Here is a 111,648-nt window from a genome sequence, read left to right as displayed (position 1 = left end):
ACGGAGCTTGAGCCGTAGGACCAGGCCGGTACGAGTCGGCCGCAGCCGCAGGATGCGCGGGGAACGGGGCTCCGGTATCGGTCGGTTGGTGGCACGGGCGAGAGCGAGCCGCCACCGCGCGGGCGGCACGGTTAACCCGCACGCGTCCATGACGGAGCCGTACCGGACCAGCACCCGCACCACGGCCAGCGTGACCCCAAAGGTCAACCAGTACCAGGCGGGGCGCCGCCACCGCAGGAGACCCACGGCGACGGCGACCAGCACCAGGACGACCGTGAAACTGGTCATGATCAGGCCGCCTTGGGCCCTGCGGCGGCGGCGGCGAGCGAGGTCACCGCAACCGCGCGGAACGCGATGCCGTGCCGCTTCTGACCGTTGAAGTCGTTCTCCCACGGCCGGGCGATCAGACCGGTGAGCGCGACCGGCGTGCCCATGGCCAGCTCGCCGGTGATCCCGGGCTCCGGGACGGTGATGGACAGGATCTCCACCTCCTCGTTCGCCGCGAACATCACGTCCACCGTCATCAGCTTCGCCCCGGTCTCCGTGTCGGTGGCGATCTCGCCGGTACGACGGTCACGCACCTTGACCTGCGGGGACTTGGCGACCATCACGACCGCACCGGCAGTGTCGACGGGAATCTGACGCACAAAGATCACTCCTCTATAGATGTTGAACTCCGCCACTCATGTACATGAGTGACATGAAGAAGAGTGCCTCACTCCTGTACATGAGTCAACCCGCCGCGAAGAAGAACTCGCGACGGGTTGCAGGAAGTTGAGCGGGCGTCAGTCGGCGGCAGGGATCCTGTACTCGAAAACGAACTGGTCAGCGGCCATGAGCGTGTCGCACACCTCGGCCACGAGACCCTCGGTCGTACGGGCCTCACGGATCAGATGAACCACCGGCGCACCCGGACTCAGCGCCAGTTCCGAGGCCTCCGCCTTCGAGGCCGGCCGCGCCTGCAACGTCTCGACGAACTCCGCGAACTCGTGCCCGTGGTCTTCGAGTCGGGCGTAGATGCCACCGCCGCCGGGGTTCTCGGAGAACAGCTCCGGGATCTCCTTCACGACGTCCCAGGGCAGGTACGACGTCGCCGTCTCGACCGGGGTGCCGTTACGGAAGTAGAGGCGCCGGCGAGCCAGCACCTGCGTACCGACCGGGACGCCGAGCCGCTGGGCGGCATCCTCGGGCGCCTCCATGGGCCCGATGTAGAGCACGCTGACCTTGGCAGCCGCACCGGACTGCGCGGACTCCGCGAGGTAAGCCGCCTGCCCACCCTGCCGGAGCGAGCGCCGGAAGCGATCAGAGGAGCGGTGCCGCACCGGAGGCCGGCTCTTCACGATCGAGCCCTTGCCGTGCCGGGTCTCGACCAGCCCACTCGCCCGCACCTCGACCATGGCCTTACGAATCGTCCCGCCGGACACGCCATAGCGATCCACCAGCTCAGACTCACTCGGCACCATGTCACCAGGCTTGAGAACCCCCGCCCGGATCTGCTGCACGATCTCGTCCGCGATCTGCACGTACCGAGGCCCGGATCCGACCCCTCCAGCCGCAGTTCCCATAGTCCTTCTCTGCCTCCTATGCTCCTCTACATGAGTCAAGCACAGGAAGCGACACCCTCCCCCCTGCACTCCGTATCCGTGGCCGGAGTAGTGGTGCGCGAGGACGGCCGCCTCCTGGCGATCCGCCGAGCTGACAATGGCACCTGGGAACTTCCCGGGGGCATCCTCGAACTCAACGAGACCCCCGAGGCCGGCGTAGCCCGCGAGGTCCTGGAGGAAACAGGCATCCACGTCGAGGTAGACGAACTGACCGGCGTCTACAAGAACGTGACCCGCGGCATCGTGGCCCTGGTCTTCCGCTGCAAGCCTTCCGGAGGCACCGAGCGCACCTCAAGTGAGTCCACGGCCGTCTCCTGGCTCACGCCCGAGGAGGTCAGCGAGCGCATGGCCGAGGTCTTCGCAGTCCGGCTCTTGGACGCCTTGGACGGCAACGGCCCCCACGTACGCAGCCACGACGGCAAGCGCCTCATCCCAGCGGGATAAAACCTTCTCTCCTTCATCAAGGCGGCTCGCTCCGCTCACCGCGCGCGGCCCGGCCCCCGGCCGGGCCTGCGCTCCTGTCTCCGCCCCGCTCCAGCCCGGCCGGCGCCCGTGCCGCGCTCAAAGCATGCAGCCACCTGATGCCAGAGAGGGGATACGTCGTGGCTGGAGCGGTCAGCTCCACGGCTTTACGGAGCCACTTTGGCGCGAGCCTCGAAGATCATGGCCCCAACGTCGTGCTTTACCGGGCAGGTCCACAGACTGCCCGACTCGCCGGAAGCTTACGGGGCCATGATCACTCGCGCCAAATCAGCGCCACCCCAAACCCGCTCCGCCGACCTCGTCACAGGATCCGTTGACTGTGTGCCGAGATCTCAATGGTCTGAGGCTGTCCCGCGACGGCACCGCGACGTTTGATCTGTTGCGAGGAGACCCACACGATGTCCGGATGGCCAGTGGCAGCCAGCTGACGAAATGCGTCCTCTTGTTCTTGATTCGGCACAAGCTCATAAACGTCCGCCACAAGAATCTCCAGCGATTCAGCCCACGGACTGTAGCGAATCCGATCCACCTCTCGCCCGAGATAATTATGCATAATATGCGGGAATTTATCTAGCGGCAGAATTCCAGTGGCAAGCAATTCTTCTTGGAACTCTCGCCATGGAGAATCCTCGCGACCTTGCCGAGAGTTGAACCACCGGAAAAACTGAAATATCTTCTTCCCTGGAACTCGTACGCGTAGATCGCCATAGCTCACGGAATCAAGAGGGATCAGGTCATCATCCGTTACCCCCATGGCAGAAAGCGTAGCGTTCCCTTGGGGCGAAACCTTATGCACCCCGCCCACTGGCTGGAACTGAGTGCGGTACCGCGATCCCCGGATCAGCAGGTACTTTCCGTCAACGTAGATTTTGAACAGGTACGAGGTCGAGACACGGATAGAACGGTTGCGATAGCGCAGTGAATACCAAAGGTGTCTAATGTTGCCCCAGTTCTGCGCTATCTCGTCAACCACTGGTACGAACAGGCCGACACTGAGACCAGCCGTCATATTGACAAGGGTGGAGTTAGTGATAAAAAAGCTGGCTACTCCTGACGAAATCGCCAGGAGTGCGTAGACAGTAAGCCGCAGCAAAGAATTCTCCTAGCGAGGTAGGGGCACTACGGGGTCGCCGAGGAGGTAACGACTCACCCACACTAGTCTGGAATTAGATTGGGCCAGTCTCTCAAGTAGCGGGCGGGAGACTGAATGGGCTTCGTACATTGCGACAAGCAGCGCACGTCGAACGTTTACGTCGGATTCGTGCTCGTACTCGCGGCGTAGGAGCTGCCCGTCAGCAATCGTACTTACCCTTCCGAGGTATCGGGCAGCAAACTCGCGAGGGAGGCTCGACTTATTCTTGTTCTGAAGTATCGCCCAGGCTGCATCTCGGATGTCGGGTGAGTTGATTCTCTGGCGCGTAGCGGCCTGGAGTATGCGCTGTTCCAGGCTGTCGTACTTGCGATCGGCGGCCTGCCGCATCGTGGATACGTAGGCCCTGGTAACTGCATGCAAGCGCTCAGGGAAGCACTCAAGATATCTGATTATCTCAACCACCAAATGGTGACTTTCCTTGAGATGTCGCAGGGCCCAGGGGAGGGCGCGATCATCCTTCAAGTTTCCCATACGGAAGAGGGCGAACTTAACATCTCGATCTAATTGCTTCCCTGCGATTGCTTCGAGAAAGAGTTTATAGAGCCTTTCGTCGGCTCCGATTTCTCCGATCTTTAGCCCATAATTGATCGCGTCCTTTTCTAGGTCCTCAAGTTGTGAAAGTGCGTTCGCCTCGTCATGGATGCTGGTTTTAGTCATAGACATAGAGAGGCGACGCGAGCGGAGAATGGCATTTATTTCAAGCAAGGCGTCCCGGAGAGACTCCCTCTCTGTGTCGAATATCATCATGTCGTCCGAGTAGCGCAGGTACTCGAAATCTGACCTGTGAACGAACTCATCCACGGGCAAGAGATAAAGATTGGCCAAAATTGCTGAAGAGTCGGGCCCCTGCGGTATTCCCCAAGCATGGCTCGAAGACTGGAACATTCGGAGATAGGTAATTAGGCTTTCGGTCACCCGAGGGGATGCGCCAGTGGATTGGATATCGATTGCCAGTGTATCGATGTCGATATGCTCGTAAAATGAAACGACATCGGTCCGAGCTAGCTGAAACGGGGTTTCCGTCACCAGCTGCACGCCGTGTTTTTGCATGGAAACCCACGAGTTAACAGGCGACCAGAAAGACTTACCGTTGTCACCCCATCTTGCACTGTAAACGCTCTCGCGAAGCTGAGCCTCAACCAGCTCGGCAATGGAGAAGACGAGCGTATCGTAAACGAGGCGATCATGTACTGTCAGGCGTGCAATCGGTCGAACGGCGACAGGATTTTTGGGGAGATCTAGAACCTCGACATAGTCGGGGCCGACTTGGCCGCTTCGGAGTGCGGTCACAACATTTTTGCGGACATCAAACCAGGAGGCGTTTATGTCTGCCCAATTGATGATGTCGGGTATTTCTGACCGTCCTCGCCCATGAAACAGGCGAGTCCACGCCTCATCGAGATATGCGAAGAACGGGCGGCGGTTCATGTCTCTTGCTGCTCCCCCTAATCGGCGCCACCGACGCGCGAACACATAGCGTAATAGAAGAGGGGGGCTGAGTGACAGTCTCAGTTGAGTGCGCCTGCCTGGCTTCCTGAGGCAGAGGAGCGGCGAGTTGCTGCCGTCGGTGACAAGCCGCGTGCCAGACGCATGCCAGATCGTGCTGAGACCCACGGGGAACATCCGGGAGTCAACGAACTGCCTACCAAGCCTCGACTCGCCCCCGCCGCAGCTCAGCAGCACTCCCACGCTCAGAGAACCCCAGCTTCCCAAGCTGAGGGCCTCGACGCTGCCAGCACGGGGCAGCTCTGCAGCTTGGTCGGGTCGGAGCGTAGTGCGGTCGAAACCCCATGCTTGGCGTGGCGCTTCGCACTAGTCTCCGACCATGGCGAGCACGACATGCGGATGGTGTGGACGGTTGGCTCACATGAGGCCTGTCGGCAGAGCTGAGGTGGTCCCCGATCACAACAGCCATCTCAACGTGGGGTTCGAGACCTACCAGTGTGCCAACTGCCATCGGCTGGTACTCGCTCACGGATGGACAGACTTCCAGCCCACGAACGATTGGGACGAGGCTCCCTCTGATCTCTGGAACCACCCCGAAGCCGGGGAGCCACGATGGCTTCCTCCCGCGATGTCCAATAGGACGTTCCCGGATGTTCCCCCAGCCATCGAGTCGCTCGCGGTTGAAGCACACGATTGCCTGACGATCAAGGCCGACCGAGCTGCTGTCACACTCGCGCGGGCCGTGGTCGAGGCATCCGCGAAGGAAAGGGGGGTCACCAAAGGGAGCCTGATCGCGAAGATTGATGAGCTTCACGAACTGGGGCTACTGCGCGGGCACGTCAAGGAAGCAGCCCACGAAGTGCGCTTCGGTGGTAACGAGGCAGCCCATGGCGATCTAACCCCAGTTGATCACGAGGCGGCCGAAGAAATCTTGACGCTCATGGATGAGGTGCTGAACGACCTGTTTCAGTCCCCAGCTCGCGTGGCACGTGCCCGGCAGCGGCGCCTAGAGCGTTCCCAGGCACCCCCGGGGCCAGCTAACGCTGCCGTGCCAGAGGGGACAGCCGAGTAGCTGAAGACCCGATGGCGTGCCCACGACGATACCCACGCTTCGGCGAGAAACGGCAACGAGTGAGTGTCTAACTGCGTGACAACGCCGACGAACGATGGCGGACAATCACGTACGCCTACGGACCATCACAGCAGCTCAGCGGGCCACGATCCCAAGGCCGAGCCCCCGCCCAAGTTGCTTCGGGACGAAGAGGTCATCGCCCAATGGTCCGCTACCGCACTTCTGCCGGCACAGCTTGCCCTGACGGACGTCATCGGACAGCGCGGCTGAGGCCCGGTGAAGCTTGCTCTGACACACGCGCGCCTGATCGTTCGACACACCCGCCGTCGTGGTTGACGTTCGTCGGCTGAGGCGCAGACGTCCAAGAGTCAGCTTCCGGTGTTCGTAGGAGACGGGGGCAAGAGGCGTGCCATTCCCGTGCCAGAACCTGTGGGGAACTCACGGGGAACAAGTGTGAACCGCACCACTGTTGTCCGATGGAACGTTCCTCCGTAGCCGCAAAGGCGGGGCTCATCGCACGACGGATAGATGCGGCCTGCCAGGTGCAGTCGCGCGAGCACTGCCTCGGCCGCCCTCCTGAGCAGTGACCACAAGACCGAAGATCAGGTCGTTGAGGTCTGCGGGACGCAGGTCAAGGTCACGCGCGACGTCTGCCGGCGGGGTGCCTTCTGTTCGAAGAGCGGCGAAGACCTTGCCCAGCACCTGGGACGTCTCCCGCGTCAGCGTGCTCTGGGGCTCCGCTTTCCGGTAGCCCATGCGACTGAGCTCAACGCAGTGAGTGCGGTACTGCCACTCAGTGGTGAGGTTGAGTTCGTGGAGGCGGTGGGCAAGCGCCATAGCAGCGACCTTCCAGCGTCTCTTCGCCTGGAGGATCCAAGAGGTGGTCGCGTTACGAGGTGCGTGCGCGAGTACGTCTGCTGCCGGCATGAGCAGGGCCGCCGCAAAGCGGTGAGCTTCCCCTTCGGCCTGAGGGCCGTGGGGGACCTGTTCCTCGCCATGCAGCACCAGGTGCCCCAGCTCGTGTGCGGCGTCGAAGCGTCCTCGCTCGGCGGTCTTCCCAGTGTTCAGCAGCACGAAGGGGATGCCCCGATCCCAGAAGGAGAAGGCATCCACTTCCGGGCAGTCACGCGACAGCGAGAACACCCGTACGCCGTGCGCTTCAAGTAGATGAACCATGTTGGGGATCGGAGAAACACCCAATCCCCAACGCGTGCGCACCAGTTCGGCCGCCCGCTCGGCAGGGCAGTTCTCGGCGCCAGCCTCGCCCGGGAACACTGGTTCGTCGTCGCTGCCGAGACGGCTGAACGACGTAAGCGACGGAAGCTCCGGCGCCGGCAGCCTGAAACGGGCGCCGATCCAGTCCTGCAGGATCCGTGCGAGGCGACCACCGCTGAGGGAGATATCCCGTTGCGAGGCTGTCATCTTGCTCAGCGCCCTAAAGCTGACCGACTCCACGGACAGGTCAGCGACTTCCTCGGCGGCGAAGAAGGACTCCGGAAACTCCAGCGCCTCAGCGAGGGCCGTCAGAGAGGCCGGGGGTGGGTAGGCCCGGCCGTTCTCGTAGTCGGACAGCCTCCGGGCGGTGAGTCCGACCATCTGGGCGAGACGGGTGACGGTGAGCCCGCGGCGCTTGCGCGCCAGGACGAGGCGGGATGCGGTGGTCATGGAAGTGCCAATGGGTTGTGGGTTGGACGATCAGCCCAGACGCTCGATCGGAATGTCGATGCCGCCTTCGCCGTCGTCGTCGTTCGGAAAGGGATTGAAGCCCTCGAAGTCGATGTAAGGGAAGATGATCCGTTCGTGCCAGCTGTCGATCTTGCCACGGCTCCCCGGGTTCGTTGGCAGTGACAGCTCGTAGTGAAGCCTCGTCCCCGTCAGGGTGTTCACGTGCTGGTACAGGAGGAACCAGGTGGGTATCCCTTCTCCGACCCCCTGAGGCTCCAGGGCAGTCTCATAGCCAGGGAACACCAGCTGCCGGTTGGTCTCAACCCGTCGGATGACGGCAGTGCCCTTCGCATACCGGGTCGCCGGAGTGAGCGCGGCGTAGCCGGTGCTTTTGTTGCCGCTGGAGGCAGTGATCGCGAAGTCCTCGTCCGGTGACAGCAGGAGCGAAACGTTGCTGGGGCTCACGCTCCGCCATCCCTTGCGGATGTACGCCTCGCGCAGGAAGCGGATGGTTCGCCCCCAGAAGATGTTGCCGGGCAGCGAGACGGGGTCGAGGGGCGTACAGAAGTTGCGTTCCGCCTCAGCGCGCCGCAGCACGTTCTCGATGGTTTCGGTCGAGAGCCCCAGGTCCGCGAGGCGGCTCCGACCGCGTGAATCCTCAACGTGCATGACTGCCATGTTCAGCCCCTGACCACGAAGTGTGATTTCCGGAAATCCTCCCTCATTAGAGGAGGAAAATCAAGAAGCGTTGCTGCTCAGCAGGCTGACATGCCTGAACGCACCTGGTCCGAGCGAGTTAGGAACCGCTCGGACCAGGTGGCTCAGAGTCGCGGGCTTCTTCTGTCACGCTGGGCAGCCAGCCGGCCGATCAGCAGACTGCGCCGCGTTGAACAGACCGTGGCCGCTAACGCAACTGTCCCCTAGAGGCGATGAGGGTCGCTCACCGCCAGGAGGTGACCCCGGCTGGTCGCAACGCGCAGCACGTCTCGCAATGCCCCGGTCAGTTCCTTGCCCAACCGTCGCAGGTCCTCCGGGCCCTGGTCGTGGTCGTCAAGGGCGTCCAACGCATGCTCCAACAGCTCGGCTGCCGTTCCCAGTTGTACCGCTTCGATGTTGTCCGCCAGGCGGGACATGTAGCCGTGCTTGTCGTCGGTTTTCAGGTAGCAGGGCTTGCCTTCTGGCCCCGACCACGGGAGGAGTCGTAGTTCGTTCGGTGCCGTCATCCCTGCGTCTGCCTCTCATCGGTCACGTGGTGGGTGGTGAAGACCGCGTCGACGCGATCCCCTGGGAACGCCAGAAGCGCGGCCTCGACGACTCGCCCGGTGGTGTCGGTCGCGACGCGCGTAATCGCGAGGACCGCCTTGGAGGAGCCGGTCCGGAGGGCCGATGCTTCGTCCAGTGTTGGTGTGCGGGCGCATACCGTCTCCCGGACGGTTGCCGGCGACGAGCCCAGAACGGCGAGTCGTAGTGCGGTCTCCTGCCAGGAGGGTTCGTCGTCCAGCACTCCGGCCGGGACCAGGTCGCGTGGGATGTAGATGCGGGCCAGTCCGCGCGGTGAATCTTCCTCGTGACTGATGCAGAAGAACTCGGCGAGTGGACTGCCCGTCGGCACCTTGAGCAACGTCGTCAGATGACTGTCTGCCTGAACCGTGTTGGTGCGAACGGTGACACGCAGAGCCGCTTCAGCGGCGGTCCACGGGTCCAGCGTGCCCCATCCGCCGACGTAAACGATCTTGCGGCCTGGGCGACGAACGAAGTTGCCTTTGCCGTGGATCTTCTCGACGAGGCCTTCACCCTGGAGCACCGCGAGGGCACTCCGCAATGTCACGGTGCTGACCTTGTAGCGGTCGGCGAGGCTAGCTTCGGACGGCAGGCGTTCGCCAGGTTTGATGAGGCCGGTCGTGATCTGGTGCCGGAGATCATCGGCGATGTCGTGATGGCGTGAAGGCATGGACCGGTTCACCGCCTTCTCAGCACGCGAACGGCGGTGAGCCGGGTTCGCCCGTGTATGGTCAACAACTCGCCTGACTTGAAGAGGAGTTGCTTGGCACCTTGAGGGAGTTGGAAGAGGTCTGTCACCTGGTAGGCCCGGCCGCCGAGTTGGATGACGTCGCCACGCTGCACGGTGGTCGCGGAGACCTCGATGGTGGATACCAACGCGCCGCCGGGTGCCCTGCCGTTCACCGCTCCTCCTCCGCGGGCGTGGACCAGTTGGACACCGAGTGACACGGGCACGCGCACGTCTCATAGACGACCGGCAGGTCGATCGGTGCAGAGACCGGGGAGGACTCCACGCAAAGAGGGTGTGTTCCGACATGGCACGCGGTCGACTGGTAGGGGATGGCCGAGGCGTCGGTGACGTGAAGCTGTTGGCGAGGAGGCATCAGCGGGCCCCCGCCAGGGCCGACCAGGCTTCAGCCGGCAGATGGGGAGCGGCGGCCACCGCGCGCGGCCGTACTCGTTCCTCCCAAGCCAGCACGTACGGGCGGACGAGCGCGTTTTCTTCCCCCACAAGCGGGTGACGGTGGTTCGCGGTGTCGGAAGTCCGGCTCAGGATGACCGTTGACACGTCAGCGGACGCAGGGTAGGCGGGGGCGGCCAGTCGTCGAGAGGGCGTTAAGGCGCGCCGATGCCTGCCGTTGGGGAAGTATCGCGCTCTGGTGAGCGAGATGGCACGACGGATACGGTTGAGCACGCTACTCAGCTCCTATCGCTGATGGCTGGTCCCCCGACATCGCCCGTCGTGGGGACCGCTTTACGTACGACCGCCCAGAGGGTGCGGTCGTTCAGGCTGGTGGCGACGAGACCAAACCGATCGGCTTCCGCCACCGCTTCCAGGACCTCCCGCCATAAATCGGCGGAGAGCGAGTCCGGCACCTCCGCTTCGACCGACGCGTACCGGTCGTGCTCCTCCACGCACGCGGGAAGCCCGACGGCGGACAGCCGGGCAGCGATGGCCGCCGCAGTAACTCCCGAAGCGGGCACAGGGCAGCCTCCGTCAACCGGCGATCACTTTCAGTGAAGCTAGTTAACTAGATTAGGGCTAGTGGACTAGATTTTCCATATGCCTGAGCAGCCGCCCTATCTCCGCATCGCCGACGAGCTCCGGCGGCGGATCGCGGAGCACGTATGGGAGCCGGGAGACCGCCTGCCCTCCCGCGCCCAGATCGGCCAGGAGTGCGGCGTAGGCGAGAACGTGGTCCGCCGGGCGCAGGAGCTGCTGATCTCCCAAGGCGTGCTGGAAGGGCGGGCCGGATCGGGCACGTACGTCGCCGAGCCCCGGCAACGGGTCCGAGTGGTCCGGTCGTCGGCCCGGGAACAGCCCAGCGGATCGCCGTTCCGCGCGGACATGAAGGCCGTAGGCAGGCAAGGGGATTGGGAGAGCCGGACCGAGGCCAAGGTGCCGGCTCCGGCGGACATCGCGGCGCGGCTCGGCATCGCCGAGGGCGACCTGTGCGTCCGGACGACGTACGAGTTCCTGGCCGACGGCAGGCCCGTCCAACTGTCGACGAGTTGGGAGCCGTACGACCTCACCGCCGGCACACTCGTAGTGCTCCCCGAGGGAGGGCCGCACGCCGGGGCGGGTGTCGTGAACCGCATGGCCGCGATCGGCGTCACCGTCAGCCACGCCGTGGAACAGCCCGAGCCGAGGCAGGCGACTGCGGAGGAGGCGTCGATACTCGGCATCCAGAAGGCCGCGCTCGTCACGCACATCCGGCGGACGTACTACAGCGACCAAGGGCGGCCCGTGGAGACGGCGGACATCGTGGTGCCCGCCGCTCACTGCGAGATCGTCTATGAGATTCCGATCAACCGATAGCCGCCGGTCAGAGCGCGACTTCTGACATCCACGGCTGACATCAACGAGGCCGGACGGCGGCATACAGCAGCACCCCCGCACGACCGTCGGACCAGCCGTCGACGGCCCCAGGGGCGGGTGTAGATCGAACTCCTAAAGCGGGTGTCGCAGGTTCGAATCCTGCCGGGGGCACCACGTATTACCGCTCTGACCTGGAGTTTCTTCCCCAGGGAGGGGTCCTGTTCGGCCTCGGACGTCTCGTCCGGGGCCGTTTGCGTGAGCGGACGGAGTGCCAGGCCCCGATATTTCTCCGGACGGATCAGCACCGTCCGGCACGTTCCCCTCCGCCGCTTCGGCCTCGGTATGGGGCGCGCGGTACGAGTCGGGCTGCGGCCTCGGTGATGGCGAGGCCGGCCTCGGGCAGGAGGATCGTGTACGTGTCAGCCGTACCGGTGGTCGAGGAGTGGCCGAGCATGACAAGACCCCGGGGAGCTACCTCACCGGCCTCCATCTTCGCGCCTCGATGATCTGGATCAAGGACCTCACAGGAGCCCCCCTTGATCACAACCGAACACGTTCCCCAGTCGAGGGGTTCGGCAACGTGGTTGTCGTGGAGCGCGTAGATCACCGAACAACCCTTGCGGCGGCCGACGACCAGGCCACATCCAGGCCACATGGCGCGGGGTCGGAGGGTAGCCCTCCGACCCCGCATCGTGTGGCCGTCAGTAGAGATTCAAGTAGTTCTGCCAGCCGGCGCCGGCCTTGATCCGGGCGCCGAACGTGCCGTTGCCGCGGCCCGGGTTGACCCAGACGTTTCCGGCGGAGTCGCGTTCCAGCAGGTCTGCCTGGCCGTCACCGGTCACGTCGCCCACGCCGATGATCGTGTTGTATCCCTGTCCCCAGTCGGCGAAGATCTCCTTGCGCGCTGCATAGTCGCCCTTGCCGTTGCCGGCCATGAGCCACAGGTTCCCCTGGTGGTCGTACGCCAGCAGGTCTCCCACCCCGTCACCGGTGACGTCCCCGACCGCGATCAGCTTGGTGTACGCCAGGCCGGTGCGCAGCAGCTTCCGCGCCCCGAACCGGCCCTGGGCGTTGCCCGGGTACAGGTACAGGTTGCCGTTCGACGCGCTCCACGCCAGCAGGTCCGGGTACCCGTCCCCGTTGACGTCCCCGGCGTGGCCGAGCCACTTGAACTGGTTCCAGCCGGTGCCCAGGTCGGTGTAGGCGTTGCCGTTGTACAGGATCGAGTACACGCGCAGATCACCGGACGGCGTGCGCACGAGCACGTCGTTGGCCTTCCGGTCGCGCAGAGGACCGAACGGCACCACCGTGGTGCCGGCGGGCCACGTCGACTTGTCTTTGAGCGGGATGAAGGAGCCGTTTCCGGTGCTGTCCTTGTAGGAGAAGGTGGTCGCCGAGGTGCGGACCAGGATGTCGCCGAAGGTGTCTTGCAGGCCGTTCGCCGACTGGAAGTCGTGGAACGCCGGTGCGCCGCCGGGCAGCAGGGTCGTACCCGTGGTGGTGGCGTCCGGCCCCTGGCCGTCGGCCGGCCGTGCGGTGATCTTCCACGTGTAGGGCCCGATCGAGGGCCGGGTGATGCCCGGCTCGGTGCCGTCCCATTGCGCGGTGAACTGCGCGCGGGCCGGACCGCCGGTGACGGTGCTGACGACCCTGCCGGTGGCCAAGCTCGTCACGGTCAGCGTCCAGGAGGCGATCGGGCGGGTGACCTGCCATGTGCCCTGCCACGCCGTACCGGCGCTCCTGACGCCGGTTGTCGTCTGGCCGTACAGGGCCACGTCGGACGGCGACACCCCGCTGGGCACCACGTGCACCGTGCCGTCGCTGCCCGCGTACGCGATCCCGCCGCCGTACGGATCGACGGTCCAGCCCTGTCCCAGCACGGGGTCGGTCAGGTCGGCGACCTTGCGGGTCTGTGCCGTACCGCTGGTGACGTCGGTGACGCTTAGGACGTGGCCGGAGACGGTCGCCACGAACCCGTCGCCGAGTGCGGTGTCCCCGTCGGTGGTCCACGGCACGGGCACCGACGTGCGGGTCGCTGTGTTGTAGACCCCGGCGCCGCCGTCGGCCGTGGCACAGGCCCAGTAGATCCACGGGCCGTTCGCCCGCAGTACCGACAGCGGGCAGTCCGCAACGGTGAACGTGCCGGGCGCGGGGGCGGTGCTGGGCGAGGTGCTCAGGTCGACGCCAGTGACCGTGCCCGGCGCGGTCTGGGTCCACAGGGTGGTCGCGGACAGTGCGAACGTCTTGAAGGGCAACTGGCGCGTGTTGGCGCCCGTACCGATCTGGATGACCCGCGTCCCCGCCGGTGTCAGGCCGCTGAACGCCTCCGTCGAACCGGCCACCTGGACGTCGCTCAGGTCGGACAGGCCGGTGGGGGTCATGGACCCGGCGCCCGCACGGATGTCGCCGTCCGCCGCGTCCACCACGACCGGCGAGCCGTCGGCGGACGCGAACAGTGCGTCACCCTGCGGCAGATAGGTGGCCAGCGAGGTGGTCGAGCCTGTGGTCCCCGCGGCGTCGACGGGCAGTTCGGTGTGCTGCATCCGGGAACTGCCCGGGGTGTACGGACTGGTGTAGGCGACGGTCAGTTCCCCGTTCGCCAGCGCGAGGGCGTCCGGCCGCCAGGTGGCCGTCGGGAAGTCCGCGAGGGCGGTCGAGTCCACGGAGCCGTCGGAGGCGGCGGTCAGCACACGCAGGGTGGCGCCGGACGCCGATGGCTGCGCGACCACGACCTTGCCGTCCGGGGACTCCGGGTCGGTGAACGGTGCGGCGGTGACCGGGTAACCGGTGCCCAGGGACTGGCCGGGCCCCCCGTTCAGCGGGAGTGCCGACAACGTGAAGCCGGAGTCCCCTCCGTACGTAGACACGATGAGGTTGTCCCCCACCACGCCGACCGGGCGGGACGAACCGGGCAGACTCAGGGTGACGGACACCGGGGGCGCCGTGACGTCGCCTGCGTCGAAGACCCGGACGTCGCCGGCGGCGTTCAGGAAAACGAGCTTGCCGTCGCCGACAGCGAACCGTCCCGTTCCCGGCAGCGAGGACGCGTCGATCACGGAGGTGCTGCCATCAACGTTGATCCACAAATAGTGTTGGGCGCCATCCTGTTCGTAGCCGATCATCATGTGATCGTTGTCCCCGCCGCCCCAAACCGAGCTGCTGAACACGGCGTCGGCCGGCGCGGTGACCGGGGTGAGGGTGCCGTCCGGCGAGGCGAGTGCCAGCCCCCTCCCGTAGTCGGACACCAGGGCCTTTCCGGCGAAGGCGCCGTATACGTAGCAGTCGCAGGCCGTCCGGCGGCTGCCGTCGGAAAGGCTTTGGAACACCAGCGGAGTGCCGCCGGCCCCGTTGGCGTAGAACGCCACCAGCCCGTTGCCGGCGTACCGGGCGTTCCCGCCGCCGGAGGGGAACGCCAGCTGCGTGGTGGTCCCGGAGGCGAAGTCGGTCCAGGCGTAGCTGTTCCCGTAACTGCCGTGCAGGACACCGGTAGAGGAGACGTCGACCACCTGGCCCGGGTCGACGGAGGCCGGAACGGTCTCGGCCGGCAGGGTGATCGGCGCGGTGACCGGTCCTGGTGCGGCGGTGTCCGCCCAGGCGACGGGAGCAGCCAAGGTTGTCGCGAGCACGGTCGCGGTGGCCGCGGCCAGCAGACGGCCGCGTCTGTGAGGGTGTCGAGTCACCCGTTCCTCCCCATGAAGGGAGCGCACCGGGCGCTCAACGCCGGCCATGGTGGGGGGAGGGGGAGCACGCCGGCGGCCGGTACCCAGTCCGCTCAAGTCGCGTCAGTGTACGCACCTTCCCCCCGCACCACGGCAGGGGGCCACACCCCGCGCCGGCACGTGACGTCGCGGGCCTGTCCGTCTTGTTCTTCGAGGCTGCACGGAGTGCCCATGGTCATGCCGCACTGCGGGCCTCAGGTGAAGTGGAAGGCGGAGCGGCGTAGGCGCCAGGCGAAGATCTCGCTGTGGGACATGGGCAGTTGTTCGGTTCGAGGACGGGCGGCCGGGAATCCGGGCCCCTCTTACTGCCAGCCGCCGGTGAAGTCGCTGCTGAGCTGGGCATCGCAGATGTTGTAGCCGCCCGACGCGTGCCCGGACTTCGTTTGCCCATCCACGGTCACGCTGCAGTTGACGTCCCCTGAACCCTGCAGCTGGGCGTTCAGCGTGTAGTACATCGCCCCCTTCTTGAGGGGCAGGGTGGCCTCGAACTTGCCGTTCTTGAAAACGCCCTTGCGGGTGTCGTTGTCGGAGCCGTAGTTGATGTCGAGACCGCCAAGCGCTCCGGCCGGGGCGGTCCCCCAGACTTTGAAGACGACGGTCTTCGGGGCGCCGGCCTTCTTGCTGTCGTCCTTGGCACCGGCGGCCGTCTTGTTGCCGGTCGTGGACTTCGAGGCGCTGCTGCTGGAGTCGTTCGAGCCGCTGCCGCTGACGGCCGCGGCGGCGATGCCGAGGACGACGGCCACGCCGACGAGGCCGAGACAGCCGAGACCGATGACCTTCCCGGCGCCGGGTCCCTTTCTCGGCGACTGCGGCTGAAACGGCGGCTGCCCGTACGGCTGCTGGCCGTGAGGGGCCTGGCCGTAGGGCTGCTGCGGGCCGGCCCATCCGGGATGCTGCGGCTGCTGGTTACTCACGGGTCCCCCCAAGATGTCTGCTGTCGAAAGCAAGATGTGGGACATGTGAAGATGGCGTGCGGTTGCCGCTTACCTACTGGATTCACCCCATCGTGGTAACCGGCCAGGCGTGCACGGCCAGCTGACCCGCACCATGCCGAGAAGGACCCCTGGCAGCCTCGCCATCAGTCCTCGCCGGAACGGATTCAGCACACACGGGGACGGGAAGTCCCGTGAAGACGCGAGAACCACGGAGAGGTGTTTTCCTGGGCCAGACGCCACGTAGTCGACGTTTCCGCAGGTCACAGCCCTGCCCAGGGAAAACTCCTAAAGCGGGTGTCGCAGGTTCGAATTCTGCCGGGGGCACCAGTTCAGAGGGGGCTCACATACCAATTTTGGGAGATGAGGCCCCTCTGGCATCTACAGCTGACATCAACGAGCGCGGTCACAGCGCGGTCACTGACGACCGGGACGCCTCCTGAGCAGCCGGTCCATGTGGCTCATGGCCTCACGCTGGGTGTCCTGGACGACGTGGGTGTAGACGTCGATGGTGGTGCTGATCTGGGAGTGCCCGAGGATCTCCATCACGAGGCGGGGCGCGACTCCGGCCGTCGTGAGGAGGGTGGCGGTGCCGTGGCGGGCGTCGTGCAGGCGGATGACGCGGAGGCCGGCGGACTCGGCGACTCGGGTGAACGAGCGGTAGAGGTTGCGCGGCTCGACGGGCCGACCGTTCCGGGTGGCGAAGACGTAGTCCGACTCCTGCCACTTCTCCCCCGCCTTGGCTCGGGCGGCCGCCTGCCGCATGCGCTGCCAGCGCAGGGGCGCGATGCAGAGGGCGGGCAGCGGGACGGCACGGCGACGGCGGTTCTTGGGGTCGTCGTCGTACAGGACGCCACGGCGGCGCTGGACCTGGTGGCGGACGTACAGGACGCGGTTGTCGAGGTCGACGTCCGACCAGCGAAGGCCGACGATCTCCCCACGACGGAGGCCCATGGCGATGGCGAGCACGAATGCTGCGTAGAGCGGGTCCTTGCGGGAGGCGGCCAGGAAGTCGAGCGTCTCGTCCAGGGTCCAGGGGTGCAGCTCGGGTGTGTCCGTACGGGGCGGCTCAACGAGCCTGGCGACGTTGCGTGTGATCAGTTCCTCGCGGCAGGCGGAGGACAGTGCCGAGCGCAGAACTCGGTGTGATTCCTTGGCGGTTGCTGCGGTGGTGTCCTTCTCCAGGCGCACGAGGAACCGAAGTGACCGCCCGCCCTGACGGGGACCATGTCCGCATCGAGGTCCGCGACCACGGCCCCGGTGGCCTTCGCCGGCGCTGTGCGGCGACTTGCGCCAGACGGCGCCGCTGTGGTCGGGAGCTGAGTAGGCATCGCGCGAAAGATGCAGTCGGTGTCACATGGCAGGAGATCGAGGCGAGACTCTTCGAGTGAAAAACCGGAGCAAGGCCACCTGACCGGCGGTTCGCTGGTTGTTGGGGTGGTCTCCAAACCATACGTTCAGCTCCAGCGCGTACAGCGGCGGCACCCGTGCACGGAGTTCGTCCACACCTGCGACAGACCACAAAGCCGAGAGGAACAGTCATGCGCCTGGTCCGCTGTGCTCTCGCTGCTGCAACGGTGGCGGCTTCCGCCTCAGTCATCGGCCTGCCTCTCTTCTTCACGGACTGGCTGTCCCAGAGTTCCAATGCCACGCAGGTCCGCATGGTCAGCGGCCACGGCATCTCGCGGAGCAAAGCCGCATCGCCCCAGCCCCCCTTCACGAATCCGGACCCTCAGGAATCAGCGCCCCCCTGTTTCAGCTACGGCGGGCCCTACTGCGGCTGGGTGGGGACATACTGGGGCGGCTGCGACAGGGAGTGGGGCCTGAGCTTCGGATTCAAAAACCCTGATTGGCTGTGCCCCCACGACCCCCGCCCGAGCCCCTCGGACACGCCCAGCCCCTCAGGCACATCGGCCTCCGCCGGAAGCAATAGTTCCTCGGCCACACTCAGCCGCGCAGCCAGGCCCAACCGCTCAGCCGCCCCCAGCCCCCTCGGCCACGCCGACCACGGCCGGAAGCAGCAGTTCCTCCTGACCAGTCCCGCTCAAAGACCTCCGGCGACCAGTGGCAGCGGTGGTGCGCACCCACCGGTGGCGGTCGAACCGCAGATACTGCCGAGGGAAGAAGACCTGCTCGGCTCTCGCCCCGATCTCCACACCGGAGTCGGCCGGCCCGTACCGGACGATAGCCACGCAGACTACACAGCGAGTCCTCTACAAGCCGCACAACAGCTACGGGACTACGTCTTCGCCTTCCCGACGACTGCGTGGGTCACGTCCGCGGGAGTGGTGTATCGACGGCCACTCGGTGATCTCTTCTTTGAGGCTATGCGGTGAGTTCCGTCGGGATGACTGTGTCGTCGGTTTCTGACTCGATCGGGTGGAGGCGGGCCTTGGCCAGCAGGTCGAGTCCCATGTAGCGGCGGGCTTCGGTCCACTCGTCGTTCTGCTCGGCCAGCACCGCGCCGACCAGGCGGATCAGGGCGGTGCGGTCGGGGAAGATGCCGACCACGTCGGTGCGGCGGCGGATCTCCTTGTTGAGCCGTTCCTGCGGATTGTTCGACCAGATCTGCCGCCAGATCTCGCGCGGGAACGCGGTGAACGCCAGCACATCGCCCTGAGCGGCGTCCAAGTGGGCTGCCGCCTTGGGGAACTTGGCCTCCAATGCGTCCAGGACGTGCCGCATCTGGGACTGGACTGCATCGATGTCGGGTTGTTCGAAGACGGTCCGCAGCAGCGTGGCCACCCACGGCTGGGCCGACTTGGGCACCTGGCTCAGCAACGCGCGGGCGTAGTGAGTACGACATCGCTGCCAGCTCGCGCCGGGCAGGGTGGCCCCGATCGCGTTGACCAGGCCCATGTGCGCGTCTGAGATGACCAGTTGGACGCCCGATAGGCCGCGGGCGATCAGGGAGCGCAGGAAGGCCAGCCAGCCGGCGCCGTCCTCGGCAGTGGCCACGTCCAGGCCGAGAATCTCACGGTGCCCATCGGCGTTGACGCCGACCGCGATCAGCGCGTGGACGTTGATGATGCGGCCGCCCTCGCGAACCTTCTGCGTGAGCGCGTCCACCCAGACGAACGCGTAGGGGCCGGCGTCCAGGGGCCGGTTGCGGAACGCGGCGACCTGTTCGTCGAGATGCTTGGCCATGGCGCTGACCTGGGACTTCGACAGCTGGGTGACGCCCAGGCTCTCGGCGAGCTTCTCCACTCGGCGGGTGGAGACGCCGAGCAGATAGGCGGTGGCGACCACGCTGATGAGGGCCTGCTCAGCCCGGCGGCGACGCTCCAGCAGCCAGTGCGGGAAGTAACTGCCCTGACGCAGCTTGGGAACGGCGAGTTCGACGGTGCCCGCGCGGGTGTCCCACTCGCGAAGGCGATACCCGTTGCGATGGTTGACTCGCTCGTCGCTGACCTGCCCGTATTCAGCATTGCAGAGGGCATCGGCCTCGGCGGACATGAGCGCGTCCGCGAACGTCTTGACCATCGCGCGCAGCAGATCGGGACTCGCCGCTGCGAGGTTGTCCTCCGCGAGGGCGTGCAGGGGCAGACTGTCGGGTGCGGTCATCGTGCTGATCTCCTTCGTGACTCGACATCTCGAAGATCAGCCGGTGGCCGTTCATCTATGCGGGCGTCACCCCGACGCGGGAGCAAACCCCCGGATCAGGTCGAACCCGTACACCACTTCCCAGGACGCAACCACTGCGTGGGCCGCTGGACGGGAGCTGCACGGATGCGCCTTCGGCGGCCCTGCGTTGGGGCCCGGCCGCCTCCCGGGAGGTCGGTCGTTCGTCAATGGGTATGACTGAGGTGGCAGTACATCAGGCTCCTGATGTGACGTCATGTCAGGGACCAAAGGTGCTGCCGGCTCATCTTCCGGCCGAGTGTCACGAGGCAGAACGGCGTCGGCGAAGCCAAGCCCTGGCGAGCATTCCTAGAACCATCAGCAAACCGCCGGCCGCGATCACGATGTGCTTCGCGTTCAGAAGGCCGGCGCTCCAGCCGGCAGCCGCGCCATCACGCGGAACAGGGGAAATGGTGGCCTCGGGGGCGAGAGTCCCCTGCTCACCCGGGCCGTTTTGATGGTGGTCCCCCTTCTGGGGGAACGGGGAGCCGGACGAGCCGCTCCCGTCAGCAGTTGTACCACCATGCGGACGAGTACCGTCCCCGCGGTCACCGTCCTCCTGGTCGTTGACGCAGTGGGCGGCCGGGAAGGGAAAGGTTCGCTCGTGACGGTCGAAGGCTTTCACCACGAAGAGCGGGTGCACCCGGAAGAAGTCAGTGATCGCAAACTCATACTGGTTGTCGGTCTGGGTGGGATAATTCACGTCCATATACGTCAAGACAGTAAAGCTGTCCCACGGAGCCGCCGGCGACGAGGACGAGGATCCCGAAGCCCCTTGAAGAACGACAGCCTCGGGCCCACGCCGGCCATCGGTCAGAATTGCCCTCAGGTTGTTGTCGATGAGCACGACACGGCGCTGGCTGTGGCAGTCACGCCAGGGACTGTGGTGACCGTGGTGCCCGTCCCCTTCGTGGAGCCACAGGGAGCCGGACGCGTGCCGTGCAGACACCTGCGCAGCGACGCCGGCCGACGGAGACACGAGGGCGATAGCCGCGCCCGCCAGCAGCGCTGCAACCCAGGGACGAAGTTTCATCCGATGACCCCCATGGCCGGCGGACGCAGGCGACCACCTGCTGGGCGACACATCGATCTCAGAAGAAGTTAAGAGAGATCAACTCCTCACATCGTGAACATCCTCGGGGGCCGTACTCCTTGTCACTCAACCGCAGCAGTCTCACGCGCCGCTTGCTCCGGTCCGCACGGTGATCCAGACGAAACACCCTCAGAGCTCGTGACACGATCTTGTTGCGGTGCCCTGGTCGAGCGTGACCAGTACGACGATTCCGCCGTTCGTGAGGTGTGGGCAACCGGCCGTGGATCGTGGACGACCGGCTGTGCCTGAAGTACATCCTGTACGTGCTCTACAACGATGTGAGCGGCCAACTACTGCCGCTGGAGCTGGGGTTCGGCTCCGGTCAGACCTGCTGGCGCCGGCTGGGCCGGTGACACGAGGCCGACGCCTTCGACCGGTTGCACCGTCTCCTGCTCGCCGAGTTGTACGCGGCCGACGCGCTGGACTCGTCGCGGGCCTGCGTGGATGCGTCCCACATCCGCGCGAGAAGGGGGGCGAGGGCACCGGTCCGTCGCCGACGTCAACGACGGCACTCAGACCCTGGCCCTCGCCGATGGCATCCCGACTCGGCAAGTAGAAAATCCTCCCATCCCAGCTCGGCAGGCACCTCACTGTGCCAGGCACTCCCCGTTCCGGTCGCCGACCGGTGGATCCGGCTGAAAGTCCTTTGCAGCAATCCTACTGAGGTACCAGAAGGTCGCTGCATAGACGATAACTGCGATCCACACATAGAGATTATTGCAGACCAGCATGCTCCATTCAGCTTGGGAGGTTCGTTGGATGATTCCCATCGGAGGCGTCCTGTCCGGGAGTTTGGACTTTCCGACGATCCATGAGAAGAACAGCATGACGAAGGCCGCTACAGAGAGGGCGGCCCACCGTCGATGCCCTTGGACGTGATGGACCCCGATCACCAGGAGCAGGATCACCCAGACCCAATGGTGGCTCCAGGAAAGCGGAGATGCGAGACAGCTGGAGATGCCCACAATGCTGATCGCCAGCAGTTCCTCACCGCACCGGTGAGCCAGGGCAGCGAAGGTCAGGGCAATAACTACGGTCAGCCCCGAGAGGGCCATCCAAAGTAGTGTCGGCGGATTAAGAACATGCATCTGACGGGACAACAGTCCGGCAATAGACTGATTTCCCACATTGGTGACTGCACCGATGCGACTTGAGTCAAGAAACAGCCCTCCCCAGTATTTTGCCGAATCTCCAGGAATAACAAAGAAGCCGATCATGATCGTGGCCAGAATTGTCAGCACGGATACGAGGGCGGCTTTGAATCGGCGTGTCACCACAAAGTAGACAACGAAGATACACGGTGTGAGCTTGATAGCGGCTGCGATACCGACCCCCACTCCTCGCGCCCTGTGAGAGCCACGGGGCGCACAATCCATCATGATGAGGATCAAGAGCAGTAGGTTGACCTGCCCGAGCACTACAGTGGTCCGCACCGGTTCGAGCCAGAGAGCGAAACCTCCGACGAGGAACGTCATGGCAAGCCGGCCGTGGTTGGGCCTGTACCCCAAGAAGCCCCACGCCATCCACACCACCACCAGCGGCGCAGCAAGATTCACACATGTCACCAGGAAGCGCAGGGAATCCATCGAGAAAAGCGTGAGCGGCACGAAACACAGTGCGGCGAACGGGGAATACGTGAACTGCAGCCCATCATAAACGCTATGATCGTAAAGCGGCAATGATGCCGTGACCCGTTCCGCCCCGGCGCGATACACCTCTGTGTCGATAAGCCACCATACGTCTTTGGCCCAAACGGTCCACATATGACCGATGATGGCAAGTGTAAAAATCGCAATTCCGAACACTGACACTCGAATCCGATCTGGAAATACGCGCTCCAGCTCGGCCGCAGCATTGCACGGTCTGCGACTCTTCACCTGACCGGCCCCCTTACGGCGAGATAGCACATGAATGAATTCACCATAGCGAATGGCTGTAGACTTGAAGCCTCACGTGAACCGTGTCGAGGTCAAGAACGTGAGAGACAGGTTCGGGTGAGCCGTGCCAATATCTGCGGGCATGAAGAGAGGGTGCTCAGATTCCGTTTGTGGGCACCGCGCTGTGCGTCAAGAACAATGAGTGGGCCGGTACCGCTCGGTTGTCGGGCATGCGAGGGAGTCGACGCCCTGCTGCGGGCCGGTGTCGACTGCGACAACTTCCACGTCGACACCGCGAGCGGCGCGAAGGCGTCCCGCCCAAAGCTCGACCTTGTCCCTCCAACTGCTGCGCGAGGGTGACACATTGAAGGTCACCCGGCTCGACCGGCTCTCCCGCTCCGTGCTGCACCGAGTGCCCCTCGGCGCCGACCTGCGCGAGCGCCGCATCGAGCTGCACGTCATCGACCAGGGCATCGGCAATTGATCTCTACCGCAGGTAGCCCACGATCAGCGCATGCCCCGGAACAGCGTCACCGGGCCGGGATCGGCTGAGTGAGGTTCACCGGGTTGCCGTCGGGGTCCTGGATGTGGGCGACGCGCTGTCCCCACGGCATGTCGTTGGGGCCGCCGCGGACCGAGCCGCCCAGCGCCGCCACCCGGCCGAGCGTCTCGTCGACGTCGTCGACACCGATGCTGAGCGGGATCCGTGACCCCGCCCCAGTCCCCGGGTTCGCCTTGGCCACCAGCCCGAGGTCGGTGTCGCCGATGCGCAAGCCGAGATAGAAGGCCGGGCCTTCGGTCGGCACCCGGAAGATCTCCTCGGCGCCGAAGAATTTCGTATGGAAGCCGAGCAGAACGTCCTGGTCGGCAGTCACGATCACTGGCTGGATGGTGGACGTGGACTGGAGGCGGCCGTGGTCGCGCTGGGCGTGATCGCACCGGCCGCCTCCCTGGTGGCCCTCCGGCTGTGGCGGTCGCCGTCGGGGCAGCGGGAACGAGAGCCGGTGGTCGTCGTCGAGCACGAACACGCCGACCTCGACGGCGACCACCCCCATCTCGCCAGTGCCACGCGGGTCGGGACCGGCCGGCGGCACAGCCACGGCCACCGTCACGACCCGCTGCACGCGGCCCACTTCTGACCGCCTACCGCGTCACCCCGGCACCGGGACCGGGCTGGGCACCGCGAGGTACCCGGCCCGGTGCAGCCACGCCACCAGTCCCGCGCACATGAACCCGGTGGCCGCCAGGACGGTCCACGGCAGCCAGCGCGCTCCCGTGTCGAAGAGTGCCCCGACGGCCAGGTTGCCGAGCGAGATCGCGATGCCGGAAGCGGTGTTGTAGGCGCCGTAGTACGTCGCCACGAGCCGGTCCCCGGAGAGCCGTACGACGGTGTCCATCTCGAACGGGTAGAGCAGCGCCCCGCCCCAGGCCAGCAAAGCCGCGCACAGAGTGAGACCGAGGACCCCGCACGCCGTGCCGAGGGCGCCGCCGTACGGTCCCGGCAGCAGCGGCAGGAACGCCACCCCCATCACCACCAGCCCGTACGCGATGGCCCACGGACCGGACAGTGTCCTTTTGGCCCACGCCGTCAGCTTCAGCTGTCCCGACAGCGCGGCCAGCGCCGAGACGGCGAAGATGGCACCCGTCACGAGCCCGCTGCGGTCACCGAAGAGTTCCCGGGCCCGCAGCGGGAGGGCAAGGTAGACCTGGAAAGCCAGGACGTACGAGCCGGTCATCGCGGCGGCGAAGAGGAGGAACGGCCGGTTGGCGGCGACGGTGCGCCAGTCGGCGGTCACCGCGCGCCAGGCCGGCTCATTGCCGCGCCCCTGCGGCGGGCGGGATGGAAGGGCGCGGACCTGGAGAACGGCCAGGGCGCCGAAGATCAGCGCCGCGACAGCGCACACCGCCCCGAAGTCCCAGGTCAGCAGAGCGAGTCCGGCGAGCGGGCCGATGAGGACGCCTGCCTGGTAGAAGACGTTGAAGGCGGCGAATGCTTCGACGCGTCGTTCCTCGCCCGCCTCGGCGGCCAGGTAGGCGCGCACAGCCGGGTTGAACAGCGCGCCCGCCAGGCCGGTCAGCGCCGATGCCACGACCAGTACCGGCAGGCTCTCCGCCACCGCGAGCAGCCCGAAGGCCACCGTCCGCAGGGCGCACCCGGTCAGGATCATCGGCTTGCAGCCGTACCGGTCGGCGAGGGTGCCGCCGACAAGGAACATGCCCTGTTGGGAGAGGTTGCGGATGCCGAGCACCAGGCCCACCGTCCAGGCGGCCAGGCCCAAGCCGTGGGCGAGGTGGTCGGCGAGGTAGGGCATCAGCATGTAGAAGCCGAGGTTGATGGCGAACTGGTTCACCATCAACAGCCGTGCCGGGCGGTCGAAGGAGGCCACCTGGGCCCGCAGTCCCTTCATCGGACGACCACCGCCTTCACCCGCTCGCGCCCCAGCGGATCGCGGACCCGGCTGCACCGGGTCCAGCCGGTCACCACGCATTCGTCCGGGGCGGTGATCTCGTCGGGCTCCCACGGCTGATTCCCAGTGTGGAGTTGGTGCTCGCGGCACCAGGCGTCGTTGTAGACGGTCTCCAGGTAGCGATACGGACCGTCGGGGAAGATCGCGGCGATCCGCGTACCCGGCGGATACGTCCGCGCGGCCCACCCGGCGACCAGGGCGACCGCGCCGACGCTCCAGCCGCCGGAGGCATAGTGCCGGCGGGCCAGTTGGCGGCAGGCCCAGACCGCTTCGTGCGGGGCGACCCAGTGGACCTCGGCGAAGGCGTCGTAGTCGACGTTCTCGGGGTGGATGCTGGAGCCCAGGCCGCGCATCAGCCGCGGCACGGCGGGCTGGCCGAAGATCGTCGAGCCGACCGAGTCCACCCCGATGAGGGTCAGGCCGGGAAAGGACTCGCGCAGCACGGACGCCGTGCCGGCGGAATGACCGCCTGTGCCGACGGCGGCCACCAGCACATCGACGCGCCCGAGCTGGGCGATCAGCTCGGCGGCCAGCGGGCGGTAGGCCGCGACGTTGTCGGGGTTGTGGTACTGGTCCGGGCAGTACGCACCCGGGGTACGGGCGAGGAGTTCGGCGACGCGCTCGCGGCGGGACTCCTGCCAGCCGCCCTCCGGATGCGGGGCGGCGACCTGGTCGACGTGCGCACCGAGGGCGTTGAGCAGGCGGACCATCGCGGGTTCCATGCCGAGGTCGGTGACGACGGTGACCGGGTGACCGTACGTCAGTCCGGCCAGGGCCAGCCCCAGACCGAGGGTGCCGCTGGAGGACTCGACGATCGGCGCGCCGGGGGCGAGGTCGCCGCGCCGCCGGGCCTCGCGGACCATGTGCAGTCCGGGGCGGTCCTTGATGCCGCCGGGGTTGGTGCCCTCCAGCTTGGCGTAAAAGCCGCGGCCGGGCGGGGCGAAGGGCTGGTCGATCCACAAGACCGGAGTGTTGCCGACGAGCTGGGCCGGCCGACGGGCGATGCGGGGCAGCGGAGCGTGGGCGCCGAGGGGTTCGGGCGGCTCCAGCTGTTCGAGCAGGGAGATGTGCATGGGCGTACGGCTCCTTCGCGCCCTGCACGGTCGCAGGGCGCGGTGATGGCGGTTCGAGGGGGCACGCGGGCACGCCTCCGGCCGGCGTGTGAGCCGGGGTCGGAGGGTGTGGGCGGTGCCTACTGCCGCCAGATGCAGTGGAGCGCGAGGGTGAACCGGCCGTCCGGGGAGCCCTTGCCGCCTGGCGGGTCGCCTGGAGCGGTGGCGCCTGTGCCGAAGGGCCCCGTTGTGGCAGCCGGGATCAGAGCCGGCCCGGCGGCGGCGGGTTCGACGACGACGTCATCGGCGGAGACAGAGCGTGGCCGGTCTGCGGCGTGATCGATGTGCCCGCCGGTCTTGTGGTCGTGCTCTGGGGTCGGGGCGTCTGATGCGCCGTGGCCGCCATCCGCACTGTGGTACGCACCTACAGCCTGGACGGCGTCCAGGTGCGACTCCTCAAAGGAAGCACCGTGAACCGTGCCCGCGAGGTGGACGACGATGATCACGACGAGACCGAGCAGCAGGCCGACGCGGCCTGAACGCCCGACGGCCTTCCCCTTGATCCGCAGTCCGATCACATACGTATCGTAATCGGTCGGCAACTGAGCGCCACATTCGAAGCGGTGGCGGAGTGGACGGACCGGGCGTTGGAACGCATAGCTCGGGCAGTCGCCCCGGGACGGGCGCGAGCTGGGCCAGGGCAGTGAGAGATCTCCGGACACCCACCGGAGCAAGGGCAGGGCCTCTCGTCGAGGAGACATCCCCCCACCCGCCCGCCGCACCGCGGTGGCCCATGCCACCCGGCGGGGAGACGCTGGCAGGGAGGAGGTCACCCCATGCTTTCCGTGCTTTTGGCCACGGCCCGCACTGTCCTCGCCGCAGGCATCGCCGGGGTTCTGCCCCTCGCGCTCGCCGCGTGCGGCGGCTCCCATGCCCCGAGCCCCGCCGCCACACCGCCTTCAGCGTCCACGCCCGCCCAGGGCCGGCACCCGTCCATGTCCATGCCCAGCATGAGCGGCATGCCCGCCGGGAACGGTCTGGCCGCCCAGCAGGACGGCTACACCCTCGCCTCCCACACCACCACCCTCCCGTCCGGCACCACGGCCACCTACCGGTTCACCATCACCGCACCCGGCGGCAGGCCGCTCACCGACTTCGCCGTCAACCAGACCAAACAGCTGCACTTCTACGCGATCCGCTCGGACCTGACCGGATTCCAGCACGTCCACCCCACCATGGCCGCAGGCGGCACCTGGACGGCACGGCTGAGCGCCCTTGAGCCCGGCATGTGGCGCCTGTTCACCCAGTTCACCCCGGCCGACGGTCCGGGCAAGGGACAGGATCTCGTCCTCAGCCGCACCGTCACCGTCCCCGGCCCCGCCTCCACCACCGCCCTGCCGGCGCCCTCGTCCTCAACCACCGTCGACGGCTACGCCCTCACCGTGCGCGGCCACCTGAAGGCCGGCACGACAAGCCCGTTGACGGTGACAGTCCGCAAGAGCAGCATGCCGGTCACCGACCTGCAGCCCTACCTGGACACCTACGCCCACCTGACCGCCTTCCGCCAAGGCGACCTGGCGTTCGCCCACCTGCACCCGCAGAACAAGGTCACCGGCGGACACGGCGGGCCCACCCTGGACTTCATGGCCGATCTGCCCGCCTCCGGCAATTGGCGGCTGTTCCTGCAATTCCAGACCGCAGGTACCCTCCACACCGCCTCCATCACCCTCCACGTCAGCTGATCACTCCCTCGGCGCCTACGGCTGCGGTTCGGTGGGCTCGCACCGCTGGTGAGGCCGTGGTGGACGTCCGGCACGCGGACATCCACGACCTGCCGATGCCCGACCACACCGCCGACCGCGCCCGCACCGACCGGGTCCTGCAGCACGTCGCCGATCCCCTGGCCGCGCTCGGTGAGATCCGCCGGGTCCTACGGACGGGCGTGGCCAGTTGCTGCACCTCGGCGAGCTGGTGGCTGGAGACGAGTACGGCGGCCCCGCGCCGGGCCAGTTCCCCCAGGTGCTCGCGCAGGGCCCGGACTTCGCCGGGGTCCAGTCCGTTGGCCGGCTCGTCCAGGATCAGCACGTCCGGCTTCCGCATCAGAGCCTGGGCCGGCATCAGGCGCTGCTTCATACCCATCGAATAGCCCTTGACCTTACGGTCGAGCGCCTCGCCGAGCCCGGCGAGGTCCAGGGCGTCGTCCAGCGCGGGGGCGGCCATGCCTGCCCTGTCGCCGACCACAGGAGCCGCAGGTTGGCCCGGCCGGTGAGGTGTGGCACGAACGCCGGGCCGTCGATGAGCACGCCGACCCTGCGCAGCACTCCCGCGCCCAGGCTGACCGGCTCGCCCAGGATGCTCGCGCTGCCGGTGTCCGGGGATGACAGGCCGACCAGCATCCGCATCGTGGAGGTCTTGCCCGCCCCGTTCGGGCCGAGCAGCGCGCAGATCTGGCCGGCTTCCACGGTGAAGGCGAGCCGACTGACAGCATGCCTGCGTCCGTACCGTTCGGACAGCTCACGGGCGCAGATCGTCGGTGTTGCTCGGTCGTGCGGTGTGGACGGTTGCATCGTCACGCCTTTCACCGGTGCTTGTCCGGTCGTCGAAGGTGAGTGGCGGCCACGCCGAATCGGCGGCGCAAGCCGGAGGAGCCGTACGGGAAGCAGACGAGCAGGAGCGCGGCCGTGACCAGGGACGTGACCAGACCGGCGCCGAGCGTGAGGGCGGCCAAGGCCGGTACGGACGTCAGCGAACCCGTCCCGAACATCGGCCACAGTGCGTCACGGAACGCCGTCGCCGCACTGATCGCGACACATCCGGCGACGGCCGATGCCTCAGCGATACGGCGGGGCCGGGTGCGCGGCAGCCGTGCGACGAATCCGGCGACCGCGTTGCTGATCACACAGAACGCGAGGTTGGAGGTCGCTGCGACGATCAGGAACCAGGCGATGAGCAGCGGATCCGTCCAGCCCTCGCCGATGGCCTGCGCACTGGTGAGGGCCGCCGCGGCCAGCGTGCTCAGCGTGACGAACACCGTCATCGCGCGACGGCGCACCCAGACCGCAGCGTCCGGACCGACCCCGCGCCGCAGTACGGGTATCCGTCGGCAGAGGAAGACGGCGTCGCCGAGCCAGTCATGCCGCCATGGGTCGGCCGAGCCGTGCCGTCGGTGGCCTCGCACGAGCGACACTGCGACCACCACGGTGAGTACGGAGTTGACGACCAGCCCGCCGATCAGCACCGATGTCCATGTCCCCGAGAACGAGGCAGGTTTCCTGGCGATGGCCGCGGCCCACTCGGACACCACCGTGAGCCCGATCAGCGTGACCATCGCCCCCGCCGCACGCACCGTCTGCCGCACCCGGTCCGCGCCGCCCGGCGCGCGCCACACGAGCAGGCGTAACGCGATCACCAGGGCGAGCATCGGCACCGCAAACTGAGCCAGGGACACCATCACGTCGTACGGGTCGTCCTGCCACGGGCTTGCCGCCCTGACCGTCTTGTCCTGGGTCTCCAGCACCGTCCACGCCTCGAACACACCAGCCGCGCCGAGGCTCGCCCACACCACGACCGAGGAAGCCCGGCCGTTCTCCTTCATGTGTTCCATGGCCCGCCATGGTACGCATCTCGTACTACGCGACAAGTAGTATCGCGGCTCGTAGTATGCGGATCGGAGGAAGGAGGCTCATGCACAGCAACGACGCCCAGATGCTCGTGCTCACCGTCCTCGCGGACGGCCCACTGCACGGATACGCCATCAACACCGCGATCGAAGAGCTCACCGGCCGCAGACTCGGTCCCGGCAGTCTCTACGGCGCGCTGTCCCGACTGGAGGGACGCGGGCTGATCCAGCCTGCGGACGAGGCAGCCGGCTCCCAGGAACGCCACCGCACCGTGCGGATCACCGACGCGGGCCGCGACCAACTGCGCGCCGAGCTTCACCAGATGACCCGGATCTCCGGCGCCGGCCTGCGCCCGGACGTCGTCGTGTACCGCGCAGACACGATCGACATCACTCCCACCCGCCCTGAGCACGTGCTGCTGGTCGCGGAGGTGGTGTCGCCAGGCTCGGAGACCACCGACCGGATCGTGAAGGTCGACCAGTACGCCAAGGCAGGTATCGGCTTCTACTGGCGGATCGAGCAGGCCGCGACAGGCGTACCTCTCGTGTACACCTACGTTCTCGACCCCGCGACGAAGACCTACCGGGACGGAGACGTGTTCACCGGCGTCCTCAAGGTGGCGGCCCCCTTCCCGGTGGAGATCGACCTCGGCCAGATCTGACCCACGCGCCGACAGGGAACGCGATATCGGGCTATTTGAGGCGAGGTGCCGACCCCCGCGGACGGGACCGAGCATGGCCACGACCACGCCGGCCGGACAGCACCGGCCACCGACGGACGGGCCGAGCAGAGGCCTGGGAGCGGTGGGGCCGGTGCCGATCTGGATCATCTGGCGCCTTCGAGGCGCTCGCCGGGCCCCGTCACGCGGAGCGCGGCGGTGCCGTACTTCCGCGGATGACAAGCTGGGTCGGCACGACGACGTCATGGTCGGTGTCTTCGCCTCGCAGGATCTTCAGGAGCATGTGTCCGGCCAGTTCGCCCTGCTCCCGCACCGGCTGCCGCACCGTCGTCAGGTCGGTCAGCTCGGCGACCGGGTGGTCGTCGATGCCGATGACGGACATGTCGTCCGGGATGCGCAGGCCGGCCCGGCGCAGCGTACGGATCGCGCCGAGAGCGACTTCGTCGGAATGGGCGTAGACCGCGGTGGGCGGCTCCGGCTGGCTGAGGAGCTTGGCCATGGCGTCGGCACCTTGGTCGCCGCCCCAGTCGACGGTGACGACGAGTCGTTCGTCGAGGGGGATGCCCGCGTCGCGCAGGGCGGCGTAGTAGGCGTGGGAGCGGGCGGAGGGTTGCAGTTCGCCGGGCTGGTCGGGGTCGACGGCGGCGATCATGGCGATGCGTCGGTGGCCCAGGAAGAGCAGGTGGTCCATGGCCTGGCGGCCGGCGGTCTCGTCGTCGATGGAGACGTTCGGATACGGCGCGTGCTGGCCGCCGGCCGCGATGACCGTGACGCCCATCAGTTCCAGCCGCCGCTGTTCCTCCTCGCCGACCGGGAAGGCCAGGACGACCACGGCGTCGACCTTGCGGCGGGCCGGCAGGCGGTGGAAGAAGTCGTGGCGGTCCTCGATGCCGCCCACGTGGTACAGGAGTACGTCCAGGTCCGCGGCCCGCAGCACCGACTCCAGCCCCTCCAGCAGCGCCGCGAAGAACCAGCGGGAGATGTGCGGCACGACCACCGCGACCCGCCCGGTGTCGCCGCCGGCCAAGCGGGACGCCTCGGGGGAGACGACGTAGGAGAGCTCCTCGGCGACCGCGAGGACACGGCGGCGGGTGGCCTCGGCGACACCGCTCTCGTTGTTGAGCGCGCGCGAGGCGGTGGCCATCGAGACACCGGCCGCACGGGCCACGTCCGCCATGTTGATCTTCTGGGAGCTCTGCGCCATGCGGGAAGGCTAACCCACATGCGAGAGATTCGGAAACGCTTCCAAAATTCCCGGAAGGATTTCCGAAGGGGTTCGCCAGCCTCGACCGCCAACCCGTACCGCCATCTGATCGTTTCAGCACGTCACACGCATGTTGCGCTTTCGTTACTTGACAGACGTGGTCGACCACCTCAGTCTTTCGGCAACGGAAACGCTTCCGAAACCCGCTTCGCACTCCCCGCGGCCTGGTCCGAGAAGCACACCGATCTCTGTCTGCCGACCGTGAGCGGCAGCCGCATGGATGCGAGGAGGCATCATGCCTGAGCAGCACCCCACCTCCCCCGCCAGAACCGCGGGCAGCCGCCTGCGTGCCCCGCTGGCCGGCGTCGCCGCCGCATCCGCACTGGCCACCCTGGCCGCGTGCAGCGCACCCGGCTCGGACTCGGGCTCCGGCACCTCGGCGAACGCGACCCCGACCGCCGTCAGCACGGCCGTCGGCAACACCCCGGCGACCCTGACCCTGTTCTCCGCAGCGGGCCTGGAGACGTACGAGCAGGGCCTGGCGGACGCCTTCCACGCCACGTACCCGAAGATCAAGGTCAAGCTGCGCGTCGAGGCGGACACCAACTACAACACCGTGCTGCCGAGGCTGCTGGCCTCCGACTCCACGCCCGACATCGTGCAGCCGTACGACCTCCTCGGCGGCGTGAAGGACAACCTGCTCACCAACCTGGACGCCTACGACAAGGCGTACGGCTGGAGCGCGAAGGTCCCCGCCTCCGCGCTCGCCCCCGGCAGGGTGTCCAACGGCGTGATCGGCTCCGGCTCGCTCTACGAAGCGGGCGGCTCGGCCGGCCCCCTCGTCGGCGTCTTCTACAACAAGGAGCTGGCTGCCAAGGCCGGCATGACGACCGTGCCCACGAGCATCGCCGGCCTCGAAGCGGTCATGGCCAAGGCGAAGGCGTCCGGCATCACCCCGATCGTCGCCTCCAACCAGGACGGTCTGATCGGCCACCTCTACAACCTGCTCCTCGGCGACCACATGGGCGCCCAGAAGCTCAGCGACATCGTGCACCACAAGCCGGGCGCCACCCTGGACACCCCGGCGGCCGTCGAGGCCACCCAGACCCTCCAGAAGTGGATCAAGGCGGGCTACTTCGCCTCCGACGTCAACTCCCTCAACCAGGAGGCGTCGTACGGCCAGTTCACCGGCGGCAAGGGCCTGTTCCTCTTCCAGGGCAGCTGGATCACGCAGACCATCGACAAGAACTTCAAGGGCAAGTACGGCGTGTTCCCGATGCCCCCGGCCGAGAAGGGGGGCACGTACGCGGGCATGACCAGCAACACCCTCGCCTTCTCCATCGCCGCCCGCTCGAAGAACAAGGACGCCGCCGGCCTGTTCCTGGACTTCCTCACCACGCCGGCCGCCGCGAAGGTCGCCGTCGCCAACGGATACGCGGCCCTGACCTCCGGCACGTCCGCCCCGGCCGAGCCGTCCCTGTCCGGCACCGCGACCGACCAGATCCAGACCGGCTACGCCACCATCGCCGCCGACAACGGCTTCGACAGCTGGATCCAGAACGCCGCCCCCGCGGTGGGCACCAAGCTGACCCAGCAGCTCCAGCTGCTGGTCTCCGGCAAGGTCGAACCGGCCGCGATGGTCAAGGCCCTCCAGTCCACCTACGCCGACGCCGTCAAGAGCAGCTGAGCACCATGTCCTCGACCCGACCGACGAGGGAGGGCGCCGCCGCCCGCAGCCGCCGCCGGCTCCGGGCCCGGCGATGGGCCGGCTGGCTCTTCGCCCTCCCCGCCCTCGCCTTCTACAGCGTCTTCAACTTCCGCCCGGTCCTGATGTCGATCCAGTACTCCTTCTACGACTGGGACGGCGTCGGCGCCTCCACCTGGGTGGGCCTGAAGAACTACCAGGCGGTCTTCACCGACCACGAGCAGCTCGCCTCCCTGCTCCACGCCTGCTACCTGATCCTGTTCTTCACCGTCCTGCCGGTCACCCTGGCCCTGATCACCGCCTCCGTACTACGGCAGTTGCAGGGCCGCTTCACCGGCGCCCTGGCCCGCACCCTGCTCTTCCTGCCGCAGATCATCCCCGGCGCCGCCGCGGGCGTGGCCTGGACGTGGATGTACTCCGACAACGGCGTGGTCAACCAGCTCCTCCGCGCCATCGGCCTCGGCTCCCTGGCCCGCCCCTGGCTGGCCGACTTCACCTGGTCCCTGACCGCGGTCGGCTTCATCGGCACCTGGCTGTCCACCGGCCTGTGCACGATGCTGCTCCTGGCCGGCATCGGAAAGATCGACAACAGCCTGTACGAGGCGGCGCGCATCGACGGCGCGGGACCCATACGCCAGTTCCTGACCGTCACCCTGCCCGGCCTGCGGAGCGAGATCGGCGTCTGCGTCACCATCACGATCATCGCCGCGCTCGCCAGCTTCGACGTCGTCTACCTCTCCACCCAGGGCGGCCCCGGCACCCAGACCATGGTCCCCGGAGTCGCCGTCTACAACCTGGCCTTCAACGACAGCCGACTCGGCGCGGCCTCCGCACTGGCCGTCGTACTGACGCTGATCGTGATCGCCGTCGTCGCCCCGCTCCAGCGCCTGTTCCGGGAGAAGTGATCATGTCCGCACCGTCACTTCGCCGCCGCGCCCCCGGACTCGTACTGATCGCCGCAGCCGCGCTCTACTCGGTCGTCCCCCTGCTGAGCATGGTCAGCGCGGCCCTCGCCCCGCAGGGAACCTTCCCCTCCGGCCTGAGCTGGCCGACGCATCCCCACTGGCACAACTTCGTCGACGCCTGGAACGTCGCCAACATCACGGTGCTGCTGAAGTCCAGCACGCTCATCGTGCTCGGCGTCGTCCCGGTCGCCGTCCTGATCTCGACGATGGCCGCGTACGCGATCACCGTCCTGGAGATCCCGCTGGGCCGCGTCTTCTACACGGTGCTGGTCCTCACCCTGACCCTGCCGTACGAGATCGTGATCGTCCCCCTCTACGAACAGTCCAGGACCATGGGCCTGCTGGGCAGCCAGTGGGCGCTGATCCTTCCGCTCATCGGGCTGAACATGCCGTTCGCGGTGTTCTGGATGCGGGCGCACTTCGCCGGCGTACCGAAGGAGTTGTCCGAGGCGGCGAGCATGGACGGCGCCGGCCCCTGGCGTGCCCTGTTCCACATCCACCTGCCCCTGGCCCGCCCCGCCATCGCCTCCCTGGCGCTGCTGATGTTCCTGTCCACCTGGAACCAGTTCCTGCTGGCCCTGGTGCTGATCGACGACCCCGACAAGCGCACGATGGCGGGCGCGTTGCAGGCGTTCACCACCAAATACAGCACCGACCAGGTCCTGCTGAACGCCGGCGCCCTCCTCATCATGGCCCCCACGATCCTCGTGTTCCTGTTCCTGCAACGCCACTTCGCCAAGGCGCTGCTCCAGGGCTCGGTCAAGGGCTGACCACCACCCCCACCTTTTTCTTCAGACAGTCAGGACCGAGCGCGATATGAGCACATTGAACTCCTCCGACGCCGACTGGTGGCGCTCCGCGGTCATCTACCAGGTCTACATACGCAGCTTCGCCGACGGTGACGGCGACGGCACCGGCGACATCGCCGGCCTCCGCTCCCGCCTGCCGTACCTGGCCTACCTCGGCGTCGACGCGATCTGGATCAACCCGTGGTACCCGTCCCCGCTGGCCGACGGCGGCTACGACGTCTCCGACTACCGCGACATCCACCCCGCCTACGGCACCCTCGACCAGGCCGAGCAGCTGATCACCGAAGCCCACGAGCTCGGCATCCGCGTCATCCTGGACATCGTCCCCAACCACACCTCCGACCAGCACGCCTGGTTCCAGCAGGCACTGGCCGCCCGGCCCGGATCCCCGGAACGGGACCGGTTCGTCTTCCGCGACGGCAAAGGCGAGGACGGCTCCCTGCCCCCCAACGACTGGCATGCGGCCTTCGGCGGCCCCACCTGGACCCGCACCGACGACGGCCAGTGGTACCTCCACCTCTTCGCCCCCGAACAGCCCGACCTCAACTGGGACAACCCCGAGGTCAGAGCCGAGTTCGAGTCGATCCTGCGGTTCTGGTTCGACCTGGGAGTCGACGGCTTCCGCATCGACGTCGCCCACGGAATGATCAAGGACCTGGCCCTCCCCGACCTCGGCCTCACGGAGTTCTCCGTCCTCGCCCGCGAGGGCCAGGAGAACCACCCCCACTGGGACCGCGACGGCATCCACGACATCTTCCGCAGCTGGCGAGCCATCGCGGACGGTTACGAGGACCGCCGCGTGTTCGTCGCCGAGGCCCACGTACGCCCCGGCCGCCTGCCCGACTACCTCCGCCCCGACGAGCTCCACACGGCCTTCAACTTCGACTTCCTCAAGTGCCCCCTGGAGGCGGACAAGTTGAGAACGGTCATCGACCGCACGATCACCGACCTGGCCACCGTCGGCGCCCCCGCCACCTGGGTCCTGTCCAACCACGACGAGACCCGCCACGTCACCCGCTACGGACGTGCCCACACCGGCGTCACCACCCCCATGCGTGACCAGGGCCACCCCACCGACCTCGCTCTCGGCACCCGCCGCGCCCGAGCCGCGGCCCTGCTCATGCTGGCCCTGCCGGGAGGCGCGTACATCTACCAGGGCGAGGAACTGGGCCTCTACGAGGTCGAGGACATCCCGGAAGCCCTCCTCCAGGACCCCACCTGGGAACGCTCCGGCCACACCGTCCGCGGCCGCGACGGCTGCCGCGTCCCCCTCCCCTGGACCGGCGACACCCCACCCTTCGGCTTCAGCACGACCGGAGCCACCCCCTGGCTGCCCCAGCCCGAGGACTGGAAGTCCTACACCGCCGAAGCCAACCAGGCCGACCCCCACTCGATGCTCCGGCTCTACCGCGCCGCCCTGCGCCTGCGCCGTACCCATCCCGGCCTGCGGGGTGACCATTTCCGCTGGCTGGACAGCCCGGACGGCACGCTGCTCTTCGAACGGGGCGACGGCCTGCTCTGTGCGGTCAACCTCTCCGGCCGACCGGTCCCGCCCCCCGACACCTGTACCCCCCTCCTCCCTTCAGGGCCGCTGGGCGCGGGCGGTTTCCTGCCCCCGGACACCACGGTCCTGCTCCAGCGGGACTGAGCCCCATGCGGGGCGGCGAGCACGCTCGGGCTGTGGAAGTACTCCAGCCGCTGGGGTCATGCGTGTCCGCCGAACCTGCTCGCGTGGGTGACGCGCCCGTGATGGCGGTGTCGGTGGATGTCGGGTTCGCGGCGGAGGGCGACGAGAGCCGCGTCGTCGTCGAGGCGTCCGCGGGTGTGGGCGAGCAGGTCGCGCTGGATGTGGTGCAGCAGTGACTCCGGGCCGGCGTCGCTCCACTGGGCGGCCCGGGTCTCGAAGGGGTAGAAGTCTCCGTTGGCGTCGCGGGCTTCGATGACGCCGTCGGTGTAGAGCAGGAGCGTGTCGCCGGGCTCGAAGGTGAGCACATCGATCTTGTATTCCTCCGGCCCGAGCTCGCCGACCCCCAGCGGTGGCGCGGGGTGCAGGCTGGGGACGGTGAGGGCGCTGTTGGGGCTGAGGACCAGGGGCGGGGGGTGCCCGCAGCTGACGATCCGGGTGATGGGGTCGTCGTCGGGGAGTTCCAGCAGCAAAGTGGTGGCGAAACGTTCGCCGGTCTCCTCGGCCGGCTCGAAGTCGGCCAGGTAGCGGGTGACGCTCTGTTCCAGGGCAGCGGCCAGATCGGGCAGGGAGGTGTGCCGGTGGGCGGCTTCGCGGAAGGCTCCGAGCAGGAGGGCGGCCTCGCCGATGGCGGACAGCCCTTTGCCCCGCACATCGCCGATCATGATGCGCACACCGCCGATGACGCGGGTGGCCGCGTAGAGATCACCGCCGATCTGCGCCTCGTCCTCGGCGGCCAGGTACAGGCAGGCGATCCGCAGGGCGCCGATCCGCTCCGGCAGCGGCCACAGCAGGACGTGCTGTGCGGCCTCCGCGACCGACCGCACCTGGGCCAGCTGGCGTCGGTATCTGTCCCGCACCACGCAGAAGAACACGATCATGGCTGACAGCACTGCCAGGGCGAGGATCTGCACCATCACGTTGCGCGAGGACAGCACGCCGAAGTGCCAGCCGATGTACGCCTGCGCCGCCACGGTCAGGAACCCGATCAGCCCGGTCAGCCAGGGACCGGCGAACGAGGCGGTGATCGCGGGGGCGATGACCAGCAGCGGGCCGAGATGGATGTCGGCCGGGACCAATTGGTCCACCATGGTGATCACCACGATGAGCACGATCGGGATCACCAGCAGCACGTGACTCGACTGCCACTGCTGCCGCACACCAGCCAAGCCGTGCCCGGCCTCCACCGTTCCAGATTGCCACTGCCCGAGGCGGCTGACGAACGAAGACCGGAACAGCAGCCGGCTGTCAGGCCGTGGGGGTGGTGATGCGGGCGGCAAGGATGGTGATGTCGTCCTCGGCCGGGGTGGGGGCGAAGCGGTCCATGAGGGTGTCGCACAACTGGTCGAGGTCGTTGTGCGCGCCGGTGAGCAGGCAGACGAGTTCGTCCAGTCGCTCGTCCAGATCGGCCCCGCGGGTTTCGATGAGGCCGTCGGTGTAGAAGACGATGATGCTGCCCGGATCCAGGACGATCTCGGTGGTGGCGAAGGGGATACCGCCGATGCCCAGCGGCGCACCGGCGGGCAGGTCGAGCAGGCGGGCTGTGCCGTCGGGTGTCACGAGGACGGGCGGGGGGTGGCCGGCGCGCCCGAGCCGGCAGCGGCCGGCCGTGCAGTCACAGATCCCGTACAGGCAGGTGGCCAGGAGGGGGCTGTCGAGTTCCTGCAGTGCGTCGTCGAGGTGGTGCAGGAGCTGATCGGGGGGCAGGTCGAGGTGCGTGAAGGCGCGCACGGTGGTGCGCATCTGCCCCATGATCGCGGCGGCCTGGATGCCGTGGCCCATCACGTCGCCGATGACCAGGGCGCCCTTGCCCGGGCCGAGGGTGGCGACGTCGAACCAGTCCCCTCCGACCTCGTGGACGTCGGAGGCGGGCCGGTAGCGGTGGGCGACCTCGATGCCTGCCGGGGGTTTCGGGAGCCTGGGAAGCATGCTGCGCTTCAAGGTGAGCGCGACGTCGTGCTCGCGGTGGTACAGCCGGGCGTTGTCGATGCAGACGGCGGCGTGGGCGGCCAGATCGCCGACGAGCGCGAGGTCGGCGGCGTCGAAGGCGGGCCGGTCGCCGTCCCGCAGGAAGGTGGCGACGCCGAGGACCAGGCCGCGGGCCGTGAGGGGCACCATCATCATCGACGTCACGCCCATGGACCGGAGCTGTTCGGGAATCGAGGAGTAGCGGGCGGCCTGGGCGACGGCACGGGCGTCGATGCGGCGCAGCAGGAAGGGGCGGCGGTCGATGACGGCCTGCGCGTACGGCGCGTTCACGGGGAAGTGCAAGGTGCGGCCGACGGGGGTGAGGATGTCGGCGGCCGGATGACCTCGGGCGGGGGCCTTGCCGATGCGGCGCAGGGTGGCGCCGCCCCACAGGCTGGTCATCGGCTCGGTGACCTCGGTGAGGTCGGCCAGGACGTCGACGGTGACGATGTCGGCGAGGCGGGGCACGGCGATGTCGGCCAGCTCCTGTCCCGTCCGGGCCGCATCGAGGGTGGTGCCGACCCGCAGCGTGGCTTCGTTGAGCAGTGCCAGGCGCTGACGGCCGGCGGCGGCCTCCCGCTCGTTCTTCTCCTGGGCGGTGACATCGATGATCGAGGCGTTGATCCCCAGCGGTTCGCCGTCCGCGTCCTCCAGGCGGAAGTAGGAGCAGGACCACACGCGCTCGTGGTCGGGGTCGGAGGGCGTACGGCCGATGCGGCGGAAGTTCACCACGGGGTCACCGGTGACCAGCACCCGTCGCATCGCCGCTTCCATCTGCTCGCTGTTGACCCCGGGAAGCACCTCCGACGGCCGGTGCCCTATGTGCGCCGCGGCGGGCAGCCCGTTCATCGCCTCCAGGGCGCGATTGACCTGCTGGAACCGCAGCTCGGTGTCGAAGACCGCCAGCCCCACCGGCGAGCGGGCGAACAGCGCGTCCAGCAGGCCGCCGACTTCGCGGGACTGACGTGCTTCACGGGCGTCGGCGGCCAGGAGCAGTACGTCCCACCCCTCGCCGCCCTGTGCTGCCACGGGGCATCCCCACACCTCCATCCCGATGGTGGAGCCGTTCTTGCGCCGCATCGGGAAGTGCCCGGTCACACTGCGTCCGGAGGCGACCGCCTCGTGCACGGCGCGGGCCTCCGGGCGATGGTCGGGGAGGGCGAGGTCGGTGAGGTGACGGCCGATGACCTCACGGGCGGTGTAGCCGAGCAGCTCGGGGGCGGCCTTCGCCCACTGCGTGATCCGTCCGGTGCCGTCGGAGACGATCAAGGCGACGGGCAGCAGATTCCACCATGCCGCGGCCTGCCCGACCGCGGCCATCGGCTCCCCGGCCTGCATAGGATCCGGCATCACGAGTGCTCCAAGCTGCCGCTTTTCCATTATGGACAGGGAACAGGGGATACGGCGGCCGACGGGTCGGGGGATGACTGCCGTGCCTAGGGCATGTGCAGCACCTGCTCGGCCCAGATGGTCTTGCCGGTGCGGGTGTAGCGGGTGCCCCAGCGCTGAGTGAACTGGGCGACCATGAACAGGCCGCGGCCGCCCTCGTCGAACACCCGGGCCCGGCGCAGATGAGGACTGACGCTGCTTCCGTCGCTGACCTCGCAGATCAGCGTCTCGCCCTTGATGAGCCGCAGCCGGATCGGCCCTCCGGCATGCCGCATCGCGTTGGTGACCAGCTCGCTCACCACCAGTTGCGTGACGAACGCGGCCTCCGCCAGTCCCCACAGGGCGATCTGCTCCGCCGCGAGCCGGCGCGCGTCGGCGACGACCGCGGGATTGCCGGGCAGGTCCCAGCTGGCGAGGCGGTCCTCCCCGAACACGCGGGGGCGGGCCAGGAGCAGGGTGACGTCGTCGGCGTGCGGTTCGGGGCACAGGGTGTCCAGGACCGTGTCGCACAGAGCCTCAAGTGTGGTGGCCGGCCGGCCGAGGGCGCTGCACAGGTCGGAGAACCCTTCGTCGACGTCGCGATCCCCGCTGGTGAGGAGACCGTCGGTGAACAAGGCCAGCAGGCCCCCTTCGGGCACGATGACGTCCGCCGACTCGAACGGCAGACTGCCGAGTCCCAGCGGAGGGCCACAGGGCAGGTCGATGACGCTGCTGGTGCCGTCCGGGTGGATCAGCACGGGGGCGGGGTGGCCGGCGCGGGCCAGGGAGCAGGTGCCGGAGACCGGGTCGTAGACGGCGTACAGACAGGTGGCACCGATGTCGCCGGGGATGTCACCGGCGGGCTCGCCACCTTGCTCACCCGCTGTGTGGCTGATGATGTCGTCGAGGTGAGTGAGGAGTTCCTCGGGCGGCAGATCGATGTCGGCGAGGGTACGTACGGCGGTGCGCAGGCGGCCCATGGTCGCAGAGGCGTTGATGCCGTGGCCGACGACGTCCCCGACCACCAGGCCGACTCGTGCTCCGGGCAGGGGAACCACGTCGAACCAGTCACCGCCCGCCTGGGCGCCGCAGCCCGCGGGCAGGTACCGGGCGGCCGTCTCCACCGCGGGGTGCTCGACCGACCCCCGGGGCAGCAGGGCCCGCTGCAGTGCGAGCGCGATGCCGCGTTCCCGCGTGAACCGGCGTGCGTTGTCCAGACAGATCGCGAGCCGGTCGACGAGGTCCTCGCTGATCGCCGTACAGTCCGGGCCGAAGGCGTCTTCGTGCGACGCCTCGTACCTGACGAACAGGGCCACCCCGAGGGGAACGCCCTGGGCGCGGATCGGCACGGCGATGAGGGAGTGGGGGCCGAACGCCTCCGCGAGCGACGCCTGAACGGGATCCTCGGCCAGCCAGCGGATGATCTCCGGATCCTTGGTGCTGTGCCGAATGGCCCGGCCCTCGGCCAGACACCGCGCGAGCGGCGACGACCACGGATGGGTGTGCACGTCCGTAGCGCTGATCATCGCGGCGAGCGCCTGCCCGGCGGCCCACTGGTAGGCCGCCCGGCGCAGGACGGTGACACCCCGGGGCAGGACGGGCGCGGGCAGCTCACCCTGGAAGACAGGCTCCAGAAGGTCCACACTGACGAAGTCGGCGAAGCGAGGGACCGCGAGTTCCGCGAATTCCCGTGCGATTCCCACGAGGTCCAGGCTCGTGCCCACGCGGGTCCTGGCCTCGCTGATCAGGGCGATGCGCTCCCTGGAGTCGTACTGCTGGGAGAAGTCGGAGGCCGCGACGCCCACCGCACGCACCGAGCCGCCCGCGTCCTTGAGCGGGAAGACGTCCATGGCCCAGGCGTGAGCCTTGGCTTCCCCGGGGAGCCTGACGATGGGCTCCGCCGCTTCCGCTTTCCCGGTCCGGGCCACGCGAAGGACCCGCCGCTCCACTTCCTCGATCGCGTTGCCCTGGAGAATCTCGGTCAGGCGCCGGCCGCGGGCCCCCTGCTCGGAAAAGCCCCCCACCCGGAGCATCGGCTGGTTTCCGCGCAGCAGACGTGCGTCGAGGTCGCAAATGGCGACGGCGAGCGGCTGCTGCTCGAATATCCACTGCTGGAGCAGGGCATCCCGGGGTGTGCCCGTCGCGGCCTCGGGCAGGGCCGTCAGCAGGAGCAGGAAGCCGCAGTCCTGATCGGTGTCCTGCAGCGGGCACAGGTGGACCTGCGCGTGCAGCGGGAGGCCGTCGCGGTGCCGCAGCATTCCCTCGGCCGTCAGCAGGTCGTCCACCGGCCTGCCGATGATCTCGACAGGGGCGTATCCGAGCAGTTCCTGCGCGCCCCTGCTCCAGTGGGTGATGCAGCCGTCCCGGTCCAGCACGCCCACCGCGGCGGACGCGTCGAAGCGAGCACCGGTGATGCGGCGAGTGTTCCGCCTGCCCCTGGTGCGCATGGTGGTCTCTGATCTCTTGCCTCGGACAATATCCACAGTGCTCCGGGGCCCACGGGATGGCAAGCGGCGGGCGGGCGCGGTCGACGGGTGACCGTGTGGCGGCTACGGCGGTTGCGAAAACCGCGTGCCGGTCGGCGGAGCACGGTGACAGACACACGGAGCGGAAAAGACTCTGGAGTTCCCCGATCTGCTGCGGCTGATCGACGAGCGGTCGACCGCCTTCGGCGCGGCGATCGCCCACGAAATGACGGTGCACACCTACGACGCCCAGCTCGCCGTGGGCGCCCCGCGGCCGCTGCCGGACGAGGTGGCACTCGACGGGGTCGAGGAGTTCCTGTCCACCTTCTGCACCACGACGGTCGTCCTGCACGAGCCCGCTGCCGTCGACCACCACACCGCCGAGGGCCGCCCCTGGCGCAACTGGCTCTCCGGCGACGGCGCACGGGCCGCCCGCCTGCCCGCACCCGGCACCATGCCCGCTGCCACCTCCGCCACCTCCGCCGACCAGGAGCCGGACGCGGCCGCCGCCTCCGCCCGAGGCACGGCCCATGAGCTGGTCCTCGCCCTCTACTGCCGTATTCCGCTGGACTCGCCGAAACTCGACGGCGACCGGCGTCTCTTCGACCAGCTCGTGGGCTGGGACCCGGAGCGGTAGGGGCGCAGTTGAATCAACGCCCCGGCCCCGCCCCGATTTTGACGTAGTCATGACGCGGCAGCCGCATCCGTTCGGCCCTCGGGGAGTGTCCTTGTCCGTACCGGATGCGAGGGAGGGACTGCCGTGGGAGCCACCGTGGTAGCGGTCGTCGTCGTGGGGTTGCTGGTGCTGCTCGTGCTGAAGAGCGGGATGCGGGTCGTCAACCAGGTGGAGCGCGGGGTGGTGTTCCGGTGGGGGAAGGCGCTGCCGGGGAGCCGGCAGCCCGGGATCACCTTCCTGATCCCGTTCGCCGACCGGATGCGCAAGGTGAACGTGCAGGTCGTGACGATGCCCGTGCCCACGCAGGAGGGCATCACCAGGGACAACGTGTCGGTGAAGGTCGACGCGGTCGTCTACTTCCGGGTGATCGACCCGGTGCGGGCCGCCATCGAGGTGCAGGACTACGTCTTCGCCGTCGGGCAGGTCGCCCAGTCCTCCCTGCGGTCCATCATCGGCAAGAGCGACCTGGACGACCTGCTGAGTGACCGGGAGCGGTTGCACGAAGGGCTCGCCCTGATGATCGACAGCCCCGCCGCCGCGTGGGGCATCCACATCGACCGCGTCGAGATCAAGGACGTCCAGCTGCCCGAGTCGCTGAAGCGGTCCATGTCGCGGCAGGCCGAGGCCGAGCGGGAGCGGCGGGCCCGGGTCATCACCGCCGACGGTGAGTTCCAGGCCGCGCAGCAGCTCGCCAACGCGTCGCGGATCATGGCCGACACGCCCGAGGCCATGCAGCTGCGGCTCCTCCAGACCGTCGTCGAGGTCGCCGCCGAGAAGAACTCCACCCTCGTGATGCCCTTCCCCGTCGAGCTGCTGCGCTACTTCGACCGGGCCGTGCAGAAGATCGACTCCGATCTCAACAGGCCTCCGTCCTCAGCGGCTCCGGCTGCCGGCCCGGCTCAGGAGCACGACGACCGGCCGTAGCCAGCGTCAGCGTCACCAGCACCGAGCCCGCCGCCATCACCGTCATCCCCGCGGCGGGCGAGGTGAACTGGGCCACCGTCCCGGCCAGCGTCGCGCTCACGCCCTGCAGCGTCAGCATCCCCGCCGAGTGCAACCCCAGGGCCTGCCCGGCGAGTTCGTCCGGCGTCAGTTCCATCAGCCGCTCCTGCTGGACCAGGCTCGCACCGAAACCGGCCGACGCGAGCGTCACGCACACCATCGCCAACGGCAGTGGCGGGTGCGCGGCGAACAGCAGGTACGGCGTCGCCAGCAACAGCAGCAGGGGCGTGGCCAGCCGGCGCCGTACCGCGGGCGGCAGTACACGGCCGATCGTCACGTCACCCGCGAACATGCCGAGCGCCCCGCAGGCGAACAGGGTGCCGGCCGCGTGCGGGGCGTACGACACGTAGAGCGACTCGCAGCCGACGACCAGGCCGTTGGGCAGCCACAGGCCCAGATAGGTCAGCCGGCGGGCACGGGACGACCACAGCAGGGCGTTGATCCGGCGGGTCGCCGCCGCGGAGGGGCGGCCCGCGGTGCGCGGCGGGCGGGCGGACAGGCCCAGGCGCAGTACCAGCGCCGCCGACAAATACAGGGCCGCCGACAGCAGGAGGCAGACCCGTGGGGACAGCGCGGCGAGCAGGGCACCGCCGGTGGCGAAGCCGGCGACCTGCATGAGCCCGTTCACCATGTTGAACAGCGAACGCCCCGGCAGATAGCCGTCCTTGGTCAGGATCTCGTTCAGCAGGCCCCAGCGGACCCCGCCGCCGAGCGATGCCACGAGGCCCAGGACGAGGACGACGGCGAAGACCGCGGCCACCGGCAGGCCGGGCAGCGCCTGCACCGCCGTACCGGCCGCGAAGGCCAGCGCGATCGCGGACAGGGCCGTACGCGGCGGCAGCCGGTCGGCACCGGAGAGCAGGACCGTCGCGCCCAGCACCTGCGCGAGGGACGGGCCGAACATGCTCACCGCCGACAGCAGCGGGGAGCCGGTGGCCCGGTACACGAGCGTGCCGAGGGCCAGTCCACCGACGGTCTGCGCGGCGGTCTGCGCGGCCGTGGCGAGGAAGAGCGGGGTGAACTCCGGGGTGCGGAACAGCGAGCGGTAGGAGGGCATGGCCTGGAGTCTCCGGCGGGCCGGGCCGGTGCCGTTACTGTTTCGCCGAGGCGCGAAAGGTCGTACGGCCGTGAGGGGGTACCCGGGGTGGGTTGGTGGCAGCTGAACGCGGACACGCTCGCCCTCAGCCGGTTCGTCGTCTCGCCGCTCGCCGAGACCTTCGCGTCCCTGAAGCTGCTGCACGCCGGTGACGCGGCGCATCCCGGTGAGCAGGCGTGGCTGAGCCGCCATCTGCCCGGCTACCGGGAGCTGTTGGCGGCGGACCCGGTGACCGGGCTGCTGGTACGGGCCGGGCTCGGCCGGGACTGGATCGCCGACTTCCTGACGCCCACCCCGCGCGGCGACGAGCCGTTCGCCGACGAGGTCGCCCGGGTCCGCGCGACCGCCCCCGACGCGGCCCGCGCCCATCTGCGCACCGCCCTCGCCGGTCCGCTCCCCGCGACGCTGGACCGGGACGATCTGCCCGAGCGGGCGGCCGTACTGCTGGAGTGGGTGTGGGAGGAGACGGTACAGCCGTACTGGGAGCGGCGTCGGCGCGTGCTGGAGGCGGACGTGGTCGCGCGAACGGCGCAGGTGAGCCGGGGCGGCTGGGTGAGCGTCCTGGACGCCCTGCGGCCGGGCCGGACGCGCTGGCTCGGCGAGAACCGCCTCCAGATCAATCTGCACGAGTACCCGCCCCGCGAGATCTCCGGCGCCGAGCTGCTGTTCGTGCCGGTGACCGTGCAGCGGGCGGGGTGGGTGGCCTGGGAGGACGGGATCCGCTACGCGGCGGTCTACCCGTGCGCCGGCGTCCTCGCCGACCCCGGCGACCGAGTCGTCCCGGCCGGCCTCGGCGCGCTGCTGGGCCCGTCCCGCGCCGCGGTCCTGATCCTCCTCGGCTCCCCTCTGAGCACGACCCAGCTGACGGCACTGACGGGACAGGGCCTGGGCTCGGTGGGCCGCCATCTGAAGGTGCTGCGGGAGGCAGGCCTGGTGGAGCGCCGACGGGCGGGGCGCTCGGTGCTGTACGGGCGGACGGCGGCGGGAGATGTCCTGATGGAGGCGGCGGGTGGCCGGGCCGTCATCCCGCCCGCCTAGTATCCGGGCATGACGACTGCTGACCACAGCCCCCTGAATGTCGAGATCGACGCCCTCACCGGCGGCCCCGCCGACCTGTCGCGGTACGCCGGCCAGGCCGTCCTCATCGTGAACGTGGCCTCCAAGTGCGGCCTCACCCCCCAGTACACGGGACTGGAGAAGCTCCAGGAGCGTTACGCGGCGCAGGGCTTCACCGTTCTCGGCGTGCCCTGCAACCAGTTCCTCGGGCAGGAGCCCGGCAGCGCCGAGGAGATCGCGGAGTTCTGCTCGGCGACGTACGGCGTGACCTTCCCGCTGACCGAGAAGGTGGAGGTGAACGGCGAGGGCCGGCACCCGCTGTACGAGCGGCTCGTCGAGTTCGCGGACGCCGAGGGGCACAGCGGGGACATCCGCTGGAACTTCGAGAAGTTCCTGATCGGCCGCGACGGCACCGTCGTCGCCCGCTTCTCGCCGCAGACCGAGCCGGAGTCCGACGCGGTCGTGACGGCCATCGAGGCCCAGCTGGGCTAAGGCCTGCCCGGCGGATCAGGTCGGAGGAAATGCGCGGCTCCATCCGGCCGACGCGTCTCCGACAGGATCCGCCGGACAGGCCCTAGCGGGTTGACCTTGCCCCTGGGGCAAGGGCGAGCGTCCCGGTCACCGGGCGAACGGCGTCCGGTGACGGAGGATGCCGGTATGGACGACGACCTGCTCACCATCGGCGCGTTCGCCGCCCGGGCCCGCCTGTCGGCCAAGGCTCTGCGGCTGTACGACCGGCTCGGCCTGCTGGCCCCGGCCCATGTCGACGAGGCCAGCGGCTACCGCTACTACCGCGCCGACCAGGTCGAACGCGCCCGTCTGGTGGCCCTGCTGCGCCAGCTGGACATGCCGCTCGCCCGGATCGCCGACGTGGTCGGGGCGGAGGGCGGCGACGAGGCCGCCGAGCGGCTGGGCGCCTATTGGGCGGACGTGGAGCACCGGGTGGCCGGGCAGCGGACGCTCGCCGAGTACCTCCGTGGACGGCTGTCGGGGAGGAGCTCCGAGATGTACGGGAAGTTCGTGGTGGAGACGGTGGACGTACCGGCGCAGCTGGTGATCACCGAGTCGCGGCACACACTGGCGGACGAGCTGCCGACGTGGATCGGCGGGTCGCTGGAGCGGCTGACGAGCGGCGCGCGGGAGTGCGGCGGTGTGACCGGGGCGCCGTTCGTGGTCTACCACGCCGAGGTCTCGATGGAGAGCGACGGGCCGGCCGAGGCCTGCGTGCCGGTGGCCGACGAGGCGGCGGCGCGGGCCTGGGCCGAGCGGGCCGGGCGGGCCTGGGAGACCAGGGTGCGCAGGGAGCCGGCGGCGCGGCTGGCCTTCACCCGGATCACCAAGGCGCAGGTCGCGCATCCGCAGATCCTGGCCGCCTTCGAGGCGGTGGAGCAGTGGATGAGCGGGCGAGGGCTGACGGCGGCCGGGCCGTGCCGGGAGATCTACTTCGCCGACTGGGACGCGGCGGGGCCGCAGGACCCGGTGTGTGACATCGCCTTCCCGGTCCTCCCCTAGGCCCTGTCGGCTGTCACTGGACAGCACCGAGCCCTCTCGGCAAGGACGGCGACCGGTCGAGAGGGCTCTTGGGGAGGTGGTGCTGTGCAGTTGTGTTCGTCGGTGGGCTCTATGGACAAGGGTCAGGGAGAGCCCCCTAGGCCTTGACCGAGGCCACGAAGGCGTTCCAGGCGTCGGTGGGGAAGGCCAGGACCGGGCCCTCGACGTTCTTCGAGTCGCGGACCGCGAGTGCGGCGTCGGCGGGCAGCTTGACCTCCACGCAGGCGCCGTTGCCCGCCGAGTAGGAGGACTTCATCCACGTCTCCGAAGCGCCCTGAATCAGTGCCATGTCCACTCCTGTTGCGAGTTGCAGTTGCGAGTTGCGGTGATGCGGTGGTGCGTTTTCACGCCAACCTTCTCGGCTGATTGGCGTGATCGACGCTACCGGGCAACTGACCCCGCTGGAGTAGTCGTTCACTCGACCGGATGGCATATTCCAGGCGAGCCTTCCATTGGAGTGGACCACGGTGTACGATCCGGCGCCTTCCGTCTCTACGACGTGGCGACGGCTCAGTCCGCGTACGTCTTCGCCACGTCCGCAATGTATTGCCGGGATTGCTCCACATTGAGGGACTGTGCCCGCAAGTGCTCGTACATCACGGCGTACTTCTGCACGTCCGGCGCCTTCTCCAGGTACAGGTCGCTGGTGACGCCCTCCAGGTAGACCACGCTGGAGTCGGCCGCGTCGGTGAACTCCAGGATCGCGTACTGCCCGTTGAGCCCCGGATGCGCGCCCACCTCGAACGGCAGCACCTGCACGGTGACATGGGGCAGCTGGGACATCTCGATCAGATGCTCCAGCTGCTCACGCATCACCAGCTTGCCGCCGACGACGCGCTTCAGTGCCGCCTCGTCGAGCACCACCCACAGCCGAAGCGGGTTGTTCTCGGCGGTGATACGTTCCTGTCGGCGCATCCGCACCTGCACGCGCTTCTCGATGTCGGCCGGCGAGGTCTCCGGCAACGCGCCCTGGACGAGGGCCTCCGCGTAGGCGCGGGTCTGCAACAGACCGGTCACCAGTTGGGGTTCGTACACCCGCAGCGACTCGGCGTCGGTCTCCAGGCCGATGTAGACGCTGTACGGGATGTCCCCGAACGTGTGCCACCATCCCTGCTGCCGGGAATCCCGGGCCATCTCCATCAGCGAGTCGACGATCCGCTGGTCCTCGACCTCGTACACCCCGCACAGGTCACGCACATCGCGCTGACTGATGCTTCTCCGGCCGTTCTCCAGCCGGCTGATCTTCGACTGCGAAACGAGCAGCCGCTCCGCAACTTCCTCGGCCGTCATGCCCTTGAGCTCGCGGAGCCTGCGCAGCTCCTGGCCCAGCCGGCGTCGCCTGACGGTGGGATTGACATTGGACGCCACGGGACGTGCACCTCCGGCTGCCTGCCTGTTTCCTTAACACTTTCCGTATCTGCTGCTGAGCAGACTGCCACCAAGGTGCTTTCTACCGCTGGGAAACGAAGGATATGCGGCGCGTGCACGTCAGTTCGCCACCGTCCGCCACCCGTTGGGGTGCCGCGGCCGGCGGCATGGACGCAGTCGAGCGGGACGGCGAGACCACGAAGATCTCACCGCCCCGCTCTGACCAGCGGCTCCCGAACCGGGTCTGGGGGACCGGAGTTACGGCTCGTACGGCTCACAGTGCCCGTACGGCCGGTACGGCCCGGTACAGCTCAGTGGACCACGGCACGTGCCATGGAACCGTGGCGCGGCTGCATCGGAACCCCACGAGCGGGTTCCGCCGCGGTCCTGGCACCGGCCGCACCCTGCCGTGCGGCGGTGGCGGCAGGTCCGCGGCGCGGCTGTGCGACCGCACCGTTCTGCACGTCCATCACGGCGTGCGCGACGAGCCCGCCCATCGGATCGTGCCGGATCAAGTCCCGCAGCCGGGAACGGGAGGAGCGTCCCTCGTTGCCCGGATACAGGTGCTTGCCCAGTCCGACGGCGTGCGCCAGGGCGGCGAGCGCCGCGGTCCGCGGGTCCGGCGGTACGCCGGTGCGGATCGCGGAGTCCAGCCGGGCCCTGATCTCCCGGCTGATGGCGGTGTCCGTCGCCTGGTAGCGCGTCGTCGGCAGCACCCCGCACATCTGGCCCGGTACGGCGGCGACCATGCCGCACCGCTCCAGATGCGAGAGATACGTCTGACGGAGCCCCAGCCGGGGCCCGCCGATCCAATGGACGGCACGCACGGGAGCGCCACGCCTTCGCAGCAACTCCAACGCGCAGTCCAATGTCGGATCTCCAGTCGGCCGTGGGGCTACCACGGCGATACGATCCCCGTCTGGGGCTATCCGTCCGGCCAGCGCCAGCTCCACTAGCTGTGCACCGGCCAGACCGAGGTCGAGCGACTGCGGCTGCGCGGTGGTACCCGTGGCCGGGTCCAACGCCAGCAGCAGAAGCTCCTCCGGAAGTGTTCTGCGGCTCCTGCCCATCCATGCCTCCCCGCGTGGATGAATGACAGGGTGACCCCTCTCACATTGGTCTGTCGAGGGTGCGTGACCGGTTCGTGAGGGAACCGGTAGGTATGTCGTTCTCGTCTAGCCCAGGGGCCAAGCCCTCACACAGGACACTGGTACATGGTTCGGACAGAGCGCGCGGATGAACGTGCGGCGCAGGAGGAGGCATCGGTGGCGGGCGAGTCCCCCGACAGGTCGAAGCAGCGCGAGTCGTCGGCGGAACCGACGCCGGGGAGCGGGGGTTCGGTTCCCGAGGCCCGCGATCCGCGTCTCGCGGTCTCCAGGGAAAAGGATTCCGCGGATGCCGGTGGGGTGGACACGGCGACGAAGGTCCTGACGGTCCCGGCCACCGCCAAGGCCGAGGCCGAGTCCGAGGATGCCGCTCTGCAGGAAGCGGTGTCGGCCTGGGTACGGGACGCTGACGCGCCCGAGGCCGACGCCGGGGCCGGAACGGTTGCGGCCGCGAAGCCAGCGGCCGACCCGGCCGAGGAGAACACCGGGGACGCGACGACCGAATCCGACGGTGCCACTGAGGCGGACACCGCCACGGAGGCTACGGCGACCACAGCCGAGGAGACCGCCGACGAGGAGGAGAAGGCCGACGCCAAGGCTGACGCGCGCGAGAAGGCCGAGGCTGACGCGGACGCCGAGCCTGACACGGAAGAGGACGAGGCTGAGGCGAAGTCCGAGCGGACCGAGGGCGACGACGGCGCAGCCGAGGCGTCCGAACAGAGCGACAAGCCGGCAGGCGACAAGCCGGAAGCCGCCGACGGTGAGGACGCCCCACAGGGGCCACCCGCAGGCAACGACGAGACCCGCACGGGTGGCGCGGGTGGGAACACGGACGCCGAAGACGAAGCCGAGGCGAACGCCCCCGACGCGCCGCAGGCAACCCGTGCGGGTGGGAACGCGGACGCCGAAGGCGAAGCCGAGGCCAAGACCCCCGACGCCGACGCCGACGCGCCGCAGGCCATCGATCAGCCGACCGCCGTTTTCAAGGCCCCCCGCAAGCAGCCCGAGGTCGACCAGCCGACGACCATGCTCAAACTCGGCTCCGACCCCGAGCGGACCAGCAAGTTCGTCGCGCTGAAGCCGGATCTGCCGGATCTGAAGGGACCGAAGGAGCCGAAGGGACCGAAGGAGCCGAAGGCCGACGTCACCACGCCCGTCCCCCAGGTCGGCCCCGAGCGCACCACTCAGCAGCCGCTCCCGCCCAAGCCCCCGCTGGACCTGCTGGCGGAGCTGACGAACACGCCGCCGCCCCCGGAGACCCCGGTCCGTACGCTCGTGCGCCGGGTCAAGATCTGGACCCCGCTGGTGCTGCTGCTGGCGATCGTCTTCGTCGTCGTACAGGCGCTGCGCCCGCTGCCGTCCCCCGCCCTCGCGCTCACCGCCAAGGGCAGCTACACCTTCCAGGGCGGCCAGGTGAACCTGCCCTGGCCGAGCGAGGGCCAGGGCTGGATGGACGGTGACGGCATCGGCACGATGGGCCACTTCGGCAAGCAGACGCCGGTGGCGATCGGCTCGGTCGCCAAGACCATGACCGCGTACATCATCCTGCGCGACCACCCGCTGAAGCCGGGCGAAGAAGGCCCGAAGATCAAGGTGGACGCGCAGGCGCAGAAGGAGGGCGGCTACGACAAGAGCGGCGGCGAGTCCACCCTCAACACCGTCAAGGCCGGCGACTACCTCACCGAGAAGCAGGCCCTGTCGGCCGTCATGATCCCCTCCGCCAACAACATCGCCCGGCTGCTCGCGCGCTGGGACGCGGGCTCGGAGGCGGCGTTCGTGAAGAAGATGAACGCCACCGCCACGGAGCTGGGGATGACGAACACGACGTACACCGACCCCTCGGGGCTGACGGCGTCCACCGTCTCCACGGCCGAGGACCAGGTGAAGCTCGGTCGCGCGGTCGTGCGGGTCCCCGCCCTGGTCGCCATCACCAGCGCGGCGAGCTGGACGGACCCCTCCGGCCGCAACTGGCCCAACGTGAACGAGCTGCCGTACCTCATCGGCGCGATCGGCATCAAGACCGGCAGCACCACCGCGGCCGGCGGCAACCTGCTCTTCGCCTCCCGCAAGACGGTCGGCGGGCAGACGGTGACGATCGTCGGCGCGATCCTGGGTCAGCACAAGCCGTCGATCATCGAAACGGTCAACGCGGTCAGCAAGACCGCGCTGCTCGCCGCCCAGGACGCGCTGACCTCGGCGAAGATCCTCAAGAAGGGTGACGTGGTCGGCTACGTGGACGACCAGCTCGGCGGGCACACCCCGGTCGTGGTCACCAAGGACGTCTCCGCGGTCGGCTGGTCCGGTCTGGAGGTGAAGCTGTCCTTCACCTCCGCCACCGTGCCGAACACCGCGAAGGCGGGCACCACCGTGGCCAAGCTCACGGTGGGTGACGGCTCGGGCGGAGCGGTGGAGATCCCCGTCGCCCTGCAGAAGGATCTGACCGAGCCCGGTTTCGGCGCGAAGCTCACCCGTCTGGGCTGACCTCACCCCCTCGCCCGGCCCCACGCACCCCGCTACGGCGCCCCACCCGGGAGCCCCGTGGCGGGGTGCGTGCTAGCGTCACGAATCGGGGCAGGTCGCCGGTCACGGGACAGGGCGGCGAACTGGACGAGAAGCGGCCGGGAACACCGAGGAACCCTCGGGGGAACGCGGCCGAGAACAGAAGACGGGACACGGGGAGTGCCTTCAGGTGGCCACAGCGGAGCCGACACGCGCCGACGACGCCGATCCGGGCCCGGGAACCGCCCCGGGAGCCGGGCCGGGGTCCGGCCCGCGAATACGCCTGTCCAAGGCTGACCCGAACGGCCCTACGAGCCCCACCGGCCGGGTCGCGCGTCTCCTCGTCGCCCTCGAACCCCTGCGGCAGCGCATGCTCCGGCACCCCGTGCTGTCGGTCACCGCGCTCGCGGGTGTCCTGCACATCGTCTGGTTCTTCACGTTCGCGAACAGTGGTGGCGATCTCGCGGCGCAGGACGCCTGGGCGGAGTTCGTCGGCCGGCACCCGGACTCGGCGTACAACCTCGCCTGGTACGGCGGCATGCACCCGGTGTCGTACAGCGTCGTCTCGCCGTATCTGATGGCCGTCCTCGGTGTCCGTACGACGATGATGATCGCCGGGACCGTGTCGGCGGGCCTGCTGACCCTGGTCCTGATCCGCAGCCGGGTGGTGAAGAACCCGCTGTGGGCCTCGCTCGCCGGGGTCGTCGCGTTCCTCGCCAACGCGGTGTCGGGCCGGGTGACCTTCGGGCTCGGCACGATGTTCGCGCTCGGCGCGGTCGCGGCCGTGTTCTGCTGGCCGCGCAAGTGGCGGCACAAACGCTGGGCGAAGGCCGCGGTGGCCGCCCCGCTGGCCGGGCTGTCCACCATGGCCTCGCCGGTCTCGGGGCTGTTCGTCGGTTTCGTCGCGGTCGCGCTGTTCCTGCAGAAGCGGCGGCCGGGCGCGTGGGCGCTGGGGCTCGCCCCGACGGCGGTGGTCGCCGCGTCGTACTTCCTCTTCCCCTTCTCCGGCACCCAGCCGATGACGTTCGGCTCGGTGGTCATGCCGCTGCTGTACGGCCTGTTGTGCCTGTTCCTGGTGCCGAAGCAGTGGAGGACCGTACGGCTGACGGCCGGCGTCTACAGCCTCTCCGTGGTGCTGGTGTGGCTGATCAGCTCGCAGATCGGGTCGAACATCTCGCGGCTGCCGATGCTGATCGGGGGTGCCACGCTGATCGCGGCGCTGCCGTTCCAGGTGCCGAAGTCGCGCAAGTGGTATCTGACCGTGCTGGCGTTCCTGGGCTTCCTCGGCTGGATCGGCTTCAAGTCGGTCGACGACATCATCCACACGACCCCGGCCGCGTCCTGGGCGCGGGAGCTGGCGCCGCTGGTGAACCAGCTGCAGAAGGTCGGCGCCGAGAAGGGCCGGGTGGAGGTCGTCCCGGCACGTTCGCACCGCGAGGCGTCCGCGCTCGCGCCGTACGTCAACCTGGCGCGGGGCTGGAACCGGCAGGCCGACATGGAGCGCAATCCGCTCTTCTACGACGACACGCTCAACTCGGCGAACTATCACGAGTGGCTCCAGCGGTGGGCCGTGCACTTCGTGGTGCTGCCGAAGGACAACCCGGACGGGGACGGCGGCGAGCGGGAGCGCGCGCTGCTGCAGCGTGGGATGCCGTATCTGACGCAGATCTGGGGCGACGCCAACTGGCAGCTGTTCAAGGTGACGGATCCGGCGCCGCTCGCCGAGCCGAACGCGGTGGTGGACCGGGCCGAGCAAGGCGAGATGACGCTGGAGGTGCGCAGGGCCGGGCGGATCCTGATCAAGATCCCGTACTCGCCGTGGCTGAGCATCGTCGACGCGCACGGCAAGAGCGTGAAGCCCCCGCAGGAGACGGAGGCCTCCAAGCACCGGCCCGAGGGCACACCGAAGTCGTACACCAACGTCAACGGGTGTCTGATGGAGACACCGCAGGACGCCAAGGGCGACAAATGGACGATGCTGCTGGCACCGAAGGCGGGGACCTACCGGCTGGCGGCGCCGTACCAGCTGCCCCGGGGTACGCCGTGTCCGGACGAGCTCAAGACGCGGTGACGTTCAGCGGAGCGGCTCAGCGGTGACGTTCAGCGGAGCCGGTCGACGTACCGGTCCGTGCCCGGCACCGTCGGGATGAAGGGGGCCATGAGCTCGACCCGGCCCAGGCCCGACTCGGTCACCTGGTCGTCCAGCCCCCTGAAATGCTCCGCCCAGCACTCCCCCGGCTCGGCCTCCAGGAACCACAGGAGGGTCAGGCGGGTGTCCGTGCCCTCGACCTGCTTGACGTAGGTCATGCGGTCGCCGGGCAGGGGGGTGGGGCGGAAGAGCGTCACCATCGCGGCCGGGGAGCCGGCGAGGCGGCGCGGGAGGTGACGGGTGCGCAGCCACTCCAGGAGCCGCGGGCGCTGCTCGGGCTCATGGGCGTCGACGACCTCCAGGACCAGGCCGGCGTAGGGATGGTCGAGGGCGTGGAAGTCCCGCGGTCCGGCGGCGCCGTCGCGGTAGACCGTCGTCTCGTGGTCCTGGAAGGCCGTGAACACGTGGGTGCGGTCGTGGTAGACGCGGGCGTCACGGTTGAGGCGCTTGTTGATGGCGACGGTCCACCTCATGTGGTCGTCGTAGCGGCCGGCGGTGATCCAGTACGTGGAGAGGTAGCAGCCGGCGGTGACGGGCTGGGCGATCGCCGACTTCTCGGGGTAGCGGAGCAGTTGCAGCTCCCGTGTCGCCACCCAGCGCCGTCCCGCGTACATCCAGGGCATGGCCATCGCGCCGGCGTAGTAGTGGTCGTCCTCGTACCAGCGGTTGTAAGCGTACTCGTGCCCAGGGCGCGGCTCGACCATGGTGATCAGGGCGTGGCCGGGGCGGACGCCGTAGGGGCCCAGGGCTGCCAGTTCGGCGTACACCTCACTGCGGGTCTCTTCGCTCATGCGGTTCCCCTTTCCTGCCGTGGCCCATACTCTGACGCTCCGTCAGATAAAGCGCCAGACCGCGGGAGGCACCGATGTCCCTGCTCGCAGGCAAGACAGTGGTCGTATCGGGAGTCGGCGCCGGGCTGGGTCATCAGGTCGCCGCGGCCGTCGTACGGGACGGCGGGAACGCCGTCCTGGGCGCGCGCACCGGGGCGAACCTCGCCAAGAGCGCGGCGGAGATCGATCCGGCCGGCGCGCACACGGCGTACCGGGCCACGGACATCACCGACGAGGGGCAGTGCGCGGCGCTGGCCGCGCTGGCGCGGGAGCGGTTCGGCGGGATCGACGCGGTGGTGCACGTGGCCGCCTGGGACTCCTACTTCGGCGGGGTCGAGGACGCGGACTTCGCGACCTGGCAGTCGGTCATCGACGTGAACCTGCTCGGGACACTGCGGATGACGCGCGCGTGCCTGCCGGCGCTGCGGGCGGGCGGGGGCGGGTCCGTCGTCTTCATCGGGACCCAGTCGGCGGTCGCGGCGCCCTCGCAGGTGCGGCAGGCGGCGTACGCCGCGTCGAAGGGGGCGCTGACGAGCGCGATGTACTCGCTGGCACGAGAGCTCGGGCCGCACCGGATCCGGGTCAACACCGTGCTGCCGGGCTGGATGTGGGGGCCGCCGGTGCAGGCGTACGTACGGTTCACCGCGCAGACGGAGGGGGTGCCGGAGGCGGAGGTGCTGGGGCGGCTGACCGAGCGGATGGCACTGCCGGACCTGGCGACGGACGGGGATGTGGCGGACGCGGTGGCATTCCTGGCCTCGGACCGGGCGCGGGCGATCACGGGGCAGTCGCTGCTGGTCAACGCGGGGGAGCTGATGCGATAGCGGGTCACGTCGCGTCCATATCGCTGTCCACATCGCAGGTCGTCTCGCAGTTCATGTCACTGAACGATGGTCACCAAGCAGAACGATTTTACCGTGACTTGACCCGCCGCTTGCTTGTCGTGTCCATGCGATCACACCCACGATCGAGCCCATGAACAGTCTCGACTGGGCCGTGCTCATCGGCTACTTCGGTGTGATGGTCGCGATCGGCGTCTGGTCACACAAGCGCGTGGACAACGTCTCCGACTTCTTCACGGCCGGCGGCAAGATGCCCTGGTGGCTGTCCGGCATCTCGCACCACATGTCGGGCTACAGCGCGGTCATGTTCACCGGGTACGCGGGTATCGCCTACACCTACGGGGTCACCTCCTTCGTCACCTGGTCCTTCCCCATCGCGCTGGGCATCGCCATCGGGTCGAAGCTGTTCGCACCGCGCATCAACCGGCTGCGCTCCCGGCTCCATGTGGCCTCCCCGCTGGAGTACCTGAAGAACCGTTACAACCTCCGCACCCAGCAGGCGCTCGCCTGGTCCGGCATGCTGCTGAAGATCGTGGACGTGGGCGCCAAGTGGGCGGCCATCGCCACCCTGCTGTCGGTGTTCACCGGGGTCTCCCTGAACCAGGGCATCCTCATCACCGGCGCGATCACGGCCGTGTACTGCACGATCGGCGGCCTGTGGGCGGACGCGCTGACCGAACTCGGCCAGTTCGTGATCCAGTTGCTGGCCGGTGTCTCCATGTTCGTGGCGGTCGTCCTGAAACTGAACGACAAGCACATCGGCTTCTTCGACGCCTGGAACCAGCCGGCCCTGCACGGCCACGGCAAGCCGCTCGTCGGCCCCTACAGCACGGTCTTCCTCCTGGCCTTCCTCTTCATCAAGCTCTTCGAGTACAACGGCGGCATGCTCAACCAGGCCCAGCGCTACATGGCCACGGGCAGCGCGTACGAGGCCGAGCGCGGCGCCCGGCTGTCGGCGGCCCTGTGGCTGATCTGGCCGGTGGTCCTGTTCTTCCCGATGTGGATGTCCCCGCTCCTGGTCCACGCCCAGAAGCCGGACGGCTCCGACTCCTACGGCCTGATGACCGAACAGCTCCTGCCGCACGGACTGTTGGGCCTGGTCATCGTCGGCTTCTTCTCCCACACCATGGCGATGTGCTCCTCCGACGCCAACGCCATCGCGGCGGTCTTCACCCGTGACGTGGCGCCGGTGCTGTCGCAGCGGGCGCGGGCGTGGTCGGAGCGGACGGGTCTGATCGCGGCCCGGGTGACGACGGTGGTCTTCCTCGGTCTGTCGATGGCGGTGGCGACGCAGGTCAACTCCCCCGCGTTCAAGGACATCATCACGGTCGTCATCAAGTGGGTGGCCGGCCTGATGGGCCCGATCGCCATCCCGATGATGCTGGGCCTGCTCCGCCCCTTCCGCCGCTCCGGCCCCACCGCGGCCCTCACCAGCTGGGCGGCCGGCCTGCTCGCCTTCTGGCTGGTCAACTACCCCATCAACTGGAACGTCTCCGGCGGAGTCCCCCTCCAGTACCAGGTCTCGGTCCCACTGGCGGTGTCGTTGGTCCTGTACATCGCCATCGGCTACGTGAAGCCCGAGGACACCCCGGAGCGCCTCGCGGTCATCGAGAAGGTCAACTCGGACGGGGGCGGAGTGGCGGCGGTGCCGGTGCCCGCGGTCGCCGGGGACGACGTGATCGGGGCACCGGCGGCGGACTAGGCGTGTCGGGCCCGAGGGTGGGACGAGAGCTGGGAACGGAACTCGATCTCCTGGTTCCGCTTCCCAATGTATCGGCGTGAGGACACCGAGTGACCGACGGAGCCGGACGAACCCTCTTCCGTGTGTACGAAGCCGAGTAAACCCCTTTGCCCGCCAGGGAATTGGGACGACTACCGCGGATACCGCGCCAGCCACCCCGGCGACGACCCCGCCGGGCCGTGCAGGGCCGGGCCCTGGGTCATCTCCATCGCGAAGTCGTCGGCCAGTTCCAGGAGGGTCGGGCGGCCCTCCAGTTCGGTCAGCCAGGCCGGCGGGAGGGCCGTTTCGCCGTGGAGGGCGCCGAGCAGACCGCCGGTCAGGGCGCCCGCCGCCGCCGAGGGCCCGCCCTGGTTCACCGCCAGACACAGCCCGTGCCGCACGTCCTCCCCCACCAGCGCGCAGTACACCGACGCCGCCAGCAGCCCGTCCGCCGTACCGTCCCCGGCCAGCTCCTCCACCCGCGTCGGGCTCGGGATGCCCTGGCGTACGGCACCCAGGGCGTGCTGAAGGGCGTCCGCGACGGGCTGGTACCCGGGGCGGGCGGAGAGCAGGCCGAGGGCGCGCTGGACGGCGCCGTCGAGGCTCTCACCCCGGGCCAGCGCGTGCACGATCACGGCGTACGCGCCCGCCGACAGGTAGGCGATCGGGTGCCCGTGGCTCTGCGCCGCGCACTCCACCGCCAGCTGCGCGACGAGCTGCGGCTCCCAGCCGACCAGCAGCCCGAACGGCGCCGAGCGCGCGACCGCCTCCGGCCCCAGCTCGCCTGGGCTCTTGGGCGTCTCCAGCGTGCCCATCGTCTCGTCGCCGAACCCGATGAGCAGGGCCCGGCTGGGCTCCCGGCGGGCGTACAGCCACTCCTCGCGCGCCAGCCAGCCGTCGTCCTTACGGCGCTCGTCGGGCCCCCAGTCCCGCTGGGTCGCCGCCCAGCGCAGATACGCCCGGTGCACGTCGGTCGGCGGATGCCAGGCGCCGGTGTCCCGGCGTACCTGGGCACGTATCAGCCCGTCCACCGTGAAGAGGGTGAGCTGGGTGTGGTGCGTGACCGTGCCGCGCCGGCCGTGCCCGAAGGCGAGGTCCAGCAGGCCCTCGGGGCCGTAGGCGGCCCGGATCTCCTCCAGGGACAGCGGATCGGCGGGCCCGCCCAGCGCGTCGCCCACGGCCACCCCGAGCAGGGTGCCGCGCACCCTGCTACGGAAGTCCTGCTGCTCGGCTCGTCCCCAGACGGCACCGGATGTCGTACCCACCGAGACCTCCTCACGGCACCGTCCGCCCGTACGACGCTAGGCACTGTAATCGACGGGGAACGTTCCGTTCACGGGGGCAAACCCGCCCCCATGGGTCATTCCCGCCCAGCCACCAGCGCTTCGACGCCGTCGAGGATCCGGTCCAGCCCGAAGTCGAGCGGATCGATACCGGCCGGGTCGAAGACACCTTCCGCGATCGCCTTGGTGAGGGCCGGGAAGCGGTCGGCGTGCCGGGCGAGCAGTTCGCCGCTGAGCCGGTCCCACTCCGCGTCCTCCTCGGCGTCGTAGTCGCCGCGCTGCTGGGCGAGGTTGCGGACGAGTCCGATGAGCAGCAGGAAGACCTGGTGACGCTGGGCCGCGCCGAGGCCCGTGGGCTCCAGGGCGGCGAGCGCGGTGTCCAGCCAGCGCAGCTCACAGGGGCCCATGAGCCGGCGGCGCATCGCGATGGCGCCGAGCAGCCAGGGGTGAGCGGCATAGACGTGCGCGCACTGCCGGGTCCACGCCCGTACGGCCGACCGCCAGTCCCCGTCCCGGACCCCCGCGAGCTCCGGGGCGTCGGCCAGCACGGACTCCACCATCAGCGCGACGAGTTCGGTCTTGCCGGGGACGTACCGGTACAGGGCCATCGCGGAGACACCGAAGCCGGCCGCCACCCTGCTCATGGAGACGGCGTCCAGCCCTTCCGCGTCGGCGAGTTCGGCGGCGGCCGCGGCGATGCGCTCCGGCGACAGCTTCGGCTTGGGCCCGCGCGTGGGCTTCTCCTGCTCGCCCCACAGCAGCGCGAGGGTCGTTCGCGGATCGCGGGGCCCGTCCTGCTGCTCCTTGTTCCGTCCGGCGTTCCGTCCGGCGTTCCGTCCGGTCACGAGGTCCCTCCCACTCGGCTTGGCGAAGTCCGTTGACTCGGCCAGACAACTGTATATACCGTAAACGCCAGAGAACAGCTGACGACATAAACAGTTTAGGGGGAACACCCATGCTGCTGACCTACCGCGCCCTCAAGCGCCGGGCGAACGCGAAGAAGCTGGAGATCCGGACGCCGAACGGCATCGACGAGGCGTCGTACGTCCGGATCGGCGGCATCGACCAGTGGATCTCGATCCGCGGCGAGGACCGCTCGAACCCCGTGATCCTGGAGCTGCACGGCGGCCCCGGCGCGTCCAACCTGATCTTCATCCCGCGCACCAGGGCCTGGGAGCAGCACTTCACGATCGTCCGCTGGGACATGCGCGGCGCGGGCAGGACCTTCGCGGGGACCGGCCCCGAGGGCCAGGCCGAGATGACCCTGGACCGCCTCTACGCCGACGCCCTGGAGGTCACGGCCCACATCCGCGCCCGCCTCGGCGTCGACAAGGTGCTGCTGGTCGCCAACAGCTTCGGCTCGGTCACCGGCCTGCGGCTGGCCCGCAACCACCCCGAGCTGTACTCGGCGTACGTGGGCACCGACCAGAACATCATCGGCGGCAGCCGGGACTCCTCCGCCTACGAGGCGCTGCTGGCCCGGCTGGAGAAGGCGGGGAAGAAGAAGGAGCGGGCGAAGGTGGCGGCGATGGGCCCGGACCGCGCGGCCTGGACCGCCGAGCAGTGGTCGCTGTACGCCAAGACGGTCGTCACGACCGACCCTCTGACCTACGACACGATGAAGACGGTCGTGATCCGCTCCCTCTGGTTCTCCCCGCTCCACACCCTCCGCGACCTGCGCGCGTACCTGAAGGGCATGACCTTCTCCGAGCAGCTCGGCCCCCAGGCCATGACGATCGACGAGTACGCCGAGGGCACCGCCTTCCGCCTCCCCTTCTTCCTCTTCCAGGGCGACAGCGACGTCCTCACCCCACCGGAACCGGCCCAGCGCTACTACGAGGCGGTCACCGCCCCCGTGAAGGACTTCGCCCTGATCCGGAACGCCAGCCACTTCGCGTCATTCCGGCACCCGGACCAGTTCCTGGACCTGATGCTGACGAAGGTGCGGCCGGTGGTGACGGGGGAGGCGGTGGGGCGCTGAGGACAGGGCGTCAGAGGCCGGCTTCCGCCTCGGCCGCCTCCCGAATCGCTCGGATCTCGGCGATGGCCGCCGCCGGGTCCTCCTCCCCCGCATCCACAATCCGCTCCAACTCCCTCAGCCGGGCCGCGCGTACCGGGTGCCGTTCGATGGCGACGAACACGGCCCAGCTGTGCACGAAGGCACGCAGCGGGGCGAGGCTCCGGGCCCGCTGGGCGTTCGTCGCGGCCTCGAAGAGGTGCTGGGTGAGGGCCGGGGTCCTCCTCGGAGCAAGGCGAGCGACCGCTGCCCGCAGCGCATCCGGTGTCAGCTCGGGCACGGGCCGTCAGGCCTTGGGCAGGAAGCCGTGGTCCCGCAGTTCCTGGAGGGCGGCGGCGATCTCGAACTCGCTTTCCGGGAGCTGTTCCACCAGTGTCCTGACGCTGATGGGGGTGCCTTCGGGCAGGGAGCGGATGTGGACGCCGAGGCCGATGGCCATGCCGGACAAGCCCGGATGCAGGGCGAGGTCCTCGTGACCCGAGAAGGCGCGCACTGCCTTGGGGGTGGGCCGGTACCGGTAGACCAGCGGCTTGTACTGGTAGGTCATCGCGAAATGCTCTTCTCTCGAAAGGTTACGGCCGGTCAAGCCGCTCTCTCGGACGGCGCCCGGCAGTCACGGCAGCGTCCGGGTTGTGCCGACCGGAAGGCCCGGTCGCAGCCGTCGCAGGTCTGAAGTGGATCCGGGCGTGAGGACGACGCTGCGGGCAGGTCGCGCGGGACCGGGGGCCGGGTCGGCAGCTGGGGAGGCAGTTGGGCGGTGAGGCGGTAGGCCAGGAAGGCCGCCGGGTGCTTGATCCGCCCCTTGGGCAGGCCTGTGGCGAGCGCGCGTACGACGCCCGCGGGCGGTACGCCCCGCTCCAGCCACCTGGTGACGAGTGGCGCCAGGCGTTGTACGTCCCGCTCGCTGAGAATCAGGCGGGAGTCGTAGGCACGGAGCCCGGCGAGCAGTTCGGCGGCCTTGCCCGACGGCGCGGGCACCGGGGCCTTCGCCGGGGCGGGCACGGGGGTGGAGGCGGCGGCCGGCTCGGGACCCCGTGCGGCCTCGACCATCGCGTGACGCGGCCTGTTGTACGAGTACGTCCGGGTCACCACCTGGCCCGACTCAAGCCGCTCCCTGTCGCGCCAGTGCCACCCGTACTTCTCCAGCTCACGCAGGGCGGAGGCGATGCTGGTCTCTCCTTCGGGCAGTTGCTCGGCCAGTGCCTTGATGCCGACCGGGGTGCCTTCAGGCAGCGACTGGATGTAGCTTCCGATGCCCTTCGCCAACGAGGACAGCTCCGGGTGCTGGAGCAGCTCGTTGCTGATCACGGTGAAGTTTCCGTCCAGGCGTTCCTTCACATGGGTGACGCCGTAATGGGAACGGGAGGACTTCGCGGGCGGGCGCGCGTTACGCTGCTTGTACGTCATCGGGAAGCGCTTCTTCCTCGGTGATCAGGCCCTCGCACTGGGATGCCAGTCCCGGCGAGGGCCGATGCATGTCTGGACTTGTTGCCGTTGCCGACGCTGCACCACAACTGCCCCGCCGCGCCAGTTGCGTTGGGCATATTCACTCCGGAGGGTGAGCGACGGGGGCGGCGGGGTGGGTTGGGTTGGTTCTTTCCCAGATTCTTTGGTCTTTGGCGTCGGGCGGCACCGGGTCACGGCCCACCACGACCCGGCACGAGTTCCGCCCAGACGATCTTGGTTCCGGCCGCCCCCTCTTTCACGCCCCAGCGGTCCGCGTACGACGCCACGATCCGTAAACCCCGGCCGCCTTCCGAGTCCTCGGTCACCGGGTCGTGGAGCAACGGGACCCGGTCGCCCCGGGCGTCGGTCACCTCGATGCGGAGGGTGCCGTCGTCGTGCAGGGCCAGAGCCAGGCGGAAGTCCCTGCCTCGTGCGCGTCCGTGCAGTACGGCGTTGGACGCCAGCTCCGCCACCACCTGCGTCGCCTCCTCGAACGGCACGCCCCACTCGTCCAGTTGGCGCTCGGTGAGGAGCCGGGCCAGGCGGGCGCCTCTTCGGGTCGCCGAGAGCTGGATTCCGAGGTGATTCTTCTGATTCATGTCACCCAGCGTGGCCACCTGTCCCTACTCTGAACAGTGACGACCACAGTACGCAACGTGACTGTCCGGGCGGTTGGCGTGGTCGTACGGCTCGTACGTCGCAAGGGGGCAACGTGGAGGACGAGGAGGCCGAGGCCGTACTCAAGGCGGTCGGACGGCAGATCAAGGTCTGGCGGGAGGCCGCCGGGCTGAAGCAGGCAGAGCTGGGAAAGCGGATCCGGTACAGCGAGGAGATGGTCTCGTCCGTGGAGCGCGGGCGGAGGTCTCCCAAGCCCGACTTTCTGGACGGCGCCGATGAAGTGCTGGGCGCGGGCGGGAAGTTGTCTGCAATGAAGGAGGACGTGGAGAAGGCTCAGTACCCGAAGAACGTTCGGGATCTGGCCAAGCTGGAGGACGAGGCCATCGAGATGGGGGCCTACTCGAACCATCACATCCACGGCCTGTTGCAGACCACGGAGTATGCCCAAGCCCTGTACGCGATGCGACGGCCCGCTTACGCCGAGGAGGAGATCGACCGCCTCGTCGCAGCGCGCATGGCTCGAAAGACTGTCTTCGATCGGACGCCTCGACCGCTGATCACGTTTGTCCAGGAAGAGGTGACGCTACGGCGCCCCATCGGGGGCAAAATGGTGTTGCGCAAGCAGCTCGAACACCTGTTGGAGATCGGGCAATTGAGGCACATCGAGATCCAGGTGATGCCCACTGACCGCGACGAGGAACATGCGGGCATGGCCGGTCCCTTCCGGTTGCTGAAACTCCAGAACGGCAAGACCCTGGGGCACTTGGAGGTCCAGTTGCACAGTCGCCTGGTGAGTGATCCCCGGGAAGTACAGATCCTGGAGATGCGCTATGGAATGATCCGCTCGCAGGCTCTCTCCCCTCGGGAGTCGCAAGCCTTCATCAAGCAAGTGCTGGGAGAAGAGACATGACCTCGACGCTGATGTGGTTCAAGAGCAGCTACAGCAGCAACGACGGCCCCGACTGCGTCGAAGTAGCCATAACCCCCGTCACCATCCACATCCGCGACTCCAAGAACAAGGATGGCGCCCGACTCGCCGTCAGCGACACCACCTGGACCGAGTTCCTGGACTTCGCCGCTCACTCCGCATAACGCGCCTGGACGGCGTCCCGGGCCGCCTCCACCGCTGCCAGCCGGGGCGCCATGCGGGCGCGGTCCGCTCCTGGGGCGGCCATCAGCTCGGCGAGCAGGGCTGCGAGCCAAGCCAGGTCGTCCCAGTCCTGTTCGTCGGCCAGCAGGCGGGTCAGCGCCGCGTCGGCGACGGGCCAATCGTCCCGGGCACAGCCCACGACGCACTGAACGAAGACGCGGGCCGGATCTTCCAGGTCGGCCGACGACAGCAATCGCTCGACCTCCTGCCATAGTGGCCGTGCCTCAATCGAACCGTTGGACCCGCCGGCGGACAAGGCGAGTTGGAAGGTGCCCTCCAACGGATCCCGCTGTCGTATCCGCTCCCCCTCTCGTCTGGCCGCCGCCCACTGACGAGCGTGCCGGTACGCTTCCGCGCGCTGTTCCTCCAGAACTTCCTCGGGAAGCCCCAGGCGGTCCGCCTCGGCCAGCCGTTCCAGGGCCTCGGGCCATCGACCGCACCGCATCAGCAGGTCCACGGCCTGCTGCCAGGCCCAGTCCACGTGCGGCTCCAGGGCGATGCACCGGTCCAGGTCGGCCAGGGCCAGCTCCGTGCGGCCGACTGCCATGGCGGCCATGGCACGCTGGCTCAGTGCCCGGCCGTATTCGGGGTTCAGGGCCACCGCCCGGTCCAAGTACTGGAGGGCTTCCGGATAGTCCCTCAAGCCACGGTGGGTGGCGCCCAGGAGCCCGAGTGCCCAGTCGCTGTCGGGTTCCAGTTCCAGCGCACGGTGGAGGAAGGGCAGGGCCTCCCGGTATTGATGAGTACGCCAATACGCCTCGCCCAGCTCGATGTGAATCCAGGCGAGGTCTGGATCCGCCTCGATGGCCCGCCGGAGATCCGCGAACATTCCTTCCTCATCGTCCAGTTGGAGCTTGCAGCCAGCCCGATGCCCCAGGGCCCACGCATAGTCGGGTTCCAGTTCGAGAGCGCGATCAAAGTCGGCTAATGCATCCTCGTACCGACCCAGCTCATGGGCGGCCGCCCCACGGCTGGCCAGGGCCCCCGCGTAGTCCGGTTTCAGCTGGACGGCACGGCCCAACTCGGTGATCGCATCCTCGTACCGGCCGGCCAGCCGATAGGCATCACCTCGCTGGTACGCCACCCAGTCCTCCTCCGGCGCGAGGGAGGCAGCCCGGTCCAGATCTGCGATAGCCTCGTCCCACTCCTGGCGCTCGCTACGTATCAGCGCCCGGCCAACCAGCGCCCAGTAGTAGCCTGCGAGGTCCACTACACGATCGAAGTCGGCGAGCGCCTCGTCCTGGCGTCCCAGCTCTTGCCGACAGAGCGCTCTCCCCGCGAGAGAGATGGTGTCGGTCGGGACCAGGGCGAGAGCGCGGTCGAACTCGGCAACGGCCTCCTCGAACCGATCGGCACGCCGATGGGTCTCGCCACGCGCGCGAAGAATGTCCACATCGTCGGGAGACAGAGCCTCCGCCCGGTCCAGATCGGCCATCGCGGCCGGGAGGTCACCCAGCAGTCGGCGGGTGACTCCGCGACCGAAGTACAGGCGTACCTGGTCCGCGTCGGACAGCGAAGCCCGCTCGCCAAGTGCGACGGCCTGGTCGTACTCGGCCAGTGCCTGCCGGTACTCCCCGCTCCGCCTCAGCTGTCTTCCCCGCAGCGCGCGGGCCAGCGCTCGCCCGGAGACATCGAGCCCCGACCGGGACAGAAGCAGATCTACGGCCTTGATCACTCCTTGCTGATCGTCCGCCAGCTCGTCCCGCAGCCGTCGGCCCCAGTCCCGCAGAACCGCGTCGTCCGCCGCCGCCCCCGCCTCCTCCAGCATGCGGGCCCAGCGGCGGCCGTCCACCAGCTCCCACCAACAGGCCTCGACCACGCCCCTCAGCGCCCCGGACAGCTCCGCGCGCGGCCGGGCGCAGAGCCGGTGATATGTCTCCTCCAGGCGCAGCGACCGCCATGTCTCGTGCTCCCACAGTTCATCGGGGCGGACGCCGTCGGCTGCCTCCTCACGCCAGCGGCCGAAGACCGCGACGAGTGCCGTGTGCCGCTCCGTCCAGCCACGCGAGGACCGTCGGTGCAGCAGCCGCAGCATCTGCTCGCGCACCAGGTCGTGATAACGAAGCCGGTCCCCTCGGTCGACGACGAAGGGCAGCCTCCGCAGCCAGCCGAAGAGCGCGTCCGCTTCCTCCTCCGGGCAGTTGACGACCGCCCGGAACACATCCATGTCCAGCCCCCGGGGCAGCGCGCAGGCGAGGGCCACCGACCGGCGGTCGGAGTCCTGCTCCCACTTCAGGAAACGCTCGACCGCCGTCGCGCTGGGGTCGCCGATGTCGTCCAGGTCGGCGGGGTGCTGCTCGGCCAGGGTCGACACCAGCAGCGGCAGTCCCCCGGTCAGCCGCAGGACCTCCGCCACCACCGGCTCGGCCACCACACCGCGATCCGCCAGCAGCCCCCGCGCCTCCGCCTCCGTGAACGGCCCGAGCGGTATCTCGGTCATGAAGTCCGCGAAGCCGCCCCAGCGGGCCCTGTCGAAGGGATGTTGGCCCGCGGTGACCACGACCACGTTGGCGGGCAGGGCGCCGTAATCGTCGGTGGTCATCAGGTCGTGCAGCCAGCCGTCAAGGAACGGCCCAGTCCGCTCGTACGTGTCGAAGAACAGGATGATCCACGGTACGGCGCACGCCACGTCCGTCAGCTCGTCCAGCAGCTTGGGCGTCAGTGCCCGCTCGGGGGACAGCACCAGCTGTACGTCGTCCTGGCTGCTGAACCTCGCGCTGAGCCCTCGTCGCAACCGGTCGGCGTACTGAGCGAGTTGGGCAGGATCGACCGCGCCCACGAACGGGCCCGCGCCGGGTATGAGCCCAAGGCCCGCAAGCCCCGCCCGCGCCACCGTGGCCGTCACCGGTGAGGGACCGTCCTGCGCGGCGTCCAGCCCGGCGGCCACCGCCTCCGCCTCATGCCGGCGCTCCCGGTACGAGGCCAGCGCGCGGTCGAGCTTCTTGAACTCCGTTCCCTGCCGGGCGCATTCACGGCTGATGACCGCCATCGCCTCCGGCACGTTCCCCACGCCCTCGTCCACGTACGCCGTCAGCGCCCCGCGTTCCCGCGCCGTCTGTTCCAACTCCCTTAACAGGAAGGTCTTTCCGACGCCCGCGTTACCGTGGACGTGGAAGAGGAAACGGTGGCGTTCATCCTCGGCGGACAGGTCCAAATTGACCCGAAACGCCGCCCGTTCATCGCTGCGGCCGACAAAGCCCGCCCTCCTTCGCCGTCCGATCAGCTCCTGCATCGACGGCCGCGTCGGCCTCATCCAACCCACCCCCGTCCCGTCCGTCAGAAGTCTGACAGAGACACGAGCACTCGGACAGTCGCACACAGATTGACTTCGGAATACATTCCGAAGTACGGTCGGACCATGTCCACTCCCACGGTCGCATTCTCCGAGCTCTCGAAGAATTCGAAGCGTGTCGCCGAGACACTCGACCAGGCTCAGCGTGTACACATCACGCGCCGGGACGGCGAGGATCTTTACCTGACGACAGCGCGCCATGACCAGCAGCGCGAGGAGACGGCGGACATCACGGCCCGCCTGCTCGCCGCCCTCGTCCGCAGCGACGCCGGTGAGCGGGCCATACTCCGCGCGCTCCCCTCGGTCTTCCCATGGGTCCGTCATCTGTCGGCGGAGGAGCTGAAGCAGTTCGTGGCCGAGCTCATCGACGCCACATACGACGCGGCTCAGTTGGACGTCCACGCCAATCTCCACCGAGTGGTCGTCGAATGGCGCGCGACGGCACGCGTTCTCGCCGATCCCGAACTCACCGCGCAACTCACCCGGCGGCTGCCGGACGAGGACCACGGTGAGGTGACCGCGCCGTGAGCCCGAAGCGTGGCGACGACGTGGCCCCGCCGCCGGTGGGCCAGGAATGGCACCTGCGCTTCGCGACGAACGAAGCAGCGAAGGGCTGGGGCGAGTTGGGCGCAGAGGCACCGGGAAACACACGGCGCTGTTTCGAGGCGTTACGCAGTGACCCTCTGTCCCGATCGGATCCCGACCGCCAGCACCGGCTGCGCGGCCGTCTGGGCACGGGCAATCTCGGCGGCCGGGACTACCCCCAGTGGGAGTACGAGGTGACAGCGGGCGGTCGCGTGCGCTACCTCGTCGACGAAGCGCGCCGCACAGTTCATCTCGTCTACGCGTCCACCCGTCATCCCAGGGACACCGAGTAGCCGCCTTTCCCGCCGCCCGCCTCTTCATTCTGGCGCAATGGTCACGTGCTGACCCGGCTCCCGCCGGGGGAGAATCCAGCCATGACCACCACCCCCACAGGTAACTCCCGTCATTCCAGCCTCAGTCTGGCCGCCGGAGTCCTCACCGGCATACTCGCCCTCTACATCGCCCTCGTCGCGCTCGGGAACATCACCGACTTCGGGACCAACCAGCAGTTCGTGCGGCATGTGCTGGCGATGGACACGACGTTCCATGACCATGACCTGATGTGGCGGGCCATCACCAGCAAGGGGCTCCAGGACACCGCGTACGTCCTCATCATCGTGTGGGAGACCGTGGCGGCGCTCGTGCTGATCTGGGGGACCTGGCTCTGGGCTCGGCGCCACACCGGTCTCGCCCGGCGCATCTCCACCTACGGGCTGCTGATGCTGCTGCTCCTCTTCGGTGCCGGATTCATCGCGATCGGCGGTGAGTGGTTCTCGATGTGGCAGTCGAAGACCTGGAACGGGCTGGAGGCGGCGACCCGGATCATCGTGCTCACCGGGGTCGCCCTCGTCGTCAACCTGCTGCCCGCCCGCCCGGAACCGGAAGCCGCTAGCTGACGACCGTCACCGACGTCCCCTGATCGCCGAACGACCACAGGGCGGCGCCGTCCGGCTTCGGCATGCGGATGCCGCCCAGCTTCTTGCCGTCCGCCGGCGGCGGTGAGGAGCCGTCCAGGGCGTTGGAGAAGGCGATGTTCACGCCGGACACCTTGGTGAAGTACATGACGTGCTCGATCTCCACGCCGTCCGAGCCCTTGAGGGACTGGATGCGCAGGGTGACCGAGTAACGGCCGGGCTGCGGGCTCACCGTGCCCGGCCACACCGGGAAGGTGCGGTTCGCCTTGCCGGTCGCGTCGACCAGCCACACCCGCTTCTCGCCGAGCGAGTACACGATCCGGCGGCCCTCGCCCGACGCGGCCGGCGGCGCGGGCGGGGCCGAGGCGTGGGGCGTGGCGGAGGCGTGCGGGCTCGCCGTGGCCGACGGCTTGCCGTCGGCCACGGCGGCCGTCGGGTGCGGCCCGTGGTTCGCCTGTACGGCGAGGGCGACGACGGCCGCGGTCGCCCCAGCCGTCAGACCGGTGACCCAGGCCCAGGAGGGCAGTCGGGCAGCCACGGGTACGCATCTCCTCCGCTACAGGGCCCCGTCTAGATGGTTCGGGGTCGGATCATCGTACTCAGTCTCTTCTCGGTCTCTTACCTCAATCCAGGACCGGCAGCAGGTCGGGCAGGTGGCCGTCGGAGGCCTCGGCCGCCCGCTGCCGCTCCTCGGGCACCTCGCCGTAGAACGTGGTGCGCGGCCTCGCCGGGCGGCCGGCGGCCTCGGCGACGGCCACCAGGTCGCGGATCGACTTGTACGAGCCGTACGACGAGCCCGCCATCCGGGAGATCGTCTCCTCCATCAGCGTGCCACCGAGGTCGTTCGCACCGGAGCGGAGCATCTCCGCCGCCCCCTCCGCGCCCAGCTTCACCCAGCTGGTCTGGATGTTCGGGATCCAGGGGTGCAGGAGCAGGCGCGCCATTGACGTCACCGCCCGGTTGTCCCGCGTCGTCGGGCCCGGACGGGAGATGCCCGCCAGGTAGACCGGGGCGTTCGTGTGGATGAAGGGCAGCGTGACGAACTCCGTGAAGCCGCCCGTCTCCCGCTGGATCCGGGCCAGGGTGCGCAGATGGCCCAGCCAGTGGCGCGGCTGGTCGACGTGGCCGTACATCATCGTCGAGGAGGAGCGGATGCCCAGCTCGTGGGCCGTCGTGATCACCTCGATCCACGTCGCCGTCGGCAGCTTGCCCTTGGTCAGCACCCAGCGGACCTCGTCGTCCAGGATCTCGGCGGCGGTGCCGGGGATCGAGTCCAGGCCCGCCTCCTTGGCCGCCGTCAGCCACTCGCGGATCGACATGCCGGTGCGGGTGGCGCCGTTCACCACCTCCATCGGCGAGAAGGCGTGCACGTGCATCCCGGGGACGCGGGACTTCACGGCCCGTGCGATGTCGAAGTACGCCGTGCCCGGCAGGTCGGGGTGGATCCCGCCCTGCATGCACACCTCGACCGCGCCCACGTCCCAGGCCTGCTGGGCGCGGTCGGCCACCTGCTCCAGGGACAGCGTGTACGCGTCGGCGTCCGTCCTGCGCTGCGCGAAGGCGCAGAAGCGGCAGCCGGTGTAGCAGACGTTGGTGAAGTTGATGTTCCGGGTGACGATGTACGTGACGTCGTCACCGACCGCCGACCTGCGCACGTCGTCGGCCACCCGGCACAGCGCGTCCAGCGCCGGGCCGTCCGCGTGCAGCAGGGCCAGCGCCTCGGCGTCCGTCAGCTTCGTCGGATCGTCCGCCGCCGTGCGCAGCGCCTGCCGTACGTCGGTGTCGATGCGCTCCGGCGCCATCCCCGGGGCGGCCGCCTCCCGCAGCGCCTCCCAGTCGCCGTAGACCTCATCGAAGTCGTCCCGGCGGTCGCTCGTACGGCCCTCGGTGTCGATCGTGCGGTGCAGGTCCGTGCGGCCGGTCGGTACGAAGGCCTCCTCCGGCTCCTGCCAGGGCCTGCCCTCGACCACCGCGTCCTCGCGCGCGAGCCCCGTCTCCGGGTCGGCGAGCGCGCTCACGTGCGGGCGCAGCCGCGGGTCCAGCCAGGGCTCGCCGCGGCCCACGAACTCCGGGTAGACGCAGAGGCGTTCGCGCAAGGAGAAGCCGGCCGCTGCCGACTTCGCGGCCAGTTCCTCGATCTGGGGCCAGGGACGCTCGGGGTTGACGTGGTCGATCGTCAGGGGCGAGACCCCGCCCCAGTCGTCGATGCCGGCGCCGATCAGCCGCTCGTACTCGCTGTCCACCAGGTTCGGCGGGGCCTGGAGGCAGGCGGACGGGCCCATGAGGTGCCGGGCGACGGCCACCGTGGCGACCAGGTCGTCCAGTTCGGCGTCCGGCATGCCGCGCATCGCCGTGTCCGGCTTGGCGCGGAAGTTCTGGATGATCAGTTCCTGGATGCCGTGGTAGGCCCGGGAGATCTTGCGGAGTGCGAAGAGGGACTCGGCGCGCTCCTCGTACGTCTCACCGATGCCGATGAGGAGCCCGGAGGTGAAGGGCACGGACGAGCGGCCCGCGTCCTCCAGCACCCGCAGCCGTACGGCCGGTTCCTTGTCCGGGGAGCCGTAGTGGGGGCCGCCGGGCTCGGACCAGAGCCGCTGTGCGGTCGTCTCCAGCATCATGCCCATCGACGCGGCGACGGGCTTCAGGCGCTGGAAGTCCGTCCAGGTCATGACGCCCGGGTTGAGGTGGGGCAGCAGGCCGGTCTCCTCCAGGATGCGGATGGAGATGGCGCGGACGTAGGCGATGGTGTCGTCGTAGCCGTGCGCGTCGAGCCACTCGCGCGCCTCCGGCCAGCGGTCCTCCGGCTTGTCGCCGAGGGTGATGAGGGCTTCCTTGCAGCCGAGCGAGGCACCCTTGCGGGCGATGTCCAGCACCTCGTCCGGGGACATGAACATCCCGTGCCCGGCGCGGCGCAGCTTGCCGGGGACGGTGGCGAAGGTGCAGTAGTGGCATTTGTCCCGGCACAGCCGGGTGAGAGGGATGAAGACGCTCTTCGAGTACGTGATGACACCGGGCCGGCCCGCCTGTTCGAGGCCCGCGTCGCGCACCCGGGCGGCCGACGCGGCGAGGTCGGTGAGGGCCTCGCCGCGGGCCTGCAGCAGCACCGCCGCCTCGGCCACGTCGAGGGCGACGCCGTCCCGGGCGCGTTTGAGGGCGCGACGCATGGAGTTCTCGGTGGGGCCGGTTCCGGAGGTCGCGGAAGTCGTCATCCCTCCACCATACGTTCGACGTGATCAGGGCCAACGGCGCCGCCCGGCCTACAGGAAGCTGCCGTAGCCGTCCAACGCCCGCAGCACCTCGGCCTCCCCCGCCGACGGCAGCTGGAGCACCACCTCCTCGATGCCCAGCTCGGCGTAGTGGGCGAGCTTGCCGGGGGTCGGCAGGACCGCGTACGGGACGACCTGGAGGGCGGCCGGGTCGCGGCCCGCGTCCGCCCAGGCCGTGCGCAGCGCCGGCAGGGACTCGGTGAGGCCCCGCCCGCCGATCGGCAGCCAGCCGTCGGCGTACTCGGCGATGTGCGCGAACAGCTTCGGCCCGGCCGTCCCGCCGACGAGCGTGCGCGGGCCGGTGACCGGGCCGCGCGGCTTCTGCGCCGGCTTGGGGTGGGCGTCACTGGCCCGGACCGCGCCGAACTCACCCTCGTAGGCGGTGGGTTCCCCGGCCCACAGTGCCTGCATCAGCCGCATCCGGTCCCGGACCAGCTCCCGGCGCGTACGCCACCGCACGCCGTGGTCGGCGGCCTCCTCCACGTTCCAGCCGTAGCCGAGGCCGAGGGTGAAGCGGCCGCCGGAGAGGTGGTCGAGGGTGGCGATCTGCTTGGCGAGGGCGATGGGGTCGTGCTGGGCCACCAGCGTGATACCGGTGCCGAGGCCGAGCCGCTCGGTGACGGCCGCGGCCTGGCCCAGGGCCACGAAGGGGTCCAGCGTGCGGCCGTACTCGCGCGGCAGCTCGCCGCCCGCCGGGTACGGGGTGGTCCGCTCGACCGGGATGTGGGTGTGCTCGGGCAGGTAGAGGCCGGCGTAGCCGCGCTGTTCCAGCTCGCGGGCGAGCCGGACCGGCGTGACGGTCTCATCGGTGAGGAAGATGGTGACGGCGATACGCATGTCCCATCTCTACCGAGCCGAGACCCGCCTGTCCATACCGACCAGTCGGCATTACCCTTCCGTCCATCAACTCCCGCTCGTCAATCGCCTTCCCTTTCACGGGAGTTCACACCCGGACGGAAGAGTGACCACCATGTGTGACGACACGCACGAGCACACTCACGAGCACGCTCCCGAGCACACTCACGGCATCGGCAGACGCGCGCTGTTCGTGACGGGCGCCGCCGCTGCCCTTACGTTGGGAAGCGTGAGCTTCGCAGCGGCGGACGGGCAGGGACAGCAGACGCGGACGGTGCGCGGGACGCTGCCGCCCGGCTCCCCCGACTTCGTGTACGTCCCGGTCGAAGTGCCCGCCGGGGTACGGGAGCTCAGGGTCTCCTACACCTACGACAAGCCGTCCGTCCCGGCCGGGACCCCCGGCAACGCCCTCGACATCGGCCTCTTCGACGACCACGGCACCGAGCTGGGCGGCCGGGGCTTCCGGGGCTGGTCGGGCGGGGCGCGCACCGAGTTCTTCGTGCGGGCCGACGACGCGACCCCCGGGTACATCCCCGGCCCGATGCGGGAGGGCACCTGGTACGTCGTGCTGGGCCCCTACACGGTGGCGCCGCAGGGGCTGATGTACGAGCTGACCATCACGCTGACCTACGGCGACCCCGGCGAGACCCCGAGGCCCGTGTATCCGCCGTCCCGGGCCAAGGGGCGGGGCCGGGACTGGTACCGGGGCGACTGCCACCTGCACTCCTGGTACTCCGACGGCCGCCGCACCCCGGCCGAGATCGCGGCTCTCGCGCGGGCGGCGGGCCTGGACTTCATCAACTCCTCGGACCACAACACCCACTCCGCCCACCCCCACTGGGCGGACCAGGCGGGCGACGACCTGCTGATCATGCTCGGCGAGGAGGTCACCACCCGCAACGGGCACGTGGTGGCGCTCGGCACCGAGCCCGGCACGTTCGTGGACTGGCGGTACCGGGCCCGGGACAACCGCTGGGCCCGCTTCGCGCGGGACATCCGGCGGGCGGGCGGCCTGGTGGTCCCCGCCCATCCGCACGCCACCTGTGTCGGCTGCGGCTGGAAGTTCGGCTTCGGCGAGGCGGACGCCGTGGAGGTGTGGAACGGCCCGTACACCCCGGACGACGAGGTGACCCTGGCCGACTGGGACAACCAGCTGGTCGCCTCCGTGCGGCAGGGGCGGGCCTGGCTCCCGGCGATGGGCAACAGCGACGCCCACCGCGACCCGGACGCGGTCGGCAGCCCCCAGACGGTCGTCCTCGCCGACGACCTGACCCGGGAGGCGATCCAGGAGGGCATCCGCGCCGGACGCTCGTACATCGCCGAGTCGAAGAACGTCACCCTCGCCTTCACGGCGACGGGCGGGCGCGGGCAGCAGGCGGGCATCGGGGAGCGGCTGGCGGTGGCCGCCGACACCCCGGTGACCGTACGGCTGGAGGTCTCGGGCGCGCCGCGCTGCTCGGTGCGGTTCGTCACCGACCAGGGGGTGCTGTTCACCAGCGATCCGCTGCCGGTGGCGGGCACGGGCACGGTCGAGTGGCGTACGACGCCCTCCTACGCGGCGTACGTGCGGGCCGAGGTGCGGCACGAGACGGCGGCCGGGCCGGTGCCGGGGGCGCTGGCCGCGTTCACCAACCCGGTCTTCCTCGGGGCGGCCGGTGCGGTCAGCGACGGACGGACCGCCGCAGGGCGATGATCTCGGCGACCGCGTCCAGCCAGCGGGCGGCGCGGATCTCGGCCTCGGGGGTGGTGGCGGTCTGCGCGGCGCCGGTCAGCCAGTCGCGCAAGCGCTCGGCCGGCTCCGGGGCCGGCAGCGGCTCGGGCAGCCCGGCCGCGTAGGCCAGGCCGCCTGACCGGACGATCTCGGCGAGGAACGTCAGCGAGCGCGGCAGCACACCGAGCCGGTCGAGGGTGACGGCGGCCGCCACGGCGCCGTCACCGAACAGCGCGGTGCGCAAGGCGTCCTGGGTCAGGCCGTAGCGCAGCAGCATGGCGACGTCGGTGGCGGCCAGGACCTCGTCGTCGCTGCGGCTGTCGCTGTCGGGTGCTGGGGGCATGAGGGCCTCGGTTCCGGTCACTGATTCAGCGGACGGTGATCGTGAAGACGTAGTAGCCGGCCTGGGCGCGCGGGCGGGCGGTCAGGGTGGGGTACGGCGACGGGGACGCGGAGGGCTTGCCCGTACACGCGTCCATGGGGCAGTACAGCAGCCGTACCGTCGCCGTGCCCTTCGCCAGGGCGGTGAAGCCGAAGGACTGGGTGCCGTCGGTGCTGCCGTCGACGTCCTTGCCGGCGCTGCCGTAGTCCGCCCGTTTGCCCTGGTACTTCAGCACGGTGGCGTCCGGTCCCGGCTTGGCGAGGTACCAGTTCTGGCCCAGGGTCGGAGCCGCCGGCACGGTGAGCGAGAACCGCTCGCCCGGCGCGACGGCGAGGGTCCGGTGCTCGGTGCCGTACGCGGGGGTGGCGGGAGTCGCCGAGGCGCTGGGGGTCGCCGATGAGCTCGGGGTTCCGGTCCCGCCGCTCGTGCCGCAGCCGGTGAGGGCGAGCAGGCAGAGGAGGGCGGCCGGGGCGAGGAGAGGTGCACGTGAAGTCATCGCTGGTTTCCGTCAGTCCTGGGGCAGGTGGACCTCGTAGGCGTCGGGCAGCTCGTTGTCGCTGGCCTTCGCCATGCCTCCGTTGACGAAGTCGTTCTCGCTGACCCAGGTGGTCTTGCCCCACGGGTTGTAGATCTCCAGCTTGTCACCCTCCTGGCCGATGATCATCATGGCGTGCCCGACCCGGTTGCCCTTCTCGTCGTGGCCCTGGACGCCGATGGGCACCGGCTTGCCGTCCGCCACCGCCTTCTCGATGTCCGGCAGGACATCGCGCCGGGCGTTCGCGTCCGGAACCTCGTGCATCTCGTACGTGCTGCCGGTCTCCGGGCTGATCTCCTTGTTGACGACCTCGGTCTTGCCCTGCAGGCCCATGCCGTTCCAGTTGGCGCCGCCGTGCCCCTCCTCGTGCACCCGGTGCTGTTCGGCGATCAGGCGCTGCCGGAAGGCCTCCGCGGAGTCCTCCTGGCCGCTGGGTCCGCCGGTGAGGGAGAGGGCGTAGACGGGGTCGACCAGGGCGCGTGCGGTGACCGTGGAGGAGGCGACACAGGTGCCCTCCTGGCCGTCGCCGCCCTGTGCCCAGTTCTGGCCCTGGAAGTCCTGGAGCTGGGTGTTCATGTTGGCACCGCTGATCGGGTTCGTCCCCTCGTCCTTGAGGCTGTCGCCGTCGGTGACGATCGGGGTGAGATGCCGTTGCAGCCAGGCCGGGTCCTTGCCGTGGATCTTGCCGTCGAAGGTCTGGATGTCGTCGACGCTGTGGCCCGCGGCGAGGGCCTTCATCAGGTACGCCTTCTCCTGCGGCGTCTTGGCGCCCGCGAGGAGCTGATCCATCCGGGCCCGGTCGGCGGGCGAGAGCTGGTCCATGGCCCGGCCGGAGCGTTCCAGGTCGTTCGCGGTGAGGATCTCGTTGAGGTCGGCCGCGCCGTCCTTGCCGCTGGTGTCGGCGAGCATCAGCCGGTCCACCGCGGAAAGCCGGCCGGTGTGCATCTTGCCTGCGCGGGCCTCGGCCGCCCACTTGTTCAGGTCGCGAGCGGCGGCGCGTACGGCGTCGTCGGCGGTGACGGCCGCCTTGTGCATGAGGTCGACCCCGTCGGTGGCCAGGGCCCGCCCCGCGTCGAGGGTCGCCTTCTTCTCCGCGTCGCTCTCGAACACGTCACCGAGGTTGAAGACGCTGTCCTTCGGGCCGAGCCGCTGCTTGGCCTGCGCCATCTTGGCGCGCCCGTCGGCGTCCTGCCGCTGCGCGGTGCCGAGCGCGTCGGCCAGCGCGTGCAGTGCCCTGGCGCCGCCCTGGAAGGCGTCGGCCATCTTGGTCGCGGCGCGGGCTGCGGCGGCCACGCCGTCGGAGGCGAGGACGCTGGTGTCGCCGACCCAGACCTCCGGCAGGCCCTTCTTCGCCACCTTGTCCGTACGGTCGTGCAGCTCACCGGCCTTGTCGACCTGGCCCCGGTAGCGCTTGCCCAGCGCTTCGAGGGTGGCCGTGTCACCGACGGGCGCGGAGACGAACAGGGCGTTGTCGATCTGGTCCAGCAGGTCGTTCTTGTCCGCGGCCTTGGGAATGCTCACGGCGAGGTCGGCCAGCCAGTCACGGCGGCCGGCCGGGGTGCCGAGGGCACCGAAGGGGTCCGGGAGGCCCAGAAGTCCGGTCATCGCCCCGCCCTCAGTACGTGGTGAGGGCCGACGGGCGGTCGGCGTGCACGGGCATGGTGGTGACGGGGCCGCCGCCGTCGGGCGCCGGCATGGTGGTGGGGTCCGGGCCGGTGGCGGGCGTCGGCATGGTGGTGACGTACGCGTTTCCGACCGGGGTCGGCATGGTGGTGACGTAGGAGCTTCCGGCCGGTGTCGGCATGGTGGTGACCCCGTTGCCGAGGCCGGCCGCGTCGGTGGTCACGGCCGCGGCGCGCGTCGCCACCGCGTGGTCGCCGCCCGCGTAGGCGCCCTTGGCGAGGCGGACCTTGCCGGCGAGTTCGTGCAGCGCCGACTCCAGGGTGGCCGCGTCGTCCACCCAGGCGGCGGCGAAGGCGTTGAACGCCGCACCGGCCTCGGGGCCGCCGAGGGCGTCCTCCGTGTAACACATGGTGGGCTGGATGGCCTGGTGTATGTGCCCGGCGTCGTCGCCGGCCCCGTCCAGCTCGTTCGCCTGTCCGGACATGCCGGACCTCACCGTGTAGCCGTCCGACGACCCGCCCATCCCGCTCCCCCGTTGCGTAGCTCACGACCGCAGGGGAGGCTAACACGCGGCAGTTGTAGGAACGTCCAGGCATCACACGCCCCGCACGGGGCCGACACACCATCCCCCTTCCGGTGTGTCAGGAGACCAGGAGAGCGACAGACATGTCAGGCAGCAGCGACCTCAAGCACCGCCTCGTGACCGCCTTCCAGCGGCACCTCGCCAATCCGCTCAACCGGCGGCTGCCGTTCCAGATCCTCCTGGAGACCACCGGCCGCACCTCGGGCCTGCCCCGGCAGACCCCGGTCGGCGGCCGCCGGGTCGGCGGGTCCTTCTGGCTGGTCTCCGAGTTCGGCCACAAGTCGCAGTACGTCCGCAACATCCAGGCCGACCCCCGCGTCCGTGTCCGCATCGCCGGCCGCTGGCATCACGGCACCGCCCACCTCCTCCCCGACGACGACCCCGTGACCCGCTTGCGTGCCCTGCCCCGCTTCAACAGCGCGGCGGTACGGGCGTTCGGCACGGATCTGCTGACGGTGCGGGTGGATCTGGAGGACTGAGGGCTGAGGACCGGGGACCGGGGACCGGGGACCGGGAGCTGAGGGCTGGGGACCGGGGACCGGGAGCTGAGGGCTGGGACTGGGAGCTGAGGGCTGAGCGGGCCGAGGAGGGCCGGCCCCTCACCCCGGCCACACGATGGCCTGCACCTCGCTGTAGGCGTGCAGGGCGTACGAGCCCACGTCCCGGCCCACCCCGCTCCTCTTGAACCCGCCGAACGGGGCCTCCATGTTCCGCCCCACCGTGTTGATGCCGACCCCGCCCGCGCGCAGCCGCCGGGCCACCCGGAAGGCCCTGGCCACGTCGGCAGACCAGACGTAGTCGATCAGGCCGTAGTCGGAGTCGTCGGCGAGGGCGATCCCTTCCTCCTCGTCGTCGAAGGGGACGACCACGACGACCGGCCCGAAGATCTCCTCCCGGGCCACCCGCATGTCGTTGGCGCAGTCGGCGAGCAGGGTCGGGGCGACGTAGAACCCCCGCTCCAGCGGCGGACGTTCACCGCCGGTGACGACCGTCGCGCCCTCCTTGCGGCCCAGTTCGACGTACGACTCGACCCGCGCCCGGTGCTCCGCCGAGATCACCGGCCCGACCACCGTGTCCGGGGCGGACGGATCGCCGACCTTCAACCGGCGGGCGTATCTGGCCAGTTGCTCGACCAGGCGGTCGTACACGGCCCGCTGCGCCAGCACCCGCGTCGGTGCCGTGCAGATCTGCCCGCTGTAGAAGGAGAAGGTCGTGCCGATGCCGGCGACGGCGGAGGCCAGGTCGGCGTCGTCGAAGACGAGCGCAGCCCCCTTGCCGCCCAGCTCCATCAGCTGGCGTTTCATGTCCCGCCCGCACACCTCGGCGATACGCCGGCCGACGGCCGTGGACCCGGTGAAGCTCACCATGTCCACGTCCGCGCTGGCGACGACCGCCTCGCCCACGCCGACGTCCCGCCCCGAGACCACGTTCACCACGCCCGGCGGCACCCCGGCCTCCTCCAGCGCCTCGGCCATCCGGTAGACGGACAGCGGATCCTGCGGGGCCGGTTTCACCACCACCGTGTTGCCCATGGCCAGCGCCGGGGCGATCTTGCCCGCCGGGTTGGCCCACGGGTTGTTGTAGGACGTGATGCAGGCGACGACGCCGACGGGCTGCCGTACCGCCAGGGCGCCCATCACGCCCGCCCTGCCCATCGGCCCGGCCTCGTTGATCTGCGGGGCGACCGGCCACTCGGCGGGCTCCACGCTCGCGTACCGGCGGAACCGGGCGGCGGCCACCCCGACCTGCATCGCCCGCGCGGTCGCGGTGGTCGCCCCGGTCTCCGCCCTGGCCAGCTCGGCGTACGGCCCCAGCCGGTCGCGGATGATCCCCGCCGCCCGCGCCAGCACCGCCGCCCGCTCCTCCGGCCGGGTCCGCGACCACACCCCGAACGCCTCCCGGGCCGCCGCGCACGCCGCCCGCGCCTGGTCCGGCGAGGCCTCCGGCGCCCGGCCGACGGTCTCCTCGGTGGCCGGGTCGGTCACCGGATAGTGCCCACCGTCCGGCTCCACCCACCGCCCACCGACGAACAGCCGCTCCGCCCTCACCGGGTGCTCACCGTCCGCGTGTCCCGCCCCGAGCGCAGCACCTTCCCCGGTACGGCCCCGCTGACCCTGTCGTCCCGGATCGCCTCGACCCCGTTGACCCACACGGCCCGCACCCCGATCGCCGCCGAGTCCAGGCGGGGACTGTCCCCCGGCAGGTCGTGCACCAGCCGGGCATGCCCGGCGTCGATCCGCTCCGGGTCGAAGAGGACCAGGTCCGCGTGCCAGCCCTCCCGGATCCGGCCCCGCTCCCGCAGGCCGAAGAGCCGCGCCGGATCGTCGGTGAGCATCTTCACGGCCTGCTCCAGCCCGACCAGCTTCCGCCCGCGCAGACAGTCCCCGAGGAACCGGGTGGTGTACGGCGCCCCGCACATCCGGTCCAGGTGCGCCCCGGCGTCGGACCCGCCGAGCAGCACGTCCTCGTGCCGCCAGGTCTCCGCGCGCAGCGCCCAGGAGCCGGGGTCGTTGTCGGTCGGCATGGGCCACAGCACCGTACGCAGCTCGTCGTTGGCGCAGATCTCCACGAGGCAGGTGAAGGGGTCCTGGCCGCGTTCGGCCGCGATGTCCCGTACGACCCGGCCGGTGAGCCCCTGGTTGGCGGCGCTGTAGGTGTCCCCGATGACGTACCGCCCGAAGTTCGCCAGCCGCCGGAAGACGCCCGCCTCCTTGGACCGGGCCCGGCGCAGCAGCTCCGCCCGCACGGCCGGGTCCCGCAGCCGGGCGATCCGCTCCGGCACCGGCAGCCCGAGGACCGGTCCCCAGCCGGGGATGAGGTTGAGGGCGCAGAAGGTGCCGAGGGACATGTTCATCGGGGTGAGGATCGGCATGGTGAGCGCCACCACCCGGCCGCCGGCCTTCCGGGCCCGCTCGCTCGCGCTCAGCTGCCGGGGCACCCGCTCCGGGACGGCCGCGTCGACGGTGAGCACGTTCCAGTTGAGCGGCCGCCCGGCGACCGCGCTCATCTCCACCAGCAGGTCGATCTCGTCGTCGCTGAACTGGTCCAGGCACCCGGCGACGATCGCTTCGACCTGCGTCCCCTCGTGCTGCCCGACCGCCTCGGCCAGGGCGAGCAGTTCGGCGGGCCGGGCATGCCGAGAGGCGACCGGCTGTCCGTCGCCGTCGGAGTGGGTGCTGGACTGGGTGGTGGACAGGCCCCAGGCACCGGCGTCCATGGCCTCGTGCAACAGCCGTACGATCTCGGTGAGTTGCTCCTCGTCGGGCTGCCCGCCGACGGCCTCCGGCCCCATCACGTACCGGCGCAGCGCGCAATGCCCAACCATGAAACCGGCGTTGACGGCGATCCGCCCGTCGAGGGCGTCCAGATACTCCCCGAAGGAGCTCCAGTTCCAGGGCGCCCCCTCCTCCAGCGCGACCAGGGACATCCCCTCGACCTTGGACATCATGCGGCGCGTGTAGTCGGCGTCCTCGGGGCGGGCGGGGTTCAGGGGCGCGAGGGTGAACCCGCAGTTCCCGGCGGCGACGGTCGTCACCCCGTGGTTGAGGGAGGGCGTGGCGTACGGATCCCAGAAGAGCTGGGCGTCGTAGTGGGTGTGGGGGTCGACGAAGCCGGGGGCGAGGACGAGGCCGTGTGCGTCTTCGGTGGTGCGGCTGTCCTCGGTGACCTTGCCGACGGCGGCGATACGGCCGTCCCGGATGCCGACGTCGGCGGTGTACGCGGGTGCACCCGTCCCGTCCACGACGGTGGCGCCCTTGACGAGGTGGTCCAGCATGCCCGGGGCCCCCTCAGACGGCCTGGCGGAATCGCGACGTCCGATGCACCGGATCCGTGTCGATCTTCGGAATCACATGCTCCCCGATCAGCCGGATCGTCTGCAGCGTCTCCTCCTTCGGCACGCCCACCGGCAGCCCGAAGCTCAGCTGGTCGGCGCCCGCCTGCTCCCACCGCTTGCACTGGCGCAGCACCTCGTCCGGGTCCCCGCAGATCAGCAGCTCCTCCTCGACGAGCAGCTCCACGAACTCCGGGGTGTACTCGGGCAGCGTCTCCGGCCAGACCGGGAAGCCCTCCGGGCGGGGGAACGTGTCGTGGTAGCGGAAGACCAGCGAGGGCAGATAGTGCAGCCCGCCGCCCACCGCGATCCGGATCGCCTCGTCGTGCGTCGGCGCGCAGATCGCGGTCGTCGTCACCATCACGTTGTCGTTGACGAAGTCCCCGACGGGTTCCGCGTTCACGACCGCCGTCTTGTACTGCTCCAGCACCCACTCCATGTCGGAGACCTTCTGGATGCTGAAGCCGAGCACGCCGAGCCCCTTCTTCGCGGCCATGGCGTACGACGCCGGCGACCCGGCCGCGTACCACATCGCCGGGTGGGACTTCCCGTAGGGCTTCGGCAGGACCTTCCTCGGCGGGAGCTGCCAGTGCTTGCCCTGGAAGCCCGCGTACTCGTCCTGGAGCCACATCTTCGGGAACTCGGCGATCGTCTCCTCCCAGATCTCCTTCGTGTAGTTCATGTCGGTCACACCCGGTATGAACCCGAGGATCTCGTGCGACCCTGCACCCCGCCCGCTGCCGAACTCGAAGCGGCCCTCGCTGAGGTGGTCCAGCATGGCGACCTTCTCGGCGACCTTGACCGGGTGGTTGACCTGGGCGAGCGGGTTGAAGATGCCCGAGCCCAGGTGGATGCGGTCGGTCGCGTGCGCCAGGTAGCCCAGGAACACGTCGTTGGCGGACAGGTGCGAGTACTCCTCCAGGAAGTGGTGCTCGGAGGCCCAGGCGTACTTGAAGCCGGACTTGTCCGCCTGGATGACGTACTCGGTCTCCTCCATCAGTGCCTTGTGCTCGGCGAGCGGGTCGGTCTCGGCGCGCTTGCCCACGTATCCCTGTACAAAGAGCCCGAATTCCACGGCGGTTCACCGTCCCAGTCCAGGTGATCACTGCGAGTCCTGCGAGTTCCTAAGACTTTCTGACGCTTCGTCAGATTCGTCAATAGCTGACGGACAGTCAGATGACGCTGACCCCCGCCAGCCAGCCCCCGTCGATGACGAACGGCTGCCCGGTGATGTACGAGGAGTCGTCGCAGGTGAGGAACAGCGCCAGCCGGGCGACCTCCTCCGCCCGCCCGATCCGCCCGAGCGGCACGAGCTTGCGGTAGAGCTCGTCGAGGGCCCTGGTCATCTCCGCCGGGTCCGCGTCCGGATCCAGCCGGGACGGGTTGGACATCGCCGTGTCGACCGCGCCCGGACACATGGCGTTGACCCGAATCCCCCGGGGCGCCAGCTCCAGGGCGGCGACCCGCGTGAGGCCGAGGATCGCGTGCTTGGTCGCCGCGTACGTCCCGACCGCCGCCATCCCGGTCAGCGCCGTGTACGAGGCGGTGTTGACGATGGTGCCCCCGTCGGACAGCTCCGGCGCCACGGTCCTGATCCCGAGGAAGCAGCCGACCTGGTTCACCTGCACGACCTGCATGAACTCGTCCAGCGGGGTGTCCACGAGGGCGTTGAAGCGCAGGATCCCCGCGTTGTTGACCAGCCCGTCGACCCCGCCGTACGCCTGCTTCACGGCCGCCACCGCGGCCACCCAGTCCGCCTCCCGGCTCACGTCCAGGTGGACGTACAGCGCCCCCAGCTCACCGGCCAGCGCCTCCCCCTGCTCGTCCAGCACATCCGCCACGACGACTTTCGCGCCCTCGGCCGCGAACAGCCGCGCCTCCTGCTCGCCCTGCCCGCGCGCCGCCCCGGTGACGATGACGACCCGCCCGTCCAGCTTGCCCATGCGCACTCCTCAGCTCAACCGGGGCGCGACCTCCGCCCCGAACGCTTCGATCTGCTCGATGAGTTCGCTACGGCTCCGGCTGCGGAACCGCACCTGGATCTGATCCACGCCCATCGCCCGGTACGCCCGCAGCGACGCGGCGATCTCCTCCGGCGCCCCGGTCAGGGTCCGCCGCCCGACCTCCCAGCCGGCCCGCCCGACGTACAGCGGCTCGGTGACGGCCCCGACCGTGAACGGCCCCACCGGCCCCCGATCCGCGCGCAGGCGCCGTATCCGGTCGATCTGCGCGGGCAGCCGCTCCCGTGGGTCCCCCTGCGGCAGCCAGCCGTCGCCCTTCAGCGCGGCCCGGCGTACGGCGGCGGGCGAGGAGCCGCCCACCCAGAGCGGGACGTGCGGCTGGGCGGGCCGGGGCCGCTGGCCGAGGCCGGCGAAGTCGTAGAGCTTGCCGTGGTGCTCGGGGAACTCCTCCGGCCCGAGGGCGGCGCGCAGGGCGTCGATGCTCTCGTCCAGCACGGCTCCCCGCCGCTCGAAGTCGGCCCCGACCGCCTCGAACTCCTCCCGCACATGCCCGGCGCCCACCCCGAGGATCAGCCGCCCGCCGGAGAGGTGATCGAGGGTGGCGTACTGCTTGGCGGTGAGGAGCGGATGCCGGAGCCCCACGACGGCCACATGGCTGAGCAGGCGCACCCGCTCGGTCACGGCGGCGAGGTGGGCGAGGGTGGCGACGGGGTCGTACCAGACCGTGCTCATGGCCGGGGCCAGCCGGCGCGGAATGGCCACATGATCGCAGACGGCGAGGTACGCGAACCCGGCCCGGTCCACGGCCCGCGCCACCGCCACCAGATCCTCCGGCCCGGCTTCCGTCTCCCAGCGCTCGGTGTAGAGGGTGCTCTGGGACTGGACGGGAAGCTGGATGCCGTAGGCCAGGGCCGGGGCACTCACCGCCAGAGTCCTTCGGGGGTGAGCCCCAGCAGCTCGATGGCGTTGCCGCGCACGATCCGCTCGACCACATCGGCCGGCAGATGCCCCATCTGCGCCTCGCCGACCTCGCGGGACTTGGGCCAGGTGGAGTCGGAGTGCGGGTAGTCCGTCTCGTACAGGACGTTGCCGACGCCGATGGAGTCCAGATTGCGCAGCCCGAAGGCGTCGTCGAAGAAGCAGCCGTAGACGTGCCCGGCGAAGGTCTCGGACGGCGGTCGGGTGACCTTGCCGGCGACCCCGCCCCACCCCCGGTTCTCCTCCCACACCACATCGGCGCGCTCAAGGATGTACGGGATCCACCCGATCTGCCCTTCCGCGTACATGACCTTGAGGTTCGGGAAGCGCTCGAACTTGCCGCTCATCAGCCAGTCCACCATCGAGAAGCAGCAGTTGGCGAAGGTGATGGTGGAGCCGACGGCGGGCGGGGCGTCGGCGGAGGTGGAGGGCATACGGCTGCTGGAGCCGATGTGCATGGCGATGACCGTGCCGGTCTCGTCGCACGCGGCGAAGAAGGGGTCCCAGTCGTCGCCGTGGACGGACGGCAGGCCCAGGTGCGGGGGCATCTCGGAGAAGGCGACGGCCCGCACCCCGCGGGCCGCGTTGCGCCGGACCTCCTCGGCGGCGAGGCGGGCGTCCCACAGGGGTATGAGGGTGAGCGGTATGAGCCGCCCGTGCGCGTCCGGGCCGCACCACTCCTCCACCATCCAGTCGTTGTAGGCGCGCACGCACAGCAGGCCGAGCTCCTTGTCGGCGGCCTCGGTGAAGGTCTGCCCGCAGAAGCGGGGGAAGGTGGGGAAGCAGACGGCCGACTGGACGTGGTTGACGTCCATGTCGGCGAGCCGGGCGGGCACGTCGTACGACCCGGCCCGCATCTGCTCGTACGTGATGACTTCGAGCCTGACCTCGTCCCTGTCGTACCCGACGGCGGTGTCGAGACGGGTGAGGGGCCGCCGGAGGTCTTCGTAGACCCACCAGTCGCCGACGGGCCCGTCGTCACTGCCCGGCCGGCCCATGACGGGCTTGAACCGTCCGCCGAGGAAGGTCATCTCCTTCAGCGGCGCGCGCACGATACGAGGCCCGACGTCCAGGTACTTCTTCGGCAGCCGCTCCTGCCAGACGGTGGCGGGCTCCACGGTGTGGTCGTCGACGGAGATGATCAGCGGGAACTGTGTGGTCTCCATGGGCCTCACGGTAGCGCCGATCTGACGGTCCGTCAGCTATCGGGGTCGTGATCCGTTCCGGTCCCCTCTGTGCGAACGTGTGCGAAGACCGTGTGAGGGCCTTGTGTGCTCAGGTGTGCCGGTCTGTGATCGGCGTCTCCCACGGCTGACGCAACCGCCCGGAACAAGGCAAACTGACGGGGTTGTTCGTGATGCCGAGGGGGACGAACGCATGGACGGTGGGCCGCGAGTGCCTGAGCAGCGGCGTCCCGGATCCGTGACCGTCACGGAGCCGGAGGCGCTGCGGTTCGGCGTGCTCGGTCCGGTGCGGGCCTGGCGCGGCACCGAGCCGCTGAGCACGGGCTCCCCGCAGCAGCGCGCCCTGCTGGCCGCCCTGCTGCTGCGCGCGGGCCGTACGGCGACGGCGGCGGAGCTCATCGACGCGCTCTGGGGCGACGAGCCCCCGTCGCAGGCGCTGGCGGCCGTGCGTACGTACGCCTCGCGCCTGCGGAAGATCCTCGACCCCGGCGTGCTGGTCAGCGAGTCCGGCGGCTATGCGATCCGGGGCCTCGGCGAGGGCGCCCTGGACCTGGCCGAGGCCCAGGAGCTGGCGGCGCAGGCGGAGAAGGCGCGGGCGGCCGGCGATCTGTGCCGGTCCCGCGAGCTGCTGAACGAGGCCCTGGGCAGGTGGGACGGCGAACCGCTGGCCGGCGTCCCCGGCCCGTACGCCGAGACCCAGCGGGTCCGCCTGGAGGAGTGGCGCCTGGGCCTCCTCGAATCCCGCCTGGACATGGACCTGGAGCAGGGCTGCCACGCGGAGGCTGTCTCGGAGCTGACGGCGCTGACCGCGGCCCACCCCCTCCGGGAGCGCCTGCGCGAGCTGCTGATGCTCGCCCTGTACCGCAGCGGCCGGCAGGCGGAGGCCCTGGCGGTCTACGCCGACACCCGCCGCCTGCTGTCGGAGGAGCTGGGCGTGGACCCGCGGGCGGGACTGCGGGAGTTGCAGCAAAGGATTTTGCAGGCGGACCCGGCGCTGGCGGAACCGTCGTCACCCGCCACGGAACCGGCCGTCGTACCGGTGCGCCCGGCCCAGCTCCCGGCGTCGGTCCCGGACTTCACGGGGCGGTCGTCCTTCGTGGCCGAGCTGAGCGAGGTGCTGGCGTCGGCATCGGAGTCCCGGGACTGCGGGGGCCGCGTGATGGCGGTGTCGGCGCTGGCGGGCATCGGCGGGGTGGGCAAGACGACCCTGGCGGTGCATGTGGCCCACCGGGCGCGGGGTGCCTTCCCGGACGGCCAGCTGTACGTCGACCTCCAGGGCGCGGGCCCACGTCCGGCGGAACCGGAGACGGTACTGGGCTCCTTTCTGCGGGCTCTGGGCACGGCGGACTCGGCGATCCCGGACTCCCTGGAGGAGCGCGCGGCCCTGTACCGCTCGGTGCTGGACGGCCGCCGGGTCCTGGTCCTGCTGGACAACGCGAAGGACGCGGCCCAGGTACGCCCGCTCCTGCCGGGCACGGAGGGCTGCGCGGCCCTGGTGACGTCCCGCGTCCGCATGGTGGATCTGGCGGGCGCCCACCTGGTGGACCTGGACGTGATGTCCCCGGACGAGGCGCTGGCGCTGTTCACGAGGATCGTGGGCGAGGAGCGGGTGGCGGCGGAGCGGGAGGCCGCGCTGGACGTGGTGGCGGCGTGCGGCTTCCTCCCGCTGGCGATCCGCATCGCCGCCTCCCGCCTGGCGGCCCGCCGCACGTGGACGGTCTCGGTCCTGGCGGCCAAGCTGGCGGACGAGCGCCGCCGGCTGGACGAGCTCCAGGCCGGTGACCTGGCGGTGAAGGCGACCTTCGAGCTCGGGTACGGGCAGCTGGAGCCGGCCCAGGCCCGGGCGTTCCGGTTGCTGGGACTGGCCGACGGCCCGGACATCTCGCTGGCGGCTGCGGCGGCGGTCCTCGATCTGCCCGTGGAGGACACCGAGGACCTGCTGGAGTCCCTGGTGGACACGTCCCTGCTGGAGTCGGCGGCGCCTGGACGGTACCGCTTCCATGACCTGGTCCGGCTGTACGCGCGGGCTTGCGCGGAGAGGGACGAGCAGCCGCCGGGTGAGCGGGAGGCGGCGATGTCGAGGCTGCTGGACTTTTATCTGGGGACGGCGGCGCAGGTGTATGCGATGGAGCGGCCGGGGGATCGGGTCGTGGACCATCTGCAGCCGACCGAGTATCCGGGGCTGAGATTCGAGGACCGGCGGCACGCCCAGGACTGGCTGTACGCGGAGGCCGTGTCCCTGCTCGCGTGTGTGCGCCAGTTCACGGGCCCGGGGACCCTGCCGCGCGCCATCGACCTGCTGTGGACCGCCGTCGACCTGACCGAGTCCGGCGCCAACTCACGGGAGTACGACGCCGCCGCACTCGCCCTCCGCAACGCGGCACGGGCATGCGGGGACAAGCGGGCCCAGGTGCGGGCCGCGGTCGTCCTGGCCAACGCCCACCAGCTGTCGGGGCGTTTCACCGAGGCGGACGAGTCGGCCCGGGAGTCGCTGCTCCTGGGGGATCCCTCCTGCGATCCCCTGGCCCGCTGCTGGGCGGCGAACATCCGTGGCGCCATGGCCTTCTACCAGCGCCGCTACGCCGACGCCGAAGAACACCTCAAGCAAGCTCTCGCGGACTTCCGGGACTGCGGCGACCGCGCCGGGGAAGCCAGCGTCCTGTGCAACCTGTCCCGCATCCACGTCGTCACGGGACGTCCGCAGAGCGCCGTCGAACTGGCCCAGCAGGGCGTCGACATGTACGAGGGCCTGGGGCACGCCGTGAAGACCGCCAACGGGCGCTACGCCCTGGGGATGGCCCTCACCCAGAACGGCCTGCCCGCCGAGGCCGCCGAGCGGCTGCACGAGGCGCTGGCGGTCTTCCGGGAGAGCCGTCAGCGGTTGTGGGAGGGGATGACACTGTTCCGGCTCGCCGAACTGGATCTGACGGCCGGTCGGCACGCCCAGGCCTCGGTCAGCGCCGAGGCCGCGCTGACCGTGCTCCGTGGGATCGGCGGCGAATGGCGGCGCGGGAACGTCCTCACCGTGCTCGGCCGGGCGCTCGCCGGCATCGGGCAGTCCGGACGGGCCCAGGTGTGCTGGCAGGAGGCCTTGTCCATCTACGAGTCGCTCCAGTCGCCGGAGGCCGAGACCGTCCGTGCGCTGCTGGCGCCGACCGCGGCGGCCTGAGCCGGCGCGGACGTTCATCGTTCGTTTATCGCCGCACGGCAGTCTCGTCCTGTCGATCCGTCGCGTCGGGGGGCAGACGGACCGGCTGTGAGATCGCCCGTGCGAACGATCTAGGGTTGGGCGATCCCGGGTCCGTCCGGTCGTCGATCGGGGGAACGACCGGACGGACCGGACATGACGAGTACAGCGCCAATGGGGAGGAAGCACCATGAGCGACACCACGAAGGACGAGCAGACCGTCAGCCCGGACAACGTCCACATCACCGACGCGCCCGCCGCGGTGAGCCCTGACAACGTCCACATCACCGACGCTCCGGCCAAGGGCACGGGCACGGTCACCACGGACAACGTCCACATCACCGACGCGCCTGCCACGGGCTCCGACACGGTGACCACGGACAACGTCCACATCACGTCCGACCCCAGCTGAGCCACCTCCCGCACGGGGGACCGGCCGCGACGGCGCCGAGGGGGAGCCGTCGCGGCCGAGGTGTGTCATCGGCAGGTTCAGGTCAATCCGTGGCGGGAACCTTTGACATCGCCCAACTCGCACCACACCGTCTTGCCCGCCACCCCCTGCTCCACGCCCCACCTCAGCGCCACCGCCTCCAGCAGCGCGAGACCGCGTCCCTCCTCATCATCGAGCGAGCCAGACGCGGACACGGGGAGAGCTTGCCCGGCCGGGTCCGTCACCTCGATGCGGATGCGATCGCCGGCCGTCCGGGCCACACGCACACGGACCGGGGTTCCCTCCCCCACATGCCGGATCACGTTGGTGACGAGTTCGGTGACGCAGAGCTGGACTTCGGCGCAGGGCGCGTCCAGGTAGCGGCGAACGGTACGGCGAAGCCCCTGGAGCGCCTTCGGTACCGCGGGAAGCTCCACGTCCAGCGGCGGCGGGCTCGATGACGCACCGGAGCCGCGCAGCACCGCCGCCAGCCTGCGCGCCGTAGCGGCATTGCAGTTGCCGAGCGCGACCAGGCCGGCCGGGGGCCGGTACGTGCCCGCCAGGCCCAGCAGGTCCACCTGGAGGGACGGCAGGGTGATGCCGTGGGCGGAAAGGGCTGCGCGCAGGTCATCCACGCAGAGGGTCATGTCATGGGCGGAGTTCGAGGACGACACGGTTGCGTACGCCTTCCTGTGCTCTCTGTGACGAAACAGTCACACGGTGCCGCTGGCGCCGGTACCTTTTGAAGAGGTTTCGGCTACGCAGCGCAACAGGCAAACGGCGGTGATGAGTTGTGCCCCCACGCAAGGATCCTGACGCATCGGCCAACGTCCCTTCCTTCTACGGAGCCGAGTTGCGCTATCGACGGGAGCTGGCGGGGCTGACGCTGGAGCAACTGGCGGAAGGAAGCTTCCGGGGCGTCCCGTTCCTGAGCCAGATCGAACGGGCCGAGCGGCGCATGCCCCTGGATCTGGCCCGGCACGTCGACAAGGTGCTGAGGACGGACGGGTTTTTCGAGCGGCGTTGTGAAGATGCGCGCCGGGCACGGCAGTCGGGACATGCGGAGTACTTCGCGGATGTGGCGGAGATGGAGCAGCATGCGGAGACGATCGAGGACTGGGCGCCGATGCTGGTGCCGGGGCTGCTCCAGACAGCGGCCTACGCCCGCGCGATCGTACGAGCCGCCATGCCCCGAGCCTCGGACGAAGAGGTCGAGGAGAAGGTCAACGCCCGCATGGAACGAGCCAAGATCTTCGGCTCGGAGAACCCGCCCAAGTTCTGGGCGGTCCTGGAGGAGTCGCTGATCCGGCGACCGGCGCTGCCCGATGAGCGGATGAAGGAACTGCTGCAGCACATCGCGCAGGTGGTGAGGAGCACGCACTCCATTCTGCAGATCGTCCCGCAAACCACCGGCGTCCATCCGTTCATGATGGGCATGACCAGGTTCATGACCTTCCCGGACGCGCCTCCGGTGGTGTACACCGAGTCCCTCCACAGCGGCCAACTCATCGACGATCCGGCGCTCGTGAAGCAGTACCGCGAGTCGTACGATCTGCTCAGGGCCGCCGCACTGCCGCCTGAGGCGTCCCTTGCGATCATCGAGGCTGCGGCAGAGGACTACCGAGATGGCAAGCACCGGGATTGACCTGAGCACAGCCGTGTGGCGCAAGAGCAGCTACAGCAATGGCACCGGCGGAGAGTGCGTCGAAGTAGCCGACCTCCCGTGGCGCAAGAGCAGCTACAGCAACGGAAGCGGCGGCGAGTGCATCGAAGTCTCCGACGCCCACCCCCGCCTGGTGATCCCCGTCCGCGACTCGAAGAAGGCCCAGGACGGTCCGGTACTCCTCTTCAGGCCCGTCGCCTGGAGCGCCTTCCTCGGGTCTCTGAAGGGCTGACCTCGCCCGGTTATCCACAGGACAAGCGGCAATTGGGGATTTCTGCGATCTTGCCCTGGTGGAGCGAAGGGACCTGAGGGCGTTGGCGGACAGGGGCGTCCTCCTCACCTCACATGCCGTTGAGGCCGGCTGGCCTCGGCGGGGTCTCACGCGTGCGCTGCGGGCAGAGGGCTGGACCCAGCTTCGGCAGGGTGCCTGGGCGGAACCGGGACGGGACCCGGACCTGCTGACGCGGCTGCGGGCCGTGTTGCTCCGCGAACCCCGGCTGATCGTGAGCCATGGTTCAGCGGCAGCCCTTTGGAAGATCGAGCTGCTCGGCAACCGCAGTAAGGCCCCCCTTGAGTTCATCGACCCGCAGCTCGCCATCCGGCGCCTGGCCAGTGACGTACACGTCCACCGAATGCCGCTCAGCAGGACGGAGGTGGTGGAACGACAGGGGTTACGGCTCACCGTCCCGCCCCGCACGCTTGCCGACCTGCTCCGGCGGGGCCCGAGGGACGAGGCGCTCGTCGCCGTGGAGTCGGCCCTGACGTACCGCCGGGTCGGACACGTCCGCCGCGCACCGCTCACCGAGCAGGAGGAAATCGCCGCCGCACTCCAGTCGATGGGGAAGGCTCAGGGAGGAGTCCGCGCCCGGGGTTGGCTGGGGCTGTGCGATCCGCTCGCCGGTTCCCCGGCGGAGACCGTGGCCCGGCTGCGCATGTACGACGCCGGTCTCCATCCCGAGAGCCAAGTCGAGCTGCGTACACCGGACGGCAGCCGCCGCATCGTCGACTTCCTGTTCCGGGCGGCAGGGCTGGCCGTGGAGATCGAGGGCTACGCCTACCACGGCACTCGTGAGGCCCACCGCCAGGACATCGCCCGCTTCAACCAGCTCCTGCGGTGCCCCGAGATCCGCGGCCTCCTCCGCTTCAGCGCCGAGGATGTCTTCCACCGCCCTGCGCATGTGGTCGAGGAGATCAGGGCCGCCCTGGCCGACCTGACCGCTGACTCCAAGTGACCGTGGGGGCCGCCCGCTTCTCGGCATTGTCGTGCTTCCACGAGGCGAGTCAAGGGCGCTCCCGTTCCGCTGCGCTCCACTCCCGCGTCGGCTCCGCCGATGGCCCTCCGGGCCACCCTTGACTCGCCTCGCTCCAGCACGGGGAAGAAGCGAGCGGCCCGGAAAGACGGGGTCCCGACCGGCGTTGACCTCCACCGTCGGCCGAGCCGTGGACCGGCGCGGAGGGGACGCGGTGCGTGGGTGGAGGCGTGGGGTGCGGTGGCGGCTTGCGGGCAGAGTAGGCGGCAAGCCGCGCGGGAGGGGGAGGAGCGGAGGGAGAGTGGAGGGAGAGCTGGCGCAGGGGGCGGGGCACTGGGGGAGCAGAGGTGGCATGCCGGACGGACGTGACCGGCGACATCGCGGATGACGGGGGAGTGGGAGCCGGCTGAGGGGGGTGGGGGTGGGGGCCGACGGGGCGGGGTGGGGCTCGGCCGGGGCTGCTGGGGCTTGGTGCGGGATGGATACACGACGCTGGAGGCCGAGACCGATCCCGAGTGGAAGCTTTGGGTCATCCCCCTCTCACTGCCCACCCAACCCACCCCCTCCAGCCCGCCCAAATCATCCAACTGACCTTGTCCACGGGGCTCCTGGGACTCACGGGGTTTCTGGGGTTCCTACGTGGTACTTCTGGTACTTCTGGTACTTCTGGTACTTCTGGGACTCTCTTGGGACTCGATGCGGTTCCAGGCTGGGCCTCCTGAGGTTCCCGTACCGGCCCTCCCTCACCGAGCCCGCCCCCTCCCCGAAGCCGCCGAACCCGCCCGGCGTGCCCCCGCCCACCCTCCGCGCACCCCCAGCCGACGACACGAACGCAGCCGACCCAAGGGCCCAGCGGGGCTGAGCCGGCCACTTTCCCCGGGCTGCCCGCTCGCTTCTTCCCCGTGCTGGAGCGAGGCGAGTCAAGGGTGGCCCGGAGGGCCATCGGCGGAGCCGACGCGGGAGTGGAGCGCAGCGGAACGGGAGCGCCCTTGACTCGCCTCGTGGAAGCACGACAATGCCGAGAAGCGGGCGGCCCCCACGGCAACCTCACAGCTCCCTCATCGCAATTCACCCCTCACCCCTCACCCCTCACCCCTCACCGAGAATCCCCTCACCCCTCACCCCGCCCCCTCCCCCGCAAAACCCCCTTCACCACCTTCCCGCTCGCATTCCTCGGCAGCTCCCCCACGAACTCCACCGCCCTCGGCACTTTGTAGTTCGCCATCTCGCGGCGGGACCAGGCGATCAGGTCGTCCGAGGTCAGGACCGAGCCGGGGTGGCGGACCACGAAGGCCTTGGCGACTTCCCCCAGCCGCGCATCCGGTACGCCGATCACCGCCGCCTCCCGGACATCCGGGTGGAGGGCGAGCGACTGCTCTATCTCCGCCGGGTAGGCGTTGAAGCCGCCGACGATGAACATGTCCTTGATGCGGTCCGTGATGCGCAGGTTGCCCGAGTCGTCCAGGACGCCTACGTCACCCGTACGCAACCAGCCGTCCGGAGTGATCACCGATGCCGTCGCCTCATCATCCTCGTAGTAGCCGCGCATGACGTTGAAGCCTCGGACCAGTACCTCGCCCGGCACCCCCGGCACCACCGGGGCGCCCGCGGCGCCCACCACCCTCACCTCCGTCCCCGGGATCGCCCGGCCGGACGTCGATGAGATCAGCGGCGGCGGGTCGTCGCGCCGGCACATCGTGACGACCCCGCTCGCCTCCGACAGGCCGTACGCCGTGAGGACCGTCTCCACGCCCAGTTCGCCCCGCAGGCGTTCCACCAACGTCAACGGCACCACCGCCGCTCCCGTCACCACCAGGCGCAGCGCCGACAGGTCATACGCGTCCCGGGACGGGTGGTCCAGCAGCGACTGGTGGAGCGTGGGAGGGCCGGGCAGGACAGAGATGCGTTCCGCCGCGATGTTCGCCAGCGCCGTCTCCACGTTGAACACCGGCTGCGGGACCATCGTCGCCCCGCGCATCAGGCAGGCGATCACCCCCGCCTTGTAGCCGAAGGTGTGGAAGAAGGGGTTGATGATCAAGTAGCGGTCGCCGACCCGCAATCCCGCCAGCTCAGCCCAGATGTCGTACGCCCGCAGCGTCTGCTCGTGCGTGATCATCGCGCCCTTGGGGCGGCCCGTCGTACCCGACGTGTAGATGATGTCCGACAGATCATCACCACCAATCCCACGCTCCCTCACCCGCACTTGCTCCCCCTTAACCCCCTCCCCTCCCGCCACGTACTCCTTCCACGTCCGGAACTCCGGCGGTGCGTCCTCCGACAGGACCACCACCTCCTCCAGCGCCGGAAGGCCGGGGAGGGGGCCACGGGCGCCGTCCGCCGGTACCCCCTCCCCCGCCGCCCTGCGCAGCGACGCCACGTACGACGTGCCCAGGAACGTGCCCGTCACGAACAGCAGCCTCGCCCCGCTGCGGCGCAGTACGTCCGCCGCCTCCGTGCCCTTGAAGCGGGTGTTGAGCGGGACCAGGACCGCGCCCGCGCTCACCGCGCCGAGCGCCGCGACGATCCAGTCCAGGGAGTTGGGGGCCCAGACCGCCACCCGGTCGCCCACCTCCACACCGCTCGCCAGGCAGGCGGCCGCCGAGCGTTCCACCCGGGTGCCGAGTTCGGCGTACGTGATTCTCGTGCGGCCGTCGACCACGGCCTCGGTGTCCGCGTACCGCTCGGCCGACCATCGCACCAGCTCCGGGATGGTGTTCCATGTGTCGCCCATAGCCAACCTCCCAGGACAGCTTGCTGACTGTCCGTCAGATTAGCTGTAATCTGACGCACTGTCAGGAATCTGGGAGGGGGACCACCCATGACTGTCGCCGGGTTGAAGGACGCCACCGCCATCGTCGGGATCGGGCAGACCGCGTTCGCCAAGCGCCTTCCGGAGGATGAGAAGACGCTTGCCTGTCGGGCCGTGCTCGCCGCGCTCGACGACGCGGGGATCGCACCCGGCGAGGTCGACGGGCTCGCCTCCTACACCATGGAGGAGACCGACGAGGTCGAGCTCGCCAAGGCCGTCGGGTTCGGGGATCTCACCTTCTTCAGCAAAGTCCCCTACGGCGGCGGCGGGTCCTGTGCCACCGTCGCGCATCTCGCCGGCGCCATCGCCTCGGGGCAGGCTTCCGTCGGGGTCGCCTGGCGGTCACGGAAGCGCGGCAGCGGGCCCCGGCCCTGGACCAACACCACCGTTCAGCTGCCCACGCCCGCCCAGTGGACCCGGCCCTTCGGGCTGCTGCGGCCCGCTGATGAGATCGCCATGCTGGCCCGGCGGTACATGCACGAGTACGGGGCGACCCGGGATCATCTCTTCAACGTCGCCCTCGCCTGCCGTAACCGCGCCAACCAGAACCCGGCCGCCGTGATGTACGAACGGCCGCTGACCCGCGAGATGTACATGACCTCCCGGTGGATCAGCGAGCCGCTCTGTCTCTTCGACAACTGCCTGGAGACGGATGGGGCACTCGCCTGTGTCCTCGTGTCCAAGGAACGCGCCCGGGACTGTGCCAAGAAGCCCGTCTACGTCCACTCCGTCGCCCAGGGGCTGCCCGCCCAGCACCACGGCATGGTCAACTACTGGAACGACGACCCGCTCACCGGCCCCGCCTGGACCGCGGCCCGGCAGCTGTGGAAGCACGCCGACTTCACCGCGGACGATGTCGACGTGGCGCAGATCTACGACGCCTTCACCGCCCTCGTTCCGCTGTCGCTGGAGGGATACGGCTTCTGCGGGAGAGGAGAGGGCGGGGCGTTCACCGAACAGGGGGCCCTGGAGATCGGCGGACGGCTGCCCCTCAACACCTCCGGCGGCGGGCTCTCCGAGGCCTATGTCCATGGCTTCAACCTCATCAACGAAGGGGTGAAGCAGCTGCGTGGGACCAGTACGGCCCAGGTGCCCGGTGCCGCCACCTGTCTGGTCACCGCCGGTGAAGGCGTTCCCACCTCCGCTCTCCTGCTGAGGAGTTGACGATGCTGACTCCCGTCACCGACACCGACGGCGCGCCCTTCTGGGAGTACGCCGCCCAGGGCGAACTGCGCGTCCAGGCCTGCGCCGACTGCGGTGAACTCCGGTTTCCGCCCCGGCCCTGCTGCCCGCACTGCCAGAGCTTCGCAGCTGAGTGGCGGCTCACCAGCGGACGCGGACGCGTGTGGTCGTACGTCGTGCCGCATCCGCCGCTCCTGCCCGATTACGCGGCGCAGGCGCCGTACAACGTCGTCATGGTGGAACTGGAGGAGACGCCGCGCATCCGGCTCGTGGGCAATCTCGTCAGCCGTGCCGGGGCCTCTCTCGACTCCCTGGATCCGGAGAGGGTCCGGATCGGGGCTCGGGTGCGTGTCGTCTTTCCCGAGGGCGGGCTGCCGCAGTGGGTGCTCGCGTGAGCAGCGTGCGGGTCGACGCCGACAAGGACAGCGGGGTCGCCGTCGTCACCCTCGACCGGCCGCACCGGCTCAACGCCATCGACCTGGACATGGCTCGCGAACTCTCCGGTGTCTGGCGGGCGTTGAGGTTCGACGACTCGGTGCGGGCGGTCGTGCTCACTGGGAGCGGGGAGCGGGCGTTCTGCACCGGGATCGACCGGGACGTCGTCGTGCCGCAGCCCTCGTCGCCGTATATGCAGGACGATCCGTTGCTGGCCATCGGGCCCAAGGCGAACGGCCTGTGGAAGCCCGTCGTGGCCGCCGTGCGCGGGATGGCCTGCGGCGGCGCCTTCTATCTGCTGGGGGAGGCCGAGTTCGTCGTCGCCGACACGACCGCCGAGTTCTTCGACCCGCACACCGCCTACGGGATGGTCAGCGCGTACGAGTCGATGCTGATGGCCGCTCGGATGCCGTACGGGGAGGCGGCCCGGATGATGCTGATGGGCACCGCCGAGCGGATCTCCGCCCGGCGGGCCCACGAGGTCGGGCTGGTCTGCGAAGTCACCGAGGAGGGCGGGGCGTTGGACGCCGCCGTGCGCTGTGCCGGTGTCATCGCCGGGTATCCGCCGGCGGGGGTGCAGGGGACCGTGCGGGCGTTGTGGGCGGCCAGGGAGGCGGGCCTGGCCCAGGCGTTCGCGCAGGCGCCGCACCTCGTCACCCTCGGCAATCTGCCGGCCGAGCGGCAGGCGGAGCTGTTCGCCGGGCGGCCCAGGGGCGGGTTCCGGGTGCGCTAGGCAGGGCTTGCTGCCGATGGCCCGATCGGCGTAGGGGCTGTTGCTCACTTTCGGGACTGCCGCCGTCGTGGGCGCCGCGGCACTGCCGGCTGCGGCAGCCGACCACTGCCCGGGCCGCCCGCACGAGGCGGTGAACATCAGCAGCGAGCGGCACGGCTCCCCGTGGCCGGGCCGCCGCTGGGACCGTGGCCGCCCGCGGCGAGCACCGGCACTGATCCGCCGGCCTGCGCCTCGTAGTACGCAGGGCGGGCGGGTCACCTGGTGGCGGGTGTCCGGCGCCGGGGGTAGCGTCGGGCCTGCGACGGCCGCCGTCCGGAGCCCTTCCGTGACACACCGGTACGACGGCCGTCACGCCTCCCCCCGGCCTCCTCGGCACACCTCTCACGCCGTCCGTGCCGTGCCCGTGCCCTTCTCCGCGTCCAGCGCGTACACACACCGGTCCTTGCTGCAGGCGTACACCACGCCGTCCTGGACCACCGGGGAGCCGGTGATCTCGCCGCCGGTCGCCAGCTTCCAGCGCAGGCGGCCGTCGTCGGCCTTCAGGGTGTAGAGCAGGTGGTCCGTGGAGCCGAAGTGGATGCGGCCCTCGGCCACCGCGGGTGCGCCCACGACGTCGCCGCCCGCCTGGAAGCGCCACTTGGGCGTGCCGGTGACGGCGTCCAGGGTGTACAGGGCCTTGCCGCTGCCCACGTGGACATGGCCGGCGGCGACCAGGACCGGGTCGATGGAGGAGCGGGCCTCGGTCGCGATGCGCCAGCGGTCGCGGCCGTCGGTGGCGTCGAGGGCGTAGACCGTGCCCAGGTAGTCCGCCAGGTAGACCCCGCCGCCGGTGACCGCCGGGCCCGGGGTGAAGGCGGGTGGGGAGAGGAAGACCGCCGGGGCCTCGAAGTGCCAGCGGACCATGCCGCTCGCCGCCTCGATCGCGAGGACGCGGGTGCCGGCGGAGACGTAGACGTAGCCGTCGGGCGCCGGGGTGAGGCGGACCGGGACGCCGCCGCAGGAGGCCGCGTCGCCGACCGGGTACGACCAGCGTTCCTCGCCGGTGCGGGCCTCCAGGGCGCGCAGCCGGGCGTCCTGCCAGACGTAGACCGTGCCGTCGTGGACGAGCGGGCCCGCTTCGGGGGACTCGAAGTCGGTCTGGCAGCCGCTGATCTCCCACAGCTTCTGTCCGGTCGCGGCCTCCCAGGCCTGGGCGCCGCCGCCCCGGGTGCCGGTGACGACCGTGCCGTGGTCGGCCTTGAGGGAGTACACCCAGGCGTCCGTCGACAGTCGCCACAGGTCGGTGCCCTCGCGGGCGTCCAGGGCGAACAGGGTCGGGCCGTCCGAGGCGTGGATACGGCCGTCCGCCACCGCCATGGACCAGGCGACGTCCCGCGTCTTGAAGCGGCGCCGGCCGGTGGCCACGTCCAGGGCGTGCACCTCGAAGGAGGTGACGTAGACCAGGTCGCCGGCGACGGCAGGGGTGCCCCAGACGTCGTTCGACATGCGGAAACGCCAGGGGCGCCAGCCGGCCGCGGTCTCCGGCGGCTGGGGCGGCACCGGCGGTACGGCGGGGTCGGCGCCGGCCAGGCCGGGGCGCGGGCGGGACCAGCTGGCGACCAGGCCGGCCTCCGGCGGGGGCGCCTTGACGGCGGCGGCGCGGGCGTCGGCGACGCGCGGACCGGGGCCGATGGGCACCGGGGCGCCGGCCAGCCGGACCGGCCCGGTGTCGGGGGCGCCGACAGGAACAGGCGGGACCGGGGGGTCGTACGGGGGCGGCGGGGGGACCGTCGAGCGGCCGGCACTGCCCCGGCCGCCGGTGCCGGCCGGGGCCGGCTTGGCGGTGGGGCGGCCGCCGCCGCGGCGAGACTCGATGAGGGCGACGGCCTTCTCGGGCAGCCAGGCGGAGGCGGTGCCGCTGTCGTCGGAGCCGGAGCCGAAGAGGTGGGGTGCCAGCTGGGCCTGGAGGTCGGCCGGGGAGGGGCGGGCCGACGCCTCCATCTGCATGCAGACCTCGATGAGCGGGCGCAGCTCGTCGGGGAGGCCGGTGAGGTCCGGGCCCTCGCGCAGCAGCATGAAGACGGTCTCGACCGGGTTGGCGCCGTGGAAGGGCGGGTGGCCGGTGGCCGCGAAGACCAGCATGGAGCCGAGGGAGAAGACATCGCTGGCGCCGGTGACGCTGCGGGAGTCCTTGGCCTGCTCGGGGGACATGTAGGCGGGGGTGCCGACGGCGACGTTGGTCATGGTCAGGCGCGTGTTCGAGACGCCCGACGCGATGCCGAAGTCGATCACCCGGGGGCCGTCCTCGACCACGAGCACGTTGGAGGGCTTCAGGTCCCGGTGGACGAGGCCCGCACCGTGGATGGACTGGAGGGCCTCGGCGACGCCCGCCGCGAGCCAGCGCACGGCCTGGGCCGGCAGCGGCCCGCAGTCGTTCACTATCTCTTCGAGGGAGGGCGCGGGGACGTAGGCGGTGGCCAGCCACGGGACGGGGGCGCGGGGGTCGGCGTCGACCACGGCCGCCGTGTAGAAGCCGGAGACCGCGCGGGCCGCTTCCACCTCGCGGGTGAAGCGGACGCGGAAGAGCTGGTCCTCGGCCAGCTCGGTGCGCACCGTCTTGATCGCCACGCGCCGGCCGGACGCCGAGCGCGCGAGATAGACCAGCCCCATGCCGCCGGCGCCCAGCCGGCCCAGCACCTCGAACGGCCCGATCCGCCGCGGATCGTGCTGCGTCAGCTGATCCACTTGCCTGCCACCTCCCCGTACTGGTCGCGCCACCCCATATGTACGCGACCGCCGTGCAGCGTCCCACCACCGCACCGCCATGGCGGCACGCACCCTGATTCTTCCTGGCCGGGCGGCTGGTTGCGAACCCGGTGAAAAATCGGGGTGTCTTCCGCTTAATCCCATCAAAGCGGACGGATCACCGCTGGAGCAGTGCGAACGACGCCCCCTGATTGTCGGTGACGACGGCCACCCATCCGTACGAGGTCTCGAAGGGTGGCGCCTGCACCCGGCCGCCGAGCCGCTGCACGGCCCCGCGGGCGTCGTCGAGCTCGGTGACCCGGAAGTGGGCGAGGAAGTGCGGGGGCATCTCGGCCGGGAAGACCTCGATGACGTCGGAGCGCCCGAAGTCGGGCGCCGCACCGGGGCCGAAGAGGGCCTCGTGGAAGAGGCCACCGTAGAAGGTGTTGGCGGTGGCGATGTCGCGGGTGTACAGCTGGGCCCAGACGAAGGTGCCGGGTGCGCGCCGGCGGCCGAAACCGCGGTGCCGGCCGGGCTGCCACAGGCCGAACACCGCCCCCTCGGGGTCGGCGGCGAGCGCGGCCGTGCCCAGGTCGTCCAGCGCGGTGGGCGCCATCACGAGCTGTCCGCCGGCCGCCGTGATCCGCCGGGTGAGCGCCTCGGCGTCCGGGGTGGCGAAGTACACCGTCCAGACGGTGGGCATCCGGCCGTCGGTCTTGTGCGCCAGCGCGGCGACCGGCTCCCCGTCCAGCCGGGCCCACACCGAGGAGCCGTACGCCTCCTCGAAGGTCCACCCGAAGAGCTCACCGTAGAACCGCTTGCCCGCCTCGACGTCGGGCAGCTGGGCGTCCACCCAGCAGGGCACACCCTCCCCGTAGGTCTCCCCGACCTCTTGGGTCTCTTCATTCCCGGATGCCCTGTTTTCGGCCATGTCGCCAAAGTAACCGGGCCGCGCGCACCCCGCAGACCAGGCACACCACCCTCAGAGCCCCCGTGCACCCCATTTGCAGTCGGCCGAATCGCGCTCCGATCACCCCTCGGTAAGCTGACGGCATGACAGGACAAGTGCGTACCGTCGACGGCCGCGTGGCCGGCCGGCGTGGGCAGGCGACCCGGCAGAAGCTGCTCGACTGCCTCAGCGAGATGCTCAGCTCCTCCCCGTACCGGGACGTCAAGGTCATCGATGTCGCCCGGAAGGCGGGCACTTCGCCCGCGACCTTCTACCAGTACTTCCCGGACGTCGAAGGCGCCGTCCTGGAGATCGCCGAGCAAATGGCCGCCGAGGGAGCCGGGTTGACCGAGCTCCTGGCGGGCCGCTCCTGGGCCGGCAAGTCCGGCTGGCAGACCGCGCAGGAACTCGTCGAGGGGTTCCTGGAGTTCTGGCGCAAGAACGACGCGATCCTGCGCGTGGTCGACCTCGGCGCCGCCGAAGGGGACAAACGGTTCTACAAGATCCGGATGAAGATCCTGAACTCGGTGAACAACTCCCTCTCGGACTCCATCGCCGAACTCCAGGCCAAGGGCAGGGTCGACAAGGACGTGAACCCGGCGGCGGTGGCCGGCTCGCTGGTCGCGATGCTCGCGGCGGTGGCGGCCCACCAGAAGGGCTTCCAGTCCTGGGGTGTGAAGCAGGCCGAACTGAAGCCGAACCTCGCCCTATTGGTGCACCTGGGCGTCACCGGCAAGAAGCCGGCGAAGTAGCCCGGACCCCTTTTCTCACCAAGTCCTGTCTGGCAGGCGGTGGTTCACCGAGGTGAGCTGCCGCCTGCCGTGCTACGCGGGCAGTGGCCGGTCCCGTACGACGTGCTTCATCACCAGCGTCGACGTCAGCCGCTGCACACCCGGCAGGGTCGCGAGCCGGTCGTCGTACAGCCGCTGGAAGGCGGCGAGGTCGGCGGTGGCGATCCGGAGCAGATAGTCGGGCTCGCCGAACAGCCGCTGGGCGTCGAGGACGTGCTCCAGCTCACTGACCGCCCGCTCGAACTCGGCGACCGTGTCCCGGTCCTCCTGCCGCATGGACACGAAGACCAGCGCCTCGAAGTTCAGCCCGAGCGCGGCCGGGTCCACCACCGCCCGGTACCCCTCGATGGCACCGGAGCGCTCCAGCTCGCGCAGCCGCCGGTGACACGGCGAGACACTCAGCCGCACCCGCGCGGCCAGCTCGGTCACGGTCAGCCGCCCGTCCTGCTGCAGCTCGGCAAGGATTTTCCGGTCCACGTCATCCATAGGGCAGATCTTCCCCCGAAGTTTCTGGTTCCCGGCAAATTTCGGGAACACTTTCGGGCCATTCACGCCTAATGTCCCCAGCATGGACTCGGGACTGCTCTTCTCCTTCCTCGCCGTGGACCTGCTGCTGGTGTGCGTGCCGGGCGCCGACTGGGCGTACGTCATCGCCGCCACCCTGCGCGGCCGCTCGGCACCGCGCGCGGTGGCGGGGCTGGTCTGCGGGTACGCCCTGCACACGGTCCTGGCGACGGCGGGCCTCGCGGTCCTGGTCGCGGGCTCGCCCAGGCTGCTGACCGCGCTGACGGTCGCAGGCGCCGGGTATCTGCTGTGGCTGGGGTGGGGAGTGCTGCGGCGGCCTGCCGTGCCGGGTGCGGACGAGGCCCCGAAGGCCGGAGCGGGACGGCTGTTCCTGCGGGGCGCGACGATCAGCGGCCTGAACCCCAAGGGCCTGCTGCTCTACCTCTCCGTCCTCCCCCAGTTCCTCACCCTGCGCGGCACCCACCTGCCCGTCCCCGTGCAGACGGCGGCCCTCGGCCTGCTCCACATGGCGTGCTGCGCGGCGGTGTACCTCACGGTCGGCGTACTGGCGCGCACCCTGCTCGCCGCGCGGCCTGCGGCGGCTCGGACGGTGACGCGTACGTCGGGGGCGGCGATGCTGGGAATCGGGGCGGTGCTCCTGGCGGAGCGCTTGGCCACGCTGTAGGTTCGGGCGCCCCTAGGGGGTCGGAGTGAGCCGGAACAGGCGGATCTCCCTCGTCACCCGTTCCTGGTACGCGGCGTACGGCGGCCAGAACGCCAGGGCCGCCCGCCAGGCCTCCGCCCGCTCCTCCCCCGTCAGCAGCCGGGCGGTGACCGGGATGTCCCGCCCCTTCCAGCTGATCGAGGCGTCCGGGTGGGCGAGCAGATTGTGGGTCCAGGCCGGGTGGCCGGTCCGCCCGAAGTTGGAGCCGATCAGCACCCAGCTCTTGCCGTCCTCCTCGGGCATGCACGCGAGCGGGGTCCGGCGGAGCTGTCCGCTGCGGGCGCCTGTCGACGTGAGGATCACCCCGGGCAGCATCTGGGCGCTGAGCAGCACCCTGCCCCGGGTGAGCCGGTGGACGGCCCGGTCCAGTGCCGGGATCACATGCGGGGCGACCTTCGCGAACCCGCGCGTCGAGGACACCTTCTGCACCAGCCGGACGCCGATCACACCGCCACCTCCCCGTGCCCGAACAGCCCCGCGGTCTCGGCGGCCCGGTCCCGGAGCCGGTGCGGTGGCCCGAACAGCAACTCGTCCCCGGCCGCCCGTTTGAAGTACAGGTGAGCGTCATGCTCCCAGGTGAACCCGATCCCGCCGTGCAACTGGATCCCCTCACCAGCGGCCAACCGTAGCGCCTCCAGCGCCTGAGCGAGAGCCAACCGACCGACTCCGGCTTCCGGGGCGCGGCCAAGGACCGGCCCAGCGGCTCCAGCTTCCGGGGCGTGGGCGAGCTCACCGGCTCCGGCCTCCCGGGCCCGGGCGAGCCCAGCGGCTCCGGCCTCCCGGGCCTGGGCGAGCGCCGTCGGCGTCGGACCGGACGGCCGTGATGAACCGGACGGCCCGGACGGACCAGCCGGACCGTAATCCGCCGACGGCGAGGACGCCCCACGGGGGCCACCCGCACCCGGCAACGAGAGCTGCACGGGCGGTGCCGGTGGGAACGGCTCGGACGCCGAAGGCGAAGCCGAGGCGGACGCCGACGCCCACGCGGAGTAGTACGCGGCCGACCTCGCCCCCTGCACCGCCACATACACCTCGGCCAACCGGTGCTTCACCGCCTGGAAGGAGCCGACAGGCCGCCCGAACTGCTCGCGCTGCCCGACGTACTCCACGGTCCGCTCCAGCACCCGCCCGGCCGCCCCGACCGCCTCGCAGGCGAGCACCGCGGCCACGGAGTCCCCGAGCACGGCCAGCGCGGGCAGCACCTCCGCCTCCTCCTCTCCCAGCAACTCGGCGCGGACGTCCCGCAGTTGGACGCGCGCCTGCGGGCGGGTGGCGTCGAGCGCGGTCTGCCGGGTGCGCGCGAGGCCCGCCGCGTCGCCCGGCACCAGGTACAGCCGGGTCCGGGAGCGGGCGAAGCCCCCGGTGTGGGCGGCGGCGAGCAGCAGCCCGGCGCTGTGGCCGTCCAGCACCTGCTCGGCCTGCCCGTACAGCAGCCAGCCGTCCGCCGTACGCCGGGCCTGGACACCCCCGGCCCGCCCGCCACCGGCGACGTACCCCTCGTTCCCGCCGGTCAGGGCGAGCGCGGTGGCGAGGTCGGTTCCCGGTACGGCGAGCGCGGCGGTGAGGGTGCCGGCGGCGAGCCGGGGCAGCAGTGCGGCGCGCTGGGCCTCCGTTCCGAGGGTGAGCACGAGGGGTGCCACCAGCACGGAGGTGGCGAGCAGCGGGGAGGGGGAGAGCGCCCGCCCCACCTCCTCGCAGGCGAGGGCCAGTTCGGTGACCGAGCAGCCGACCCCGCCGTACCGCTCGGGCAGGGCGAGACCCGGCAGGCCGAGCCGGCCGGCGAGGGCGGTCCAGAGGGCGGGGTCGTGTCCGGCGGGGACGGCGAGGGCGGCGCGCAGTTCCTCGGGGCCGCAGCGCTTGCGGAGGAGTTCGCGCAGGGTACGGCGGATTTCGTCCTGCTCGGCGGTGAGACGCGTGTCCATGGCTCTGCCCTGCCTCTTCCTGCCTCTTCCCTCCGGATCTGACGGACCGTCATATTAGAAGCGGCGGAGCGAGATGCACAGGGGACGGAGGACCGTATGACGCCCGGGAGCCGGAAAGTCGCCGTGGTCGGAGTGGCGCTGTCGGACTGCGGACGCGTGGCCGACACGACGCCGTACACCCTGCACGCGCAGGCGGCCCGCCGTGCCCTCGCGGACGCCGGACTGGACCGCACGCTGGTCGACGGCCTCGCCTCCGCCGGCCTCGGCACGCTGGCCCCGGTCGAGGTCGCCGAGTATCTGGGCCTGCGTCCGACCTGGGTGGACTCCACCTCGGTCGGCGGCTCGGCCTGGGAGGTGATGGCGGCGCACGCGGCGGACGCGATCGCGGCGGGGCACGCCAATGCCGTGCTCCTCGTCTACGGCTCCACGGCTCGCGCCGACATCAAGGCGGGCCGCAGGACCGGCACCCTCTCCTTCGGCGCGCGCGGCCCCCTCCAGTTCGAGGTCCCCTACGGCCACACCCTGATCGCCAAGTACGCGATGGCCGCCCGCCGCCACATGATCGAGCACGGCACGACCGTCGAGCAGTTGGCGGAGGTCGCCGTGCAGGCGCGGGCGAACGCGGCCCTCAACCCGGACGCCATGTTCCGCGACCCGATCACGGTCGACGACGTCCTGTCCGGCCCGATGATCGCCGACCCCTTCACCAAGCTGCACTGCTGTATCCGCTCGGACGGCGGCGCGGCGGTGCTGCTGGCGGCCGAGGAGTACGTGCGGGACTGCCGTACGGCCCCCGTCTGGATCCTCGGCACCGGCGAGCACACCTCACACGCGGCGATGTCCGAGTGGCCGGACTTCACGGTCTCCCCGGCGGCGGTCAGCGGCCGCCTCGCCTTCGAGCGGGCCGGGGTGCGGGCGGCGGAGATGGACTTCGCGGAGATCTACGACGCCTTCACCTACATGACCCTGGTGACCCTGGAGGACCTGGGCTTCTGCGGGAAGGGCGAGGGTGGGGCGTTCGTGGAGAAGGGCCGGCTGCTGGTGCGCGGCGGGGAGCTGCCGGTGAACACGGACGGGGGCGGCCTGTCGGCCCAACACCCCGGTATGCGAGGGCTGTTCCTGCTGGTGGAGGCGGTACGGCAGCTGCGCGGCGAGGCCGGGGAGCGGCAAGTGCGCGGCCGGGACGGGGGCGTACCCCGGCTGGGGGTCGCCTCCGGGACCGGGGGCTGGTTCTGCTCGTCGGGGACGGTGGTACTGGGGCGGGAGTGAGGGCGGTGAGTGGGGTGATCGCGGTGGACCCGGGGCGATACTCACCCCATGGCACAGCACGATCTCCACGAGCTGCTTCGGTCCCTGCGGGTCTGGGCCCCTGAGGCGACCGAGCTACGACCCTTCGACCCGGACACGGCCCCGCCGACCCCGCTCCCGCTGTTCACCAGCTGGTTCGCGGACGCGGTGGCGGCCGGGCAGCCGGAGCCGCACACGATGTCGCTGGCCACGGTGGACGACCAGGGGCGGCCCGACGTACGGATCGTGATGCTGCACGGCGCCGACCCGGACGCCTGGGCCTTCGCCACGCACCGCACCAGCCGCAAGGGCCGCGCCCTGGCCGCCCGCCCGTACGCGGCCCTGGCCTTCTACTGGCCGATGCTGGGCCGTCAGGTGCGGGTGCGCGGGCCGGTGACGGCGGCGCCCTCGGCGGAGAGCCAGGCGGATCTGCACGCCCGCTCGACGGGCGCGCTGGCCGCGGCGCTCACCGGTCGGCAGAGCGAGGAGCTGTCCTCGGTCGAGGAGTTGCGGCGGGCGTCGGAGGCGGCCTGGGACCGGGCCCGCCTGAACCCGGCCGAGCCGTCCCCGACCTGGACCCTGTATCGGCTGCGTCCCGAGACGGTGGAGTTCTTCCAGGGGGATCCGGACCGGCGGCACGTACGGCTGGAGTACCGGAGCACGGAGTTCGGCTGGAGCAGGACACTGCTCTGGCCTTAGACGCCGTCCCGGCCCGCGCACAACGACGTCCTGACTCCGTGAGTGACGTCCTGACTCCGTGAGTGCCGTATCCCTGCGGCTGCGGCTCCCCTCAGTCCCCGAACCTCCACACCGCGAAGTCCGCCACCGGCCGGTAGCCGATGCGCTGGTACAGGCCGTTGCTCGTCGGGTTCGCCAGGTCGGTGAAGAGCAGGATCTCCGCGGTGCCCGCCTCCCGCGCGGCCCGGCTCACCTCCGCCGTGACCGCGCCCGCGTAGCCCCGGCCGCGCAGCTCGGCCGGGGTGTAGACCGGGGCGACGCGGACCTGGCCCGCGGTTTCCGGGGTCACGCCGGCCAAGGAGACCGGGGTGCCGTCCGGGGTCTCCCAGAGGGTGATGCCGCCGTAGGCGATGCGGGCGTCGGCCCACTCGGCCGGGTCCTGGCCGGGGCCGTGGCCGGTGTCCCCGTCGAACGCGAGCTTCCAGCGGATCAGCAGCTCGCGGTCGGCGGGCCCGGCGATCCGCGCCCGCCCCTCGGGCCGGGGCTCGGGGGCGGTCAACTCGTCCAGACGGTACAGCCGTTGGCGCAGGGTGAGCGTGCCCGCCGTACCGCTGCGCCGCTGCCAGGCCGCCGCGAAGGCCTCCGCCGTCTCGCGCGGGCCGGAGAGCCCGGGGACCGGATGGGCCTGCTCGGCCAGCCGGGCGGCGAGCGCGTCGGCCTCCCCGGGGGTGAGCGCGGTGACGTGGAGGTGGAAGGGCGGGGTGTGGACCAGGACCGCGCGGACCGTGCCGTCGTCCAGGATGCCGAAGACGGGATCCCCGGCACCGAAGGCGTGCGGTCCGCGGCGCCGCAGCGCCTCCGTCACGCTCAGCGGCACCGTGTGCAACGCCGGGCGGGAGCTCAGGAAGTCGCCCGCGCGGGCGAGGAACTCGTCGAGGTCGTCGGTGAGATACCAGTTCTCGGGGCTCATGCGTACCGATGATCGGGCTCAGCCGCCGGGCTCGAACACCGGATTTCCGTCCCGGTACGTCACCCGCAGCGCCATCCCCGCCGCCGGCGCGCCCTGCGCGCAGTGCACGAGCTCCGTCATCATCCGCGGCCCCTCCGCCAGATCGACCACCGCGGCGATGTACGGGGTGCGCTCGCCGAAGGGCGGCAGGTCGTTGCGGTGGACCGTGGACCAGGTGTAGAGCGTGGCCCGGCCGCTCGCCTCCTCCCAGGTCACGTCCTCGCTCCAGCAGTGCGGGCAGAACTCGCGCGGATAGTGGTGGGCCCGGCCGCAGGCCCCGCAGCGGCGGATGAGCAGCCGCCCTTCCGCGGCCGCCTCCCAGTACGGGCGCGTGAAGGCGTCGGTCTCCGGTACGTCGTACCGCACGGCCCGCATCAGAACCACCCCAGCCAGGCGTCCAGCGACCAGCTCTGCCAGGCCATGCCGAAGAAGGCGACGAGCGAGATCAGCGCCATCATCGAGTTCTGCCCCTGCTCCGCCCAGTCGTGGATCATCAGCACGAAGTAGACGGCGTTCAGCAGCAGGCCGCCGATCAGCGCGACCGGGGTCAGGAAGCCCAGGATCAGGCCGAGGCCGAGGGAGAGTTCGGCGTAGGCGACGATGTACGCCATCAGCTTCGGATGCGGCTTCACCGTCGCCTCGAAGCCGCTGCGCACCGGCGCCCAGCGGTGCTTCTCCGCGATCTCCGCCGCCCACGCGATGCCGCTGCCCCGCTCGAACCAGGCCTTCTTGTCCTTGTGCCGCCAGCTCTCCAGCCACCACAGCCCGAGCCCGATCCGCAGCACCGCCAGCCAGTGAACGCCGTCCAGCCCTATGGAGTCCATGGATCTGACGGTACGTCAGATGTGCCGTAAAGACCACCGGCCAGGCCCGCCCGCACGCCGACGGCGCCTACGAGTGGACCGTCCCCGGGAACACCCCATCCGCGTGGGCTACGTCACCTGTCGCGCACACTTCTCCACACACGTGATCAATCCGCAACCAATTCCGGTCTTGACCGAGACCCATCAACCGGGTGGGTGATTACGCTCCGAGCATGGCCGACTCCCGTTCCGCTTCCGCACAGCTCTCCGCCACGCCCGCCGACCGCCCGGTCTACGTCATCGGCGCCGGGCCGGGCGGTCTGGCCGCCGCGTACGCGCTGCGGGCGCGGGGCATACGGGCGGTGGTCCTGGAGAAGGCGGACCGGGTGGGCGCCTCGTGGCGGGGCCACTACGACCGCCTCCGGCTGCACACCACCCGACGGCTGTCCGCGCTGCCGGGCCTGAAGATCCCCCGGAAGTTCGGGCGCTGGGTCCGCCGGGACGACGTCGTGCGCTATCTGGAGAAGTACGCCGAGCACCACGAGCTGGAGATCGTCACCGGCGTGGAGGTCTTCCGCGTCGAGCGCGCCCAGGACGGCACCGGCTGGCTGCTGCACGCCTCCGGCGGGCGCGAGCTGACCGGCAGCGCGGTGGTCGTCGCCACCGGCTACAACCACACCCCGCTGCTGCCCGACTGGCCGGGCCGCGACGACTACACCGGTCAGCTGCTGCACGCCGGCCGCTACCGCGACGCCACGCCGTACGCGGGCCGGGACGTGCTGGTCGTCGGGATCGGCAACACCGGCGCGGAGATCGCCGTCGACCTGGTGGAGGGCGGGGCGGCGCGGGTGCGGCTGGCCGTGCGCACCGCCCCGCACATCCTGCGCCGCTCGACGCTCGGCTGGGCCGCCCAGTACACAGGCGTCCTGGTACGACGGCTGCCGGCGGGCCTCGTGGACCGGCTGGCCGGACCGTTCGCGAAGGCGACCGTGCCGGACCTCACGGCCCACGGGCTGCCGCGCCCGGACACCGGCCTGTACAGCAGGGTGCGGCAGGGCGCGATCCCGGTGCAGGACGTCGGCCTGATCGACGCCGTGCGCACGGGCCGGGTGGAGATCGTGGCCGCCGTCGAGTCCTTCGAGGACGGGAAGGTGGTCCTCGCCGACGGCAGCCGCATCGAGACGGACGCGGTGATCGCGGCGACCGGGTACACGCGGGCACTGGAGGGGCTGGTCGGGCATCTCGGGGTGCTGGACGGCCGCGGCAGACCCGTGGTGCACGGCGGCCGGGCGCCCGCGCAGGCGCCCGGCCTGTACTTCACCGGTTTCACCAATCCGATCAGCGGCATGTTCCGGGAGATGGCGCTGGACGCCGGGAGGATCGCGCAGGCGGTGGCCAGGCATCTGCGATGACAGGGGTGCGCACCCGTCGGTAACTTTGAACGTCCGACCAGTTCCTGACATTGCGTCAGTTCAGTAATCTGACACTGCGTCAGTTTACTTGTGCTGTCTCACAGGAGCGGGCGGACCGATGCTTGGATCAACCCACGGCACCCTCACCACCGACTCCCGCCGGGCCCGGGTCGTCGCCTGCGGCGAGCAGCGGCCCGGCCCCGTCGTCCACGACCGGGTCGACGACCTCGACGTCAGCGGGCGCCCGCTGTACGCGGACGTACCCGACCTCGCCCGCTTCTTCCGGCCCGAGTCCGTCGCCGTGATCGGCGCCTCGGACACCGAGGGCCGGCCGAACACCGGGATCACCCGGCAGCTGCTGGCCTGGGCCGAGCGGGTGGGGGCGCGGGTGCATCCGGTGCACCCGACCCGGCCGTCCGTGTTCGGCATCCCGTGCGCCGCCTCGGTCGCCGAACTGCCGCCCGGCCAGGTCGACCTGGCCGTCCTGCTGGTGGCCGACCCACTGCCGGTGATCGAGGAGCTGGCCGACGCGAAGGTGAAGTTCGCGGTCGCCTTCGCCGCCGGTTTCGCCGAG

General features: G+C 69.9%; 105 protein-coding genes and 4 pseudogenes (2 of these 109 running past the window's edge). 44 read left to right on the top strand and 65 right to left on the bottom strand.

All coding sequences use genetic code 11. The features are described 5' to 3' along the window. The 3 genes from O1G22_RS24290 to O1G22_RS24280 all read right to left on the bottom strand — a co-directional run. A protein-coding gene (locus O1G22_RS24290) for an FtsK/SpoIIIE domain-containing protein (RefSeq protein WP_270083252.1) crosses the window boundary here: on the bottom strand, nucleotides 1-288 show its beginning. Its footprint begins 1,068 nt before the window's first position; the window shows 288 of its 1,356 coding nt (coding positions 1-288); the start codon lies at nucleotides 286-288; the stop codon falls past the left edge of the window. A 2-nt stretch (nucleotides 289-290) separates the two neighbouring features. Beyond that, complete coding sequence (locus O1G22_RS24285; protein WP_270083251.1) at nucleotides 291-647, bottom strand: SCO3933 family regulatory protein; 357 nt, start codon at nucleotides 645-647, stop codon at nucleotides 291-293. A gap of 138 nt (nucleotides 648-785) precedes the next feature. Beyond that, nucleotides 786-1,565, bottom strand: coding sequence for a GntR family transcriptional regulator (locus O1G22_RS24280; protein WP_270083250.1), 780 nt, complete (start codon nucleotides 1,563-1,565; stop codon nucleotides 786-788). An 18-nt stretch (nucleotides 1,566-1,583) separates the two neighbouring features. Between O1G22_RS24280 and O1G22_RS24275 the strand changes: the two genes are divergently transcribed. Continuing rightward, entirely contained in the window at nucleotides 1,584-2,048 is a 465-nt protein-coding gene (locus tag O1G22_RS24275) for an NUDIX hydrolase (RefSeq protein WP_270083249.1), read from the top strand. Nucleotides 2,049-2,388: 340 nt separating this feature from the next. Here O1G22_RS24275 and O1G22_RS24270 read toward each other — a convergent pair whose 3' ends face one another. Then, nucleotides 2,389-3,096: an SMODS-associated NUDIX domain-containing protein gene (locus tag O1G22_RS24270; protein ID WP_270083248.1), complete on the bottom strand. Its 708-nt coding sequence runs from the start codon at nucleotides 3,094-3,096 to the stop codon at nucleotides 2,389-2,391. A gap of 93 nt (nucleotides 3,097-3,189) precedes the next feature. Continuing rightward, entirely contained in the window at nucleotides 3,190-4,668 is a 1,479-nt protein-coding gene (locus tag O1G22_RS24265) for an RNA-directed DNA polymerase (protein ID WP_270083247.1), read from the bottom strand. 646 nt (nucleotides 4,669-5,314) lie between these two features. Here O1G22_RS24265 and O1G22_RS24260 point away from each other — a divergent pair. Then, nucleotides 5,315-5,758: a DUF4145 domain-containing protein gene (locus tag O1G22_RS24260; protein ID WP_270083246.1), complete on the top strand. Its 444-nt coding sequence runs from the start codon at nucleotides 5,315-5,317 to the stop codon at nucleotides 5,756-5,758. Between the two features lie 510 nt (nucleotides 5,759-6,268). Here the strand turns inward: O1G22_RS24260 and O1G22_RS24255 are convergent. From O1G22_RS24255 to O1G22_RS24230, 6 genes are all read right to left on the bottom strand, one after another. Continuing rightward, on the bottom strand, nucleotides 6,269-7,423 hold the full coding sequence (locus O1G22_RS24255; RefSeq protein WP_270083245.1) for a helix-turn-helix domain-containing protein: 1,155 nt from the start codon (nucleotides 7,421-7,423) through the stop codon (nucleotides 6,269-6,271). A gap of 30 nt (nucleotides 7,424-7,453) precedes the next feature. After that, a complete protein-coding gene (locus tag O1G22_RS24250) occupies nucleotides 7,454-8,101 on the bottom strand; it encodes a hypothetical protein (protein WP_270083244.1) in 648 nt (215 codons plus the stop codon). A 242-nt stretch (nucleotides 8,102-8,343) separates the two neighbouring features. After that, nucleotides 8,344-8,646 carry a hypothetical protein gene (locus tag O1G22_RS24245; protein ID WP_270083243.1) on the bottom strand — a complete coding sequence of 101 codons (303 nt, stop codon included), beginning with the start codon at nucleotides 8,644-8,646 and terminating at the stop codon, nucleotides 8,344-8,346. After that, a complete protein-coding gene (locus tag O1G22_RS24240) occupies nucleotides 8,643-9,374 on the bottom strand; it encodes a GntR family transcriptional regulator (protein ID WP_428986398.1) in 732 nt (243 codons plus the stop codon). Before O1G22_RS24240 ends, O1G22_RS24245 begins: the two co-directional genes overlap by 4 nt. A gap of 8 nt (nucleotides 9,375-9,382) precedes the next feature. Continuing rightward, nucleotides 9,383-9,607: a hypothetical protein gene (locus O1G22_RS24235; protein ID WP_270083241.1), complete on the bottom strand. Its 225-nt coding sequence runs from the start codon at nucleotides 9,605-9,607 to the stop codon at nucleotides 9,383-9,385. Between the two features lie 516 nt (nucleotides 9,608-10,123). After that, the gene (locus O1G22_RS24230; RefSeq protein WP_270083240.1) at nucleotides 10,124-10,408 is read right to left on the bottom strand and encodes a hypothetical protein; all 285 of its coding nucleotides are present in this window, start codon (nucleotides 10,406-10,408) and stop codon (nucleotides 10,124-10,126) included. 79 nt (nucleotides 10,409-10,487) lie between these two features. On the opposite strand from O1G22_RS24230, the gene O1G22_RS24225 reads away from it, so the two are divergent. Continuing rightward, entirely contained in the window at nucleotides 10,488-11,243 is a 756-nt protein-coding gene (locus O1G22_RS24225; protein ID WP_270083239.1) for a GntR family transcriptional regulator, read from the top strand. Between the two features lie 562 nt (nucleotides 11,244-11,805). Here O1G22_RS24225 and O1G22_RS24220 read toward each other — a convergent pair. The 7 genes and pseudogenes from O1G22_RS24220 to O1G22_RS24190 form a co-directional block, all read right to left on the bottom strand. Continuing rightward, a pseudogene (locus O1G22_RS24220) lies at nucleotides 11,806-11,883 on the bottom strand (transcriptional regulator); the annotation flags it as partial. Between the two features lie 61 nt (nucleotides 11,884-11,944). Then, nucleotides 11,945-14,923: an FG-GAP repeat domain-containing protein gene (locus O1G22_RS24215; protein WP_270083238.1), complete on the bottom strand. Its 2,979-nt coding sequence runs from the start codon at nucleotides 14,921-14,923 to the stop codon at nucleotides 11,945-11,947. A gap of 341 nt (nucleotides 14,924-15,264) precedes the next feature. Beyond that, complete coding sequence (locus O1G22_RS24210; RefSeq protein ID WP_270083237.1) at nucleotides 15,265-15,876, bottom strand: hypothetical protein; 612 nt, start codon at nucleotides 15,874-15,876, stop codon at nucleotides 15,265-15,267. Nucleotides 15,877-16,311: 435 nt separating this feature from the next. After that, nucleotides 16,312-17,094 (bottom strand): annotated as a pseudogene (locus O1G22_RS24205) (tyrosine-type recombinase/integrase); the annotation flags it as partial. A 773-nt stretch (nucleotides 17,095-17,867) separates the two neighbouring features. Next, nucleotides 17,868-18,086: a hypothetical protein gene (locus O1G22_RS24200; protein WP_270083236.1), complete on the bottom strand. Its 219-nt coding sequence runs from the start codon at nucleotides 18,084-18,086 to the stop codon at nucleotides 17,868-17,870. Nucleotides 18,087-18,219: 133 nt separating this feature from the next. Further along, nucleotides 18,220-19,458, bottom strand: a complete 1,239-nt coding sequence (locus tag O1G22_RS24195; protein ID WP_270079380.1) for an IS256 family transposase — start codon at nucleotides 19,456-19,458, stop codon at nucleotides 18,220-18,222. Between the two features lie 319 nt (nucleotides 19,459-19,777). After that, entirely contained in the window at nucleotides 19,778-20,362 is a 585-nt protein-coding gene (locus tag O1G22_RS24190) for a hypothetical protein (protein WP_270083235.1), read from the bottom strand. A 452-nt stretch (nucleotides 20,363-20,814) separates the two neighbouring features. Here O1G22_RS24190 and O1G22_RS44920 point away from each other — a divergent pair, with 452 nt between their 5' ends. Further along, entirely contained in the window at nucleotides 20,815-20,961 is a 147-nt protein-coding gene (locus O1G22_RS44920; RefSeq protein ID WP_428986397.1) for a hypothetical protein, read from the top strand. 234 nt (nucleotides 20,962-21,195) lie between these two features. Here the strand turns inward: O1G22_RS44920 and O1G22_RS24180 are convergent, their stop codons facing one another. Continuing rightward, nucleotides 21,196-22,485, bottom strand: a complete 1,290-nt coding sequence (locus O1G22_RS24180) for a glycosyltransferase 87 family protein (protein ID WP_270083234.1) — start codon at nucleotides 22,483-22,485, stop codon at nucleotides 21,196-21,198. A 331-nt stretch (nucleotides 22,486-22,816) separates the two neighbouring features. Between O1G22_RS24180 and O1G22_RS44915 the strand changes: the two genes are divergently transcribed. Then, nucleotides 22,817-22,969, top strand: a complete 153-nt coding sequence (locus O1G22_RS44915; RefSeq protein WP_270083233.1) for a recombinase family protein — start codon at nucleotides 22,817-22,819, stop codon at nucleotides 22,967-22,969. A 46-nt stretch (nucleotides 22,970-23,015) separates the two neighbouring features. Here O1G22_RS44915 and O1G22_RS24170 read toward each other — a convergent pair whose 3' ends face one another. Then, nucleotides 23,016-23,366, bottom strand: a complete 351-nt coding sequence (locus O1G22_RS24170) for a VOC family protein (RefSeq protein ID WP_270083232.1) — start codon at nucleotides 23,364-23,366, stop codon at nucleotides 23,016-23,018. A 33-nt stretch (nucleotides 23,367-23,399) separates the two neighbouring features. On the opposite strand from O1G22_RS24170, the gene O1G22_RS24165 reads away from it, so the two are divergent. Continuing rightward, the gene (locus O1G22_RS24165; protein WP_270083231.1) at nucleotides 23,400-23,624 is read left to right on the top strand and encodes a hypothetical protein; all 225 of its coding nucleotides are present in this window, start codon (nucleotides 23,400-23,402) and stop codon (nucleotides 23,622-23,624) included. 12 nt (nucleotides 23,625-23,636) lie between these two features. Here O1G22_RS24165 and O1G22_RS24160 read toward each other — a convergent pair whose 3' ends face one another. From O1G22_RS24160 to O1G22_RS24150, 3 genes are all read right to left on the bottom strand, one after another. Further along, nucleotides 23,637-24,893 carry an MDR family MFS transporter gene (locus O1G22_RS24160; RefSeq protein WP_270083230.1) on the bottom strand — a complete coding sequence of 419 codons (1,257 nt, stop codon included), beginning with the start codon at nucleotides 24,891-24,893 and terminating at the stop codon, nucleotides 23,637-23,639. Continuing rightward, nucleotides 24,890-26,026: a PLP-dependent cysteine synthase family protein gene (locus O1G22_RS24155; RefSeq protein WP_270083229.1), complete on the bottom strand. Its 1,137-nt coding sequence runs from the start codon at nucleotides 26,024-26,026 to the stop codon at nucleotides 24,890-24,892. Before O1G22_RS24155 ends, O1G22_RS24160 begins: the two co-directional genes overlap by 4 nt. A 119-nt stretch (nucleotides 26,027-26,145) precedes the next feature. Continuing rightward, nucleotides 26,146-26,583 (bottom strand): hypothetical protein, encoded by a 438-nt coding sequence (locus tag O1G22_RS24150; protein ID WP_270083228.1) that lies wholly within the window; start codon nucleotides 26,581-26,583, stop codon nucleotides 26,146-26,148. A 258-nt stretch (nucleotides 26,584-26,841) separates the two neighbouring features. Here O1G22_RS24150 and O1G22_RS24145 point away from each other — a divergent pair, with 258 nt between their 5' ends. Together O1G22_RS24145 and O1G22_RS44910 are read left to right on the top strand one after the other, a co-directional pair. Beyond that, nucleotides 26,842-27,747, top strand: coding sequence for a hypothetical protein (locus O1G22_RS24145; RefSeq protein WP_270083227.1), 906 nt, complete (start codon nucleotides 26,842-26,844; stop codon nucleotides 27,745-27,747). Nucleotides 27,748-27,803: 56 nt separating this feature from the next. Continuing rightward, a pseudogene (locus tag O1G22_RS44910) lies at nucleotides 27,804-27,887 on the top strand (methyltransferase domain-containing protein); the annotation flags it as partial. Between the two features lie 140 nt (nucleotides 27,888-28,027). Here the strand turns inward: O1G22_RS44910 and O1G22_RS24135 are convergent. The 3 genes and pseudogenes from O1G22_RS24135 to O1G22_RS24125 form a co-directional block, all read right to left on the bottom strand. After that, nucleotides 28,028-28,225, bottom strand: a pseudogene (locus O1G22_RS24135) (ATP-binding cassette domain-containing protein); the annotation flags it as partial. Then, nucleotides 28,135-28,572: an ATP-binding cassette domain-containing protein gene (locus O1G22_RS24130; RefSeq protein WP_270086520.1), complete on the bottom strand. Its 438-nt coding sequence runs from the start codon at nucleotides 28,570-28,572 to the stop codon at nucleotides 28,135-28,137. The pseudogene O1G22_RS24135 and the gene O1G22_RS24130, both read right to left, overlap by 91 nt. 11 nt (nucleotides 28,573-28,583) lie before the next feature. After that, nucleotides 28,584-29,609 (bottom strand): hypothetical protein, encoded by a 1,026-nt coding sequence (locus O1G22_RS24125; RefSeq protein WP_270083226.1) that lies wholly within the window; start codon nucleotides 29,607-29,609, stop codon nucleotides 28,584-28,586. 80 nt (nucleotides 29,610-29,689) lie between these two features. Here O1G22_RS24125 and O1G22_RS24120 point away from each other — a divergent pair, with 80 nt between their 5' ends. Continuing rightward, nucleotides 29,690-30,286 (top strand): helix-turn-helix transcriptional regulator, encoded by a 597-nt coding sequence (locus O1G22_RS24120; RefSeq protein ID WP_270083225.1) that lies wholly within the window; start codon nucleotides 29,690-29,692, stop codon nucleotides 30,284-30,286. Between the two features lie 199 nt (nucleotides 30,287-30,485). Here O1G22_RS24120 and O1G22_RS24115 read toward each other — a convergent pair whose 3' ends face one another. After that, nucleotides 30,486-31,508, bottom strand: coding sequence for a LacI family DNA-binding transcriptional regulator (locus tag O1G22_RS24115; RefSeq protein WP_270083224.1), 1,023 nt, complete (start codon nucleotides 31,506-31,508; stop codon nucleotides 30,486-30,488). A 295-nt stretch (nucleotides 31,509-31,803) separates the two neighbouring features. On the opposite strand from O1G22_RS24115, the gene O1G22_RS24110 reads away from it, so the two are divergent. The 4 genes from O1G22_RS24110 to O1G22_RS24095 are packed head-to-tail and all read left to right on the top strand — an operon-like array spanning nucleotide 31,804 to nucleotide 36,635. Continuing rightward, nucleotides 31,804-33,195, top strand: coding sequence for an ABC transporter substrate-binding protein (locus tag O1G22_RS24110; protein WP_270083223.1), 1,392 nt, complete (start codon nucleotides 31,804-31,806; stop codon nucleotides 33,193-33,195). Between the two features lie 5 nt (nucleotides 33,196-33,200). Further along, nucleotides 33,201-34,118: a carbohydrate ABC transporter permease gene (locus O1G22_RS24105; protein ID WP_270083222.1), complete on the top strand. Its 918-nt coding sequence runs from the start codon at nucleotides 33,201-33,203 to the stop codon at nucleotides 34,116-34,118. 2 nt (nucleotides 34,119-34,120) lie between these two features. After that, nucleotides 34,121-34,948: a carbohydrate ABC transporter permease gene (locus tag O1G22_RS24100; RefSeq protein WP_270083221.1), complete on the top strand. Its 828-nt coding sequence runs from the start codon at nucleotides 34,121-34,123 to the stop codon at nucleotides 34,946-34,948. Between the two features lie 46 nt (nucleotides 34,949-34,994). Then, nucleotides 34,995-36,635 carry a glycoside hydrolase family 13 protein gene (locus tag O1G22_RS24095; RefSeq protein ID WP_270083220.1) on the top strand — a complete coding sequence of 547 codons (1,641 nt, stop codon included), beginning with the start codon at nucleotides 34,995-34,997 and terminating at the stop codon, nucleotides 36,633-36,635. A 56-nt stretch (nucleotides 36,636-36,691) separates the two neighbouring features. On the opposite strand, the gene O1G22_RS24090 is transcribed toward O1G22_RS24095, so the two are convergent. The 3 genes from O1G22_RS24090 to O1G22_RS24080 form a co-directional block, all read right to left on the bottom strand. Next, nucleotides 36,692-37,831, bottom strand: a complete 1,140-nt coding sequence (locus O1G22_RS24090) for a PP2C family protein-serine/threonine phosphatase (RefSeq protein WP_270086519.1) — start codon at nucleotides 37,829-37,831, stop codon at nucleotides 36,692-36,694. Between the two features lie 88 nt (nucleotides 37,832-37,919). Next, on the bottom strand, nucleotides 37,920-39,989 hold the full coding sequence (locus O1G22_RS24085) for a SpoIIE family protein phosphatase (protein ID WP_270086518.1): 2,070 nt from the start codon (nucleotides 39,987-39,989) through the stop codon (nucleotides 37,920-37,922). A gap of 86 nt (nucleotides 39,990-40,075) precedes the next feature. Continuing rightward, complete coding sequence (locus O1G22_RS24080; protein WP_270083219.1) at nucleotides 40,076-42,454, bottom strand: ATP-binding SpoIIE family protein phosphatase; 2,379 nt, start codon at nucleotides 42,452-42,454, stop codon at nucleotides 40,076-40,078. A 244-nt stretch (nucleotides 42,455-42,698) separates the two neighbouring features. On the opposite strand from O1G22_RS24080, the gene O1G22_RS24075 reads away from it, so the two are divergent. Further along, the gene (locus tag O1G22_RS24075; RefSeq protein ID WP_270083218.1) at nucleotides 42,699-43,109 is read left to right on the top strand and encodes a hypothetical protein; all 411 of its coding nucleotides are present in this window, start codon (nucleotides 42,699-42,701) and stop codon (nucleotides 43,107-43,109) included. Between the two features lie 123 nt (nucleotides 43,110-43,232). Next, nucleotides 43,233-44,072 carry a slipin family protein gene (locus tag O1G22_RS24070; RefSeq protein WP_428986396.1) on the top strand — a complete coding sequence of 280 codons (840 nt, stop codon included), beginning with the start codon at nucleotides 43,233-43,235 and terminating at the stop codon, nucleotides 44,070-44,072. On the opposite strand, the gene O1G22_RS24065 is transcribed toward O1G22_RS24070, so the two are convergent. Beyond that, entirely contained in the window at nucleotides 44,005-45,207 is a 1,203-nt protein-coding gene (locus tag O1G22_RS24065) for an MFS transporter (protein ID WP_270083217.1), read from the bottom strand. The two genes, O1G22_RS24070 and O1G22_RS24065, sit on opposite strands and share 68 nt — an antisense overlap. A gap of 87 nt (nucleotides 45,208-45,294) precedes the next feature. Here O1G22_RS24065 and O1G22_RS24060 point away from each other — a divergent pair, with 87 nt between their 5' ends. From O1G22_RS24060 to O1G22_RS24050, 3 genes are all read left to right on the top strand, one after another. Then, nucleotides 45,295-46,284 carry an ArsR/SmtB family transcription factor gene (locus O1G22_RS24060; protein WP_270083216.1) on the top strand — a complete coding sequence of 330 codons (990 nt, stop codon included), beginning with the start codon at nucleotides 45,295-45,297 and terminating at the stop codon, nucleotides 46,282-46,284. A 9-nt stretch (nucleotides 46,285-46,293) separates the two neighbouring features. Next, nucleotides 46,294-46,794 (top strand): glutathione peroxidase, encoded by a 501-nt coding sequence (locus tag O1G22_RS24055; protein WP_270083215.1) that lies wholly within the window; start codon nucleotides 46,294-46,296, stop codon nucleotides 46,792-46,794. Between the two features lie 165 nt (nucleotides 46,795-46,959). Then, the gene (locus O1G22_RS24050; RefSeq protein ID WP_270083214.1) at nucleotides 46,960-47,814 is read left to right on the top strand and encodes a MerR family transcriptional regulator; all 855 of its coding nucleotides are present in this window, start codon (nucleotides 46,960-46,962) and stop codon (nucleotides 47,812-47,814) included. Nucleotides 47,815-47,950: 136 nt separating this feature from the next. On the opposite strand, the gene O1G22_RS24045 is transcribed toward O1G22_RS24050, so the two are convergent. The 3 genes from O1G22_RS24045 to O1G22_RS24035 form a co-directional block, all read right to left on the bottom strand. After that, nucleotides 47,951-48,142 carry a DUF397 domain-containing protein gene (locus O1G22_RS24045; RefSeq protein WP_225097807.1) on the bottom strand — a complete coding sequence of 64 codons (192 nt, stop codon included), beginning with the start codon at nucleotides 48,140-48,142 and terminating at the stop codon, nucleotides 47,951-47,953. 221 nt (nucleotides 48,143-48,363) lie between these two features. After that, entirely contained in the window at nucleotides 48,364-49,221 is an 858-nt protein-coding gene (locus O1G22_RS24040; protein WP_270083213.1) for a helix-turn-helix domain-containing protein, read from the bottom strand. A 311-nt stretch (nucleotides 49,222-49,532) separates the two neighbouring features. Then, nucleotides 49,533-50,291 carry a GOLPH3/VPS74 family protein gene (locus tag O1G22_RS24035; protein WP_270083212.1) on the bottom strand — a complete coding sequence of 253 codons (759 nt, stop codon included), beginning with the start codon at nucleotides 50,289-50,291 and terminating at the stop codon, nucleotides 49,533-49,535. A 144-nt stretch (nucleotides 50,292-50,435) separates the two neighbouring features. On the opposite strand from O1G22_RS24035, the gene O1G22_RS24030 reads away from it, so the two are divergent. Together O1G22_RS24030 and O1G22_RS24025 are read left to right on the top strand one after the other, a co-directional pair. Beyond that, a complete protein-coding gene (locus O1G22_RS24030; protein WP_428986395.1) occupies nucleotides 50,436-52,808 on the top strand; it encodes a D-alanyl-D-alanine carboxypeptidase in 2,373 nt (790 codons plus the stop codon). A gap of 208 nt (nucleotides 52,809-53,016) precedes the next feature. Then, nucleotides 53,017-54,897, top strand: a complete 1,881-nt coding sequence (locus O1G22_RS24025; RefSeq protein WP_270083210.1) for a DUF2339 domain-containing protein — start codon at nucleotides 53,017-53,019, stop codon at nucleotides 54,895-54,897. A gap of 29 nt (nucleotides 54,898-54,926) precedes the next feature. Here O1G22_RS24025 and O1G22_RS24020 read toward each other — a convergent pair whose 3' ends face one another. Further along, nucleotides 54,927-55,766, bottom strand: a complete 840-nt coding sequence (locus O1G22_RS24020) for a hypothetical protein (RefSeq protein ID WP_270083209.1) — start codon at nucleotides 55,764-55,766, stop codon at nucleotides 54,927-54,929. A gap of 74 nt (nucleotides 55,767-55,840) precedes the next feature. Here O1G22_RS24020 and O1G22_RS24015 point away from each other — a divergent pair, with 74 nt between their 5' ends. Beyond that, on the top strand, nucleotides 55,841-56,629 hold the full coding sequence (locus tag O1G22_RS24015; RefSeq protein ID WP_270083208.1) for an SDR family oxidoreductase: 789 nt from the start codon (nucleotides 55,841-55,843) through the stop codon (nucleotides 56,627-56,629). 151 nt (nucleotides 56,630-56,780) lie between these two features. Next, nucleotides 56,781-58,349, top strand: a complete 1,569-nt coding sequence (locus O1G22_RS24010; protein ID WP_270083207.1) for a sodium:solute symporter family protein — start codon at nucleotides 56,781-56,783, stop codon at nucleotides 58,347-58,349. A gap of 170 nt (nucleotides 58,350-58,519) precedes the next feature. Here the strand turns inward: O1G22_RS24010 and O1G22_RS24005 are convergent, their stop codons facing one another. After that, the gene (locus O1G22_RS24005; protein WP_270083206.1) at nucleotides 58,520-59,632 is read right to left on the bottom strand and encodes an ADP-ribosylglycohydrolase family protein; all 1,113 of its coding nucleotides are present in this window, start codon (nucleotides 59,630-59,632) and stop codon (nucleotides 58,520-58,522) included. 95 nt (nucleotides 59,633-59,727) lie between these two features. Further along, nucleotides 59,728-60,495 carry a TetR/AcrR family transcriptional regulator gene (locus O1G22_RS24000; protein WP_270083205.1) on the bottom strand — a complete coding sequence of 256 codons (768 nt, stop codon included), beginning with the start codon at nucleotides 60,493-60,495 and terminating at the stop codon, nucleotides 59,728-59,730. Nucleotides 60,496-60,605: 110 nt separating this feature from the next. On the opposite strand from O1G22_RS24000, the gene O1G22_RS23995 reads away from it, so the two are divergent. Further along, nucleotides 60,606-61,631, top strand: a complete 1,026-nt coding sequence (locus O1G22_RS23995) for an alpha/beta fold hydrolase (protein ID WP_270083204.1) — start codon at nucleotides 60,606-60,608, stop codon at nucleotides 61,629-61,631. Nucleotides 61,632-61,641: 10 nt separating this feature from the next. On the opposite strand, the gene O1G22_RS23990 is transcribed toward O1G22_RS23995, so the two are convergent. The 4 genes from O1G22_RS23990 to O1G22_RS23975 form a co-directional block, all read right to left on the bottom strand. Beyond that, the gene (locus tag O1G22_RS23990) at nucleotides 61,642-61,947 is read right to left on the bottom strand and encodes a hypothetical protein (protein ID WP_270083203.1); all 306 of its coding nucleotides are present in this window, start codon (nucleotides 61,945-61,947) and stop codon (nucleotides 61,642-61,644) included. 6 nt (nucleotides 61,948-61,953) lie between these two features. After that, nucleotides 61,954-62,214, bottom strand: a complete 261-nt coding sequence (locus O1G22_RS23985; RefSeq protein ID WP_225097819.1) for a helix-turn-helix domain-containing protein — start codon at nucleotides 62,212-62,214, stop codon at nucleotides 61,954-61,956. A gap of 35 nt (nucleotides 62,215-62,249) precedes the next feature. Further along, complete coding sequence (locus O1G22_RS23980; protein WP_270083202.1) at nucleotides 62,250-63,074, bottom strand: helix-turn-helix domain-containing protein; 825 nt, start codon at nucleotides 63,072-63,074, stop codon at nucleotides 62,250-62,252. A gap of 230 nt (nucleotides 63,075-63,304) precedes the next feature. Next, a complete protein-coding gene (locus tag O1G22_RS23975) occupies nucleotides 63,305-63,712 on the bottom strand; it encodes an ATP-binding protein (RefSeq protein ID WP_270083201.1) in 408 nt (135 codons plus the stop codon). A 113-nt stretch (nucleotides 63,713-63,825) separates the two neighbouring features. Here O1G22_RS23975 and O1G22_RS23970 point away from each other — a divergent pair, with 113 nt between their 5' ends. Continuing rightward, complete coding sequence (locus tag O1G22_RS23970; protein WP_270083200.1) at nucleotides 63,826-64,641, top strand: helix-turn-helix domain-containing protein; 816 nt, start codon at nucleotides 63,826-63,828, stop codon at nucleotides 64,639-64,641. Continuing rightward, the gene (locus O1G22_RS23965; protein WP_270083199.1) at nucleotides 64,638-64,823 is read left to right on the top strand and encodes a DUF397 domain-containing protein; all 186 of its coding nucleotides are present in this window, start codon (nucleotides 64,638-64,640) and stop codon (nucleotides 64,821-64,823) included. The genes O1G22_RS23970 and O1G22_RS23965 overlap by 4 nt, the downstream gene beginning before the upstream one ends. Here O1G22_RS23965 and O1G22_RS23960 read toward each other — a convergent pair. Beyond that, nucleotides 64,811-67,945 (bottom strand): tetratricopeptide repeat protein, encoded by a 3,135-nt coding sequence (locus tag O1G22_RS23960; protein ID WP_270083198.1) that lies wholly within the window; start codon nucleotides 67,943-67,945, stop codon nucleotides 64,811-64,813. The genes O1G22_RS23965 and O1G22_RS23960 overlap by 13 nt on opposite strands. A gap of 294 nt (nucleotides 67,946-68,239) precedes the next feature. Here O1G22_RS23960 and O1G22_RS23955 point away from each other — a divergent pair, with 294 nt between their 5' ends. From O1G22_RS23955 to O1G22_RS23945, 3 genes are all read left to right on the top strand, one after another. After that, nucleotides 68,240-68,701, top strand: coding sequence for a prevent-host-death family protein (locus O1G22_RS23955; RefSeq protein WP_270083197.1), 462 nt, complete (start codon nucleotides 68,240-68,242; stop codon nucleotides 68,699-68,701). Further along, a complete protein-coding gene (locus tag O1G22_RS23950) occupies nucleotides 68,698-69,051 on the top strand; it encodes a hypothetical protein (RefSeq protein ID WP_270083196.1) in 354 nt (117 codons plus the stop codon). The genes O1G22_RS23955 and O1G22_RS23950 overlap by 4 nt, the downstream gene beginning before the upstream one ends. An 81-nt stretch (nucleotides 69,052-69,132) precedes the next feature. Continuing rightward, the gene (locus O1G22_RS23945; protein WP_270083195.1) at nucleotides 69,133-69,654 is read left to right on the top strand and encodes a DUF2165 domain-containing protein; all 522 of its coding nucleotides are present in this window, start codon (nucleotides 69,133-69,135) and stop codon (nucleotides 69,652-69,654) included. Here O1G22_RS23945 and O1G22_RS23940 read toward each other — a convergent pair. The 3 genes from O1G22_RS23940 to O1G22_RS23930 form a co-directional block, all read right to left on the bottom strand. Beyond that, entirely contained in the window at nucleotides 69,647-70,210 is a 564-nt protein-coding gene (locus O1G22_RS23940; protein WP_270083194.1) for a hypothetical protein, read from the bottom strand. The two genes, O1G22_RS23945 and O1G22_RS23940, sit on opposite strands and share 8 nt — an antisense overlap. Nucleotides 70,211-70,295: 85 nt before the next feature. Further along, nucleotides 70,296-72,881, bottom strand: coding sequence for a bifunctional FO biosynthesis protein CofGH (locus O1G22_RS23935; protein WP_270083193.1), 2,586 nt, complete (start codon nucleotides 72,879-72,881; stop codon nucleotides 70,296-70,298). 48 nt (nucleotides 72,882-72,929) lie between these two features. After that, nucleotides 72,930-73,775: an LLM class F420-dependent oxidoreductase gene (locus O1G22_RS23930; RefSeq protein ID WP_270083192.1), complete on the bottom strand. Its 846-nt coding sequence runs from the start codon at nucleotides 73,773-73,775 to the stop codon at nucleotides 72,930-72,932. A 133-nt stretch (nucleotides 73,776-73,908) separates the two neighbouring features. On the opposite strand from O1G22_RS23930, the gene O1G22_RS23925 reads away from it, so the two are divergent. After that, nucleotides 73,909-75,486, top strand: a complete 1,578-nt coding sequence (locus O1G22_RS23925; RefSeq protein WP_270083191.1) for a CehA/McbA family metallohydrolase — start codon at nucleotides 73,909-73,911, stop codon at nucleotides 75,484-75,486. On the opposite strand, the gene O1G22_RS23920 is transcribed toward O1G22_RS23925, so the two are convergent. From O1G22_RS23920 to O1G22_RS23905, 4 genes are read right to left on the bottom strand one after another with little or no spacing between them, the layout of a single operon-like run. Next, nucleotides 75,455-75,847: a hypothetical protein gene (locus O1G22_RS23920; RefSeq protein WP_270083190.1), complete on the bottom strand. Its 393-nt coding sequence runs from the start codon at nucleotides 75,845-75,847 to the stop codon at nucleotides 75,455-75,457. The two genes, O1G22_RS23925 and O1G22_RS23920, sit on opposite strands and share 32 nt — an antisense overlap. 25 nt (nucleotides 75,848-75,872) lie before the next feature. Further along, the gene (locus tag O1G22_RS23915; RefSeq protein ID WP_270083189.1) at nucleotides 75,873-76,382 is read right to left on the bottom strand and encodes a protease inhibitor I42 family protein; all 510 of its coding nucleotides are present in this window, start codon (nucleotides 76,380-76,382) and stop codon (nucleotides 75,873-75,875) included. A gap of 12 nt (nucleotides 76,383-76,394) precedes the next feature. Next, nucleotides 76,395-78,026, bottom strand: coding sequence for a peptidoglycan-binding protein (locus O1G22_RS23910; RefSeq protein ID WP_270083188.1), 1,632 nt, complete (start codon nucleotides 78,024-78,026; stop codon nucleotides 76,395-76,397). 10 nt (nucleotides 78,027-78,036) lie between these two features. Then, the gene (locus O1G22_RS23905) at nucleotides 78,037-78,528 is read right to left on the bottom strand and encodes a hypothetical protein (RefSeq protein WP_270083187.1); all 492 of its coding nucleotides are present in this window, start codon (nucleotides 78,526-78,528) and stop codon (nucleotides 78,037-78,039) included. Between the two features lie 182 nt (nucleotides 78,529-78,710). Here O1G22_RS23905 and O1G22_RS23900 point away from each other — a divergent pair, with 182 nt between their 5' ends. After that, a complete protein-coding gene (locus O1G22_RS23900; RefSeq protein ID WP_270083186.1) occupies nucleotides 78,711-79,106 on the top strand; it encodes a nitroreductase family deazaflavin-dependent oxidoreductase in 396 nt (131 codons plus the stop codon). Nucleotides 79,107-79,226: 120 nt separating this feature from the next. Here O1G22_RS23900 and O1G22_RS23895 read toward each other — a convergent pair whose 3' ends face one another. From O1G22_RS23895 to O1G22_RS23870, 6 genes are all read right to left on the bottom strand, one after another. After that, nucleotides 79,227-80,675 (bottom strand): aldehyde dehydrogenase family protein, encoded by a 1,449-nt coding sequence (locus O1G22_RS23895; RefSeq protein ID WP_270083185.1) that lies wholly within the window; start codon nucleotides 80,673-80,675, stop codon nucleotides 79,227-79,229. Beyond that, complete coding sequence (locus O1G22_RS23890; RefSeq protein WP_270083184.1) at nucleotides 80,672-82,402, bottom strand: N-acyl-D-amino-acid deacylase family protein; 1,731 nt, start codon at nucleotides 82,400-82,402, stop codon at nucleotides 80,672-80,674. The genes O1G22_RS23895 and O1G22_RS23890 overlap by 4 nt, the downstream gene beginning before the upstream one ends. Nucleotides 82,403-82,415: 13 nt before the next feature. Next, on the bottom strand, nucleotides 82,416-83,534 hold the full coding sequence (locus tag O1G22_RS23885; RefSeq protein ID WP_333492345.1) for an LLM class flavin-dependent oxidoreductase: 1,119 nt from the start codon (nucleotides 83,532-83,534) through the stop codon (nucleotides 82,416-82,418). Nucleotides 83,535-83,631: 97 nt separating this feature from the next. Beyond that, nucleotides 83,632-84,402, bottom strand: coding sequence for an SDR family NAD(P)-dependent oxidoreductase (locus O1G22_RS23880; RefSeq protein ID WP_270083183.1), 771 nt, complete (start codon nucleotides 84,400-84,402; stop codon nucleotides 83,632-83,634). A gap of 9 nt (nucleotides 84,403-84,411) precedes the next feature. Further along, a complete protein-coding gene (locus O1G22_RS23875; protein WP_428986394.1) occupies nucleotides 84,412-85,344 on the bottom strand; it encodes an LLM class F420-dependent oxidoreductase in 933 nt (310 codons plus the stop codon). Next, nucleotides 85,341-86,564, bottom strand: a complete 1,224-nt coding sequence (locus O1G22_RS23870) for an amidohydrolase family protein (RefSeq protein WP_270083182.1) — start codon at nucleotides 86,562-86,564, stop codon at nucleotides 85,341-85,343. Before O1G22_RS23870 ends, O1G22_RS23875 begins: the two co-directional genes overlap by 4 nt. Before the next feature lie 211 nt (nucleotides 86,565-86,775). On the opposite strand from O1G22_RS23870, the gene afsR reads away from it, so the two are divergent. After that, a complete protein-coding gene (afsR, locus tag O1G22_RS23865) occupies nucleotides 86,776-89,751 on the top strand; it encodes an SARP-family global regulator AfsR (protein ID WP_270083181.1) in 2,976 nt (991 codons plus the stop codon). A 208-nt stretch (nucleotides 89,752-89,959) separates the two neighbouring features. Continuing rightward, nucleotides 89,960-90,181 carry a hypothetical protein gene (locus O1G22_RS23860; RefSeq protein WP_270083180.1) on the top strand — a complete coding sequence of 74 codons (222 nt, stop codon included), beginning with the start codon at nucleotides 89,960-89,962 and terminating at the stop codon, nucleotides 90,179-90,181. Nucleotides 90,182-90,258: 77 nt separating this feature from the next. Here the strand turns inward: O1G22_RS23860 and O1G22_RS23855 are convergent, their stop codons facing one another. Beyond that, complete coding sequence (locus O1G22_RS23855; protein WP_270083179.1) at nucleotides 90,259-90,873, bottom strand: ATP-binding protein; 615 nt, start codon at nucleotides 90,871-90,873, stop codon at nucleotides 90,259-90,261. Between the two features lie 119 nt (nucleotides 90,874-90,992). Between O1G22_RS23855 and O1G22_RS23850 the strand changes: the two genes are divergently transcribed. The 3 genes from O1G22_RS23850 to O1G22_RS23840 are packed head-to-tail and all read left to right on the top strand — an operon-like array spanning nucleotide 90,993 to nucleotide 93,094. Continuing rightward, the gene (locus O1G22_RS23850) at nucleotides 90,993-91,844 is read left to right on the top strand and encodes a helix-turn-helix domain-containing protein (RefSeq protein ID WP_270083178.1); all 852 of its coding nucleotides are present in this window, start codon (nucleotides 90,993-90,995) and stop codon (nucleotides 91,842-91,844) included. Beyond that, the gene (locus O1G22_RS23845; RefSeq protein WP_270083177.1) at nucleotides 91,825-92,094 is read left to right on the top strand and encodes a DUF397 domain-containing protein; all 270 of its coding nucleotides are present in this window, start codon (nucleotides 91,825-91,827) and stop codon (nucleotides 92,092-92,094) included. Before O1G22_RS23850 ends, O1G22_RS23845 begins: the two co-directional genes overlap by 20 nt. Before the next feature lie 58 nt (nucleotides 92,095-92,152). Continuing rightward, the gene (locus O1G22_RS23840; RefSeq protein WP_270083176.1) at nucleotides 92,153-93,094 is read left to right on the top strand and encodes a PDDEXK family nuclease; all 942 of its coding nucleotides are present in this window, start codon (nucleotides 92,153-92,155) and stop codon (nucleotides 93,092-93,094) included. Between the two features lie 1,129 nt (nucleotides 93,095-94,223). On the opposite strand, the gene O1G22_RS23835 is transcribed toward O1G22_RS23840, so the two are convergent. Next, a complete protein-coding gene (locus tag O1G22_RS23835; protein WP_270083175.1) occupies nucleotides 94,224-95,843 on the bottom strand; it encodes a FadD3 family acyl-CoA ligase in 1,620 nt (539 codons plus the stop codon). Between the two features lie 87 nt (nucleotides 95,844-95,930). Here O1G22_RS23835 and O1G22_RS23830 point away from each other — a divergent pair, with 87 nt between their 5' ends. From O1G22_RS23830 to O1G22_RS23820, 3 genes are read left to right on the top strand one after another with little or no spacing between them, the layout of a single operon-like run. Continuing rightward, nucleotides 95,931-97,085: a lipid-transfer protein gene (locus tag O1G22_RS23830; RefSeq protein WP_270083174.1), complete on the top strand. Its 1,155-nt coding sequence runs from the start codon at nucleotides 95,931-95,933 to the stop codon at nucleotides 97,083-97,085. A gap of 2 nt (nucleotides 97,086-97,087) precedes the next feature. Beyond that, entirely contained in the window at nucleotides 97,088-97,498 is a 411-nt protein-coding gene (locus tag O1G22_RS23825; RefSeq protein ID WP_270083173.1) for a Zn-ribbon domain-containing OB-fold protein, read from the top strand. Next, the gene (locus tag O1G22_RS23820) at nucleotides 97,495-98,271 is read left to right on the top strand and encodes an enoyl-CoA hydratase/isomerase family protein (protein WP_270083172.1); all 777 of its coding nucleotides are present in this window, start codon (nucleotides 97,495-97,497) and stop codon (nucleotides 98,269-98,271) included. Before O1G22_RS23825 ends, O1G22_RS23820 begins: the two co-directional genes overlap by 4 nt. Nucleotides 98,272-98,652: 381 nt before the next feature. On the opposite strand, the gene O1G22_RS23815 is transcribed toward O1G22_RS23820, so the two are convergent. Both O1G22_RS23815 and kbpA read right to left on the bottom strand, forming a co-directional pair. Next, nucleotides 98,653-100,995, bottom strand: a complete 2,343-nt coding sequence (locus tag O1G22_RS23815; RefSeq protein ID WP_270083171.1) for an outer membrane protein assembly factor BamB family protein — start codon at nucleotides 100,993-100,995, stop codon at nucleotides 98,653-98,655. A gap of 178 nt (nucleotides 100,996-101,173) precedes the next feature. Then, nucleotides 101,174-101,926, bottom strand: a complete 753-nt coding sequence (gene kbpA / locus O1G22_RS23810) for an AfsK-binding protein KbpA (protein ID WP_270083170.1) — start codon at nucleotides 101,924-101,926, stop codon at nucleotides 101,174-101,176. 122 nt (nucleotides 101,927-102,048) lie between these two features. Between kbpA and O1G22_RS23805 the strand changes: the two genes are divergently transcribed. Continuing rightward, nucleotides 102,049-102,696: a TetR family transcriptional regulator gene (locus tag O1G22_RS23805; RefSeq protein WP_270083169.1), complete on the top strand. Its 648-nt coding sequence runs from the start codon at nucleotides 102,049-102,051 to the stop codon at nucleotides 102,694-102,696. A 72-nt stretch (nucleotides 102,697-102,768) separates the two neighbouring features. On the opposite strand, the gene O1G22_RS23800 is transcribed toward O1G22_RS23805, so the two are convergent. Next, nucleotides 102,769-103,221 (bottom strand): Lrp/AsnC family transcriptional regulator, encoded by a 453-nt coding sequence (locus O1G22_RS23800; RefSeq protein ID WP_225097845.1) that lies wholly within the window; start codon nucleotides 103,219-103,221, stop codon nucleotides 102,769-102,771. Between the two features lie 82 nt (nucleotides 103,222-103,303). On the opposite strand from O1G22_RS23800, the gene O1G22_RS23795 reads away from it, so the two are divergent. Further along, nucleotides 103,304-103,924, top strand: a complete 621-nt coding sequence (locus O1G22_RS23795; protein ID WP_270083168.1) for a LysE family translocator — start codon at nucleotides 103,304-103,306, stop codon at nucleotides 103,922-103,924. A gap of 12 nt (nucleotides 103,925-103,936) precedes the next feature. On the opposite strand, the gene O1G22_RS23790 is transcribed toward O1G22_RS23795, so the two are convergent. Further along, nucleotides 103,937-104,410, bottom strand: coding sequence for a nitroreductase family deazaflavin-dependent oxidoreductase (locus tag O1G22_RS23790; protein WP_270083167.1), 474 nt, complete (start codon nucleotides 104,408-104,410; stop codon nucleotides 103,937-103,939). After that, nucleotides 104,407-105,885, bottom strand: a complete 1,479-nt coding sequence (locus O1G22_RS23785) for an acyl-CoA dehydrogenase family protein (protein ID WP_270083166.1) — start codon at nucleotides 105,883-105,885, stop codon at nucleotides 104,407-104,409. The genes O1G22_RS23790 and O1G22_RS23785 overlap by 4 nt, the downstream gene beginning before the upstream one ends. Nucleotides 105,886-105,981: 96 nt before the next feature. Between O1G22_RS23785 and O1G22_RS23780 the strand changes: the two genes are divergently transcribed. Both O1G22_RS23780 and O1G22_RS23775 read left to right on the top strand, forming a co-directional pair. Beyond that, a complete protein-coding gene (locus O1G22_RS23780; RefSeq protein WP_270083165.1) occupies nucleotides 105,982-107,154 on the top strand; it encodes a thiolase C-terminal domain-containing protein in 1,173 nt (390 codons plus the stop codon). A 48-nt stretch (nucleotides 107,155-107,202) separates the two neighbouring features. Then, nucleotides 107,203-107,871 carry a pyridoxine/pyridoxamine 5'-phosphate oxidase gene (locus O1G22_RS23775; RefSeq protein ID WP_270083164.1) on the top strand — a complete coding sequence of 223 codons (669 nt, stop codon included), beginning with the start codon at nucleotides 107,203-107,205 and terminating at the stop codon, nucleotides 107,869-107,871. A gap of 91 nt (nucleotides 107,872-107,962) precedes the next feature. Here O1G22_RS23775 and O1G22_RS23770 read toward each other — a convergent pair whose 3' ends face one another. Genes O1G22_RS23770 through O1G22_RS23760 form a run of 3 tightly spaced genes read right to left on the bottom strand, consistent with a single transcriptional unit; the run spans nucleotide 107,963 to nucleotide 109,683 of the window. Then, nucleotides 107,963-108,820: a GNAT family N-acetyltransferase gene (locus O1G22_RS23770; protein WP_270083163.1), complete on the bottom strand. Its 858-nt coding sequence runs from the start codon at nucleotides 108,818-108,820 to the stop codon at nucleotides 107,963-107,965. An 18-nt stretch (nucleotides 108,821-108,838) separates the two neighbouring features. Then, nucleotides 108,839-109,234 (bottom strand): Zn-ribbon domain-containing OB-fold protein, encoded by a 396-nt coding sequence (locus tag O1G22_RS23765; protein WP_270083162.1) that lies wholly within the window; start codon nucleotides 109,232-109,234, stop codon nucleotides 108,839-108,841. After that, complete coding sequence (locus tag O1G22_RS23760; protein WP_225097854.1) at nucleotides 109,234-109,683, bottom strand: DoxX family membrane protein; 450 nt, start codon at nucleotides 109,681-109,683, stop codon at nucleotides 109,234-109,236. The genes O1G22_RS23765 and O1G22_RS23760 overlap by 1 nt, the downstream gene beginning before the upstream one ends. A 212-nt stretch (nucleotides 109,684-109,895) precedes the next feature. On the opposite strand from O1G22_RS23760, the gene O1G22_RS23755 reads away from it, so the two are divergent. Further along, nucleotides 109,896-111,074, top strand: a complete 1,179-nt coding sequence (locus O1G22_RS23755) for a flavin-containing monooxygenase (RefSeq protein ID WP_270083161.1) — start codon at nucleotides 109,896-109,898, stop codon at nucleotides 111,072-111,074. Nucleotides 111,075-111,192: 118 nt separating this feature from the next. After that, nucleotides 111,193-111,648: the beginning of an acetate--CoA ligase family protein gene (locus O1G22_RS23750; protein WP_270083160.1), read on the top strand. 1,767 nt of this gene lie beyond the right edge of the window; only the first 456 of its 2,223 coding nucleotides appear in the window; the start codon lies at nucleotides 111,193-111,195; its stop codon lies off the right edge, out of view.

The organism is Streptomyces camelliae, from assembly GCF_027625935.1.
Taxonomy (GTDB): Bacteria; Actinomycetota; Actinomycetes; order Streptomycetales; family Streptomycetaceae; genus Streptomyces; species Streptomyces camelliae.
This window is presented reverse-complemented; position numbering and strand designations above follow the sequence as displayed.

What these genes read in the sequence shown, in the direction of transcription:
- O1G22_RS24280 (WP_270083250.1), bottom strand. Translation starts at nt 1,565, where the DNA reads ATGGGAACTGCGGCTGGAGGGGTCGGATCCGGGCCTCGGTACGTGCAG.
- O1G22_RS24275 (WP_270083249.1), top strand. Translation starts at nt 1,584, where the DNA reads ATGCTCCTCTACATGAGTCAAGCACAGGAAGCGACACCCTCCCCCCTG.
- O1G22_RS24270 (WP_270083248.1), bottom strand. Translation starts at nt 3,096, where the DNA reads ATGACGGCTGGTCTCAGTGTCGGCCTGTTCGTACCAGTGGTTGACGAG.
- O1G22_RS24265 (WP_270083247.1), bottom strand. Translation starts at nt 4,668, where the DNA reads ATGAACCGCCGCCCGTTCTTCGCATATCTCGATGAGGCGTGGACTCGC.
- O1G22_RS24260 (WP_270083246.1), top strand. Translation starts at nt 5,315, where the DNA reads ATGTCCAATAGGACGTTCCCGGATGTTCCCCCAGCCATCGAGTCGCTC.
- O1G22_RS24255 (WP_270083245.1), bottom strand. Translation starts at nt 7,423, where the DNA reads ATGACCACCGCATCCCGCCTCGTCCTGGCGCGCAAGCGCCGCGGGCTC.
- O1G22_RS24250 (WP_270083244.1), bottom strand. Translation starts at nt 8,101, where the DNA reads ATGGCAGTCATGCACGTTGAGGATTCACGCGGTCGGAGCCGCCTCGCG.
- O1G22_RS24245 (WP_270083243.1), bottom strand. Translation starts at nt 8,646, where the DNA reads ATGACGGCACCGAACGAACTACGACTCCTCCCGTGGTCGGGGCCAGAA.
- O1G22_RS24240 (WP_428986398.1), bottom strand. Translation starts at nt 9,374, where the DNA reads ATGCCTTCACGCCATCACGACATCGCCGATGATCTCCGGCACCAGATC.
- O1G22_RS24225 (WP_270083239.1), top strand. Translation starts at nt 10,488, where the DNA reads ATGCCTGAGCAGCCGCCCTATCTCCGCATCGCCGACGAGCTCCGGCGG.
- O1G22_RS24195 (WP_270079380.1), bottom strand. Translation starts at nt 19,458, where the DNA reads ATGACCGCACCCGACAGTCTGCCCCTGCACGCCCTCGCGGAGGACAAC.
- O1G22_RS24160 (WP_270083230.1), bottom strand. Translation starts at nt 24,893, where the DNA reads ATGAAGGGACTGCGGGCCCAGGTGGCCTCCTTCGACCGCCCGGCACGG.
- O1G22_RS24155 (WP_270083229.1), bottom strand. Translation starts at nt 26,026, where the DNA reads ATGCACATCTCCCTGCTCGAACAGCTGGAGCCGCCCGAACCCCTCGGC.
- O1G22_RS24145 (WP_270083227.1), top strand. Translation starts at nt 26,842, where the DNA reads ATGCTTTCCGTGCTTTTGGCCACGGCCCGCACTGTCCTCGCCGCAGGC.
- O1G22_RS24130 (WP_270086520.1), bottom strand. Translation starts at nt 28,572, where the DNA reads ATGCAACCGTCCACACCGCACGACCGAGCAACACCGACGATCTGCGCC.
- O1G22_RS24125 (WP_270083226.1), bottom strand. Translation starts at nt 29,609, where the DNA reads ATGGAACACATGAAGGAGAACGGCCGGGCTTCCTCGGTCGTGGTGTGG.
- O1G22_RS24120 (WP_270083225.1), top strand. Translation starts at nt 29,690, where the DNA reads ATGCACAGCAACGACGCCCAGATGCTCGTGCTCACCGTCCTCGCGGAC.
- O1G22_RS24115 (WP_270083224.1), bottom strand. Translation starts at nt 31,508, where the DNA reads ATGGCGCAGAGCTCCCAGAAGATCAACATGGCGGACGTGGCCCGTGCG.
- O1G22_RS24110 (WP_270083223.1), top strand. Translation starts at nt 31,804, where the DNA reads ATGCCTGAGCAGCACCCCACCTCCCCCGCCAGAACCGCGGGCAGCCGC.
- O1G22_RS24105 (WP_270083222.1), top strand. Translation starts at nt 33,201, where the DNA reads ATGTCCTCGACCCGACCGACGAGGGAGGGCGCCGCCGCCCGCAGCCGC.
- O1G22_RS24100 (WP_270083221.1), top strand. Translation starts at nt 34,121, where the DNA reads ATGTCCGCACCGTCACTTCGCCGCCGCGCCCCCGGACTCGTACTGATC.
- O1G22_RS24095 (WP_270083220.1), top strand. Translation starts at nt 34,995, where the DNA reads ATGAGCACATTGAACTCCTCCGACGCCGACTGGTGGCGCTCCGCGGTC.
- O1G22_RS24085 (WP_270086518.1), bottom strand. Translation starts at nt 39,989, where the DNA reads ATGCCGGATCCTATGCAGGCCGGGGAGCCGATGGCCGCGGTCGGGCAG.
- O1G22_RS24080 (WP_270083219.1), bottom strand. Translation starts at nt 42,454, where the DNA reads ATGCGCACCAGGGGCAGGCGGAACACTCGCCGCATCACCGGTGCTCGC.
- O1G22_RS24075 (WP_270083218.1), top strand. Translation starts at nt 42,699, where the DNA reads ATGACGGTGCACACCTACGACGCCCAGCTCGCCGTGGGCGCCCCGCGG.
- O1G22_RS24065 (WP_270083217.1), bottom strand. Translation starts at nt 45,207, where the DNA reads ATGCCCTCCTACCGCTCGCTGTTCCGCACCCCGGAGTTCACCCCGCTC.
- O1G22_RS24055 (WP_270083215.1), top strand. Translation starts at nt 46,294, where the DNA reads ATGACGACTGCTGACCACAGCCCCCTGAATGTCGAGATCGACGCCCTC.
- O1G22_RS24050 (WP_270083214.1), top strand. Translation starts at nt 46,960, where the DNA reads ATGGACGACGACCTGCTCACCATCGGCGCGTTCGCCGCCCGGGCCCGC.
- O1G22_RS24045 (WP_225097807.1), bottom strand. Translation starts at nt 48,142, where the DNA reads ATGGCACTGATTCAGGGCGCTTCGGAGACGTGGATGAAGTCCTCCTAC.
- O1G22_RS24035 (WP_270083212.1), bottom strand. Translation starts at nt 50,291, where the DNA reads ATGGGCAGGAGCCGCAGAACACTTCCGGAGGAGCTTCTGCTGCTGGCG.
- O1G22_RS24030 (WP_428986395.1), top strand. Translation starts at nt 50,436, where the DNA reads ATGGTTCGGACAGAGCGCGCGGATGAACGTGCGGCGCAGGAGGAGGCA.
- O1G22_RS24020 (WP_270083209.1), bottom strand. Translation starts at nt 55,766, where the DNA reads ATGAGCGAAGAGACCCGCAGTGAGGTGTACGCCGAACTGGCAGCCCTG.
- O1G22_RS24015 (WP_270083208.1), top strand. Translation starts at nt 55,841, where the DNA reads ATGTCCCTGCTCGCAGGCAAGACAGTGGTCGTATCGGGAGTCGGCGCC.
- O1G22_RS24010 (WP_270083207.1), top strand. Translation starts at nt 56,781, where the DNA reads ATGAACAGTCTCGACTGGGCCGTGCTCATCGGCTACTTCGGTGTGATG.
- O1G22_RS23995 (WP_270083204.1), top strand. Translation starts at nt 60,606, where the DNA reads ATGCTGCTGACCTACCGCGCCCTCAAGCGCCGGGCGAACGCGAAGAAG.
- O1G22_RS23985 (WP_225097819.1), bottom strand. Translation starts at nt 62,214, where the DNA reads ATGACCTACCAGTACAAGCCGCTGGTCTACCGGTACCGGCCCACCCCC.
- O1G22_RS23980 (WP_270083202.1), bottom strand. Translation starts at nt 63,074, where the DNA reads ATGACGTACAAGCAGCGTAACGCGCGCCCGCCCGCGAAGTCCTCCCGT.
- O1G22_RS23975 (WP_270083201.1), bottom strand. Translation starts at nt 63,712, where the DNA reads ATGAATCAGAAGAATCACCTCGGAATCCAGCTCTCGGCGACCCGAAGA.
- O1G22_RS23965 (WP_270083199.1), top strand. Translation starts at nt 64,638, where the DNA reads ATGACCTCGACGCTGATGTGGTTCAAGAGCAGCTACAGCAGCAACGAC.
- O1G22_RS23955 (WP_270083197.1), top strand. Translation starts at nt 68,240, where the DNA reads ATGTCCACTCCCACGGTCGCATTCTCCGAGCTCTCGAAGAATTCGAAG.
- O1G22_RS23945 (WP_270083195.1), top strand. Translation starts at nt 69,133, where the DNA reads ATGACCACCACCCCCACAGGTAACTCCCGTCATTCCAGCCTCAGTCTG.
- O1G22_RS23935 (WP_270083193.1), bottom strand. Translation starts at nt 72,881, where the DNA reads ATGACGACTTCCGCGACCTCCGGAACCGGCCCCACCGAGAACTCCATG.
- O1G22_RS23930 (WP_270083192.1), bottom strand. Translation starts at nt 73,775, where the DNA reads ATGCGTATCGCCGTCACCATCTTCCTCACCGATGAGACCGTCACGCCG.
- O1G22_RS23925 (WP_270083191.1), top strand. Translation starts at nt 73,909, where the DNA reads ATGTGTGACGACACGCACGAGCACACTCACGAGCACGCTCCCGAGCAC.
- O1G22_RS23920 (WP_270083190.1), bottom strand. Translation starts at nt 75,847, where the DNA reads ATGCCCCCAGCACCCGACAGCGACAGCCGCAGCGACGACGAGGTCCTG.
- O1G22_RS23915 (WP_270083189.1), bottom strand. Translation starts at nt 76,382, where the DNA reads ATGACTTCACGTGCACCTCTCCTCGCCCCGGCCGCCCTCCTCTGCCTG.
- O1G22_RS23910 (WP_270083188.1), bottom strand. Translation starts at nt 78,026, where the DNA reads ATGACCGGACTTCTGGGCCTCCCGGACCCCTTCGGTGCCCTCGGCACC.
- O1G22_RS23905 (WP_270083187.1), bottom strand. Translation starts at nt 78,528, where the DNA reads ATGTCCGGACAGGCGAACGAGCTGGACGGGGCCGGCGACGACGCCGGG.
- O1G22_RS23900 (WP_270083186.1), top strand. Translation starts at nt 78,711, where the DNA reads ATGTCAGGCAGCAGCGACCTCAAGCACCGCCTCGTGACCGCCTTCCAG.
- O1G22_RS23890 (WP_270083184.1), bottom strand. Translation starts at nt 82,402, where the DNA reads ATGCTGGACCACCTCGTCAAGGGCGCCACCGTCGTGGACGGGACGGGT.
- O1G22_RS23880 (WP_270083183.1), bottom strand. Translation starts at nt 84,402, where the DNA reads ATGGGCAAGCTGGACGGGCGGGTCGTCATCGTCACCGGGGCGGCGCGC.
- O1G22_RS23870 (WP_270083182.1), bottom strand. Translation starts at nt 86,564, where the DNA reads ATGGAGACCACACAGTTCCCGCTGATCATCTCCGTCGACGACCACACC.
- afsR (WP_270083181.1), top strand. Translation starts at nt 86,776, where the DNA reads ATGGACGGTGGGCCGCGAGTGCCTGAGCAGCGGCGTCCCGGATCCGTG.
- O1G22_RS23860 (WP_270083180.1), top strand. Translation starts at nt 89,960, where the DNA reads ATGAGCGACACCACGAAGGACGAGCAGACCGTCAGCCCGGACAACGTC.
- O1G22_RS23845 (WP_270083177.1), top strand. Translation starts at nt 91,825, where the DNA reads ATGGCAAGCACCGGGATTGACCTGAGCACAGCCGTGTGGCGCAAGAGC.
- O1G22_RS23835 (WP_270083175.1), bottom strand. Translation starts at nt 95,843, where the DNA reads ATGGGCGACACATGGAACACCATCCCGGAGCTGGTGCGATGGTCGGCC.
- O1G22_RS23830 (WP_270083174.1), top strand. Translation starts at nt 95,931, where the DNA reads ATGACTGTCGCCGGGTTGAAGGACGCCACCGCCATCGTCGGGATCGGG.
- O1G22_RS23825 (WP_270083173.1), top strand. Translation starts at nt 97,088, where the DNA reads ATGCTGACTCCCGTCACCGACACCGACGGCGCGCCCTTCTGGGAGTAC.
- kbpA (WP_270083170.1), bottom strand. Translation starts at nt 101,926, where the DNA reads ATGGCCGAAAACAGGGCATCCGGGAATGAAGAGACCCAAGAGGTCGGG.
- O1G22_RS23805 (WP_270083169.1), top strand. Translation starts at nt 102,049, where the DNA reads ATGACAGGACAAGTGCGTACCGTCGACGGCCGCGTGGCCGGCCGGCGT.
- O1G22_RS23800 (WP_225097845.1), bottom strand. Translation starts at nt 103,221, where the DNA reads ATGGATGACGTGGACCGGAAAATCCTTGCCGAGCTGCAGCAGGACGGG.
- O1G22_RS23795 (WP_270083168.1), top strand. Translation starts at nt 103,304, where the DNA reads ATGGACTCGGGACTGCTCTTCTCCTTCCTCGCCGTGGACCTGCTGCTG.
- O1G22_RS23785 (WP_270083166.1), bottom strand. Translation starts at nt 105,885, where the DNA reads ATGGACACGCGTCTCACCGCCGAGCAGGACGAAATCCGCCGTACCCTG.
- O1G22_RS23780 (WP_270083165.1), top strand. Translation starts at nt 105,982, where the DNA reads ATGACGCCCGGGAGCCGGAAAGTCGCCGTGGTCGGAGTGGCGCTGTCG.
- O1G22_RS23775 (WP_270083164.1), top strand. Translation starts at nt 107,203, where the DNA reads ATGGCACAGCACGATCTCCACGAGCTGCTTCGGTCCCTGCGGGTCTGG.
- O1G22_RS23770 (WP_270083163.1), bottom strand. Translation starts at nt 108,820, where the DNA reads ATGAGCCCCGAGAACTGGTATCTCACCGACGACCTCGACGAGTTCCTC.
- O1G22_RS23765 (WP_270083162.1), bottom strand. Translation starts at nt 109,234, where the DNA reads ATGCGGGCCGTGCGGTACGACGTACCGGAGACCGACGCCTTCACGCGC.
- O1G22_RS23760 (WP_225097854.1), bottom strand. Translation starts at nt 109,683, where the DNA reads ATGGACTCCATAGGGCTGGACGGCGTTCACTGGCTGGCGGTGCTGCGG.
- O1G22_RS23755 (WP_270083161.1), top strand. Translation starts at nt 109,896, where the DNA reads ATGGCCGACTCCCGTTCCGCTTCCGCACAGCTCTCCGCCACGCCCGCC.